Origin of the sequence: Dactylosporangium sp. NPDC051541 (assembly GCF_044454505.1) — a bacterium.
GTDB lineage: Bacteria > Actinomycetota > Actinomycetes > Mycobacteriales > Micromonosporaceae > Dactylosporangium.
On sequence record NZ_JBITDU010000003.1, the window covers coordinates 1,068,665 to 1,168,357 of the forward strand.

Annotated in this window: 92 protein-coding genes and 2 pseudogenes (1 of these 94 running past the window's edge); 54 read left to right on the forward strand and 40 right to left on the reverse strand. The window is 72.0% G+C overall.

The window, feature by feature from the left end; all coding sequences use genetic code 11:
* On the forward strand, window positions 1–88 hold the 3' portion of the coding sequence (locus ACIA8L_RS19110; protein ID WP_395906089.1) for an Hsp70 family protein. 2,249 nt of this gene lie to the left of the window's left edge; 88 of the gene's 2,337 nt are visible here — the last part of the coding sequence; its start codon lies beyond the left edge, outside the window; the stop codon is at window positions 86–88.
* Here the strand turns inward: ACIA8L_RS19110 and ACIA8L_RS19115 are convergent, their stop codons facing one another.
* The gene (locus ACIA8L_RS19115; RefSeq protein WP_395906090.1) at window positions 89–1,711 is read right to left on the reverse strand and encodes a lectin; all 1,623 of its coding nucleotides are present in this window, start codon (window positions 1,709–1,711) and stop codon (window positions 89–91) included. It lies immediately after the preceding gene.
* Between the two features lie 195 nt (window positions 1,712–1,906).
* On the opposite strand from ACIA8L_RS19115, the gene ACIA8L_RS19120 reads away from it, so the two are divergent.
* A complete protein-coding gene (locus tag ACIA8L_RS19120) occupies window positions 1,907–2,494 on the forward strand; it encodes a DsbA family protein (protein WP_395906335.1) in 588 nt (195 codons plus the stop codon).
* A 17-nt stretch (window positions 2,495–2,511) separates the two neighbouring features.
* On the forward strand, window positions 2,512–2,928 hold the full coding sequence (gene tsaA / locus ACIA8L_RS19125; RefSeq protein ID WP_395906091.1) for a tRNA (N6-threonylcarbamoyladenosine(37)-N6)-methyltransferase TrmO: 417 nt from the start codon (window positions 2,512–2,514) through the stop codon (window positions 2,926–2,928).
* Window positions 2,929–2,936: 8 nt separating this feature from the next.
* On the opposite strand, the gene ACIA8L_RS19130 is transcribed toward tsaA, so the two are convergent.
* Window positions 2,937–4,517 (reverse strand): hypothetical protein, encoded by a 1,581-nt coding sequence (locus ACIA8L_RS19130; protein WP_395906093.1) that lies wholly within the window; start codon window positions 4,515–4,517, stop codon window positions 2,937–2,939.
* Window positions 4,518–4,618: 101 nt separating this feature from the next.
* On the opposite strand from ACIA8L_RS19130, the gene ACIA8L_RS19135 reads away from it, so the two are divergent.
* The 4 genes from ACIA8L_RS19135 (at window position 4,619) to ACIA8L_RS19150 (ending at window position 8,758) form a co-directional block, all read left to right on the forward strand.
* A complete protein-coding gene (locus ACIA8L_RS19135) occupies window positions 4,619–6,511 on the forward strand; it encodes an Hsp70 family protein (RefSeq protein ID WP_395906094.1) in 1,893 nt (630 codons plus the stop codon).
* Window positions 6,512–6,540: 29 nt separating this feature from the next.
* Window positions 6,541–7,584: a hypothetical protein gene (locus ACIA8L_RS19140; RefSeq protein WP_395906095.1), complete on the forward strand. Its 1,044-nt coding sequence runs from the start codon at window positions 6,541–6,543 to the stop codon at window positions 7,582–7,584.
* A 66-nt stretch (window positions 7,585–7,650) separates the two neighbouring features.
* Window positions 7,651–8,343 (forward strand): B3/4 domain-containing protein, encoded by a 693-nt coding sequence (locus ACIA8L_RS19145; protein ID WP_395906097.1) that lies wholly within the window; start codon window positions 7,651–7,653, stop codon window positions 8,341–8,343.
* A gap of 10 nt (window positions 8,344–8,353) precedes the next feature.
* Complete coding sequence (locus ACIA8L_RS19150; protein ID WP_395906099.1) at window positions 8,354–8,758, forward strand: DUF2809 domain-containing protein; 405 nt, start codon at window positions 8,354–8,356, stop codon at window positions 8,756–8,758.
* On the opposite strand, the gene ACIA8L_RS19155 is transcribed toward ACIA8L_RS19150, so the two are convergent.
* Together ACIA8L_RS19155 and ACIA8L_RS19160 are read right to left on the reverse strand one after the other, a co-directional pair.
* The gene (locus tag ACIA8L_RS19155) at window positions 8,745–9,581 is read right to left on the reverse strand and encodes an undecaprenyl-diphosphate phosphatase (protein ID WP_395906101.1); all 837 of its coding nucleotides are present in this window, start codon (window positions 9,579–9,581) and stop codon (window positions 8,745–8,747) included. The genes ACIA8L_RS19150 and ACIA8L_RS19155 overlap by 14 nt on opposite strands.
* Before the next feature lie 73 nt (window positions 9,582–9,654).
* The gene (locus tag ACIA8L_RS19160; protein ID WP_395906103.1) at window positions 9,655–10,323 is read right to left on the reverse strand and encodes a hypothetical protein; all 669 of its coding nucleotides are present in this window, start codon (window positions 10,321–10,323) and stop codon (window positions 9,655–9,657) included.
* Window positions 10,324–10,379: 56 nt separating this feature from the next.
* Between ACIA8L_RS19160 and ACIA8L_RS19165 the strand changes: the two genes are divergently transcribed.
* Window positions 10,380–11,438 (forward strand): hypothetical protein, encoded by a 1,059-nt coding sequence (locus tag ACIA8L_RS19165; RefSeq protein ID WP_395906105.1) that lies wholly within the window; start codon window positions 10,380–10,382, stop codon window positions 11,436–11,438.
* Here ACIA8L_RS19165 and ACIA8L_RS19170 read toward each other — a convergent pair.
* Window positions 11,435–12,343, reverse strand: coding sequence for a LysR family transcriptional regulator (locus ACIA8L_RS19170; RefSeq protein WP_395906337.1), 909 nt, complete (start codon window positions 12,341–12,343; stop codon window positions 11,435–11,437). The two genes, ACIA8L_RS19165 and ACIA8L_RS19170, sit on opposite strands and share 4 nt — an antisense overlap.
* 80 nt (window positions 12,344–12,423) lie before the next feature.
* Between ACIA8L_RS19170 and ACIA8L_RS19175 the strand changes: the two genes are divergently transcribed.
* From ACIA8L_RS19175 to murD, 4 genes are read left to right on the forward strand one after another with little or no spacing between them, the layout of a single operon-like run.
* The gene (locus tag ACIA8L_RS19175) at window positions 12,424–13,125 is read left to right on the forward strand and encodes a succinate dehydrogenase cytochrome b subunit (protein WP_395906106.1); all 702 of its coding nucleotides are present in this window, start codon (window positions 12,424–12,426) and stop codon (window positions 13,123–13,125) included.
* Window positions 13,125–15,062, forward strand: coding sequence for a fumarate reductase/succinate dehydrogenase flavoprotein subunit (locus tag ACIA8L_RS19180; protein WP_395906108.1), 1,938 nt, complete (start codon window positions 13,125–13,127; stop codon window positions 15,060–15,062). Before ACIA8L_RS19175 ends, ACIA8L_RS19180 begins: the two co-directional genes overlap by 1 nt.
* A complete protein-coding gene (locus ACIA8L_RS19185; protein ID WP_395906110.1) occupies window positions 15,062–15,811 on the forward strand; it encodes a succinate dehydrogenase/fumarate reductase iron-sulfur subunit in 750 nt (249 codons plus the stop codon). The genes ACIA8L_RS19180 and ACIA8L_RS19185 overlap by 1 nt, the downstream gene beginning before the upstream one ends.
* A gap of 11 nt (window positions 15,812–15,822) precedes the next feature.
* Window positions 15,823–17,160, forward strand: a complete 1,338-nt coding sequence (gene murD, locus ACIA8L_RS19190) for a UDP-N-acetylmuramoyl-L-alanine--D-glutamate ligase (protein ID WP_395906112.1) — start codon at window positions 15,823–15,825, stop codon at window positions 17,158–17,160.
* On the opposite strand, the gene ACIA8L_RS19195 is transcribed toward murD, so the two are convergent.
* Complete coding sequence (locus ACIA8L_RS19195; RefSeq protein ID WP_395906114.1) at window positions 17,146–17,754, reverse strand: hypothetical protein; 609 nt, start codon at window positions 17,752–17,754, stop codon at window positions 17,146–17,148. The two genes, murD and ACIA8L_RS19195, sit on opposite strands and share 15 nt — an antisense overlap.
* Window positions 17,755–17,876: 122 nt before the next feature.
* Here ACIA8L_RS19195 and ACIA8L_RS19200 point away from each other — a divergent pair, with 122 nt between their 5' ends.
* Window positions 17,877–18,008 (forward strand): hypothetical protein, encoded by a 132-nt coding sequence (locus ACIA8L_RS19200; RefSeq protein WP_395906116.1) that lies wholly within the window; start codon window positions 17,877–17,879, stop codon window positions 18,006–18,008.
* Window positions 18,009–18,109: 101 nt separating this feature from the next.
* Window positions 18,110–18,247 (forward strand): hypothetical protein, encoded by a 138-nt coding sequence (locus ACIA8L_RS19205; protein WP_395906118.1) that lies wholly within the window; start codon window positions 18,110–18,112, stop codon window positions 18,245–18,247.
* A gap of 346 nt (window positions 18,248–18,593) precedes the next feature.
* Here the strand turns inward: ACIA8L_RS19205 and ACIA8L_RS19210 are convergent, their stop codons facing one another.
* The 5 genes from ACIA8L_RS19210 to ACIA8L_RS19230 all read right to left on the reverse strand — a co-directional run bounded on the left by ACIA8L_RS19210 (window position 18,594) and on the right by ACIA8L_RS19230 (window position 31,759).
* Window positions 18,594–21,089, reverse strand: a complete 2,496-nt coding sequence (locus ACIA8L_RS19210) for a hypothetical protein (RefSeq protein ID WP_395906120.1) — start codon at window positions 21,087–21,089, stop codon at window positions 18,594–18,596.
* A 258-nt stretch (window positions 21,090–21,347) separates the two neighbouring features.
* Window positions 21,348–25,040: a DUF5682 family protein gene (locus ACIA8L_RS19215; protein WP_395906122.1), complete on the reverse strand. Its 3,693-nt coding sequence runs from the start codon at window positions 25,038–25,040 to the stop codon at window positions 21,348–21,350.
* Window positions 25,024–26,181, reverse strand: a complete 1,158-nt coding sequence (locus tag ACIA8L_RS19220; protein ID WP_395906123.1) for an AAA family ATPase — start codon at window positions 26,179–26,181, stop codon at window positions 25,024–25,026. Before ACIA8L_RS19220 ends, ACIA8L_RS19215 begins: the two co-directional genes overlap by 17 nt.
* On the reverse strand, window positions 26,178–30,968 hold the full coding sequence (locus tag ACIA8L_RS19225; protein WP_395906125.1) for a hypothetical protein: 4,791 nt from the start codon (window positions 30,966–30,968) through the stop codon (window positions 26,178–26,180). Before ACIA8L_RS19225 ends, ACIA8L_RS19220 begins: the two co-directional genes overlap by 4 nt.
* The gene (locus ACIA8L_RS19230) at window positions 30,965–31,759 is read right to left on the reverse strand and encodes a DUF4132 domain-containing protein (protein WP_395906127.1); all 795 of its coding nucleotides are present in this window, start codon (window positions 31,757–31,759) and stop codon (window positions 30,965–30,967) included. Before ACIA8L_RS19230 ends, ACIA8L_RS19225 begins: the two co-directional genes overlap by 4 nt.
* 171 nt (window positions 31,760–31,930) lie before the next feature.
* On the opposite strand from ACIA8L_RS19230, the gene ACIA8L_RS19235 reads away from it, so the two are divergent.
* The 9 genes from ACIA8L_RS19235 to ACIA8L_RS19275 all read left to right on the forward strand — a co-directional run bounded on the left by ACIA8L_RS19235 (window position 31,931) and on the right by ACIA8L_RS19275 (window position 41,692).
* A complete protein-coding gene (locus tag ACIA8L_RS19235; RefSeq protein WP_395906129.1) occupies window positions 31,931–32,209 on the forward strand; it encodes a DUF2277 domain-containing protein in 279 nt (92 codons plus the stop codon).
* 4 nt (window positions 32,210–32,213) lie between these two features.
* Window positions 32,214–34,685: a LuxR C-terminal-related transcriptional regulator gene (locus ACIA8L_RS19240; protein WP_395906131.1), complete on the forward strand. Its 2,472-nt coding sequence runs from the start codon at window positions 32,214–32,216 to the stop codon at window positions 34,683–34,685.
* The gene (locus ACIA8L_RS19245; protein ID WP_395906133.1) at window positions 34,685–37,159 is read left to right on the forward strand and encodes a LuxR C-terminal-related transcriptional regulator; all 2,475 of its coding nucleotides are present in this window, start codon (window positions 34,685–34,687) and stop codon (window positions 37,157–37,159) included. Before ACIA8L_RS19240 ends, ACIA8L_RS19245 begins: the two co-directional genes overlap by 1 nt.
* Before the next feature lie 94 nt (window positions 37,160–37,253).
* Window positions 37,254–37,505, forward strand: a complete 252-nt coding sequence (locus tag ACIA8L_RS19250) for a DUF4242 domain-containing protein (protein WP_395906135.1) — start codon at window positions 37,254–37,256, stop codon at window positions 37,503–37,505.
* 2 nt (window positions 37,506–37,507) lie between these two features.
* On the forward strand, window positions 37,508–37,750 hold the full coding sequence (locus ACIA8L_RS19255; RefSeq protein ID WP_395906137.1) for a nickel-binding protein: 243 nt from the start codon (window positions 37,508–37,510) through the stop codon (window positions 37,748–37,750).
* A 178-nt stretch (window positions 37,751–37,928) separates the two neighbouring features.
* Complete coding sequence (locus ACIA8L_RS19260; RefSeq protein WP_395906139.1) at window positions 37,929–39,092, forward strand: sensor histidine kinase; 1,164 nt, start codon at window positions 37,929–37,931, stop codon at window positions 39,090–39,092.
* Window positions 39,077–39,886, forward strand: a complete 810-nt coding sequence (locus tag ACIA8L_RS19265) for a response regulator (protein ID WP_395906141.1) — start codon at window positions 39,077–39,079, stop codon at window positions 39,884–39,886. The genes ACIA8L_RS19260 and ACIA8L_RS19265 overlap by 16 nt, the downstream gene beginning before the upstream one ends.
* A 186-nt stretch (window positions 39,887–40,072) precedes the next feature.
* A complete protein-coding gene (locus tag ACIA8L_RS19270; protein ID WP_395906143.1) occupies window positions 40,073–40,834 on the forward strand; it encodes an endonuclease/exonuclease/phosphatase family protein in 762 nt (253 codons plus the stop codon).
* Between the two features lie 33 nt (window positions 40,835–40,867).
* A complete protein-coding gene (locus ACIA8L_RS19275; protein ID WP_395906145.1) occupies window positions 40,868–41,692 on the forward strand; it encodes a MerR family transcriptional regulator in 825 nt (274 codons plus the stop codon).
* A 184-nt stretch (window positions 41,693–41,876) separates the two neighbouring features.
* Here the strand turns inward: ACIA8L_RS19275 and ACIA8L_RS19280 are convergent, their stop codons facing one another.
* Window positions 41,877–42,857: an aldo/keto reductase gene (locus ACIA8L_RS19280; RefSeq protein ID WP_395906147.1), complete on the reverse strand. Its 981-nt coding sequence runs from the start codon at window positions 42,855–42,857 to the stop codon at window positions 41,877–41,879.
* Between the two features lie 186 nt (window positions 42,858–43,043).
* Between ACIA8L_RS19280 and ACIA8L_RS19285 the strand changes: the two genes are divergently transcribed.
* The 3 genes and pseudogenes from ACIA8L_RS19285 to ACIA8L_RS19295 all read left to right on the forward strand — a co-directional run.
* Complete coding sequence (locus tag ACIA8L_RS19285) at window positions 43,044–44,003, forward strand: helix-turn-helix transcriptional regulator (RefSeq protein WP_395906149.1); 960 nt, start codon at window positions 43,044–43,046, stop codon at window positions 44,001–44,003.
* 245 nt (window positions 44,004–44,248) lie between these two features.
* On the forward strand, window positions 44,249–45,733 hold the full coding sequence (locus ACIA8L_RS19290) for an arabinofuranosidase catalytic domain-containing protein (RefSeq protein WP_395906151.1): 1,485 nt from the start codon (window positions 44,249–44,251) through the stop codon (window positions 45,731–45,733).
* Between the two features lie 149 nt (window positions 45,734–45,882).
* Window positions 45,883–47,304: pseudogene (locus tag ACIA8L_RS19295) on the forward strand (glycine hydroxymethyltransferase); the annotation flags it as partial.
* A gap of 27 nt (window positions 47,305–47,331) precedes the next feature.
* Here the strand turns inward: ACIA8L_RS19295 and ACIA8L_RS19300 are convergent.
* Entirely contained in the window at window positions 47,332–48,024 is a 693-nt protein-coding gene (locus tag ACIA8L_RS19300; RefSeq protein ID WP_395906153.1) for a type 1 glutamine amidotransferase domain-containing protein, read from the reverse strand.
* Between the two features lie 305 nt (window positions 48,025–48,329).
* Between ACIA8L_RS19300 and ACIA8L_RS19305 the strand changes: the two genes are divergently transcribed.
* Entirely contained in the window at window positions 48,330–48,776 is a 447-nt protein-coding gene (locus ACIA8L_RS19305; protein ID WP_395906155.1) for a DUF6232 family protein, read from the forward strand.
* 28 nt (window positions 48,777–48,804) lie between these two features.
* Here ACIA8L_RS19305 and ACIA8L_RS19310 read toward each other — a convergent pair whose 3' ends face one another.
* On the reverse strand, window positions 48,805–49,731 hold the full coding sequence (locus ACIA8L_RS19310; RefSeq protein WP_395906157.1) for a helix-turn-helix domain-containing protein: 927 nt from the start codon (window positions 49,729–49,731) through the stop codon (window positions 48,805–48,807).
* A gap of 223 nt (window positions 49,732–49,954) precedes the next feature.
* Between ACIA8L_RS19310 and ACIA8L_RS19315 the strand changes: the two genes are divergently transcribed.
* Window positions 49,955–50,083: a DUF397 domain-containing protein gene (locus tag ACIA8L_RS19315; protein WP_395906339.1), complete on the forward strand. Its 129-nt coding sequence runs from the start codon at window positions 49,955–49,957 to the stop codon at window positions 50,081–50,083.
* Here ACIA8L_RS19315 and ACIA8L_RS19320 read toward each other — a convergent pair.
* The 6 genes from ACIA8L_RS19320 to ACIA8L_RS19345 form a co-directional block, all read right to left on the reverse strand.
* The gene (locus tag ACIA8L_RS19320; RefSeq protein ID WP_395906159.1) at window positions 50,064–50,672 is read right to left on the reverse strand and encodes a DUF5753 domain-containing protein; all 609 of its coding nucleotides are present in this window, start codon (window positions 50,670–50,672) and stop codon (window positions 50,064–50,066) included. The genes ACIA8L_RS19315 and ACIA8L_RS19320 overlap by 20 nt on opposite strands.
* 140 nt (window positions 50,673–50,812) lie before the next feature.
* Entirely contained in the window at window positions 50,813–51,748 is a 936-nt protein-coding gene (locus ACIA8L_RS19325) for a Gfo/Idh/MocA family protein (RefSeq protein WP_395906161.1), read from the reverse strand.
* Between the two features lie 16 nt (window positions 51,749–51,764).
* Complete coding sequence (locus ACIA8L_RS19330; protein WP_395906163.1) at window positions 51,765–52,391, reverse strand: hypothetical protein; 627 nt, start codon at window positions 52,389–52,391, stop codon at window positions 51,765–51,767.
* Window positions 52,392–52,413: 22 nt separating this feature from the next.
* Complete coding sequence (locus tag ACIA8L_RS19335) at window positions 52,414–53,421, reverse strand: LLM class flavin-dependent oxidoreductase (RefSeq protein ID WP_395906165.1); 1,008 nt, start codon at window positions 53,419–53,421, stop codon at window positions 52,414–52,416.
* A gap of 65 nt (window positions 53,422–53,486) precedes the next feature.
* Entirely contained in the window at window positions 53,487–57,251 is a 3,765-nt protein-coding gene (locus ACIA8L_RS19340; protein WP_395906167.1) for an ABC transporter ATP-binding protein, read from the reverse strand.
* On the reverse strand, window positions 57,248–57,694 hold the full coding sequence (locus ACIA8L_RS19345; RefSeq protein WP_395906169.1) for a MarR family transcriptional regulator: 447 nt from the start codon (window positions 57,692–57,694) through the stop codon (window positions 57,248–57,250). Before ACIA8L_RS19345 ends, ACIA8L_RS19340 begins: the two co-directional genes overlap by 4 nt.
* A gap of 210 nt (window positions 57,695–57,904) precedes the next feature.
* On the opposite strand from ACIA8L_RS19345, the gene ACIA8L_RS19350 reads away from it, so the two are divergent.
* Entirely contained in the window at window positions 57,905–58,816 is a 912-nt protein-coding gene (locus tag ACIA8L_RS19350; protein ID WP_395906171.1) for a sugar phosphate isomerase/epimerase family protein, read from the forward strand.
* Window positions 58,817–58,861: 45 nt separating this feature from the next.
* Here ACIA8L_RS19350 and ACIA8L_RS19355 read toward each other — a convergent pair whose 3' ends face one another.
* The gene (locus ACIA8L_RS19355) at window positions 58,862–59,077 is read right to left on the reverse strand and encodes a hypothetical protein (RefSeq protein ID WP_395906173.1); all 216 of its coding nucleotides are present in this window, start codon (window positions 59,075–59,077) and stop codon (window positions 58,862–58,864) included.
* Window positions 59,078–59,281: 204 nt separating this feature from the next.
* Between ACIA8L_RS19355 and ACIA8L_RS19360 the strand changes: the two genes are divergently transcribed.
* From ACIA8L_RS19360 to ACIA8L_RS19375, 4 genes are all read left to right on the forward strand, one after another.
* A complete protein-coding gene (locus tag ACIA8L_RS19360) occupies window positions 59,282–62,617 on the forward strand; it encodes a hypothetical protein (protein ID WP_395906175.1) in 3,336 nt (1,111 codons plus the stop codon).
* A gap of 77 nt (window positions 62,618–62,694) precedes the next feature.
* Window positions 62,695–62,844 carry a hypothetical protein gene (locus tag ACIA8L_RS19365; RefSeq protein WP_395906177.1) on the forward strand — a complete coding sequence of 50 codons (150 nt, stop codon included), beginning with the start codon at window positions 62,695–62,697 and terminating at the stop codon, window positions 62,842–62,844.
* Between the two features lie 97 nt (window positions 62,845–62,941).
* On the forward strand, window positions 62,942–63,787 hold the full coding sequence (gene sigJ, locus ACIA8L_RS19370; protein ID WP_395906179.1) for an RNA polymerase sigma factor SigJ: 846 nt from the start codon (window positions 62,942–62,944) through the stop codon (window positions 63,785–63,787).
* Window positions 63,777–65,831: an MMPL family transporter gene (locus ACIA8L_RS19375; protein ID WP_395906181.1), complete on the forward strand. Its 2,055-nt coding sequence runs from the start codon at window positions 63,777–63,779 to the stop codon at window positions 65,829–65,831. The genes sigJ and ACIA8L_RS19375 overlap by 11 nt, the downstream gene beginning before the upstream one ends.
* On the opposite strand, the gene ACIA8L_RS19380 is transcribed toward ACIA8L_RS19375, so the two are convergent.
* On the reverse strand, window positions 65,776–66,525 hold the full coding sequence (locus ACIA8L_RS19380) for a class I SAM-dependent methyltransferase (RefSeq protein ID WP_395906183.1): 750 nt from the start codon (window positions 66,523–66,525) through the stop codon (window positions 65,776–65,778). The genes ACIA8L_RS19375 and ACIA8L_RS19380 overlap by 56 nt on opposite strands.
* Before the next feature lie 49 nt (window positions 66,526–66,574).
* On the opposite strand from ACIA8L_RS19380, the gene ACIA8L_RS19385 reads away from it, so the two are divergent.
* Entirely contained in the window at window positions 66,575–66,931 is a 357-nt protein-coding gene (locus ACIA8L_RS19385; protein WP_395906185.1) for an MmcQ/YjbR family DNA-binding protein, read from the forward strand.
* On the opposite strand, the gene ACIA8L_RS19390 is transcribed toward ACIA8L_RS19385, so the two are convergent.
* Together ACIA8L_RS19390 and ACIA8L_RS19395 are read right to left on the reverse strand one after the other, a co-directional pair.
* Window positions 66,928–67,074 carry a hypothetical protein gene (locus ACIA8L_RS19390; RefSeq protein WP_395906187.1) on the reverse strand — a complete coding sequence of 49 codons (147 nt, stop codon included), beginning with the start codon at window positions 67,072–67,074 and terminating at the stop codon, window positions 66,928–66,930. The genes ACIA8L_RS19385 and ACIA8L_RS19390 overlap by 4 nt on opposite strands.
* Window positions 67,075–67,137: 63 nt before the next feature.
* Window positions 67,138–67,359 (reverse strand): hypothetical protein, encoded by a 222-nt coding sequence (locus ACIA8L_RS19395; protein ID WP_395906189.1) that lies wholly within the window; start codon window positions 67,357–67,359, stop codon window positions 67,138–67,140.
* Between the two features lie 206 nt (window positions 67,360–67,565).
* Between ACIA8L_RS19395 and ACIA8L_RS19400 the strand changes: the two genes are divergently transcribed.
* Together ACIA8L_RS19400 and ACIA8L_RS19405 are read left to right on the forward strand one after the other, a co-directional pair.
* A complete protein-coding gene (locus ACIA8L_RS19400; RefSeq protein WP_395906191.1) occupies window positions 67,566–67,997 on the forward strand; it encodes an SRPBCC domain-containing protein in 432 nt (143 codons plus the stop codon).
* A gap of 8 nt (window positions 67,998–68,005) precedes the next feature.
* A complete protein-coding gene (locus ACIA8L_RS19405) occupies window positions 68,006–68,341 on the forward strand; it encodes an ArsR/SmtB family transcription factor (protein ID WP_395906193.1) in 336 nt (111 codons plus the stop codon).
* 15 nt (window positions 68,342–68,356) lie between these two features.
* On the opposite strand, the gene ACIA8L_RS19410 is transcribed toward ACIA8L_RS19405, so the two are convergent.
* Window positions 68,357–69,697 carry an ABC transporter substrate-binding protein gene (locus ACIA8L_RS19410; RefSeq protein ID WP_395906195.1) on the reverse strand — a complete coding sequence of 447 codons (1,341 nt, stop codon included), beginning with the start codon at window positions 69,695–69,697 and terminating at the stop codon, window positions 68,357–68,359.
* Window positions 69,698–69,853: 156 nt separating this feature from the next.
* Between ACIA8L_RS19410 and ACIA8L_RS19415 the strand changes: the two genes are divergently transcribed.
* The 7 genes from ACIA8L_RS19415 to ACIA8L_RS19445 all read left to right on the forward strand — a co-directional run bounded on the left by ACIA8L_RS19415 (window position 69,854) and on the right by ACIA8L_RS19445 (window position 76,857).
* Window positions 69,854–71,257: a hypothetical protein gene (locus ACIA8L_RS19415; RefSeq protein WP_395906197.1), complete on the forward strand. Its 1,404-nt coding sequence runs from the start codon at window positions 69,854–69,856 to the stop codon at window positions 71,255–71,257.
* Between the two features lie 42 nt (window positions 71,258–71,299).
* The gene (locus tag ACIA8L_RS19420; protein WP_395906199.1) at window positions 71,300–71,773 is read left to right on the forward strand and encodes a hypothetical protein; all 474 of its coding nucleotides are present in this window, start codon (window positions 71,300–71,302) and stop codon (window positions 71,771–71,773) included.
* Between the two features lie 17 nt (window positions 71,774–71,790).
* Entirely contained in the window at window positions 71,791–72,228 is a 438-nt protein-coding gene (locus ACIA8L_RS19425; RefSeq protein ID WP_395906201.1) for a helix-turn-helix transcriptional regulator, read from the forward strand.
* Between the two features lie 9 nt (window positions 72,229–72,237).
* Complete coding sequence (locus ACIA8L_RS19430) at window positions 72,238–72,645, forward strand: VOC family protein (protein ID WP_395906203.1); 408 nt, start codon at window positions 72,238–72,240, stop codon at window positions 72,643–72,645.
* A 701-nt stretch (window positions 72,646–73,346) separates the two neighbouring features.
* Window positions 73,347–73,502, forward strand: coding sequence for a recombinase family protein (locus tag ACIA8L_RS19435; RefSeq protein WP_395906205.1), 156 nt, complete (start codon window positions 73,347–73,349; stop codon window positions 73,500–73,502).
* 52 nt (window positions 73,503–73,554) lie between these two features.
* Window positions 73,555–73,935 (forward strand): nuclear transport factor 2 family protein, encoded by a 381-nt coding sequence (locus ACIA8L_RS19440; RefSeq protein ID WP_395906207.1) that lies wholly within the window; start codon window positions 73,555–73,557, stop codon window positions 73,933–73,935.
* 87 nt (window positions 73,936–74,022) lie between these two features.
* Entirely contained in the window at window positions 74,023–76,857 is a 2,835-nt protein-coding gene (locus tag ACIA8L_RS19445) for a BTAD domain-containing putative transcriptional regulator (RefSeq protein ID WP_395906209.1), read from the forward strand.
* Here ACIA8L_RS19445 and ACIA8L_RS19450 read toward each other — a convergent pair.
* Together ACIA8L_RS19450 and ACIA8L_RS19455 are read right to left on the reverse strand one after the other, a co-directional pair.
* Window positions 76,817–78,265, reverse strand: a complete 1,449-nt coding sequence (locus tag ACIA8L_RS19450; protein WP_395906211.1) for an NCS2 family permease — start codon at window positions 78,263–78,265, stop codon at window positions 76,817–76,819. The genes ACIA8L_RS19445 and ACIA8L_RS19450 overlap by 41 nt on opposite strands.
* Window positions 78,266–78,359: 94 nt before the next feature.
* Entirely contained in the window at window positions 78,360–78,728 is a 369-nt protein-coding gene (locus ACIA8L_RS19455; RefSeq protein WP_395906213.1) for an ArsR/SmtB family transcription factor, read from the reverse strand.
* Between the two features lie 61 nt (window positions 78,729–78,789).
* Between ACIA8L_RS19455 and ACIA8L_RS19460 the strand changes: the two genes are divergently transcribed.
* Together ACIA8L_RS19460 and ACIA8L_RS19465 are read left to right on the forward strand one after the other, a co-directional pair.
* The gene (locus ACIA8L_RS19460) at window positions 78,790–79,773 is read left to right on the forward strand and encodes an aldo/keto reductase (RefSeq protein ID WP_395906214.1); all 984 of its coding nucleotides are present in this window, start codon (window positions 78,790–78,792) and stop codon (window positions 79,771–79,773) included.
* Between the two features lie 38 nt (window positions 79,774–79,811).
* Entirely contained in the window at window positions 79,812–80,468 is a 657-nt protein-coding gene (locus ACIA8L_RS19465; protein WP_395906216.1) for a cysteine hydrolase family protein, read from the forward strand.
* 87 nt (window positions 80,469–80,555) lie between these two features.
* Here ACIA8L_RS19465 and ACIA8L_RS19470 read toward each other — a convergent pair whose 3' ends face one another.
* Window positions 80,556–80,900, reverse strand: a complete 345-nt coding sequence (locus tag ACIA8L_RS19470; RefSeq protein ID WP_395906218.1) for a hypothetical protein — start codon at window positions 80,898–80,900, stop codon at window positions 80,556–80,558.
* 377 nt (window positions 80,901–81,277) lie between these two features.
* Between ACIA8L_RS19470 and ACIA8L_RS19475 the strand changes: the two are divergent.
* Window positions 81,278–81,544: pseudogene (locus tag ACIA8L_RS19475) on the forward strand (helix-turn-helix domain-containing protein); the annotation flags it as partial.
* A 28-nt stretch (window positions 81,545–81,572) separates the two neighbouring features.
* Here the strand turns inward: ACIA8L_RS19475 and ACIA8L_RS19480 are convergent.
* Window positions 81,573–82,517, reverse strand: coding sequence for an acyltransferase domain-containing protein (locus tag ACIA8L_RS19480; protein WP_395906341.1), 945 nt, complete (start codon window positions 82,515–82,517; stop codon window positions 81,573–81,575).
* A 219-nt stretch (window positions 82,518–82,736) separates the two neighbouring features.
* Between ACIA8L_RS19480 and ACIA8L_RS19485 the strand changes: the two genes are divergently transcribed.
* Window positions 82,737–83,351 (forward strand): hypothetical protein, encoded by a 615-nt coding sequence (locus tag ACIA8L_RS19485; RefSeq protein ID WP_395906220.1) that lies wholly within the window; start codon window positions 82,737–82,739, stop codon window positions 83,349–83,351.
* 15 nt (window positions 83,352–83,366) lie between these two features.
* On the opposite strand, the gene ACIA8L_RS19490 is transcribed toward ACIA8L_RS19485, so the two are convergent.
* The 3 genes from ACIA8L_RS19490 to ACIA8L_RS19500 form a co-directional block, all read right to left on the reverse strand.
* On the reverse strand, window positions 83,367–83,615 hold the full coding sequence (locus ACIA8L_RS19490; RefSeq protein WP_395906222.1) for a hypothetical protein: 249 nt from the start codon (window positions 83,613–83,615) through the stop codon (window positions 83,367–83,369).
* Window positions 83,616–83,664: 49 nt separating this feature from the next.
* Window positions 83,665–84,363: a cutinase family protein gene (locus ACIA8L_RS19495; RefSeq protein ID WP_395906224.1), complete on the reverse strand. Its 699-nt coding sequence runs from the start codon at window positions 84,361–84,363 to the stop codon at window positions 83,665–83,667.
* 98 nt (window positions 84,364–84,461) lie between these two features.
* On the reverse strand, window positions 84,462–85,829 hold the full coding sequence (locus ACIA8L_RS19500; RefSeq protein ID WP_395906226.1) for a cellulose binding domain-containing protein: 1,368 nt from the start codon (window positions 85,827–85,829) through the stop codon (window positions 84,462–84,464).
* Window positions 85,830–85,927: 98 nt separating this feature from the next.
* Between ACIA8L_RS19500 and ACIA8L_RS19505 the strand changes: the two genes are divergently transcribed.
* On the forward strand, window positions 85,928–86,209 hold the full coding sequence (locus ACIA8L_RS19505) for a hypothetical protein (protein ID WP_395906228.1): 282 nt from the start codon (window positions 85,928–85,930) through the stop codon (window positions 86,207–86,209).
* 3 nt (window positions 86,210–86,212) lie between these two features.
* On the opposite strand, the gene ACIA8L_RS19510 is transcribed toward ACIA8L_RS19505, so the two are convergent.
* The 5 genes from ACIA8L_RS19510 to ACIA8L_RS19530 form a co-directional block, all read right to left on the reverse strand.
* Complete coding sequence (locus tag ACIA8L_RS19510; protein WP_395906230.1) at window positions 86,213–87,592, reverse strand: RICIN domain-containing protein; 1,380 nt, start codon at window positions 87,590–87,592, stop codon at window positions 86,213–86,215.
* 217 nt (window positions 87,593–87,809) lie between these two features.
* Window positions 87,810–89,399 (reverse strand): ABC transporter permease, encoded by a 1,590-nt coding sequence (locus tag ACIA8L_RS19515; protein ID WP_395906232.1) that lies wholly within the window; start codon window positions 89,397–89,399, stop codon window positions 87,810–87,812.
* The gene (locus tag ACIA8L_RS19520; RefSeq protein ID WP_395906234.1) at window positions 89,396–90,295 is read right to left on the reverse strand and encodes an ATP-binding cassette domain-containing protein; all 900 of its coding nucleotides are present in this window, start codon (window positions 90,293–90,295) and stop codon (window positions 89,396–89,398) included. The genes ACIA8L_RS19515 and ACIA8L_RS19520 overlap by 4 nt, the downstream gene beginning before the upstream one ends.
* Window positions 90,296–90,302: 7 nt before the next feature.
* Complete coding sequence (locus tag ACIA8L_RS19525; RefSeq protein ID WP_395906236.1) at window positions 90,303–90,932, reverse strand: TetR/AcrR family transcriptional regulator; 630 nt, start codon at window positions 90,930–90,932, stop codon at window positions 90,303–90,305.
* A 76-nt stretch (window positions 90,933–91,008) separates the two neighbouring features.
* Window positions 91,009–91,695, reverse strand: coding sequence for a response regulator transcription factor (locus ACIA8L_RS19530; protein ID WP_395906238.1), 687 nt, complete (start codon window positions 91,693–91,695; stop codon window positions 91,009–91,011).
* Window positions 91,696–92,133: 438 nt separating this feature from the next.
* Between ACIA8L_RS19530 and ACIA8L_RS19535 the strand changes: the two genes are divergently transcribed.
* Window positions 92,134–92,538, forward strand: coding sequence for a helix-turn-helix domain-containing protein (locus ACIA8L_RS19535; RefSeq protein ID WP_395906240.1), 405 nt, complete (start codon window positions 92,134–92,136; stop codon window positions 92,536–92,538).
* Window positions 92,539–92,769: 231 nt separating this feature from the next.
* On the opposite strand, the gene ACIA8L_RS19540 is transcribed toward ACIA8L_RS19535, so the two are convergent.
* Complete coding sequence (locus ACIA8L_RS19540) at window positions 92,770–93,327, reverse strand: MBL fold metallo-hydrolase (RefSeq protein ID WP_395906242.1); 558 nt, start codon at window positions 93,325–93,327, stop codon at window positions 92,770–92,772.
* A gap of 31 nt (window positions 93,328–93,358) precedes the next feature.
* Window positions 93,359–94,066 carry an SDR family oxidoreductase gene (locus ACIA8L_RS19545; protein WP_395906244.1) on the reverse strand — a complete coding sequence of 236 codons (708 nt, stop codon included), beginning with the start codon at window positions 94,064–94,066 and terminating at the stop codon, window positions 93,359–93,361.
* 76 nt (window positions 94,067–94,142) lie between these two features.
* Between ACIA8L_RS19545 and ACIA8L_RS19550 the strand changes: the two genes are divergently transcribed.
* Both ACIA8L_RS19550 and ACIA8L_RS19555 read left to right on the forward strand, forming a co-directional pair.
* Complete coding sequence (locus ACIA8L_RS19550) at window positions 94,143–94,982, forward strand: LysR family transcriptional regulator (RefSeq protein WP_395906246.1); 840 nt, start codon at window positions 94,143–94,145, stop codon at window positions 94,980–94,982.
* Between the two features lie 134 nt (window positions 94,983–95,116).
* Window positions 95,117–95,590 (forward strand): TolB family protein, encoded by a 474-nt coding sequence (locus tag ACIA8L_RS19555; RefSeq protein ID WP_395906247.1) that lies wholly within the window; start codon window positions 95,117–95,119, stop codon window positions 95,588–95,590.
* Here ACIA8L_RS19555 and ACIA8L_RS19560 read toward each other — a convergent pair.
* Complete coding sequence (locus ACIA8L_RS19560) at window positions 95,580–96,506, reverse strand: LysR family transcriptional regulator (RefSeq protein ID WP_395906249.1); 927 nt, start codon at window positions 96,504–96,506, stop codon at window positions 95,580–95,582. The two genes, ACIA8L_RS19555 and ACIA8L_RS19560, sit on opposite strands and share 11 nt — an antisense overlap.
* A gap of 70 nt (window positions 96,507–96,576) precedes the next feature.
* Between ACIA8L_RS19560 and ACIA8L_RS19565 the strand changes: the two genes are divergently transcribed.
* From ACIA8L_RS19565 to ACIA8L_RS19575, 3 genes are all read left to right on the forward strand, one after another.
* Window positions 96,577–97,455, forward strand: a complete 879-nt coding sequence (locus tag ACIA8L_RS19565) for an NAD(P)H-binding protein (protein WP_395906251.1) — start codon at window positions 96,577–96,579, stop codon at window positions 97,453–97,455.
* A 245-nt stretch (window positions 97,456–97,700) separates the two neighbouring features.
* Window positions 97,701–98,072 carry a hypothetical protein gene (locus tag ACIA8L_RS19570; protein WP_395906253.1) on the forward strand — a complete coding sequence of 124 codons (372 nt, stop codon included), beginning with the start codon at window positions 97,701–97,703 and terminating at the stop codon, window positions 98,070–98,072.
* On the forward strand, window positions 98,069–99,460 hold the full coding sequence (locus tag ACIA8L_RS19575) for a hypothetical protein (RefSeq protein ID WP_395906255.1): 1,392 nt from the start codon (window positions 98,069–98,071) through the stop codon (window positions 99,458–99,460). The genes ACIA8L_RS19570 and ACIA8L_RS19575 overlap by 4 nt, the downstream gene beginning before the upstream one ends.
* Window positions 99,461–99,693 lie beyond the last annotated feature (233 nt).

Below are 99,693 nucleotides of genomic sequence, written 5' to 3' on the forward strand. Positions count from 1 at the left end.
CGGCGTCATCTACACCGTCGGCGGGTACAACGGCGAGAAGAGCATCAACGGCACCTCCACGGTGGAGTCCTTCCAATACACCAAGTGATCAGGAGAGGTCGAACTGCTCCCAGGCGCCGATCGCGTCCCGGTTGGCGATGAGCGGGGCCGCGCCGGCGTTCTCGGCGCAGACGTACCGGCCGTTGGCGCGGGCGATGAGACTCACCGTGCCGCCGGCGTTGCGGATCAGGCCGAACGTCTCCCAGCCGCCGATCGCGTCCCGGTTGGCGACCAGCGCGGCCGCCCCGGCGTTCTCGGCGCACACATACTTGCCGTTGTACCGCAGCGCCACGTCGCCGCCGGGCAGCGTGACCACCTCGAACCGGTCCCCGGTGGTGCCGTTGGCGATGAGGGCGGCGCCGCCGGCGGTCACGAACAGACCGTTGGCCCGGGACTTCAAGGTCGATCCGGTGGCCGGCGGCGGCGTGCTGCCGAGCACCGGCGGGGTGGGGCGGGTGGCGGTCAGGGCGAGCTGGCCCTTGAGCATGCGGCCGCCGTCGCCGGTCAGCCGGAGGTAGTAGTCGGAGCTGCATCGGGTGCCGTCGGCGTCCAGGGCCAGGAAGCCCGACCCGGCCGGCACCATCGACGCGTCCTCGGCCGTCTTGGCGATCTGGTTGCCCTCGTTGTACTCGTCGAACATCGAGATGTACACGCTCTTCACGCCGGCCCGGGCGTGATTGTAGAACTGGCGCCACATCAAGTCGCCGTGCGCGCGCTGGCCCGCGACGGTCATGTCACCGGGCAGGACGCAGGGCTGGTAGTCCACGCCGTGGTCGGTGCAGTCCTTCAGGTCGTCGACGGTGCGGTTGGTGTAGAACCAGTCGGCGCCGGCGACATCGCCGATCCGGCCGACCATCCACGGCGAGAGCATGTTGAACGCGCGGTAGACGTCGATGTAGCCGGCCCGCGAGTCGTCGGTGCCGAGCCGCCAGTGTGTGGGCACCCCGCCCATCACGTAGCAGCCCTGGGCCTTGAACCAGGAGATGACGTCGAGGCACGCGGCCGGGCTCCAGGGGTGGTTGCCGTCGTTGAAGCCGAAGCCCCAGATGCCGACGACCGGTTTGCCGTTCTGCCGCGCGTACGCCCCCGAGTTGGTGAGCGCCGCCATCTTCGTGGTCCAGTCGGTCTTGATCTCGGACTGCATGGCGGTCCAGCCGGTGACGTCGTACATGATGTAGAACTTCCGCCCGGTGGCCTCGGCCGCGCTGCGCACCTTGACGGCCATCGCGTCGCGGGTCGGCCCTTCGCCGCCGAACGGGTTGAACCGCTGCAGCGCCGCCGTGTCGCAGCCGTTCTGCCGCATCCACCCGAAGTGCGTGTCGACCGCCTGCTGGTCGTAGGACGAGAACAGGTCGGCCGGCTGGCCGTTGCCGAGGTTCGAGAACGCGGTGCGGTAGCCGCGGGTGTACTCGCGCATGTCCGGCCAGGCCCGGACCGCGGTCTGGCTCGGGGACGGCGCCTGCGACCAGTCGCGGCTCCAGTGCCACCAGCCGTTGATCGGTGCGCCGTCGCCCGGGCAGGCGAACCAGCCCTGGTAGCCGACCGTGACCTTGCCGACCACGTCGCCCGGCGCGCTGGCCGCGAGGCCGTCGGGCATGGCGTAGAGCGCCGCCGCTCCGATGCCGCCGGCGGCCAGGCCGGTGGCGAGGACGGTTCGCCGGGAAATGCCCATCGCGTGTGACCACCGATCTGTTCGTCAAGTTGCCTGATCGACTGCAGCGTATGGCTGTGTGGCTTGCCAGCCGCTTAATCGCGCTTTAAGTCGACCTTTTGTCGAAACTTGGCCCAAGCGGGAACGGCGTGAATTGGAGCTTCCCGAGGGCCAATCGGGGCGGCTTCAATCAACCGTGTGACGACGATCGTGGACATGTGGTTCGACCCGAAGTGCCCCTGGGCTTGGAACACCTCGCGCTGGCTGCTGGAGGTGGAGCAGGTCCGGCCCGTCGAGGCCCGCTTCCACGTGATGAGCCTGTGGATCCTCAATGAGAACCGCCAAGATCTTCCGCAGTGGTACTCCCAGTGGCTGGCCGACACCAGGGGCCCGGTCCGGGTGCTGGCGGCCGCGGAGCAGCGCTACGGCACCCCGGTCCTGCGCGCGCTCTACACCGAGCTCGGCAACCGCATCCACCACGAGAAGACGCCGATCGGCGACGGGCTGTACCGGGCCGCACTGTCCACCCTGGACCTGGACCCGGAGCTGGCCAAGGCCGCCGACGCTGACGAGCACGACGAAGCTCTCCTGAACAGCCACCGGGCCGGCCTGGACCCGATCGGCGACGACCTCGGTACTCCCGCCCTCCACATCGGACAGTTGGCCTTCTTCGGCCCCGTCGTCACGCCCGTGCCGCGCGGTGAGGCGGCCGGCCGGCTCTTCGACGGCATGCTGCTGATGGTCGAGACGCCCGGCTTCTACGAGCTCAAGCGCGGCAACCGGGTGTCACCGACCGTGGACTGACCGGTAGGGTCGGCTCCGTGCAGCATGACGGGTTCGTGGTACGGCCGGTCGGGCGGGTCGAGTCCGCGCTGGCCGAGCGGGCCGGGGCGCCCCGGCAGGGTGACGAGGGCGCGCCGGAGGCGTGGCTGGTGTTCGAGGAGCGCGTCGCGGCGGCGCTGGGCGACCTGCGGGCGGGGGACCGGGTGCTGCTGCTGACCTGGCTGCACCGGGCCGACCGGGATGTCCTCGCCGTGCACCCGCGCGGCGACCGGAGCCGCCCGGAGACCGGCGTGTTCAGCACCCGCGCCCCGGACCGGCCCAACCCGATCGGCCTGCACGGCGTCGAGATCCTCGCCGTCGACGGCCTGCGGGTCCGGGTCGGCGGGCTCGAGGCCATCGACGGCACCCCGATCCTCGACGTCAAGCCGGTCCTGGGCGGCCTCGAGCAGCGCTAGCGCTCGCTTCAGGAGTTGCGGACCTGCTGGGCGCAGCTGGTCTCCACGCCGGCCCAGTCGGTGCCGAAGTTGGCCGTCGAGGCGATCTCCAGCGAGTCGTTCTTGCGGACCACCGCACCGAAGAAGTCCAGCATCTTCGGCTCCGTGAACTTCTTCGCCAGGCACGTCATCGACAGCAGCGCGATGCCGTAGCGGGCGTCGATCTCCCAGCCCGGCGCGTTGTCCGGCGGCGGCCCCATCGTGATCTTGCCGTCCCAGCCGTTCTTCACGAACTTGTGCACGTCGGGCAGGCGGCCCTTCGTCGTCGCACCGTCCCGGTCGGCGATGTAGTCGGCGATGCCCTCCATCATCCACCAGTCCTCGGCCGTGCCGTAGTCCTCACCGACGGTCACGACATGCCCGAACTCGTGGGTCAGCAGGGTCTGCAGAAAGCTCTGCCCGGCGTCGGCGGCCTGCATGACGATGCCGCGCGGGCCGGTGGAGTAGCCGTCGTAGTTGGCGCCGATGTCACCGTTGTCCCACCACGACTTCCACTCGCCCTCACCGGCGACATACACGATGTACCACTTCGGCGCCGGCCCCCACCGCGAATACCGGTCGGCCACGTCGGCCGCGGCGTCGGCCTTGGTCAGCACCCGCTGCAGCTTGCCCGCGTTGGCGGCCGAACCGGCCACGATCACCCGCCGCCCGACGGCCGTCTGCAGCGCCGAGGCGTCCCAGGGCTCGGAGCTCTGCTCGTACTTCGCGACGGTCGCCTGATCCCCGGCGACCGTCCACGACGTCTGCACGACCTGCGGGAACTGCTGCACACAGCCCTGGCCGAAGCAGTAGTCGTGGCGCACCAGCACGCTCCAGGTGCCGTCGGCGTTCTGCGTCGGCTTGTCGACCAGCGTCGGCGTCCAGACCTGCACGCCCATGGCCCGCAGGCTGCCGAAGCGCCGCTTGTATCCGTCTTCGAGCCCGCCACCGACACCGGCCAGATAGCCGGCCTGGTCGCCGGCGAGCAGCGCCTTCGCCTGCTTGTTGAGCGTGCCCAGGATCTTGTCGGCGACGGTCGGCTCGGCGTTGGACGGCGGCGCCGCCCCGGCTGCGGCCCCGGACCGCCCCGGCAGGACATGCCCGGGGAACGACACGGTCTGCCCGCTCGGGCCCTGCGAGGCGACCCAGACCAGGGCCGCGAGCACGAGCACGGACGCGACGAGCACCCCCGACACGAGCGGCCAGCGCCGCCGTGGCGCCGGTGCCGGCGGGATCATGGCCGGCCCGGTGCTCCCGCCCGGCCAGTAGATCGGCGCGACGATCGGCGGCTGGACCCCGGGCGGCGCCGACAGCGGCGGCGCGGAGACCGGCGGCAGCGCCTGATACGGAATGACCGGCGGTGCCGGGACGAACATCTCCGGGCCGCGCGCGAGCACCGGCTCCGTCGGCGCTTCCGCCGTCGGCGGCGCGGACACCGGCCCGGTCGGCTCGGTGGGTGGAGCGGAGACGGGCGGGGCGAACAGCTCCGGGCCGCGCTGACGCGGAATCGCCGGCCCGGCCTCGGTGACCGCCGCCGGCGCGACCGGCTCCGTCTTGTCCCCGTCGTCCACGCCCGCACGGTATCGGATGCGAGCCACTCTCCGGTATCGGAGGTCCGGCCACGACGACCCCGAGGTGGCCGGGCGTGCGGGGTGGCTGAGACGATGCCGCGATGCCCTTGCGGTTCGCGGTGGATCTCGGCACGTCCAACACGGTCGCGGTGGTCGACCGCGGCGATGGCACGCCCCGGCCGCTGCTGTTCGACGGCAGCCCGGTGCTGCCCTCGGCCGTGTTCGCCGACGTGACCGGCGCGCTGCTCGTGGGGCGGGACGCGGAGCGGCACATGATGACCGACGCGGCCCGGTTCGAGCCCAACCCGAAGGGCCGCATCGACGAGGGCGTCGTCCTGCTCGGCGACCGGGAGCTGCCCGTCGCCGAGCTCCTCGCCGCCGTCCTGCGCCGGGCCGCCGGCGAGGCCGCCCAGACCGGCGTGTCGATCGTCGACGCGACCGTCCTGACCTGCCCCGTCGACTGGGGCACGACCCGCCGCGCGGTCCTGCTGGAGGCGGCCGCCCGGGCCGGCCTGGGCCGCGTGCGGCTGGTCGACGAGCCGGTGTCGGCCGCGACGTACTGCGTGCGCGCCCTCGGCGGCCGCCTCGCCCCCGGCCGCTGCGCGGTGGTGTTCGACTTCGGCGGCGGCACCCTCGACGTCACCGTCGTCGAGGCCACGCCCGGCTCGCTGCGGGTCCTGGCCACCGGCGGCCTGGCCGACCTCGGCGGCACCGACATCGACGACGCCCTGGTCGGCCACCTCGGCCACCTCCTGGCCGCGGCCGACCCCGCCCTGTGGCAGCGGCTCGTGAGCCCGCGGACCCCGGGGGAGTACCGTGACCGCCGCACCTTCTGGTCCGAGGTCCGCCAGGCCAAGGAGATGCTGGCCCGCACCGCCTCCGCCCCGGTGCACGTCCCCGGCTCCGACCGCGCCCTGCACCTGACCCGGGAGGAGCTCGACCGCGTGGCCGGCCCCTTGGTGGACCGGGCCGTGGACGAGACCCGTCGCGTCCTGCAGCGCTCGGCGATCACCCCGGCCCAGCTGGACGCGATCGTCCTCGTCGGCGGCTCCAGCCGGCTGCCCCTGGTCGCGAGCCGCCTGCACGCCCGCTTCGGCCTGGCCCCGGTGGTACCCGAGCAGCCCGAACTCCCCGTGGCCTTCGGCGCCCTGCTCCTGACCGCCCCGACCGCCCCGGCCCCGGCCGGTCCGCCGTCCCGGCCACCGGCGGCCGATCCGACCAGCGGATACATGACCGCCGCGCCGGCGTCGGGGTACCTGCCGGCCGCGGCGCCGGCGCTGCCGGTTTCGGCCGTTCCGGCACCCGGACCGGTTTCCGCACCGCCCGTCGCCGCACCGCCCGCCGCCGTCGCCGCACCGCCCGCCGTCGCACCGCCCGCCGCCGAGCCGCCGCGGCGCCCCTCGGTCGTGATCGGACCGGGCGTGACGATTCACGGCAACGTCGGCATTTACGGCGATGGTGTGCCGTTCCCCGACGATCGGGATGACGACGAGCCCGAGCCGGCCATCGCGCCGCCGCCGCGGAAGGCCCGCCGGCGCTCGGGGTTCCTGCGCCGGGCGCGGTTCGCGCTGCTGCCGCTGCTGCCGTTCGCGCTGATGCTGGTCCTCACCCCGTGGGGCCGCGACCTGCTGCGGGAGGGCTTCGACGCGGTCGGCGACCCGAGCCCGAGCGCGTCCGTCTCGGCCCCGGTGTCGCCGGCCCAGGGTCCGTCCGCCCCGGCCGCGGCCCAGGGTGCGACGGCGAAGCTGGACCCGGCCATCGCCAAGCCCGGCACCTCGGTGCGGCTGAGCGTCCACGGCTTCGGCCCGCGCGAGAAGGTCGACGTGAAGGCCGGCACCAAGAGCCTGACCACCGTCACCACGGACGAGACGGGCAGCGCCGAGACCTCCGTCACCCCGGCCGCGAAGGGCGCGACCGCCGCCACGGTGCACATCGTCCTAACCGGCAGGACCAGCAACCGTACCGTCAGCGTCGCCTTCGTGATCCAGTCCTGACGGGCGCCGAGGCGCTACTGTCGGACCCCATGTGGCAGTGCGGTGTGTGCGGCTCGAGCAACACCGGGGACGCGGCCGCCTGCGCGTCCTGCGGTGCCGCCCGTCCCCAGAGCGCCGCCCTGCCCGCGGGCCCGCCCGTGTCCTGGCCGGCCTCCGCCCCCGCCGACGCCTTCGGCTCCTGGTCCCCGGCCGCCGGCGCCCCACCGCCGGCCGACCCGGCCCACTTCCCGGCCGACAACTGGCCGGGCGCGGGCCCGGGCCTCGGCGACCAGCCGCCACCGTGGGCGACCCAGCCGCCCGCGCCACCACAGCCGGCGCCGCAGCCGACTCCGCCGCAGGTTCCGCCGCAGGCGCCGCCGCCGGTCCCGTGGTCGACCGAGCCGGCGTATCCCGCGCCCCCGAACCGCGGGCGCCCGGTCTGGATCTTCCCGGCGATCGTCGCGCTGGTCCTGCTGCTGGCCGGCGGCACGGTGGCGTTCGTGCTGCGCGACAAGTGGCTTCCCGGAGGCGGCGCGAACCCCACGACCGGCCCGACCACCGCCCGGCCGACCGGCCCGACGGCCGACCCGACCGGCACCGCCACGCCGACCGCAACCGCGACGAACACGCCGACCGCGACCCCCACGACGGCCGGGCCGCCCACCCTCCCGGCCTCCGTCGGCTCGGTGAAACTGGACCCGAGCCTCGACCCGGCCAAGGCCCCGGCGGTGGCCGCGGTGTTCGACAAGTACTTCACCGCCGTCAACGCCCGCAACGCCACCGCCGCCCTGGCCGCCCTTGACCCGAACGGCTCGATCAACCAGGGCGACGCCAACGCCGTGAAGCGGTTCACCGACGGGATCAGCACCAGCACCGACGACGACATCCTGCTCCTCGCGCTCGGCCCCGACCCGACCGGCAAGGGCCAGCTGCAGGCCCGGGTGACGTTCCGCAGCCAGCAGCAGCCCGGCAAGGGCCCGAAGGGCCGCGAGTCGGAGACCTGCACCCGCTGGGACGTGACCTACTCGATCACCCAGCCGGGCGGCGAGTACCGCATCTGGGGCAGCACCAACGCCGGCAACCGCCCCTGCTGAGTGGTCCGCCGGACGCGGCCGCGATTGGACCTGCCCGGCCGGCCCGGCACCGCCGAGACTGAGCCGATGCGGTTCCAGCACGACGAAGCGATCTGGCGGGACTTCCCGGCCCTGGTCCCCGGCCTGCTGTACGTCGAGGGGATCAGCCCGGAGCTCGACGTCAAGCCCGGCCCGTTCCTCGCCATGGCCCGGGAGCGCCTTGCCGGTGCGGCCGAGAGCGCGTGGCCCGAGATCCAGGCCTGGCGCCGCGCCTTCGCCGCCCAGGGGCTGCGCCCGACGCAGTACCGGTGCGCCTCCGAGTCGCTGCTGCGCCGCCTGCGCCGCGAGGGCGACCTGCCCGCGCTGCACCCGCTGGTCGACGTGTGCAACGCGGTCTCGGTCGCCTACGCGATCCCGGTGGCCGCCCTCGATCTCGAGCGCGTCGCCGGGGACCTGACGGTCGGCTACGCGACGGGGGCCGAGACGTACGAGACGTTCGCCGGCACCGTGGAGCACCCGGACCCGCGCGAGGTCGTGTTCGCCGACGCCGAGGGGTTCGCGCACGCCCGCCGCTGGACCAACCGGCAGAGCGGCCGGTCGGCGATCCGGCCCGCGACGAGCCGGGCGCTGGTCGTGGCCGAGGCGCTGCACGCGACCGGACCGGCCGACGTCGCCGCGCTCGTGGCCGACCTGGCCGCCGCCCTGCGTTCGGCCGGCGCCGACGTGGTGCGCACGGCGATCCTCAGTGCGGGCGAGCCGGGGTTCGACCCGGGCCAGTAGCATCCGCGGGGTGCTGGAGACGAACCGGTCCATTCGCATCGCCGCCGTCGTGACCGGTGTGGTGGCCCTGGCCATCGCGTTCGGGGTGCGGGCGGTGTTCGGGGGTGCGCTGTACAGCAACGGGGCGCTGCAGCAGAACACCGGGACGGCGCTCTACGCGTCGGCGGTCTACGCGGCCGTCGTGTTCGTGGCCCCGAGGTGTGCGCCCTTCGCCGCCGGGGCAATGGCGTTGGCCTGGTGCTGGGGCGTCGAAGCGTTCCAGCTCACCGGGGTGCCGCACGAGCTCAGCAAGTACCACATCATGCTGCGTTTGATCTTTGGAGACGCCTTCGACTGGCTCGATGTGCTCTGGTATCCGGCGGGGATCCTGCCGCTGGTCCTCGTCGAGCTCTTCGCGAAGGTCAGGTCGCGGTGATCGCGCCGCCCCAGAGCAGGCCCATGATGATGCCGCCGACGGCGACGCGGTAGTAGACGAACGCGGCGAACGTGTGGCCCGCCACGTAGCGCAGCAGCCACGCGATGCTGACGTAGGCCACGATGAAGCTGATGACGATGCCGACCCCGGTCGCCGTCCAGCCGACCGTCTCGGAGATCTCCTTCGAGCGCGTGACCGCCTCGAGGATGCCGCCGGCGGTCAGGGCCGGGATGCCGAGGAAGAACGACAGGCGGGTCGCGGCCACCCGGTCGAGGCCGCGGAACAGCGACGCGCTGATCGTGGCGCCCGAGCGGGACACGCCGGGGATGACGGCGATGCACTGGGCCAGGCCGATGATCAGCGCGTCCTTCCACGTCACCGAGGCCTCGCCGCGCCGCTGTTTGCCCAGGTGGTCACCGAGCGTCATGACGATGCTCCAGATCACCAGGCCGGCCGCGACGAACCACATGCTGCGCAGGACGCCCTCGATGTAGTCCTTGAACAGCAGGCCGACGATGACGATCGGGATGGAGCCGACGATGACGTTGATCGCCATCCGCCAGTCCTCGCCCTGGCGCTTCTCGGCCTTGAACAGGCCCTGGAACAGCGCCTTCACGAACCGGATGATGTCGTTGCGGAAGTACAGGACGGCGGCGAGGATCGCGCCGACCTGGATGACCGCGGTGAAGGCGGTGACGCCCTTGTCGTCGATCGGGATGCCCATCAGCTTCTCGGTGATGGTCAGGTGGCCGGTCGAGGACACGGGCAGGAACTCGGTCACGCCCTCGACGACGCCCAGCACGATCGCTTCCCAGATCTGCAACGCCGTTCCTCCCGAGACCGAACCAAACCGAGATCGCCGGAGGGGAACTTACCGGACGCGCCTGAGAAGGCTTTCAGTCGCGGTGGTGCTGGTTGGCGTGTCCGGCCGCGAGCTCCTCCCGCAGCTCCGTGAGGTGCTCGGTGTCGGCCGGCAGGTCGAGGCGGTCCAGCAGCTCCAGGGCGGGGGCGATCTCGAGGGAGCCGTAGACGTCGTGGAAGCTGTAGAGGACCCCGCTGAACACGGCCTTGCGCAGCCGCTCGTGCTCGGCGGCCGCCGTGTAGACCGGGAACTTCACCTTCCAGGGCACCGGGCCGCTGACCTTGAGCACCGCGGTCGCGCGGCGCAGGAAGGCCTCGTCCGGGTCCTTGTCCTGGAAATCCTGGCCAAGGACCTCGGTGAAGGCCCGCTCCGAGGTCTCGATGTCCTCGAACCAGTCGTTCCAGAGCGAGTACAGGATCGCCTCGCTGGGGGCCTGCTCCAGGTATTCGCGGATCGCCTGCCAGTACGTGGTCCAGAGGCTCTCGTCGGCGTTCACGAGCCAGCGCAGCTCGACCAGGACCCAGTAGGCGCCGAGGATCTCCAGCAGGCCCAAGCCGACCTCGAGCTTGTCGGCGGGCGAGAGCTCCTCGTCGGCGCGGATCTCGGGCATCAGGTCACGGGCGGCGTCGTTGGGGTCACCTTCCGTGTCCAGGTCGTGCGCGGCCAGCCACTGCCGGGTGCGATCGCTGCGTGCAGTCTCCACGATCGACAAGTATTCCCGGTGAGGTGCGATCCCGCCCGGGCGGTACCGTCTCGGCCATGGGGAATCGTATATGGTCGATCGCGCTGGTGGGCTTGCTGCTGGCCGGCTGCTCCGGGCCGGAGAAGGCGAGCCCGGCCACCGCGCGCAAGGAGCCGGCCGCATCGCCGTCGCCGTCCGAGGGTCCGCTGGCCGACGACTACGTCGGCGTGCTCAACGACCACTACGTGGCCGACCTCGGCTCCTCGGGCGCGCCGAAGGGCACCGCCTTCGACCCGAACGTGGCCTCGGTCCGCGGCCCCCACTACGCCGTCGCCCTGGCCGAGTCGGTCACCGTGCCGGAGTTGCCGGCGGTCGTGACGACCCGGCTCACGTCCGAGAACGGCTCTCGCTCGACCCTGCGCCCGAACCCCGGCCACGAGATCCTCCTGGCCCGCTTCACGAAGCCGCCGAAAAGCGCCCTGGACAAGGGCAGCGCCGGCACGCTGGAGGTCGTCGTCGGCGACCAGCGGCGGCCCCTCGCCGAGCCGGTGACCGACGGGACCCTCCTCGCGGTGAGCGTCCCGGCCGGCGCGCCGGTGTCGCTGCAGCTCACCGAGGACGGCCGGGCCCAGTCGATCGACCTGCGCACCGGTTCGGCCGGCCGGGTGGCGGGGCTCTACCCCATCTACGTGGGGCGGGCCGACACGATGGGCTCGTGGATCACGCCGGCCGGCTCGGACATGATCCCGCTCGGCATCGGCGTCGACTTCGAGCTGACCCCGTGGGTGGAGGGCAGCGGCTGGGCGCCGGCCGGCCAGGCGTGGCTCTGGTACGAGGTCAGCGGGGTCCTGTACGGCGACGGCGTGGACTGCGCCATCGACATGGGCCGGACCTTCTCGCTGAGCGGCTCCGGCCTGAAGGCGAACGGCGCCGGCACCTTCACCGTCCCGTCGTTCGCGCCCTCGACCACCTCGAGCGCGCCGACCCAGGACGGTGTGGTCGCGGCGCCGGCGAACCTGCGTTCGGTGACGGTCGGCTGGTCGCTGCACGCCTCCTGCACCAAGGGCGGCGCGCCGGTGAAGTTCTCCATCCGCAGCAACGAGGGCAAGTCGGCGACGTTCAAGCCGGAGAGCTAAAGCGCCTGCACACCGACGGGCAACGGGCCGCGGGCCACGTGATCCAGCAGCGTGGCCCGCATGGCCTGGGCGGCGTGCGGCAGCACCGTCGCGCGCCGCTGGGCCAGGGCGATCGTGCGGTGCACGCCCGGCGCGACCAGGGGTGCGGCGTGCAGCAGCGGCCGGTTGACGATGGCCATGCTCGGCACCAGCGCGACGCCGAGACCGGCCTCGACGAACGCGAGCACGGCGTCCATCTCGCCGCCCTCCACCGCGTAGCGGGGCGTGAACCCGGCCTGCCGGCACGCCTCCAGGGTGGTGTCGCGCAGGTCGTAGCCGGTGCGGAACATGACAAGGGGCACATCGCGCAGATCGGGCAGGGAAATGGTGGCCGGCATCGGCTCCACCGACGCGACGACCAGGCTCTCGCGCAGCACCGGCACCGCTTCGAGGGTGGGGTCGGTGCCCCGGGCCGGCTCCACGATCAGGGCCAGGTCGAGGCCGTGCGCGAGGAGCTCGGCGACCAGGTCCTGCGACCCGCCCTCGTCGACGTGCAGCTCGATGTCCGGGTGCGTCGTGTGGAAGTCGCGCAGCACGAGCGGTACCAGTGACGTGCAGAGACTCGGTGTCGCGCCCAGCCGGACGCGTCCGCGCCGCAGGCCCACGACCTCCTGGACGGCGTCGCGAGCGGTGTCGGCGTCGGCGACGACCCGGCGGGCGAGCGGCCACAGCGTCTCGCCGGCCGTGGTGAGCACGACGCCGGCCCGGGAGCGGTCGAACAGCGGGGCGCCGAGCGCGCTCTCCAGGGTGTGAATTTGTTTACTCAGTGTCGGTTGGCTCACACCGAGCTGTTCGGCGGCCCGGGTGAAATGTCGTAGTTCGGCGACGGTCAGGAAGTACCGAAGCTGCTGCAGTTGCACTTCGATAGCCTACGGCTATCGCCACTGTTTGATTCATGCATTGGACGAATCATTGCGGTGAACTTAGCGTCGGCTGAGTGGCGGTAATGACGGCAGAACGGGCGACTCCGGCAATCCGGAAGAAGAAGACATCGTCCGTCGCCTTGAAGCTCCTGATGGCGGGCACCGGCATCCTGCTGGTGCTGTTCCTGTTCGCGCACATGGCCGGCAACCTGAAGATCTTCATCGGGGCCGAGTCGTTCGACCACTACGCGCACTGGCTGCGGGGCCTCGGGGCGCCGGCGCTGCCGCACGAATGGTTCCTGTGGATCCAGCGCGGCGGGCTGACGATCGCCGTCCTCGGGCACATCGCCGCCGCCGTCATCCTGGCCCGCCGGGCCCGGCTGGCCCGTCCCGTCCGCTACGCCCACCGGGCCAAGGTCCAGGGCAGCTACGCCGCGCGCACCATGCGCTGGGGCGGCGTCATCATCGTGCTCTTCGTGATCTTCCACATCCTCGACCTGACCACCGGCACGGTGAACCCGGTCGGCGACCACGAGCACCCCTACGCCAACGTCGTGGCCGACTTCGCGCCCGGCCGCTGGTACGTGACGCTGTTTTACGCCCTGGCCATCGTCGCGGTCGGCTTCCACCTGCGCCACGGGATCTTCTCCGCCGCGCGCACCCTCGGCCAGCAGAGCCCGCGGGGGGAGCGCATCGCCCGCGGCGTCGCCCTGGTGCTCTCGGTGGTCCTCGTCGCCGGGTACCTCTCCGTTCCGTTTGCCGTACTCACCGGGCTGGTGAAGTGATGTCGTACTGGACCGAAGGCGACGCGATCGCCGACAACGCCGCACCGGACGGCCCGATCGAGACCCGCTGGGAGCGCCGGCAGTTCGGCGCCAAGCTGGTCAACCCGGCCAACAAGCGCAAGCTCACGATCATCGTGGTCGGCACCGGCCTGGCCGGCGGCTCGGCGGCGGCGACCCTGGCCGAGGCCGGATACAAGGTCCGCTCGTACTGCTACCAGGACAGCCCCCGCCGCGCGCACTCGATCGCGGCGCAGGGTGGCATCAACGCGGCCAAGAACTACCGCAACGACGGCGACTCGGTCTACCGGCTCTTCTACGACACCGTGAAGGGCGGCGACTTCCGGGCCCGCGAGTCGAACGTCTACCGCCTGGCCCAGGTGTCGGTCAACATCATCGACCAGTGCGTGGCCCAGGGCGTCCCCTTCGCCCGCGAGTACGGCGGCCTGCTCGACAACCGCTCGTTCGGCGGCACCCAGGTCTCGCGCACCTTCTACGCCCGCGGCCAGACCGGCCAGCAGCTGCTGCTCGGCGCCTACCAGGCCCTGGAGCGGCAGATCGCGGCCGGCAACGTCGAGATGCACGCCCGCCACGAGATGCTGGAGCTGATCGTCGTCGACGGGCGAGCCCGCGGGATCGTGGTCCGGGACCTGGTCACCGGCGAGATCACCACCGACTTTGCGGACGCCGTGGTGCTCGCCTCGGGCGGCTACGGCAACGTCTTCTTCCTCTCCACCAACGCGAAGGGCTGCAACGTCACCGCGTCGTGGCGGGCGCACCGGCAGGGTGCCCTGTTCGCCAACCCCTGCTACACGCAGATCCACCCGACGTGCATCCCCGAGTCCGGCACCCACCAGAGCAAGCTGACGCTGATGAGCGAGTCGCTGCGCAACGACGGCCGCGTGTGGGTGCCGGTCGAGGCGGGCGACCACCGGGCCCCGGCCGACATCCCCGAGGCCGAGCGCGACTACTACCTCGAGCGCATCTACCCGTCGTTCGGCAACCTGGTGCCCCGCGACATCGCCTCCCGGGCCGCGAAGAACGTCTGCGACGAGGGGCGCGGCGTCGGCCCCGGCGGGCTCGGCGTGTACCTCGACTTCGCCGACGCCATCGATCGGCTGGGCCGGCCCGCGGTGGAGGCCAAGTACGGCAACCTGTTCGAGATGTACGAGCGCATCACCGGCGAGGACCCGTACGCCACGCCGATGCGCATCTACCCGGCCGTTCACTACACGATGGGCGGGCTCTGGGTCGACTACGACCTGCAGTCGAACATTCCCGGCCTGTTCGTCGTGGGCGAGGCCAACTTCTCCGACCACGGGGCCAACCGGCTGGGCGCTTCCGCGCTGATGCAGGGCCTGGCGGATGGGTACTTCGTGCTGCCCAACACGATCAACGACTACCTCGCGTCCGGGCCTTTCCCGGCGGTGTCGGAATCCGACGAGGCGGTCGTGGCCGCGCGGGCGGCGGTCTCCGGCCGGATTGACAAGCTTCTATCGATTGACGGCGATCGCACCGTCGACTCCTTTCACCGCGAGCTCGGCCACATCATGTGGGAGTACTGCGGGATGGAACGGACGGAGGAGGGGCTGGGGAAAGCGCTTTCCCTGATTCGTTCCCTCCGCGAGGAGTTCTGGACGCGGGTCAAGGTGCCCGGCACGGGCGAGCAGCTCAACCAGAACCTCGAGCGGGCCGGCCGCGTCGCCGACTTCTTCGAGCTCGCCGAGCTCATGTGCGTCGACGCCCTGCACCGGGCCGAGTCCTGCGGCGGGCACTTCCGCGGCGAGAGCCAGACCCCGGACGGCGAGGCCCTGCGCCACGACGAGGAGTTCTCCTACGTCGCCGCCTGGGAGTTCACCGGCACCGGTGAGCCGCCGGTGCTGCACAAGGAACACCTCGAGTTCGAATACGTCCACCCGACCCAGCGGAGCTACAAGTAATGGACATCAAGCTGCGCGTGTGGCGCCAGGCCGGGCCGTCGGCCCGCGGCAAGATGCACGAATATGTCGTGAAGGACGTCTCCCCGGACGCGTCCTTCCTCGAGATGCTCGACGTGCTCAACGAGCGGCTCATCCTCGAGGGCGACGAGCCGATCGCGTTCGACCACGACTGCCGCGAGGGTATCTGCGGCATGTGCGGCATGATGATCAACGGGGTGGCGCACGGCCCGCTCAAGGCCACCACCACCTGTCAGCTGCACATGCGGCACTTCAAGGACGGCGACACGATCGACGTCGAGCCGTGGCGCTCGGCCGCCTTCCCGGTCGTGCGCGACCTCGTTGTGGACCGGCGGGCGTTCGACAGCATCATCCAGGCCGGGGGGTACATCACCGCCCCGACCGGCGCCGCGCCCGACGCCCACGCCACCCCGGTCCCGAAGGCCGACGCCGACGCCGCGTTCGAGGCGGCCACCTGCATCGGCTGCGGCGCCTGCGTGGCCGCCTGCCCCAACGGCTCGGCGATGCTGTTCACCGCGGCCAAGGTCGGCCACCTCGGGCTGCTGCCGCAGGGCCAGCCGGAGCGCGAGTCCCGGGTCCTGGGCATGATCGAGGCCCACGACGAGGCCGGCTTCGGCGGCTGCACCAACGCGGGGGAGTGCACCACCGTGTGCCCCAAGGGCATCCCGCTGACGCTGATCGGCCGGCTGAACAGCGACTACCGCAAGGCCGCCACCGGGCGGCGGGGCTAAAGTACGTCCTCATGCAGCTGTCGGACCTCGCCGGGAAGCGGGTCGCCGTGTGGGGCACCGGCCGGGAGGGCCTCGCGGCCATCGCCGCGATCGCCCCGGTCGGCCCCGCCTCCCTCATCGCCGTGCAGGACAAGCCCACGTTCCTGGCCGCCACGGCCTGGACCGGCGCCGTCCCGCTCTACGAGGGCGAGGCGTTCGGCCCGGCCCTGGACGGCGTCGAGGTCCTGGTGCGCTCGCCCGGCGTGGGCGAGTCCAACCCGTGGATCCAGCGGCTGCGCGAGCGCGGTGTCGCCATCACCGGCGGCACCGCCCTGTGGATGGCCGACCACGCGCGGCAGACGATCGGCGTCACCGGTTCCAAGGGCAAGAGCACCACCACGACCCTGATCGCACACCTGCTCACGGCCGTCGGCCGCCCCAACGAACTGGGCGGCAACATCGGCATCGCGGTGCTCTCGCTGCCGGGCGCGGCTCGGTATGTGCTCGAGCTGTCGATGTACCAATGTGCGGATCTCGATGTCTCGCCCCGAATCTCGGTCATCACGTCGCTGTTCGAGGAGCACCTCGACTGGACCCGCGACGGGAAACCGTCGCAGTACTACGCGCACAAGCTCAACATCGCCATGCACGGCCCGGAGGCGGTCGTCTACAACGCCACCGACCCGACCCTGTCCGCCGAGCTGGCCGCCCGCCCCGGCCTGCCGCTGGTCCCGGTCGAGCCCTGGGAGTCCGGCGGCTGGATCGTCCGCCACGGCGAGCGGCTCTTCCCCCGCGACGCGTTCGCGCTGCGCGGCACCCACAACACCGGCAACCTCAGCGTGGCCCTGGCGACCCTGGAAGCCGACGGCGTCGACGTGGTCGCGAACGCCGCCGTGCTGGAAGCCGCGCTGCGCTCCTACACCCCGCTGCCGCACCGCCTCACCCCGATCGCGGACCCCTCGGGCGTCGAGTTCGTGAACGACTCGCTCTCCACGGCCCCGCAGACGACGATCCACGCGATCGAGGCCTACGCCGGCCGTGAGCTGGCCGTCCTGGTCGGCGGCCAGGACCGCGGCATCGACTACACCCCGCTGCGCGACTACCTGCGCGACAAAGCCGTGCCCGTCACGCTGATCGCGATCCCGGACAGTGGCGAGCACATCCTGGACGTCGTCGGCGACCTGCCCAACGTCCGTCGTGAAACAGCGGAAGACCTTTTCGCGGGGGTACTGCGAGCGCGTACCCTGATCCCGCCCGGCGGCGTGGTCCTGCTGTCCCCGGCCGCACCGAGCTACGGCCGCTACGACAACTACGAGGCCCGGGCCAAGGCCTTCATCGCCGCCATCGAGGCGACCTCACCGCTGCCATAGGAAGGCCGCACCCGCGCAGGGCCGGCACACGAACCCGTAGGCGCAGCCGCCCCCGCCGTAGTTCGCCGCGGTCCGGTATTCGTGGCCCTCTTCCAACTGCACGACGAACGACATCGGCCGGTCACAGGACGGGCAGGCCGGCGTCTCGTCGCCCTGCAGCCAGCCCGGCTCGCCGCCGAGCTGGCCCAGCACCTGCCGGGGCGACTGCCCGGCCCGCTCGGCCCACTCCTCGCGGGCCCGGAAGTAGTCGTCGCCCGCCACCTCCTCGAGGGTGGCCCCCTGCGCCTCCGGCAGCCGCGTCGCACCCTCGGCCGGGACCATGGCCGGCCGCAGGTCGTCCGGCCCGAACAGGTACGCCCGGTTGCCACCCGCCGTGGCATCCCACTCGTCGCACAGCCCGGGATCGTTCTGGCACATGAACATTGACAGCAGCCCGCCGCCGTCCAGCGGGGCCTGGCCCTGGAACTGCATCGCGCCCCCGCACTCCCGGCACTGCGGCCACTCGAAGCCGGCCGGTGCCAGCGGCACTCCGCCCGTGCGCAGCTGCGGGCCGTGCTCGTCGGCGGCCCCGGCGTAGATCAGGAGATTCACCACGCCGACACCGTATCGCTCGCGGCGATCGCAGCAAGTCTTCCTGCGGCTCGGCCGGAACTGTACAGTCGCGACGGTCGATGCACGATCGGCCGCCACGGTGGCGGCCGCCAGAAGGGGGCGAGATGCGGAACCTGATGGCAGTCCTGGCGGCGTTGGCGATGCTCGTCGTCGGCCCGACCGTGATCCTGGACCCGTACGGGGACGTCATCTGCAACACCCAGTTCACCGACGCCGGCGAATCCCGGCCCGAGTAGCACCGCGCGAACGGGGCAACGCCCGGGACCGCGAAACTGTACTGTCGCCACCGTCGATGTCGGAGGCCGCGCTCTCCCGGCGGCCGCCTAAAGGGGGCGATATGCGCAAACTGCTGCTGGCACTCCTGATCGCGTCAGCGGTCCTGGCCGGGGCCCCGGTCCCGATCCCCAACCCACCCGCACATGTGCACCTTTTCGACCGGGACTTCACGGACGCCGGCGAAGGCGAAATCCACTGAACAGCGCATAACCGAAGGGCCGGGGTCCTCACCCCGACCCTTCGCCATCGCGGTACCGCTCAGCAGTTGTACGCGCAGCCCTTCGGCACCAGGCCGCTACGCAGCCCGCCCGCAAGGCTTCGGTCGCCGGCGCCGGATGGCTCGTTTTGACCACGGTCAAGTCATCTCCGCAGATGGCCAGGAGGCCTCGGCCAGGGCTCGCCGGCAAGGCTTCGGTCGAGGGCGGCGCCGGATGGCTCGTTTTGACCGCGGTCAGGTCACCTCCGCAGGTAGCCAGGAGGCCTCGGCCAGGGCTCGCCGCAAGGCTTCGGTAGAGGGCGGCGTCGGATTCCTCGTTCGACCGCGGTCAGGTCACGTCCGCGGGTAGCCAGGAGGCCTCGGCGAGGGCCCGCCCGGCGGCGTCGGTGTACGTCGCCGCCGCCAGCCAGGCCTGCGCGAACCGTGTCCCGTCGTCGGCCGCGAGCCGCCCGAACGCGTTGCGGGGCCGGTCGTTCGCGGCCTGGACCAGGTGATCGAGCAGCTCGGCCCCCACCTCCAGCCGCGCCTTGCGCAGCCGGACCGCCGGCGACACGGACCGCCCGGCCGGAAACGTCAGCATCACCCGCCCACCGGCCACCGCCCGCTCAACCTGCGCCGACAGCAACTGCAGCGCCGCATCGTGCACCGCCGGCCGCCACCCCCCATCCACACCGTCCCCGTCCGCCGCCTCGACCCGCGGCGAGGACTCGACCCGCGGCGAGGACTCGACCCGCGGCGAGGACTCGACCCGCGGTGCCGTCTCGACCCGTGGTGTTGCTTCGGCCGGTGGCGTGGCCTCGACCCGTGGTGTTGCTCCGGCCGGTGGCGTGGCCTCGGCCTGCGGTGTTGCTTCAGCCCGCGGTGTCGTTTCGGCCTGTGGTGCTGTCTCGGCCTGCGGTGTTGCTTCAGCCCGCGGTGTCGCTTCGGCCTGTGGTGCTGTCTCGGCCTGCGGTGTTGCTTCAGCCCGCGGTATTGCCTCGTCGGCGGCCGTCTTGTGTGGAGCGGCGCCGTTTTCGCCCGGGGCCGCCTGCGGGAACTGTGAGGAGTGCAGCCGGTCGAACGCCAGGTCCACGTGCCCGTCGACCCGCCACGACTCGCCCTCCACCGGCGCGACCGACAGTGGCAGCACGGTGCCGGGCCGCGACGGGTCGGGCCGCGCGACGACGAGCATCTGCAGCCCTTCGGCCCGCCCGAGGACCCGCAGATTCTGCCGGTATCCGAGCGCCGCATGGTCGGATGCGACCCGCAGCGTGAGCGCGGTCCCGTCGGCGTGGTCGGCGAAGACCGCATCCCCGTCGGTGCCGCGCACCGTCACCCGCAGGAACAGCAGATCGGCCCCGGCGCTCCGCTCGGTCACCGGCACCGCGAGCGCGGCGAACGCCCGATGTACCTGCGCCGCGACCGGCTCCGCCCACAGCCGCGCGAGGGGCTCCTCGGCCCAGGCCGCCCCGGACGCGGTGACCGCCCGCACGCCCTTGCCGGCCCCGAGCTGCCGCGTGCCGGCCGCGGTGGCACCGGAGACGACCAGCCCGGCCCGGGTCAGCTTGCGGTGCGTGAGCGCAGTCTCACCCATGGCGATCGTGGCGTCGCCACCGCGGGCCGCCCGCCGCGCGTCGCCGGGCATGACATCGGCGACCATCCAGATCCGCCCCTGCCGGTCCACCGCGTACGTCACCACGCCCGCATGCCCGGTCCCGGCCAGCACCGCGGTGGTGCACAGCCCGTAGAGGCGAAGGCTCCCGGCGAGCTGGTACTGCCGCCGAGCCGTCCCCAGCTCCGTGCTCCCCCCGGTTCGCAACGCGTGCGTGACCAGCAGCAACTCCCGCAGCCCGGCACTGAGATCGGCCAACCGGTAGTGCGGATCGTCCCCGCGCGCCGCCTGCAGCAGCGTGGCCACGGTCCGAGCCGAAGCCGCCGCCCGGTACACCTTGCACGCCTGCGCCTCATGCGCCGCCCGCAGCAACGCTGCCCGCGCCACGGTCCCCGACCCACTGACCCCGCCCCCGAGCACAGCAACGGCCGCCTGCCAAACCTGCTCAACCGCCGCCCGCTGCACCACCCCGAGCTCCCGGACCTCCCCGCCGCCGACCTCGACCAACCCCACCTCGCCACCCGCCCCCGGCGACGCAACCCCCGATCCCGCACCGCCCGAGCCTGCACCGCCCGAGCCTGCACCGCCCGGTCCCGCACCGCCCGGTCCCGCACCGCCCGGTCCCGCACCGCCCGGTCCCGCACCGCCCGAGCCCGCACCGCCGCGGGATACCCCGCCCGACGACGCACCGCTCGAGGAGGCACCGCGGGAGGAGGCATCGCCCGAGCCCGCACCGTCGTCGGATGCCCCGCCCGAGGAAGAGCCGCCTGAGGACGCACCGTCGTAGGATGCGCCACCCTGGGATGTGCCCGGTTGCGCCCCGTCCAGCTCGGATGCGCCGTCGCTCCCACCGGCCGATCGTCCGCCGGGCAGCGCTTCGTCCGCCGGGAACTCGCCGCTCACCGGACCGACAGCCAAGGTCTCGTCGCCGACCGGTTCGTCCGGTGCGTAAGTGGGCGCGTTGGCGAGGATCCCGGCCCGGTGCAGACAGTTGGGCGCGAGCAGGCACGTGCACGTCACCGCGTCCGCGGACCGCACGAATCCACCCTCGGCGAGCAGCGTGACGGTCGTCGCGTCGTCGACGGCAACCGTGAAGCGATCGCCGTCCCGCACCACCGCCAGCCCCGCGAACCGTCCGGCCGCGTCGTCCAGCTTCTTCCGCAGCCGGGCCGGCAGCCCGTCGACCGCCGTGACCAGAACCGACCCATCGATCGGCGGCAAGGAGCTGCTCACGACGCCCCCTCCGCACGCCCCGCCGCCGCTGCGGCCACTTCGCCTCGCTGCGCACCGGTCACGACGACCCCTCCGCGCGTTCCGCCGCCGCCGCTTCGCTGCGATCCGCCCCGACGGCGCCGCCGCGCGCTTCGTTCCGTCCCGTTCACGACGACCCCTCCGCGCTCTCCGCCGCCGCCACTTCGCCTGGCTGCGTATCCCTCGCGACGGCGTCGCCGCGCGCTTCGCCGCCGCCGCCGCTGCTTCGCTGTGTTCCGCTCACGATTTCACCTTCTCCGCGACCCAGCGGGCGAGTTCGAGGGGGCTCAGCGCGGCCACGGGCATCCCGGCCGCGACGAGCTGTGACGCCACCGACACCGAGTAGCGCGGGCGCCCGGCGTCGTCGAGGCTGGCGCAGCCGAGGACGGTCACGCCGGACTCGACGAGGGCCCGGGTCTCGGCGAGCAGCCCGCCGAGCGGGTAGCCCTCCTCGAAGTCGCTGACGACGGCGACGAGGGTCCGCGACGGTACTGTCACCAGGCTCCGCGCATGCCGCAACCCCTTGGCGATATGGGTGCCGCCGCCGACCTGGACTTCCAGCAGCAGGCTCAGCGGATCGCTGACCCGGTCGGTCAGGTCCACGACCTCGGTGGAGAACGCGATGAAGTGGGTCGTCAGCGCCGGTACCCCGGCCAGGATCGCCCCCGTCAGCGCCGACCAGATGATCGAGGCCTCCATCGACCCGGACACGTCGACGACGAGGACGAGCCGCCAGTCGACGCTGCGGCGGGCCCGGGTCTTGAACACCGGCCGCTCCGGGATGACCTGGACCCGCCCGTCCGCGTCGCGCCGGGTGGTGGCCAGGTTGGCCCGCAGGGTGCGCGGCAGGTCGAGGGGCCCGCCCGGCCGGTATGTCGGCCGCGGTGTGCTGATCCCGGCCAGCGCCGGCCGCAGCCGGGTCGCCAGCCGCCGGGTGAGCTCGTCGACGATCCGGGCTACGAGCGGCCGCAGCTTGACCAGCGAGCTCTCCGGCATGCCACCGGCCAGTGACAGCACGGTCTGCAGCAGTTCGACGGAGGGGTTCACGGCTTCGGGCTCGAGCAGCATGACCGCGTCGCGTCGCCCGCCCTCGGCCGCCCGGGCCAGGACCTCTTCCCGAATCCCGGGACCGAACAGGGCGGACAGCTCCTCAGCCCACTCCCGCACGTTGGGGAACGGCGCCTCCCGCCCGGCCCGCCCGGCCGCCTCGGCCGCGGCCCCTTCGCCCCGGCCCTTCCCGTACAGCTCGTCCAGCGCCGTCGCATACCGCCGCGCCGCCGCCCCGAGCTGCTGCTCCTGCCGCCCGAGCAGCAGCCGCCACCGATCGAGCACCGCCAGCCCCCCGCCCGCCGAAGCCGATCCAGCCGCCGAGGCCGATCCGGTCGCAGGCGCCGATCCAGCCGCAGATCCGGTCGCAGGAGCCGGTTCCGCCGTGGGAGCTGATCCCGGCGTAGAAGCTGAGCCGGTATTAGAAGCTGAGCCGGTGGGAGAAGGTGAGCCGGTGGGAGAAGGTGAGCCGGTGGCAGAAGGTGAGCCGGTGGCAGAAGGTGAGCCGGTGGCAGAAGGTGAGCCGGCCGCCGTGGGTGAAGCCGGAAGCAGGCCGAGTGCGGTCACCGCGGCCCGGCCCGCGCGGTCGGCGAGGAGGCGGCGGAGCAGGGCGGCGGGGTCGGGTTCGGAGCCGTCGAAGTCGGCCGTGTCGCCGAGCCGGTCGCGGACCACCGCCAGGAGGCGTTCGCGACCGGCCGGGCTCACGGCCTGGAACCCGCCCCGCAGCGCCGGCAGCCGCGACAGGAACGCGTCGTCCGGCAGCGTCGCCACCCGGTCGAGCAGCCCTTCCAGAGCGTCGGGCCCGGACTGCAGCAACGGTTCGGCGGCGGCCAGGAGGCCGCGCATGTGGCCGAGCAGCCGGCGCCGGGTGTCGTCGTTGACCGCGGCGTCGACCCAGGACGCCACCCGCGAGCCCAGGGCGGCCGGCTCGGCCAGGCCCAGCAGCACCTCGACCGCGCCGGCCGCGGCCGCCATCGTCGGGGTGGCGTCCGTGGTCAGCCGGTGCAGGGCGGCGGCGAGGCGCAGGCCGACCCCGGCGGCGTCGGCGCGGCGGCCCAGGGCCACGAGCGCGTGGACGTCGCCGAGGTCGTCGGAGCCGGTAAGGCCGTCGACCTGGCGTGCTGCCGCGGCCTCCAATGTGGAGCCCAGCGCCTCGAGGTCGGTCAGCTCCGCGGCGGCCGCGGCCGGAAGGCCGGGGATGTGCCCGTTGCGCAGCCGATCGAGCAGGCCCAGGGCCGCCATCAGCTCGTCGAGGGTCGCGCCGGCCGGGATCAGCTCGGCGACCTCGGCGAGCCGCTCACCGGCCAGGGCCGGCAGCCCGCACTCGGCCGCCGCGGCCAGCCCGGCGATGATCTGCGCCGCCGTCGGGCCCTCGGCGCCCTCTTCGCGCCGCCGCCGTTCGCGCAGCGCCCCCTCGGCCGCCTGGGCGAGGGTGACGCCGCGGATGCCGGCCACGTCGAGCATGGCCTCGGTGCCGGGGGTCCACTCGATGCGCCAGCGGGTCGTGAGCGCGTCGACGCCGCCGGTGCCCTCGACCGCGGTGTGCTCCGCGTAGGGGACCCGGCACGCCCCGAGCTGTCGCAGCGCCACGTCGCGGCGCCGGTCGAGGTCGGAGCGCAGCGGGTCGAGCCGCACGTCCTTGGCCGGCGTGCCGGGGCCGGGCAGCCGCAGCTCGTCGAGCAGCGCCTCGGCCGCGGGCCGCAGCCCGGACCGCGGCGCACCCGGCGCGAGCGCCCCGCGCACGTCGCCGACGAGCACCGACTCCATCGCCGCGGCCACGGCCCGGCCGCGCCCGAGCACCTCGCCGTGCGCGAGGACGCTCTGCAGCGCCTCGACGATCTCGCCCCGGCCGGGCGCGGGCAGCCCCCGCAGCCGGGCCAAATCCGAGGCCAGCCGCACGATCTCGCGGGCCTCGGCCGGCCCGGCGGGGTGCCCGGCCGCCCGGACCCGCGCGCAAACCTCCACAATGGACGCCAGCGCGGCCGCCTCGACGCCGTCGGCCCGACCGGCGGCGGCCACGACGGCCTGCTGCCACCGTGGGTCGCGAATGCCCGCGGGGTATCCGGACCGGGAGTCGAGCAGCGCGAAGCTGTAGGGCACGAGGGAGGTCACGATGTCACCCGAGTCCTCGACCGCGTCCTCGGCCGGCGAACCGCTCAGCAGCGCCGCGGCGTGGAACGACCCGACGACCGCCGCGACCTTCCGCCCGGCCGCCGCGGCCAGGCACCGCCGCATCCAGGCCTCCCGCCGCAGATCGAGCTCCGACACGCCCGCCCCGGTCGCCGAGTCGGTCCGCATCGCCCACCCGACGAGCAACGCCGCCCGCCGCACCGCCTCGGCATCGGCCCCGGGCGCCCGCGCCTCCACGACCCGATCCCACATGTCCTCATCCGGCCGCCCGGTCGCAGCCTGACGCAGCGCATCCCCAAACGCCGAAGCAACAGCCACTCCGCCGCCCGGCGCCGAGCCCTCACTCGGAGCCGGAGCCGGAGTGAAAGCCGGAGCCAGGGCTGGTGAGGACGGCCACGAGCGGGACGACAGCGGCAGGTCGCACGGCACGACCTCGATGCCGTGCTTCGCCGCCCAGCGGACCGCCACCAGCTCCGGTGAGAAGTCCGCGAACGGATAGAACGACAGGCCGTCGTCGGCCCCGCGGACCCCGGCGAGCGCGACCGGCGCCGTGGTCGCGGGGTCGGCCAGCCACGGCAGCCACGACGTGAACTCGGGTGGCAGCTCCAGCAGCAGCACCTCCGGCTGGAACCGGTCGAGCAGCTCGCCGATGACGGCGGACAGCGCGGGGGAGTGGTGCCGCACCCCGATCAGGAAGGGTGCGGCCGAGCCGGCGAGTGCCGCCAGGGCGGCGCCGGGGTCAGGGCTGGAGGACATCGCGCAGTTCCCAGAGCCGGCTCCACAGGCGGGCGCCCTCTTCGGCCCGGCGCCGGACCGGGCCGTCCCAGTAGCCGAGCAGCTTCGCCCCGTCGGACGGGTCGTCCTTGCACACGACGCCCTGCAGGTGCGCGGGCAGCAGCGAGAGGACGTCGCGGTCGCCGGGGAAGTAGGCGGCGGCCAGCCCGAGCGACGTGGCCACCGCGACCGCCTCGGCCGTGCTCATCACCGTGGAGGGCCGCTCGACCTCCCACCCTTCGACCGAGCGCCCGCCGCGCAGGTCCCGGAACGCGGTGACGAGCGCCTCGAGGACGGCCTCGTCGACCTCGAACGCGGTCTCCACCCGCTCCAGGGCGGCCTTCGCCTGCCGCCCGACCAGCGCCGTCTCCTGGGCCAGGTCGGGGATCGGCCCGACGGTCTCGAAGTTGAACCGGCGCTTGAGGGCGGCCGACATCTCCGAGACGCCGCGGTCGCGCAGGTTGGCGGTGGCGATGAGGGTGAAGCCCGGCGCGGCGTGGACGGTCGCACCGGGGGTGCCGGACAGCTCCGGCACCGCGATGCGCCGGTCGGACAGGATGGAGACCATCGCGTCCTGGACCTCGGGCAGGCACCGGGTGATCTCCTCGATCCGGGCCACCTGCCCGGCCCGCATCGCGGTCAGCACCGGCGACGGCACGAGGGCCTCAGGGCTGGGGCCCTTGGCGAGCAGGAGCGCGTAGTTCCACCCGTAGCGCAGCTGGTCCTCGGTCGTGCCCGCGGTGCCCTGCACGACCAGCTCGCTGGTGCCGCAGACGGCCGCGGACAGCAGCTCGGACAGCATCGACTTGGCGGTGCCGGGCTCGCCGACGAGCAGCAGCCCGCGCTCGCCGGCGAGGGTGACGACGCACCGCTCGACGAGGGCGCGGTCGCCGACGAACTTCCGGGCGATCGCCAGCTTCGCCGGCACGCCCTCGGGCCGCTTGCCCTTGGGCAGGGCCAGTTCGCCGTCGCTGCCGACGATGAACGTGACGACGGCCCGCGGTGTGAGCCGCCAGCCGGGCGGCCGCGCCCCGCCGTCGAACGCGGCCAGGAACGCGAGCTCGGTGGCGTGGGCGTGCTCGGCCGGGTCGACCTGCCGGGGACTGGTCACGGTGGCGGTCATCGACGCCCTCCCTGCGATGCGCGGGTCTGCAGTTCCTCGAAGCGTGGGGTGTCGTCGGCGAGGATCCGGTCCCAGGCGAGACCGAAGAGCGCCGGGGCCGGAGCGATCGGGACGACCGCGCCGAGGGCGGTGCCGTTCTCGCCGCCGCCGAGGATCAGCGGCAGCTTCCACCGCTCCACGGGCAGCACCGGCGCCTTCCAGGCCAGCCACCCGCCGGGCAGGAACAGCGAGCGCCCGGCCCGCGGCCGCTTCGCCTCGACGACGAGGTCGGTGCCGGTCAGCTCGGCCCGGGCCTGCTTGAGCCGGGCCGGCTTCCACCCGGTCCACGCGGCCACATTGCGGTCGGTGGGGTCGGGCAGCGCCAGCAGCTGCAGGTAGAGCGTGGCCGCGTCGGCGCTGATCCCGTGCCGCTCGGCGACCTGGGCCACGATCTGCGGCGCGGAGCGCGACGGGTCGTGCGGCGCCTCGACGACGGGTGCGTCCAGCCAGCGGCTGATGTCGTCGCCGAGGATGGCCCGCAGCGCCACGATCGGGGCGGAGTAGCCGCCGAGCGCCGCGATGAGCGCGTCGACCCGCCGGTCGCCGGGGCCGTCCAGCTTGGCCGGGTGGACCGCCACCTGCCGCCAGTAGCCCCGGTCGCTGACGGAGAACGGCCCGGACTCGCGGTCCAGGCCCAGCGAGGCCAGGGCCTTGTCGATGGTGGCCTCTTCGTCGCCGGCGATGTGCAGCTCGAACGTCGGGTCGGCGGTGAGGGCCCGGACGGCCGCGACGACGCCGGGCAGGCCGACCCGGATCGGGTGGTCGGCCGGGAGCCGCCGCACCAGCCAGGGCACGCCCCGGGCGACGGTGACGAGCAGCGCCTCCCCGGCGACGCCCTGGCCGACCGCGTGCAGCCACTTGCACGTGGCCGGGTTGGTCAGGCCGTGCAGGAACTCCGACGCGCTCAGGTCGGTGGAGACACCGGCCTTGCGGCACTCGACGATGAGGTCGTCGCCGACGGGCGTGCGGGCGCCGACCTGCTCGGCCCGCCAGGCGCCGAACCGGGCCGGGTCCGGCCCGTCGGTCCACAGCCGCGCCGGGTCGCCCGGCAGCAGGGCCGCGGGCGCACCGCCCTTCGGGCCCAGCCCGCTGTTGCGGCGCACGTGCTCGATCGCCGCGTCGATCGCGGCGTCGGTGACCGTGGGGTCGGCGGGCTGCCAGCCCTCGATCGCGCTGATCGGTGCCTGCCGGGAGTCGCCCGAGCCGGACAGCAGCACCGTGGCCTCGGCGAGGCTGATCCCGCCCGCGGCCGACAGGGCCCGGACGATCTCCGGGCGCAGGAGCGGCGCGGCGCCGTCGTGGGCGCGACCGGCGGCGACGAACCGGGCCACGCCGTCGCGGCCGAGGCCGCGGCGGTCGAAGTCGCGCTCGAACTTGAGCGTGTGCCCGGCGATCGGCCCGAACCGCCCGTCGGCGGCGTGCTCGATGCCGGTGACGTCGCCGTCGCTGTCGACCTGGAACGGCAGCACGATCCGGCCCGGGCCGGCCGTGAACGGCCGGCCCGGCGTCAGCTGCGGCGCCTTGGTGTCGGACTCGAGCGTGACCCGGCGGGTCCGCCCGGCCCCGTCGAGCAGACCGGACTCGGCCAGCACGTCGAGCACGTCGAGCAGGGCGGCCCGATGTTCCGGCTTGGTGGCCGGGGACGCCGCCCGCAGCAGGACCGCCGGCAGGACTCCGATGGTGTCCCACCAGTCCAGGTCGCCGTTGCCGATCCAGGTGTCCAGCGGTGTGCGCGGCTCGCCGCCGCTCAGCACGGCCCCGGCGTCGGTGAAGTGCCGCACCCACTCCCGGCCGTGGCTGTAGCAGCTGGGGATGAGCCCCTCGAGCGCGTCGTTGAGCACCCGGTCGTCGACCCGGTGGGCGTCGGCGCCGGTGGCCTCGGTGGTGGCCGGGCCGGCGGCCAGGATCTCCGCGGTGGCCGAGGTGAGCCGGGCCAGCCGCAGCGCCGCCCGGGCCGCGTGCCGCACGATCCCGCCGATGCCGGTCAGCAGCGCCGGGTCGGTGACCTCCGGCAGCTCCGGCCCGACCACGGCCAGCACCGCCTCGTCGGCGATGGTGGCCTTGTCGGCCTCGGCGCCGCCCAGTGCGGCGACGCCGGCCATGAGCCGCGCGGCCGCGTCGTCGCCGAGCACGCGCAGCGCGGCCGAGCCGGTCTCGTCGCGCGGGCGCAGCTGGTGCCAGAACGAGGCCGGCGGGAGCAGGGCGGTGCCCTCGGCGAACGGGCCGTCGTCACCGCCGGAGTTGACGCTGGCGAAGTTGAGGCCGTCCGCCGTGTACAGGTGCATGGAGACCGCCCGCCACTGGTGCTCGACATAGAGGCCGTGCACCACGTCGGACCCGGGGAAGCGGATCGCGGCACTGAGCGAGCGCTGCCGGTGGCTCCGGTTGGACTCCGGGTCGGCCATCGCGAACGTCCGGCCGTCGACGCCCTCGCCGGCCTGACCGTCCTCGGTGCGCCGGGACCGCCAGCCGACCAGCCCGTCGCGGGACCCGAACGGGCTGCCCGCCATCCGCGGCGAGGCCGGGCGCAGCGCGCAGCCGGACGGATCGAGCGGCTGCCCGTCGGCCGCGCCCTCCTCGAAGAACGTCGGCAGTGACGCGCGGCCGCGCTCACCGGTGGCGGCGTCGTACTCATACCAGCGCACCGAGTAGTCCGGCTCCTGGACGAGCAGCCAGTGGTGCCGCCCGTCGCTGGCCACCCGCCCGAACTCCTGGGCTTTCTGGTCGCCGGCCCGCAGCGGCCGCCCGCCCGCGGTGCGCCCGCCGTCGGGCAGCGCGATCGAGTGGTTGCCGCCCTCGCCGAGCCCGTCCTCGACGTTGACGAACACGTCGTCGGGGGCGCCGCTCCAGTAGCCGGCCCGCGGGCCGTTGCGGTTCCAGGCCACGAGCAGCTGCCCGTCGGCGTAGCGGGTCACCAGGTTCCACGAGTAGCGCAGCTCGTCCGGCGGGACGCGCAGCGTGTGGTCGAGCTCGACGCCCTCGTCGCCGACGACGAGGACCCGGTCGTTGCGGCGCAGCACCAGGGCCGGCCACTGCGGTGTGACGTCCAGGCCGTCGCGGATCAGCGTGCGGTCCGGGCCGAACAGGGTCTCGGTGGCGCCTTCGAGGGCCGGCCAGCCGAACTCGTCGAGGACACCGGCCCGCAGGGTGCGGCCGAGGACCGGGCCGAGGTCGAACGCGGTGATCCGGGCGATCGCCGCCGGGTTGACCTCGAGGCCCTCGGGGCAGGCGACGAGGGTGAGCCGGTCGAGCTCCGCGCCGACGGTGGTGAGGCCCTGCTGCTCGACCCGGTCGGCGAGCCGGTCGAGCCACCAGTGCAGAGCGGTGCGCAGGCCCGGCACGGCCACGACCTGGGCCACGCGGGCCTGGTCGACCTGGGCGTCGCCGGAGCGATACCAGGTCTTGAGGTGGCCCTCGATGCTGCCGGCCAGCAGCGACCGGAGCCGCTCGTGGGCGACGGCATGGGTCAGGTCGCGCCGGCCCGCGCCCTCGTCGTTGAGCCAGACGGAGACGTCGACGCGGGCGTGCTCGTGGACGTCGGCGAGCGGCACCCCGAGCGCCAGCATGAGGTCGATCAGGTCGAGGTCGATCCGGCTGTGCGAGGACGCCAGCTCGACCGGGACGCCGTCGGCGACGAGCCGCGGCGCCATCCGCTCGGTCAGGGCCGTGAACCCGGCGTCGCGCTCCTTGCGCCAGCCGCGGCTGCGGTCGGCCCGGACCAGCCAGCCGGCCGGCCCGTCGGGCGACTCGGCGGCGGGGTCGACGGTGCCGGCGGGCTCGGTCAGGGCCGCGGTCGCGCCGGACTCCTCGAGGATCTCCAGCCACGTGCCGAACGGGCAGTCCTGCGGGAACATGCCGAGCAGCTGGCCGCGGACCTTCGGCTCGCGGGACGCGATGCGCAGCAGGGCCGGGCGGTAGGCCTTCCAGAACCCGCCGGGGGCCCGCAGCAGCGACGGCGCCGCGAGCAGCTCCCGCAGCACGAGCTCGTCCTCCTCGGGGCCGAGCTTGGCCGCCTTGGCCAGCCGCCCGAGGTCGACGTGCATCTGCGCGTAGGGCGGCATCCCGCCCAGCGTCCGCTCCAGGCAGAGGCGGCGGAACCGGGCGTAGGCGACGTCAGGGGTGCAGCGGCCGGCCAGGTCGCGGGCGTGCTGGGCCAGGGCCTTCGCGGTCAGCGCGCCGGCCAGGGCGAACTCGAGGAAGACGGTGTGCTGGCGCTCCTCGTCGATCTCCAGGGCATAGGTGCGCTCGGCGTCGCGGGCCTTGCCGAACATGCTGGCCGCGTAGGTCTGGCTGTCGGCGGCCAGGAACGCGCGGGCCGCCTCCTCGTAGTAGGTCGGCAGGAAGTGCGGCACGGCCCGGGCCAGCCGGTCGCCGAGCTCGTTGAAGCCGTCGCGGGCCGGCCCGATGCGCGACTTCGCCACCCGGACCAGCCGCTCGATGTCCTTGACCAGCGCGAGGGCGTGGTGGCCGTTGGCGGGGTCGTGGACCAGGGCCCAGGCCGGGAACCCGAGCGCCTGCTGGCGGACCACGCCGACCTCGGCGACGGTCTCCGGCGCGGTGAACCCGAGGAACTCCATCGTCAGGTCCTCGGCCGGCCCGAGGGCCGCGGGCACGAGCCGGACGACCTTGCGGTCGCCGAGCACCGGGTGCGCGTAGGAGCGCGTGGTGAGCGTGTCGACGGTGTCCTTGGCGGCGTCCGTGCCGACCGGCAGAACGGCCCCGGCGTCCAGAAGATCCTCGGTCCTCATGCGTCCTGCTCCTTGCTCTCCTCGACGACCCGGCCGGCGTAGAGCGCCGCGGCCATGCGCATCCCCTCGGACCAGGCGACCGGCCCCACCTCGGCGAGCGGGATCGACTTGCCGTCGGGGTGGACGAACACCAGGTCGCCGGTCTCGGCCTCCGAATAGGGGTCGTCGGCACCGACCCAGCTGCGGGCCTCCAGGCCGCGGCCGTCCTCGAAGACGCGGCACACGGCGTAGCCGCCGCGGACCGGGTAGCCCAGCGAGCCCGCCCGGGCCAGGAGGTGGCGCAGCTCGGCGAAGCGGCCGCCCGCGTAGTCGCGCACCCCGGCCGCGCCCGGCTCGAGGTCGTCGGGGCGGGTCCAGGTCTGCCGGAACAGCTGGTCGACGGACTGCTTGACGCCGAGGTCGGCGGCGAACTCGCGGAGGTCGTCGAGGTCGGGCAGGCGGGTCGGGTGCGGCACCGCGACCCGCTCGGCCGGCCGCCGGACGGTCTCCCCGTCGAGGTTGACGATCCCGATGCCGTCGGCGGTGGCGTCACGCAGGAAGCCGGCCTCGTCCGGGTCGAACGAGCCGTCGTCGTCGAGGACGGCGACGACGAGGTCGGTCAGCGCGGCCCGCCAGGTCTCGTCGGCCCACACCCGCGCGAGGAGCTCGGCCGGCACCGGCAGGGAGCGGATCATCCACAGGTCGACCTGTTCGCGAACTTCGGCCTCGTGCCGGGCGAGCCACTCGGTCAGCTGCCGCAGCCCGGTCACGACCGGATCGTCCCGCAGTGCCGGGGGCAACGATCTGAGCACTTTGCCCTTCTGATTACGGCACGCTATGCGCCCCGCATCCAGAGTCACCTCATAGCCGCCCCCGGCCGCCAGCCACGCCATGCGGGTTGCTCCGTTCCGTCGTCTGTCAGTTGTCCGGCACCCTAGCGAGGGGGTGCGACATTTTTCCGGCGGCCTGGCATGGTGGACGTCATGTGCAGGAACATCCGCGTGCTGAACAACTTCGAGCCGCCCGCGACCGAGGACGAGATCGAGGCCGCCGCGCTGCAGTACGTGCGCAAGGTCGCCGGCATGACCCGGCCGGCCGCGGTCAACCAGGAGGCGTTCGACGCCGCCGTCGCCGCCGTCACCGAGGCCACCCGGACGCTGCTGGAGAACCTCGTGACCCGCACGCCGCCGCGCGACCGCAAGATCGAGGCGGCGCGGGCGAAGGCGCGCGCCGAGCAGCGCTACGGCCCCCGGACCGCCTGACGCCATGGCCCTGATCGAGCGGGACTCCGCCCTGGCCACCCTGGCCGAGTACGCGGCCGGGGACGGCGGTGTCGTGCTCGTCGGCGGCGAGGCCGGGGTCGGCAAGACGGCCCTCGTGGAGGAGTTCACCCGGGGCCGCGACCGCGTGGCGTGGGGGATGTGTGACGGGCTGTTCACGCCGCGGCCCCTCGGCCCGCTGTTCGACATCGCCGATCAGATCGGCCTCGACACCGCGACGAGCCGGGACGAGCTGTTCGGGGCGGCGCTGCGGCAGATCACCGCACACGTCGACATCCTGGTCATCGAGGACCTGCACTGGGCCGACGAGGCCACCATCGACCTTGTTCGCTACTTGGCGAGACGCCTCCGCGGTACCATCGCCATCCTCACCTATCGCAACGACGGCCTCGCGCCCGGTGATCCGTTGCGCGTAGCGCTGGGCGACCTCGGGACCCAGCGCGGGACCCGCCGTATCAGCCTGGCCCCGCTGTCGCCGGAGGCCGTCGGCGCGCTCGCCAAGGACCACGCCGTCGACCCGGCCGAGCTGTTCCGGCTCACCGGCGGCAACCCGTACTTCGTCACGGAACTGTTGCAGGACCGCCACAGTGTCTCGGCGCGCGACGCGGTCCTGGCCCGGGCCGCCCGCCTCACGCCGGCCGAACGCGCGGTCCTCGACACCGCGGCGCTGATCGGCACCCGCGTCGACCCGCGCCTGCTCGCCGCCGAGCCCGCCGCGTTGGACGCCCTGATCGGCTCCGGGCTGCTCGCCAGTGACGCGTCCGGGCTGCGTTTCCGGCACGAACTGGCCCGCCTGGCCATCGCCGAGGCCATCCCCGCCCATCGCGGGCCGGCGCTCCACGCGGCCATCCTCGAGAAACTGACCGGCGACGACGCGAGCATGGCCCACCACGCGGAGGCGGCGGGCGACACCGGCAAGGCCCTCCATCATTCGGTGCGGGCGGCTCGGGCCGCGGCCGAGCTGCGGTCGCACCGGGAGGCGGCCGCGCAGTACCAGCGGGCCGTGCGGGCCGACGGCGACGACCCGCAGCTGCTCGACGCGCTCGCCTTCGAGCTGTCGATGATCGACAGCTGGCCCGGCGTCGCCGAGGCGGCCGAGCGGGCCCGGGTCCTGTGGCGGTCCGCCGGCAACGGCTTCCGCGAGGGCAACACGCTGCGGATGCGCTCGGCCGCGATGGTGAGCCTGTGCCGGGGCGAGGAGGCACTCGCCGACGCCGAGGCCGCGATCGCCGTGCTGGAGCCGCTCGGGCCGTCCACGGAGCTGGCCAGCGCCTACGCCCACCTCGCCAAGCAGCACATGCTCTCCGACCGCAACGCCGAGGCGGTCGAGGTGGCGGCCAAGGGACAGGCGATGGCGGCGCCGCTGGGCCGGTTCGACATCGTCAGCGACACCCTCAACACCGAGTCCGTGGCCCGGCTCATGCGGGGTGAGGAGTGGCTCCCGCTGATGCACCGGGCCCTCGCCGTGGCGATCGAGCACCGGCACGACGAGAAGGCCGGCCGGGCCTACGTCAACCTCTACGGCATGCTGTGCCGGGCCCGCCGCTTCGCCGAGGCCGAGCCGATCTATCACGAGGCGATCGCCTACTGCGACGAGCACGACGTCGACACCTACGGCACCTGCCTGCGCGGCGAGCGCGCGTCGTCGCTGGGCCGGATGGGCCGCTGGGACGAGGCCCTCGCGATGAGCCGGTTCGTGCTCACCCGGGTCGAGGAGGCGTCGCCGGTCAACCGGATCTATCCGCTGTACTGCTACGCCACGATCCGGGCCCGGCGCGACGAGCCCGGCGTGTGGGAGGCCCTGGACGAGGCCGCCGAGTCGGCCGACGGCAACCGTGAGCCCCAGTGGATCATCAAGGCGCGGCTGGGCCGGGCCGAGGCGTTCTGGCTGGAGGGTAGGACGGCGCAGGCCCGGGCCGAGGCCGAGCGGGCCGACGACGTCTGCGCCCGGGCCGACGGCTGGCTGCGCGGCTGGGTCGCGACCTGGCTGCGCCGCACCGGCTCCGCCCGCCCGCCCCGCGGGGTCCTGGCCGAGCCGTTCCAGCTGGAGATCGACGGCGACCATGTCGGCGCGGCCCGGTCCTGGGAGGCCCGCCCGTGCCCCTACGACGCCGCCCTGGCCCTGCTCGGCTCCGACGCCGAGGACGACGTGCGCCGGGCCCTGGCGATCCTGAGCGACCTCGGCGCCACCGCCACCGTCCGCGTCGCCCGGCAGCGGCTGCGCGACCTCGGCGCCCGCTCCATTCCGGCCGGCCCGCGCACCGCGACCCGGGCCAACCCGCACGGCCTGACCCGGCGCGAGCAGCAGGTGCTCGAGCTGGTCGCCGAGGGCCGGACCAACGCCGGGATCGCGGCCGAGCTGGTGCTGTCGGTGAAGACCGTCGACCACCACGTCTCCGCGGTGCTCGGCAAGTTAGGCGTGGCCAGCCGGGCCGAGGCCGCCCGCAAGGCCGGCTGATGGCCCCGCTGCTGGAGCGGGACGCCGCACTGGCGGCGCTGGCCGAGTACGCGGCCGGGGCGGGCGGGGTGGTGCTCGTCGGCGGCGAGGCCGGCGTGGGCAAGACCGCACTGGTCGAGGAGTTCACCCGGGGCCGGGACCGCGTGGCGTGGGGGATGTGCGACGGCCTGTCCACGCCGCGGCCCCTCGGCCCGCTGTTCGACATCGCCGAGCAGATCGGGCTCGACACCGCGAAGAACCGGGACGAGCTGTTCTCCGCCGCGCTCCAGCAGATCACGAAGAATACCGACATCCTGGTGTTCGAGGACCTGCACTGGGCCGACGAGGCGACGATCGACCTTTTGCGGTACTTGTCGCGCCGCCTTCGCAGTACCACCGCGATCTGCACCTATCGCGACGACGGCCTCGCGCCCGGCGGTCCGCTCCAGATCGCCCTCGGCGATCTCGGCTCGCAGCGGGGCACCCGCCGGATCAGCCTGGCCCCGCTCACCGAGGCCGCCGTCCGCACGCTCGCGCGGCACTCCACCGTCGACCCGGCCGAGCTGTTCCGGCTCACCGGCGGCAATCCGTACTTCGTCACCGAGTTGCTACACGACCGGCACAGTGCGTCCGCGCGTGATGCGGTACTGGCCCGGGCCGCCCGGCTCGAACCGCGCGACCGCACGGTGCTGGACACGGCGGCGCTGATCGGTGCGCGCGTCGATCCCCACTCGCTCGCCGCCGAGCCCGCCAGCCTCGACGCGCTCATCGCCTCCGGGCTGCTCATCGCCGACGGCACCGGGCTGCGGTTCCGGCACGAGCTGGCCCGGCTCACGATCGAACAGGCGATTCCGGTCCACCGGCGGCCCGCACTGCACGCGGCGATCCTGAAGACAGTGACCGTTGACGATGCGAGGGTGGCGCACCACGCCGAGGCGGCCGGCGATGCGACCAGAGCGCTCCACCATGCCGTGCGGGCGGCCCGCGCCGCGTCCGGGCTCGGCGCGCACCGGGAGGCTGCCGCGCAGTACCAGCGCGCCATTCGCTGTGGGGGCCAGGACGACCCGGAGCTGTTCGAGGCCCTCGCCGGTGAGCTGGCCGTGTTCGACGCCTGGCCCGGCGTGATCGAGGCGGCCGACCGCGCCCTCGAGCTGCGCCGCGCGGCCGGGGACCGCCGACGCGAGGGAGCCGCACTGCGCCTGCGCTCGGCGGCCATGGTCAGCCTCTGCCGAGGCGAAGAAGCGATCCGCGACGCCGAAAACGCAGTGCAGATCTTGCGGGGGTACCCCCACAGCCCCGAACTCGCGCACGCCCTCGCGCACCTGGCCACCCAGCGCATGCTCGCCGACCGCGACGACGAGGCCGTCGACCTGGCCCGCCGCGCGCAGGCGATCGCCGGACCGCTGCGGCTGCACGCCGTGCTCAGCGACGCCATCGACACCGAGGCCGTGTCCCTGGGCCGGCACGGCCACCCGTGGCGGGCCCGGATCGACGAGGCCCTCACGATCGCCCTCGACCACGGCTGCACCGAGCAGGCCGCGCGGGCCTGGACCAACCTCTTCGGCCTCCTGTGCACCCAGCGGCGATACACGGAGGCGGCACCGGTCTACGCCGCGGCGATCGCCTACTGCGACGACCACGACCTGACGACCTACAGCAGCCACATCCGCGGTGAGTGGGCCAACGCGCTGTCCCGGACCGGCGACTGGGACCAGGCCGTCGCGCTGTGCCGGCACGTCCTGGACCGCACCGACGAAACGGCCCCCATCAACCAGATCTTCCCGCTGTTCTCCTACGCGGTGATCCTGGCCCGCCGCGGCGAACCCGGCGTCTGGGCCGCCCTGGACCAGGCGACCGCAGCCGCGGAGGGCAGCGGCGAGCCGCAGTGGATCCTCAAGGCGCGGCTCGGGCGGGCCGAGGCGGCCTGGCTGGAGGGCCGCGCGGAGCTCGCGCGCACCGAGGCCGAGCTGGCCGACGACGCGGCCGCGCTCGGCGACGCCTGGTGCCGGGGGATCGCCGCGGCCTGGCTGCGCCGCACCGGCTCACCGCGGCCCTACCGCGACGACCTCGCCGAGCCGTTCGCCCTGGAGTGCGCCGGCGACATCGAAGGGGCCGCGAAGGCCTGGCGGGACTACGGCTGCCCCTATGACGAGGCGCTGGCCCTGCTCGGCGCGGACACGCCCGGGCCGGTCCGGCGGGCCGTCGGCTTGTTCGACGAGCTCGGGGCGACCGCCGCCGCCCGCATCGCCCGGCGCCGGCTGCGCGACCTCGGCGGCTCCGTCCCGGCCGGCCCGCGCACCGCGACCCGGGCCGACCCGCACGGCCTCACCCGGCGCGAGCAGGAGGTGCTGACGCTCATGACCGAGGGCCTGACCAACGCCGCGATCGCCGGCCGCCTGGTGCTGTCGGTGAAGACCGTCGACCACCACGTCTCCGCGATCCTGGGGAAGCTCGGGGTGACCACCCGGGGGCAGGCGGTGCGCAAAACCGGGTAGGTGCCCGGGAAACATAGGGAACCGCTGCCGATCCGCCGGTACCGCGCGCATCCGTACGGTCGTCTCACACCGAACCGATCGAGGAGGCACCGGAATGCCGCTGTACATGGACATCCACAGCATCGAGGGCGGCGTGTCCGTCGACGACGTGGTCAAGGCGCACGTGGCCGACCTGCAGACCCAGAGCCGCTACGACGTGAGCTACCTGCGGTACTGGGTCGACGAGGCCCGCGGCAAGATCTTCTGCCTGGCCGAGGCCCCCTCCGCCGAGGCGGCCGCGGCCGTGCACCGGGAGGCCCACGGCCTCGTCGCCGACGAGATCTACCAGGTGCAGGAGGGCTCCTGACGATGGCGACCTTCCTGGACGTGCACGGGGGGTACGCGGGAGTCAGCCCGGACGAGCTGGCCGCGGCCCTGGCGGCCGACCGGGCCTGCGCCGAGCCGGAGGGGGTCCGGCTCGGGCGGGGGTGGCTCGACCGGGCCTCCGGGCTGATGCTTCGCGTCGTGCACGGCCCGGACCGGGAGACGATTCTTCGGGTGCATGAGCGGGCCGGACACCCGGCCACCGAGCTGGTCGAAATACCGCAATAATGGCGTTGCACCTCTCCCGCCTGTGTCGCACTGGGGCACGCCGAGGGGGCGGGGGCGCGCCGGCCGTGCCACCCCGGGGTCCGCCCTGGGAGGCCTCGAGGGGGCACGGCCGGACGCGGAATGCGTGGGTCATCGGACCGATCCCGCCCGGGCCGCTGGTCGGGCACCATAGGGATCGATGCAGGTGATTCGGCGGGTGCTGGCCGCGCTGGACTGGTCGCGGACCCCGGCCGAGTCCGACGCGGCGATCGTGCGCGCCAACGAGCAGCGGCTGGCCCGCATGGTGGCCTACGTCCGGCTCGCGACTGTGCCGTTTCTGGCGGTACCCCTGACCGAATGGCGCAATCTGCCCCGCCCGTGGATCGTGGTCGTGGCCCTGCTCGCCGCGGCCGCGTGGGCGTCGGTCTTCTTCCACCGGGTCCGGCGCGGCGGGGGGCTGCGCGGCGACCAGCTCCTCGCGTTCGCCGACGTCGCCTTCTGCGTCGCGCTCATGGCCGTCGGCTCCCGCGCCGGCGAGCCCGAGCAGCGCAACGCCGTGCTCACCGAGCTCGTGCCGGTCAGCCTGGTCAGCCCGGTCGTCCTCGCGTTCGCGGTCGGGCTGCGCCGGCGGGCCGTGGCCGCCGTCGTGCTGCTCGGCGCCACCTGGACCGCCTCGGTGTGGCCCGACGTCTCCCAGAAGCTCGGCTCCGACCTGCTCGGCTTCGCCGTCTGGTACATCGCCGGCCTCGCCGTCGCCACCCTCATGCGCCGCATGGCCGCCCAGACCGCCGCCGCCGAGGCCCATGCCCGCCGCCTTGACCTGGCCCTGCACCGGGAGCGCTTCCGGCGGTCGCTGCACGACGGCGTCCTGCCGATCTTCGACGGGATCGCCCTCGACGAGCGCGTCGGCCGGGACACCCGCCGGGCCGCCCGTCGCGGTGCCATCCGGGCCCGGGCCCTGCTGTCGACGGCCGTCCCCGCCGCCGGGTTCGAGGCGCGGGTCTACGAGCTCGCCGACACCTTCCTGGAGCTCGGATTACTGCTGTTCCCCCGGGTGTACGTCCACACGGAGCCGCCACCGCACGTCGCCGGGGCTCTGCTGTCCGCCGCACACGAGGCCCTGGCCAACGCGTTGAAGTACGCCGGTGCCGACGCCGAGGTGGTCCTGTTCGCGGAGGCGACCGAGGACGGCGTGGAGATCTCCGTGCTCGACACCGGCGCCGGCTTCGACCGGGCCGCCACCCCGCGCGGCCACGGCTACTCCGAGTCGCTGCCCGCGGTCACGGCCGTCGGCGCGGGCTGGGACGTGACGACCGCGCCCGGCGAAGGGACCAAGGTGGTGCTGCGGTGGCCGTCGCCGTAGTCGTCGTCGACGACCATCGGCTGCTCGCGGCGCCGCTGGTCACCGTCCTCACTCCGCTGCTGGCCGGGCACGGCTTCGCGGTGCGCCCGCTCGCCACGACCGTCACCGCCGCCGTCGCCTCCGGCCCGCCCGGTATCGCAATCTGCGACGTGATCCTGGAGGTCGGTGCGTCCGGCGCGGACGCGGTCCGGGCCCTGATCGGCGCCGGCTGGCGGGTGCTGCTCATGTCCGGCTACGCCCCCGAGGAGCAGGCTCTGGACGCCATCGCGGCCGGCGCCGCCGGATACGTCGAGAAGTCCGAGGACGCCACGGCCCTCGTCGCCGCCGTCCGCGCCGTCGCCGGGCACGGCCGGCACCTGTCGGCCGCCCTCGCCGCCATGTTCTACGCCGACCTGCGCCGCCGCCCGCTCCCGCCCGGCTCGGAGCTGTCCACCGGCGACCAGCGGGTGCTGCGCGCGTTCGTGCAGGGTGAGCCGCCCGAGCGGGCCGCCGCCAGCTGCGGCCTCACGCTCGCGCAGACCCGGGCCGCGGTCGAGCGTGTCTTCACCGCTGCCGTCGCCCGCCGCCAGCAGCACCAGCTCACCCCGCGCGAGCTGGAGGTCGTCCGGCTGGTCGGCTGCGAACACCTGTCGACGGCCGACGTGGCCCGCCGCCTGTTCGTGTCGATCGACACCGCGAACACCCACCTGCGCTCGATCCGCCGCAAGTACCACCTCGTCCACCCGCAGGCCGCGCCGAGCCTGCCCCAGCGCACCGCCGCGCAGCTCTGGGCCCGCGAGCTCAACCTGTGCTGATGGCAAATTTCCGTCCCGCTCACCAGGACTGGTGAGTGCTTTGTCCGGGTTGGGGCGCCGACAATCGAGGCAGCCCGCGGTGGTCACGCGGGGGGTGTGACCACCGCGGCCCGATCGTGAGGTCGGGACGCCGCCCGCGGTCCCGCACGATCCCGTCGATGCGGTCTGAGGCATGATGGCGGGACTGTGGAACTTCGTCTGCTGACCTTCAACGCGCTGTTCAAGGGCGACGTCCGGCCGCGGGTCGAGGCCATCGGGGCCCGGCTGGAGGCATCGGACTACGACGTCGTGTGCCTGCAGGAAGTCATGGCGCCCGGCATGGCCCGGCTGCTCGGGCGGCTCGCGCGGTCGTTTCCGCATCGGCAGTACACCGGCGGAACCCTGATCAAAGGGGGGCTCGTGCTGCTCTCGCGCCGGCCCATCGCGCGGCAGCGGTTCGTCCGATATCCGCTGACCCGGCCGATCCGCCCGGAGCTGCTGATGCGCAAGGGCGCGCAGGTCGCGGTCCTGCACACCGCGGCCGGGCCGTTCGCCGTGGTCAACACGCACCTGTCGGCCAACCGCGACGACGACTGGACGCCGGGGAACCGCTACAGCGCGGTCGCCCGCACGGAGCTCGCGACCTTGACCCGTGCGCTGTCGGCGATCGACGCGTCGATGCCGCTGGTGGTCGTCGGCGACCTGAACCTCCCACGCGATGCGGCCGCCCTGGCCGAGTTCTGCGCCACCGCGGGGCTGCGCGACGCCATGGCCGGCGACGACCGCCCGACCTACCGCCCGACGCCGGGCTGGCCCGACCCGCCCGCCTTCGACCACGTGCTGCTGCGCGGCGACCAGCTCACCGCGTCCTGCCGCCTCGTCTTCGAGGACGACCGGGTGACCCTGCCCGACGGTCGCGCTGTGTACTTGTCCGACCACTTCGGGGTGGCGGCCGACCTGAGGGTTTGACCTTCACCCTGTGTCAAGGCGCAAGGTTGCTTCGTGGACACGACGGGCCTGCTGACCATCGGGATGTTCGCGCGGCGCACCTGGCTGTCGCCGCGGGCACTGCGGCTCTACGAGCAGCAGGGCCTGCTGGTGCCGGCGCTGGTCGACGAGCGCACCGGCTATCGGTGGTATCGCCCTGACCAGCTCGAGGTGGCCCGGCTGGTGGCCCGCCTCCGCCGGCTCGACATGCCGCTGGCCCGCATCGCCGCGATCGTGGCCGCCGACCGGGCCGAGGCCGTGGGCCTGCTCGACGAGTACTGGACCGATGAGGAGTACCGGGTGGCGGCCCGGCGGGAGCTCGTGCGGCACCTGCGGACCCGCCTGCTCGGCGACGAAGGGAGCTTGGACATGTACGACATTCAGGTGCGCGACGTGCCGGAGCAGCTGGTGCTCACGGAGCAGCGGCACGTCCGCGTGCAGGACCTGCCGAAGTGGATCGACGAGAGCATCGGGCGCCTGCTCAAAGCGGCCGCGGGCCACGGCGACGGCCTGGCCGGCCCGTGCTTCATCATCTACCACGGCGAGGTCAACGAGGAGTCCGACGGCCCGGTCGAGATCTGCCTGCCGATCACCCCCGACCCGTCGAGCCCGCCGGAGGTCGCGTCCCGCATCGAGCCCGCCCACCGCGAGGCCTACACCCGCGTGACCAAGGCCCAGGTCGCCTTCCCGCAGATCCTCTCCGCCTACGACGCCGTCGCGGCCTGGGTCGACCGCGAGGACGTGACGTCGACCGGCTCGCCGCGCGAGGTCTACTTCGCCGACTTCGGCGCGGCCGCCCCCGACGACCTGGTGTGCGACATCGCCCAGCCGATCGAGTAGGGCCGGGCAACGCGGACAAGACAGCGATGGGGCCTGCAGCCGGGCTCCTTCGAAGTCACAACGCTACGTCCACTGCGTGCCCGAGCACCTTCCGACCAAGGGCCGGCAAATCCCGTTGAGGACCCGGAGCCGGTCAGCGGTTGGCTCAAGCCCTGGCGGGAGGTGCTCACCCGCACCGGCTCGGTCAGCGGTCGATGCTGGCCATGTTCGTCTCGTCGTGGCGCTCGCCGGAGGCCGGTGTCAGATTGTTCAGGCGGTCGAGCTGGGCGGCGCTGAGTTCGACGCTGTCGGCGGCGGTGTTCTCCTCGACGCGCGTGACCCGCCGGGTGCCGGGGATGGGGGCGATGTCGTCGCCGCGGGTCAGCAGCCACGCCAGCGCGGTCTGGGCCGCGCTGGCGCCGATCTCGGCGCCGAGGGCCTGGACCTCGTCGACGATGGCCAGGTTGCGCTGGAAGTTCTCGCCGGTGAAGCGAGGGTTGCTCTTGCGCCAGTCGTCGTCGGCGAAGTCGTCGACGGTGCGGATCCGCCCGGTCAGCAGGCCGTGTCCGAGCGGGGAGTAGGGCACCAACCCGATGCCGAGTTCGCGCAGCAGCGGGAGGATCTCGGCCTCGACGTCGCGGGTCCAGAGCGAGTATTCGGTCTGCAGCGCGGCCACCGGATGCACGGCGTGGGCCCGGCGGATCGTGCCGGGGCCGGCCTCGGAGAGCCCGATATGGCGGACCTTGCCTTCGGCGACCAGTTCGGCCAGCGCGCCGACGGTCTCCTCGATGGGGGTATTGGGGTCGACGCGGTGCTGGTAGTACAGGTCGATGTGGTCGGTGCCGAGCCGCTTGAGCGAGCCCTCGACCGCGGTCTTCACGTTGGCGGGGCTGCTGTCGATGACGCCGGGGCCGCCGCCGGCGTGGGAGACGAGGCCGAACTTCGTCGCCACGACGACGTCATCGCGCCGGCCTTCGATGGCTTTGCCGACGATTTCCTCGCTGTGGAAGGGGCCGTAGATCTCGGCGGTGTCGATGTGGGTGACCCCGAGGTCCAGTGCGCGGTGGATGGTGCGGATCGACTCCGTGTCGTCGAGTCCTCCGCCGGTGGTGTAGACGCCCGCCATGGTCATGGCGCCGAGGCCGATGCGGGAGACATCGAGCCCGCCCAGTGTTACGTGCCGCATCGGATGCTCCTTGTCGTAGCGGCCGTCAGGCCGGTTCGGAGGGTCGTGGACCGTCAGTGCCACGCGCCGGTCGGCGGTGCTTCCTCATCCACAGAACCAGCTCACCCCCAGCACGGGGAGCCTCTGCCGGGAGGGGGTACTGACAGGGACCCTCCGGATGGGTGCAGCCGCTCGTAGGGTGGAGCCATGGCCGGAAGCAACGACCCTCCCAATACGAATCGTGAGATCCGTGGCGACTTTCGGGCGGAGATCCGGGAGTTTCTGGGCACGCGCCGGTCCCGGGTCACGCCCGAGCAGGCTGGACTGCCCGCATACGGCGGAACCCGGCGCCAGGTCACCGGGCTGCGCCGCGAGGAGGTGGCCCTGCTCGCCGGCATCTCCAGCGAGTACTACATCCGGCTGGAGCGCGGCAACGCCACCGGCGTCTCCGAGAGCGTCATCGACGGCATCGCCCGAGCGCTGCGACTCGACGAGGCCGAGCGGATCCACCTGCTCGATCTGCTGCGCGGCGCCGGCACCACCCGCCCGCCGCGGCGCCGACCGGCCCGGCAACGCATACGGCCCACGGTGCAGCGCGTCCTTGACTCGATGGTCGGCGCCCCCGCGTTCATCCTGAACGGGCGCGGCGACATTTTGGCGGCCAATCTCCTCGGCCGGGCCCTGTTCGCGCCGGTCTACGCCGACCCGGCCCGGCCACCCAACAACGCCCGGTTCATCTTCCTCGACCCGCACGCGACCGAGTTCTTCCGCGACTGGGACCAGGTCGCCAACGACGGTGTGGCCATGCTGCGCGCCTCGGCCGGCCGGGATCTGTACGACCGTCGGCTCACGGACCTGATCGGGGAACTCTCCACCCGCAGCGAAGAATTCCGTCACCGCTGGGCCGCTCACAACGTCCGGATGCACACCACCGGCGTGAAGCTGCTGCACCATCCGGTCGTCGGCCACCTCGACCTGCCGTTCGAGACCTTTCCCCTCGGTGCCGACCCCGGCCAGTTCCTGCTCACCTACACCGCCGAGCCCGCCTCGCCCACCCAGGACGCCCTGAACCTGCTGGCCGGCTGGGCCGCGAACAACCACGACATCGAACCGCCGGCACCGTCGGACGAGCCGGAACCGGCCGGTTCGGCCGAGACAGCCGACTGATCACCCGCCGCCGGACGTTCCGGAGCGGGGTTCCGGCGCGTGGCCGGTGGCCGGCGAGCGGTGTGCGTGAACGTTTCACGGGGTGGGTGTACGAGGCTGGGTCGTACTTGACACCGTCGATGTTAGCGATAACACTCGTGGCCAGCGCTTCATCCCGCTGCCACGGGATGCCTGGTCATTGGCGTTGAATGCACTGGCTGGGCCGAATTGTTAGCGTTCACACCCCCATGCGAGAGGCTCACCCCATGCGCCTGAAATCATGGCGGACGACACTGGCCGGCGCCGCCATCGCCGTGCTCTGTGTCGCCACCGCCGTCGCCCTCCCCGGGACCGCCGAGGCGGCCGGCACGCTGTCGTGTGACATCTACGCCAGCGGTGGCACGCCCTGCGTCGCCGCGCACAGCACGACCCGCGCGCTGTTCGGCTCCTACAACGGTTCGCTGTATCAGGTCCGCCGCTGGTCGGACGGCGCGACGTCCAACATCGGCGTGCTCAGCGCCGGTGGCTACGCCAACGCGGCGGCGCAGGACTCGTTCTGCAGCGGGACCTACTGCACGATCGTGCGCATCTACGACCAGACCTCGCGCCACAACGACCTGACGATCGCCCCCGGCGGCGGCGCCAACCCGACCGCCGACCAGGGCGCCAACGCGGCCGCGCTGCCGGTGAGTGCGGGCGGGCACAAGGTCTACGGCGTGTACATCTCGGCCGGCAACGGATACCGCAACAACGCCACCAACGGCGTCGCGACCGGCAGCCAGCCCGAGGGCATGTACATGGTCACGGAGGGCACGCACGTCAACGACCGCTGCTGCTTCGACTACGGCAACGCCGAGACCAACAACAACGACACCGGCAACGGTGACATGGACGCCATCTACTTCGGCACGCTGTGCTGGTTCTCCCCGTGCAGCGGGTCCAACCCGAAGGTCATGGCCGACCTGGAGAACGGCCTGTTCGCCGGCGGCAACGGCTCCAACACGGCGAACACCGGCCGCAACAGCGCGTTCGTCACCGCCATGACGAAGAACAACGGCACCTCGACGTACGCGATCAAGGACGGCAACGCCCAGTCCGGCGGGCTCGCGACCCGGTACAACGGCGGCCTGCCGACCCAGTCCGGCTATAAGCCGATGACGAAGCAGGGCGCGATCATCCTGGGCATCGGCGGCGACAACAGCAACGGCTCGGTCGGCTCCTTCTTCGAGGGCGTCATGACCAGTGGGTACCCGTCCGACGCGACCGAGAACGCGGTGCAGTCCAACATCGTCTCGGTGGGCTACAGCAAGAGCGTCACCTTCCCGGCCAACGGCGGCGTGTACCGGCTCACGAACCTGCAGAGCGGCAAGGTCCTCGACGCCGTCAACTGTGGCACCGCCAACGGCACCGGCATCCAGCAGTGGCAGAATTTGAGCAACTCCTGCCAGCAGTGGCGGTTCACCAACGTCGGCGCGAACAAGTGGACCATCACCAACGTCAACGCCAACAAGGTCCTCGACGCCGTCAACTGCGGGCTGGCCCTGGGCACGGCCACCAACCTGTGGGACTCCCTCGGCAACAACTGCCAGCAGTGGGCCGTCATCCCGGCCGGCAACGGGCGCTACGAGATCGTCGTCGAGAACAGCGGCATGGTCCTCGACGACCAGAACTGCGGTACGGCCAACGGCACCAAGGTCCAGATGTGGATGTGGCTGAACAACCCCTGCCAGCTCTGGTCCTTCTCGTCGTAGCAAGCGAAGCGTGGTACGAAAGACCACCTTCCAGCGGCCGGACGCCCGAAAGCGTCCGGCCGCCGGGTGGGTAGCATGGGCCCCGACCGCCACGGTGGCGACCATGCGCCGGGCCCGACGTTCGCCAAGTCTGCCCGGCCCGGACCGGGAGACACATGAACGCCGAATCGACTGCATTCCGTGCCGCGCTGGAGGCCGTCCGCGCCGTTGAGCCGCGGATCGCCGACGCGATCGCGAAGGAGCTCACCGACCAGCGCGAGTCGCTGAAGCTCATCGCCAGCGAGAACTACGCCTCGCCCGCGGTGCTCCTCGCCATGGGCAACTGGCTGTCGGACAAGTACGCGGAAGGCACGATCGGCCGCCGCTTCTACGCCGGCTGTCAGAATGTCGACACGGTCGAGGCCGTCGCCGTGGAGCACGCCAAGGAGCTGTTCGGCGCACCCTACGCGTACGTGCAGCCGCACTCCGGCATCGACGCCAACCTGGTCGCCTACTGGGCGATCCTCGCCGACAAGGTCGAGGTGCCGCACCTCGCGAAGTTCGGCAAGCGCCAGGTCAACGACCTCACCGACGCCGAGTGGGCGGAGCTGCGGGCCGCGTTCGGCAACCAGCGGATGCTGGGCATGTCCCTCGACGCCGGCGGCCACCTCACCCACGGGTTCCGGCCCAACATCTCCGGCAAGATGTTCGACCAGCGCAGCTACGGCGTCGACCCGGGCACCGGCCAGATCGACTACGCCGCGCTGCGCGAGACGGCCCGCGAGTTCAAGCCGCTCGTGATCGTCGGCGGCTACTCGGCCTACCCGCGCAAGGTCAACTTCGCCACGCTGCGCGAGATCGCCGACGAGGTCGGGGCCACGCTCATGGTCGACATGGCGCACTTCGCGGGCCTCGTCGCGGGCAAGGTCTTCACCGGCGACTTCAACCCGGTGCCGCACGCCCACATCGTGACGACGACCACCCACAAGAGCCTCCGCGGCCCACGTGGCGGCGCCGTGCTCGCCCAGCCCGAGCTGGCCGACCAGGTCGACCGGGGCTGCCCGATGGTGCTCGGCGGCCCGCTGTCGCACGTCATGGCGGCCAAGGCGATCGCGTTCGCGGAGGCCCGGCGGCCCGAGTTCGCGACGTACGCGCAGCAGATCGTCGACAACGCCCAGGCGCTCGCCGAGGGGCTGCTGACTCGCGGTGTCAAGCTCGTCTCCGGCGGTACCGAAAACCATCTCGTCCTTATCGACGTGCACCCGTTCGGCCTCACCGGTCGCCAGGCCGAGCAGGCGCTGCTCGACTCCGGCGTGGTGACCAACCGCAACGCGGTGCCCAACGACCCGAACGGGGCGTGGTACACGTCCGGCATCCGGATCGGCACCCCGGCCCTGACCACGCGCGGCCTGGGCACCGCGGAGATGGACCAGATCGCCGAGCTGATCCACACCGTGCTGACGGGCACCGCCCCGGACGCCGGTTCGAAGGCGAAGTACCAGCTCGACCCGGCCCTCGCCGACCGGGTGAGCAAGCAGGCGACGGAGCTGCTCGCGCCGTTCCCGCTCTACCCGTCGGTCGACCTGGGCTGACAAAGCGAAAGCCTGACAAAGCAAAAGCTAAAGGGCTTTCAGCAGTTGCTCCGCGAGGGGCGCCGCGGAGGCGGGGTTCTGGCCGGTGTACAGGTTGCGATCGACGACCGTGTACGGCGCCCAGGCCTCGCCCCGCGAGAACTTGACGCCCAGCTCGACCAGGGCGTTCTCGACGAGCCAGGGAGCGCGGGCGGCCAGGCCGACCGCCTCCTCCTCGTCGTTGGTGTAGGCGGTCACCCGGTAGCCGGCGAACGGTGACTCGCCGCCGTCGTGGCGGGTGGCCAGCATCGCGGCCGGGGCGTGGCACACGATGGCGAGGGGCCGGCCCGACGCGAGCGCGGCGACCAGGAGGCGGCCCGAGTCGGCGTCGCGCCACAGGTCCTCCATCGGGCCGTGGCCGCCCGGGTAGTACACGGCGTCGTAGTCCTCGAGGCGGGCGCCGGCCAGGGCGATCGGCCGGCGCAGCTCGTCGGCCGCGCGGAGGGTGGCCTCCTGCTCCAGGGCGGCCTGCGCGCCGCCGGCCATCGCCGGGCGTAAACTCATGACGTCGACGTACGGCACCACCCCGCCCGGCGTCGCGACCACGACCCGGTGCCCGGCACCGGTCAGCGCGCGATACGGGGCCGCGAACTCCTCGGCCCAGTAGCCGGTCGGGTGGCGGGTGCCGTCCGTCAGCGTCCAGTAGCTCGTCCCGGTGAGCACGAACAAGATCTTGGTCATGCCGTCGATCATCGGCGGCGGCCCGGGTCCGTGCCTCAGCCTCCGGGGGTGGCCGGCTCCGCGTTTTGACAACTTGACAGCTCGGGCTCGCAGCGGAGCACTTGACGCGCGTGCGCCAAGTGAGAAATAGGGCGAACATCCCGGAAGCCCGCATAGCGGGTCGGATGAACCGGTCTTTCGGCGCGAATCGGAAAAAAGTTCTAACCTGCAGAACGCAGACAGCCGATGCCCGTCCGAAATTTGACATCAGAGGATTGCCGACTGACAACCCGTACCCGACCCTGGAGGTCGAGGGGGCGGTAACCATGGCAGTCAACGCCGAGAAACCCGGCCCGACCCGGGTTGTCTACTACCCTGGTCCACGCGTCGTCGTGACCAGCGACTACATCGAGAGCGCCGAGGGGTATCACCGGATCAGCGACCTCGACGACATCGACCGAGTGTCCACCTACGCCTACCCGACGAGCCAGATGGCGCTGTTCACCGGCATCATCGAGGTGCTCCTGGGAGCCGGAGTGGCCGCGGTGAGCGGGGGGTCGCTCGCCCTGGTCGGCTCCGGACTGTTCGCCGGCGCCAGCATGGCGGCGGCCGTCATCCACGACGGGCACCGCAACCCGCGGTGGATGGCCCTGCGCGCGATCGCAAACGGCCGGGAGTTCCTGCTGTTCCAGTCGCGCAACCAGGCCGAGTTCGAAGCGGTCCGGCGGGCCGTCATCCGAGCCGTCGAGGCCAACCGCGAGCCGCGGCTCTGAGGCGGGCCACGATCCGGCCGGCGTGCGATCAGACCTGGGACATCGCATCGCGCGCCGACCGGATCATGTCCAGGGCCTCGTCACCGGTCCGGCCGTAGTCGAGCAGGTCCTGCATGATGCTGCGGAACAGGGCGGTCTCGGAGCCGTCCGTCACGAGGTCGTCGGTGGCGCCGGCGGCCTCGACGAAGACCACGTCGCCGTGGTCGTGCGGGGAGAACTGCAGCAGCTCGAAACTGCCGGCGAGGCCGGAGTTGCGCTCGAGACCGAGCTGCACGACGCCGAACCGGTAGGTGTCCGGCTGCTCCGCCAGTGCCAGAATCCGGTCGAGCTGGCGGCGCATCGCGTCGCGCCCGCCCACCGGTCGGCGCAGCACCGCCTCGTCGAGGACGACCATGATCCGGGGCGGGTTGGGCTTGCTCAGCCGCTGCCGGAAGGCGTCCTGCCGGTCCATGCGCAGCTTGACCCGGGAGCGCACTTCCTTGTCGTCCGGGCTGCGCCGAATCGCGAGCGCGGTGATGGCGTGCGCGTACTCCTCGGTCTGCACCAGTCCGGGGACGAACTGCATTTGCCATACATTGATGGCTGTAGCTTCATATTCGTACGCCACAAACCGCTGGAAGGCCCCGGCCAAGCCGTGTTTGCTGTACCACTGGCGGGCCCGGGACACCTGGGACAGTCTGGTCAGCGAACCGACGACCTGCTCGTCGACGACGCCGTAGAACTGCAGCAGAGCCCGCACCTCGAGCGGCTGGACGGTGACCTCGCCCTTCTCGATCCGGGCCAGTTTCGACGGTGACCAGCCGGTTTCCTTGATCACATCGGCCTGGGTCAGCTCGCTCGCCTCGCGGAATTCCTTCAGGCGGATGCGCACCGCTTCCCGGGCCAGGGCCGGGCCGACGTCGGTCGTCGGAGCGGAGGTTTTGGACGATTCCGGCGCGGCCAACGAAATCCCCACCTGCCTTTTCCGATCTGCATAACGCAGAAAACCGAACGTACCATGTCTGCACGTTTCGACCTACGTCATTCCGGCCGATCGTCAGGTACCGTGAGTGATCGGTCGGCTCCGATGAAGTAGCCGTTGGTGCGCGCGGCGCCTGCGCGGGTTGCGGGAGACAACAGTGATTGATCGGGACGAACTCACCTGGTGGAAGAGCTCCAAAAGCGCGAGCGGCGCGTGCGTGGAGGTCGCCACCGACGGCGAGTCGACGCATGTGCGGGACTCACGCGACCGCACGGGTCCGGTGCTGACATTTTCCACCGCCGCATTCCGCGACTTCATCGCGGCCGTCAGGTCAGCGAGCGACTGAGCGACTCCAGGAATGCCCGCGGGTCGGCGACGACGGCGTCCGACCCGATCAGCGCCTCGACCGCTTCCTGGCGCGCCCGGGCCCGGCCCGGCTCGCCGTCCACGAGCTCATCCTCGTGGGCGCTCTCGAAGAACACCACGGCGGTGCCATCGGCCCGCTCGAGCACCTCGAAGGGCCCGCCGAGCCCCGGGTGCGCACCGTTGGTGAACGGCACGATCCCCAGATGTACGGTGTCGAACTCGGCCATGAGCCGGAGATGGTCGAGCTGCTCGCGCACGGCCTTGTCGCCGCCGACCCGCCGGTGCAGGACCGACTCGTCGATCACCGCCCACAGGTGCGGCCGCTGCGGGCCCTCGAGCCGCCTGCGGAACGCCTCGGCCCGCCGCGTGCGGAAATGCACCCGTTCGAGCAGCTCGGAATCGTCGGCGGCCAGGCCGGCGACGCCGCCGATCATGGCCGTGGCGTAGGCGGGGACTTGGAGCAGACCCGGCAGGAAGCCCAGCTGGTTGACATGAATCCGGGCCGCTTCCTGCTCGAACTCCGCGAACCGCTCGAACGCCTCCGGACCGCGCACCATCGAGCTCTCCACTTCCCTCATGATAGTCACTCAGCAACAGTCTGGCTGCAGAACGCAAACTAACGGCTTTGTACCATTCCACAGCGTCAGGCTCGCCGCCAACCCCTACCCGGTTCCCCCTGCGAGGCCGTTCAGACGACGCTTCGCCGGATTCATCCCCGTGCCACCGATACCGGGCGGCCACCGGTCGCGGCCGAGCGGTAGAGCGCCTCGACCGCGGCGACCGCCTGGCGGGCCTCGCGCAGTGTCGCGGTGGGCTCGCCGCGGAGGATCGCCTGATACTGACGGCGGAACGAGGCTGTGTATTCCGCGTCGGCGTCGACGGTCAGCACGCGCCGGCGGTCGACGGTCACGCCCTCGGGGTCGATGGCCAGTGTGCCACGCTCGCACACGATCGTCGTCTCGTGGAAGAAGTCGGGTGTGTCCAGCAATGTCAGGTGTGCGCGGCCCCCGTCGGTCAGGTGCAGGGTGACTTCGGCGCTGGTTTCGACGGCCCGGCCGGCCGGGGCGGCGACCGCGCCCGCCACGGCCGCGACCTCGGCGCCGAGCAGCCAGCAGGCCCGGTCGATGCTGTGCACGCCGACGAGCATCGCGATGCCGCCACCGGCCCGCAGCGGGTCGGTGAACCACGGCGGGCGGTCGGTGCGGGCGTAGTCGGTGGAGCGGCGCTCGACGTACAGGAGCGGCCGGCCTAGTTTTGTCAGTTCCTCGCGGGCCGCGCGCACCTGGCCGAAGAACCGGCCCTGCTGCCCGACGTGGAGCCGGTCACCGGCGGCCGCGATCATCCGGTCGCAGGCGGCCGCGGTCGTCGCCATCGGCTTCTCGACGAGCACCTGCTTGCCGGCCGCGGCGACGCGCAGGGTGAGATCCTCGTGGTCGGCGTGCGGGACGGCGAGGAGCACCAGGTCGGCCCGGTCGAGCAGATCGTCGAGCCCCGCGGTGGCCTGGGCGCCGTAGGCGTCCGCGAGTTCGGCCGCGCGCACCGGGTCCCGGTCGGCGACGGCGGTGAGGGTCAGCCCCGGCACCTCCGCCGCCGCGGCCGCGTGCCGCCGGGCCACCTCACCCGCGCCGACGATCCCAAGTCTCATGCGGGCAGGGTATTCCTCAGGACGCCGGCGGCGGTTCCGTGGTGTGCAGGACCGCGTCGCGCCGGCTGATCCCGGGCCCGACCAGCGTGATCTTGAAGTCGCCGGCCTTCTCGGGCGCGTACACGGTGATCCGGTGCCCGCCCGGGACGCTGACACCGGGCGCCCGCAGCCGCTCCGGGCCGGCCGCGCCGGAGTCGCAGTCGCCGCTGAGCCCGAGGCAGACGGTGACGGGCACACTCGTGGTGTTGTACACGGTGAAGGGCCGCCGCACGTCCGCGGTGTAGAAGCTGTCCCCGAACCCGTCCGCGACGATCTGCGCCTCGGCCCGCGGCTGATACGCCCCGTAGATCATCATGGCGGCGATCGCGACCAGGGCCATGGCGGTGAACGCCGCCCCCAGGGCCAGGCTGATCCAGGCCCGCAGCAGCAGTGGCACGGCGACGATGGCGACCACGACCGCCAGGACGATCAGCCCGTGGACGCGGCCGGGCGACCGGTACGGCCCGGCACCGTCGTCGGCCGGCACGACCAGGCTCCAGCGCGCGTAGCAGCCGATGCACACGACGAGCGCGGCCACCCCGGCGACGACGGCCGGCACGACATCGAACGGCCCGTCGGCGTCAGTCCACCGCCGCTCCCGCACGGCTCCAGGCTAGCGATCGACGTCAAACCGCGGCCGGCTCCCAGCCGAGCGCCGGGGCGACTCGGTGGACGACGCCATGGAGGATCTGCTCGTACTCGTCGATGGTGAACTCGTAGGGCAGCTCCAGCCGCAGCTCGTCGACCTCCCGCACGGCCGCGTCGGCGGTGAGGCGGGCGATGATCTCGTCGCTGGTGCCGATGACGTCCGGCGCGAACAGGGTGCGGCGCTCGCCGTGCGGTTTCGTCGTGCGCTCCTGGCGGGATCGCGCGTATTCGCGGTACCGCTGCCGCGTCTTGGGGTTGGCACTGTCCAGCGGGACGATGATGCGCCCGAGCGCGATCCGGGCCGGTCTCGGCGCGAGCGCCCGGAACTCCTCGATGTGGCGGCGCTGCGCGGTCACGAAGTCGTCGGTCCCCTCGCCGGAGACGATGTTGCCGGCGAGGAAGTTGAGCCCGGCCTGCGCGGCCCAGCGCACCGACGTGAGGCTGCCGCCGCCGTACCAGAGCCGGTCGGCCAGGCCCTTACTGTATGGCTGCAGCCGGGGCCGCTGCACGTTGCCGGGGGAGTGGACGACGGTCTCGGGCCCGCCGATGAACTCGCCGCGCAGGTTGTCCCGCAGCCGCGCGATCCGCCCGTATGACAGGTCGAACTGGCGCCAGTCCCCGTCGAACACGAGATCGCCGATGAGCTCGGCGTGCGGCGGTTTGCCGGCGCTGAACCCGATCTGCAGCCTCCCCCGCGACAGCACATCGGCCAGCGCGAGATCCTCGGCCAGGCGGAACGGGCTCTCGAAGCCGATCGGGATGACGGCCGTGCCGAGCTGCAACCGGGTGGTGCGCTGCCCGGCCGCGGCGAGGAACACGGCCGCGGACCCGACGCCGTGCTCGAGGTGCCGCTGCCGAATCCACCCACCGTCGAACCCGAGCCGCTCGCCGTACTCGAACAGCTGCAGGGTCGCCTCGAGCCCGGAATACGGCTCGTCATCCGCGAAGTTCCCCGGCGTGAGAAACGCCAGCGTCCGTATGCCCACGCCCGGACCTTATCTTACTGTTCCGATGTAATTAATAGTCTATTTCCACGCGATGGCCGCAAGGGTCAGCGGCCGACCAGCTCGAACGCGCGCCACATCCGGGCGTAGCGGCCGTCCGCGGCCAGGAGCTCCTCGTGCCTGCCGGCCTCGGCGATCACGCCCCGGTCCAGGACGTAGATGCGGTCGGCGGTGCGGGCGGTCTGGAGCCGGTGCGCGATCAGCACCGTGGTGCGGTGCGCGGTCAGCCGCCGCATCGCCTCGGCCACCCGCGCCTCGCTGACCAGGTCGAGGTTGGAGGTCGCCTCGTCGAGGAGCAGGATCGCCGGGTCGACGAGCTCGGCCCGGGCCAGGGCCAGCAGCTGCCGCTGGCCGGCCGACAGGTCGCGGCCCCGCTCGGCCAGCGGGTGCAGGTAACCGCCGGGCAGCGTCGCGACGAAGTCGTGGGCGCCGACCGCCCGGGCCGCCGCCTCGACCTCGGCGTCGGTGGCCGCCGGCCGGCCGTAGGCGATGTTGTCCCGGACCGTGCCGCTGAACAGGAACGCCTCCTGGGGCACGTAGCCGAGCTGGGTGCGGAAGCCGTGCGGGTCAAGCGTGCGCAGCTCGTGGCCGTCCATCGTCACCGACCCGGTGTCGGGGTCGTAGAAGCGGGCGAGCAGCTTCATCACCGTCGACTTGCCGGCCCCGGTCTCGCCGACCAGCGCGACCGTCTCGCCCGGCCGGATCGTCAGGTCGATGCCGCGCAGCGCCTCGGGCGCCCGGGCCGCCACGGCGCGTCCGGGGCCGCGGGCATCGGCCGGTCCGCTCGCCGCCTCCCGGCCGGGGCGGGCCCGCACCTGTGGGTAGCGGAAGTGCACGCCCGCCACCGCGGTCGCGCCGCTGAGCCGCCCCGGTGCGACCGGCCGGGCCGGGTCCGGGGTGGCCGGCTCCAGCCGCATCAGCTCGGCGATGCGCTGCACCGAGATCCGCGTCTGCTGCCAGGCGTCGAAGACCTGGGACAGCTGCTGGATGGGGCTGAGGAACATGTCGATGTACAGCAGGAACGCGATCAGGACCCCGGCGGTGAGGTCGCCGCGGGCGATGAGGACCGCGCCGACGCCGAGCACGATCGCGTCGGCGGCGGCCGCGAGGAACTGCACGAACGGGAAGTACAGGGCGATCAGGCGCTGCGCGCGGACCCGCACGTCGAGGTACTGCCGCCCCAGCGCGTGGAAGTGCCGGGACGTCTCCGCCGCCCGGACGAACGCCTGAGCCTCGCGGACACCGGAGAGGTTCTCCTGGAAGTCGGCGTTGACGACGGCGATCCGGTCGCGGGCGATGTCGTAGAGGCGCGCGGAGACCCGCCGGAACAGTGCGGTGACGAGCGCCAGCGGGACGATCACGGTCAGCGTGAGCAGGCCGAGCTCGGGGTCGACGACGACCAGCGCGACCCCGACCCCGGCGAACGTGGCCAGCGAGACCACGGCGTTGAGCAGGCCGTTCTCGATCAGCGACTCGAACTGGTCGACGTCGGTGGTCATCCGCGTCATGATCCGGCCGGCCATCTCGCGCTCGTAGTAGTCGAGCGAGAGCCGCTGCAGCTGGGCCCAGATCCGCACCCGCAGCGACAGCATGATCCGCTCGGCGGCCCGGCCGGTCACGAACGTCTCGGCGATCTGGTCGGCGTAGGCGGCCGCGGTGATGGCCAGGAACACCGCCGTCGCCCAGAACAGCACCGAGCGGGAGCCGTGCAGGACGCCGTCGTCGAGGCCGATCCGGACCAGGATCGGGCCGGCCAGCCCGATCAGCGCGTCCAGCACGACCAGGACCAGGCCGGTGAGCAGCGGGCGGCGGAACGCGCGCAGCAGGGTGCGCAGGGTGAACTGCCGGTCCCGCCGCGACTCGGTGGCGACGTCGACGGTGACGTGGTCCCGCACCGGGGGCAGGGCCGCGACCCGGGCCAGCAGCTCCGGGGTCGGCGCGAGCGCGAGCCGCCAGCCGCCGCCCCCGCCGGGAATGCCGGCCCCGAGGCTGGGCCCGCCGAAGGCGACGCTGCGGACCGGGCCGTCGCGCTGGACGGGCGGCTCCCAGGCGGCGGCGGTCAGCCGCTCGATGTGGTCACCGGCGCCGCCGCGGGCGTCCTCTTCCAGCCCGGACAGCAGCGCCCGGTAGTGGGCATTGCGGGTGAGCAGGGCCTCGTGGGTGTCGAGGTCGGTGATCCGCCCGTCGACCATGACGGCGACCCGGTCGGCCAGGCGCAGCGTGGAGAGCCGGTGCGCGATCAGCAGCGTCGTGCGCCCCTGCAGCACCCCGCGCAGGGCGTCGTGGATCGCCTCCTCCGTGCGGGCGTCGACGGCGCTGGTGGCGTCGTCGAGGATGAGCACGGCCGGGTCGGTGAGGATGGCCCGGGCCAGGGCGATGCGCTGGCGCTGCCCGCCGGACAGGGTCAGGCCGCGCTCGCCGATCTGCGTGTCGTAGCCGTCCGGGAGGCCGGTGATGAACTCGTGCGCCCGCGCCGAGCGGGCCGCCGCCTCGATCTGCTCCGGGGTCGCGTCGGGGCGGCCGTAGGCGATGTTCACCCGGACCGAGTCGGAGAACAGGAAGCTGTCCTCGAAGGCGACCCCGACGTGGCGGCGCAGCCCGGCGAGGGCGAGGTCGCGCAGGTCGTGGCCGTCGAGCCGGACCGACCCGGCGGTGGGGTCGTGGAACCGGGACACCAGCGACACGAGGGTGGACTTGCCGCTGCCGCTGGTGCCGACGACGGCGATCCGCTCGCCCGGGGCGACCCGCAGGTCGACGCCGCGCAATATCTCGGTGTCGCCGTAGCCGAAGTGGACGTCGTCGAAGACGATCTCGCCGCGCGGTGCGGACGGCAGCTCGACCGGCTGGGGGCGGTCCGCGATCGCCGGCGCCTGATCCAGCAGCTGGAAGATCCGCTCGACGCCGGCCCGGGCCTGCTGGGCGACGGTGAGGAAGTTGGCCAGCGTGCGCGCGGGCGCGGCGAACTGCGCCACGTAGGTGGAGAACGCGAGGAAGGTGCCGATCGAGATCGACCCGCGCAGGGTCATCCAGCCGCCCAGGCCGAGGATCGCCACCTGGGCCAGGCCCGGCACCGACTTCATCAACGGCTGGAACCGGGCCTGCAGCCGCACGGCCCGCATCCGGGCGCCGTAGAGCGTCTCCGCGGCGGTGACCACCCGCCGCAGCTCGCGCCCCTCCTGGCCGAACGCCTTGACCACGCGGACGCCGTTGACGGTCTCGTCGACGATCTGGGCCACGTCGCCCTCGCGCTGCTGGCCCTCCCACGACGCCGGGAAGACCGTCGTGCGCATCCGGTAGGAGATCAGGAACAGCGTGGGCAGCACCGCCACCGCGACCAGTGCCAGCAGCGGCGACAGCCAGATCATGACGCCCAGCGAGATGAGCATCAGCAGCACGTTGTTGCTCATCATCGGCACGAACTGCAGCAGCGCCTGCACGAGCGTGGAGTCGGAGTTGGCCCTGGCGACCAGCTGGCCGGTCGGCATCCGGGCCAGACCGGCCTGGTCCATCCCGAGCAGGTGGTCGTGCATCCGGTTGCGCAGGTCGTACTGCACGCCGAGGGACAGCACCCCGCTGTAGTAGCGGCGCAGGTAGGCCATCGCGAACGTCACCAGCGCGGCCGCGACGAGCAGGAGCAGCCACGGCCACAGCGGGCCGGTCCGCGCGACGATGACCCGGTCGACGATGTGCCGGGCCACCAGCGGCACCATCGCCTGGGTGGTGCTGCCGAACACGGCGCCGGCCAGGGCCAGCAGCAGCGGCCCCCGATGGCCCCGGACGAACCCGGCCAGGCGGCGCACCCAGCCGGTCACGCCGGCCGCCGCGGGTGCTTGCCGGTGTGCCGCTCGGCCGCGATCCCGTCGAGGGCCGGCCCGAGGGCGGCCAGCGCGGCGAGCACCGGCCCCGGCTCGGCCGTGCGCGCGACGACCGCCGCCAGCTCGGCCGCGGCCGCCGCCTCGGCCCGTTCGAGCAGCTCCCGGCCGGCCGCGGTCAGCTCCAGCGCGCTGCCCCGCAGGTCGCCGGCGACGGCCGAGCGGGCGAGCAGCCCCCGCCCGGTGAGGGAGTCGACGGCGGCGCTGACCGCCGACCGGCCCAGGGCGAGGCGCTCGGCGAGGCGGCTGGCGCGCTGGTCGCCGGCGGCCACGGCCGAGAGGACCCGGTAGTGCGCCAGGCTCAGCTCGCCGGTGGCCCGCTCGAGGAGCCGGGCCAGGCGGGCGACCGCGCGCAGCGCTTCCCGGTCGGCGGAGGTGGGCATGGGGCAAGACTAGCGACTTGTTCGAGAGTTGAACAATTAGCCGGGCTAAGCACATCGGGGGTCGGCCTTCCCGCCCGAGCGCCGCGACGCCGGGGGCCACAGCGCGTTCGGGTCCTGAGACCGCGCGGGTCGTCGGGGGTACCCCCGCCGAAGTTTTGATTTTTTGAGCAAAAGTTCCGTTGATCTCGACTAATCTATAGGTTGAGATGTATGGAACTTCTCTCCCGCCGTAACGTCCTCGGGGCCGCCGCCGGGGCCGCCACACTCGCCACCGTCGGGGCCGCCGCCCCGGCCTCGGCCCACGAAGATTCCCGCGCTGCGCTGCACCGGGTCCCGCGCGAACGGATCAGCGTCCAGCTGTACACGCTGCGCGACCAGCTCAACGTCGACCTCGCCGGCAGCCTGGCCACGCTCGCCCGGATCGGCTACACGCGCATCGAACACGCCGGCTTCGTCGGCCGCACCGCCACCCAGTTTCGCGCCGCCCTCGACGCCGCCGGCATCAAAGCCACCTCCGGCCACGTCGCCATCCCCCAGCCGTTCGACGCCAACGTCTGGGAGCAGGCCCTGCACGACGCGAACGTGGTCGGCAACACGTACATCGTCCACCCGTTCTTCGGCGTCGACGCGGCGGGCCAACCGATCCGCGACGGCAACGTGTATCGCGCCATGGCCCGCGACCTGAACCGCGCCGGCACCCTGGCCCGCCGGGCCGGCATCGACTTCGGCTACCACAACCACAACCTGGAGTTCACCCGCCAGGACGGCGGCAGCCGCACCGGCTACGACATCCTGACCGCCGAGACCGACCCGCGCCTGGTCCACCTGGAGGTCGACCTGTTCTGGGCCTGGGTCGGCGCGCAGGACCCGGTCGATCTGATCGCGAAGCACCGCGGCCGCATCCGCCAGGTCCACGTGAAAGATCTGAACACGGCGCGCAGCTTCGAGGACGCGGGCTCGGGCCTGATCGACTTCGGCCGCATCTTCCAGCACGCCCGCGAGGCCGGCATCGCCGAGTTCATCATCGAACGCGACGACGCCGGCACCCCGCCCCGGACACCGGCCGACGCTCTGACGACCGCTCGCAACGGCTTCCAGTACCTGGACACGCTTCGCTTCTAGGAAGGCGCGTAGGCGGGCGGCCCCGCGAGCCGCCCGCCCACCCGGTCAGTTGCCGGGTCCCGAGTTTCGGGGACCGGTGGCATAGGTCGTGATTGTGATGAGGAGCTGCACCGCGGCGGCGAACCCGCCGAAGCCCGCGATGACGGCGAGCGCCGGATGGAGCCCCGCCACGTAGGTGAGCAGGCCGCCACCTGTGCCAATGATTACGCTCGCCAGCAATACACAGGTCAGCCATAGACCGCGAACGACCGATGTACCCACGAATTCGTCCCTCCCGACTGGATCGCTGCACTGGTGTTGGTGGCGATGTCACCGGATCATCCGACCAACGACCAGCCGATTGGACACATTGGACACATTGGTCGAACTGCGGGTTGACCTGCTGGTGTGGTCGCCCAGCACCGGCCGCGGACCGCCGGTAATGTCTCGCCGATAGCTGTGGCCGTCAGGCGAACGGAGAGACAGGTGCCGATCAGGAAAACGAGTCGCGGGCCGGCACCCGACCCGGCCTCGGCCGCCACCCGAGAGGAGTTCGCGTCACGGCTACGCGATCTGCTGCCCTGGTCCGGGCAGTCGGCTCGCGAGGTCGCCCAACGGGCCGGCAAAACCGGCAATCAGATCTCTCCAACGACGGTAACAAATCTGATCAACGGCAAGACGAAGCCGACCGAGCGCGCCATGATCGCAGTCCTGGTCGGATGCGATCTGTCATCCGAAGAGCAACAGCCGTGGATCAACAGGCACCGCGAGATCTTCCAGCGACCGCCCACCCAGCGAACTGCGACCACAGCATTCTGGGAGCTGGTACGCCCGGCCCCAGAGCAGTATGCGGCGCTGACCGAGCTTTGGGGGCGCGCGGCGAACGCGCTTTCGCCGGCCGCAGCTGAACACGCCGACCGTGTGCTCGGGATCGCCGAGCGCCTGCTGGCACCGTGGATTTCTGATGTCACCGCCGCTGAAGCCGCCCTATTGCTGCTGGCTGCCCGCTTCCACGGGATCGGGGAAAATCTTGGGGGCTACCTGCACCGCCTGCCGCCGGGGCGGCTCGACTGGCACGGAGTTCCGCTGCTCAAACCGCTCCTTACGCTCGGCGGAGCCGTCGACCGGCCGGCGGTCGAGCTTCGCGGACCGGAATTCGACGCCGTGCCGGGCCTCGAGGCGGACCTCCGGTTCTGTGCCATCGCGCTCCGTGTCGCCGAGCTCTTCGACGTGGCAGACGGCCGCATCGGCACCCACAAGGGCCTGCCGTTACCGCCGACCATGCCGAGGGGCCGGATCAACATTGGCGGTCTGTTCATCCCTGACGATCGTCCGCCGGCGTACCCCATATCGCTCATCTCCCGACCCGATCATCCGAGCGCAGAACATGCCCTTCGCGAGTACCTCGCCGCCGTCGACCGCGAATTGCTGCAGTGCCAGGCGATCCGGCTCGACCCGCGGCGCGAAGAACAGATCGCCCTGCCCGGCAAGGCGGCCACCGACCGGATCCATCCGGCCGGGTACAAGTACGGCGAGTTCCGCTTCGAGCTGGACCGGGCGGCCATCCTGGAGCTGTTCATGGGCGAGCAGCTCTACGACGATCCGCATACTTTCCTCCGCGAGCTGCTCCAGAACGCCTTCGACGCGGTCCGGCTGCGCCACTACCTGCACGGCCCCGACCCGGAGCACCGCGTCTCGATCACCTGCTGGCGGGACGAGACCGGCTACCTGTGGGTGCGCGTCGACGACCAGGGAATCGGCATGGACGAGCACGCTCTGCAGGCATACTTCCTGCGGGTCGGCCGATCCTACTACCGATCACCGGAGTTCGACGCCGACCTGGTCACACGCGGTCGCGATCCCGGCGGCTACACGCCGATCAGCCGCTTCGGGATCGGGGTGCTCGCATGTTTCATCGTCGCGGACGCGGTGGAGGTCAGCACCCGCCGTCTGTACGCGACGGGCACTCCGGGACTGCCGTTACGCCTGTCACTGCGCCGTGATGAGGACTTCTACGTTCTGCGCGAAGCGGAAATGCCCACGGATCCGATGCCCGCGCGGGACCCGGAGCGTGCCGAGGAATACCGGTCCGAGTGCGGGACCAGCATCGCGGTCCGAATCAACCCGCTGCGGGCACATGTGAGCGAGGCGAGCGTCGCGCAAGCCCTCGACCGTTATCTGTTCTGCCCGCCGGTGCCGGTCACCCTCAACGAGGTCGCGGCCGGCCGCATTACGAGCGAGTTCGTCGAGCGCCCTTGGATCGACGGCATCCACGACGTGGAGGTCCCTCTTCGCTATCGCTTTTCGGACTATCACCAGTTGCCCTACCTTGGACCGTTGCGCGTCGCCGTCGTCCCACTCGATCTGACGCGGCACTCGCCGACTCCGGAGTTACGGGGTCAAATCGTCGGCTTCCATGCCCATGCCGGCGAGGACACAGACGTAGCTGATCTTTTGGACGGCTACGAGATCGAGGAAGACAGTGACGAGCTCGCAGCCGCCCGCGAGGTGCTACGGTCGGCGGTCACCGATATCAAATTCAGCACATCGTGGAAATATGACAACCTCCAGATCCAAGTGGTGCAAGTCATCGATCCAAGCTCGGCCGACCGCGCTATCGAGATACTCGGATCCGGTCTGCCGATTCAGACCGATACGAATCGAAGGGCATCACGCCCCTTGCAAATTCGCAGTCGAACGACGGCTTTTTCACGGCAGACCTTGCTCGAGGAGTTGCTTGATCGGCGAATTCATGCTCCGTGGCGGGACGACGAGGTCTACGAGTATCAGTGGAGGTCCGACTTCACGGTCAGTTGGGAGGCGTTGCCCCAGCAGTGTCGCCCATCCAATATTCCGCACAACTCCGCCTGGCTCGGGCACAACGGAGTTGCTATGCCAATGGAGCTGGCGGAAGCGGCGCGCCCACATTCGGACGCAAGAAAGTTTGACCTGAATTCCGGTGAAGCACTGCTCGGAAGAATCGCACTCACCGACACGCTACGTCCCGACGTCTCGGCGTCTCGAAATCAAGTACGATCAGTACCGTTTTCGGTGCACTCAGCATTGCACCTGGCGGTTAGGCGGGCCGCCTCATCGTGGCCGCCGGGACCTTTCGCCGATTTTGCGGACAGCCTTGCCCGGCAGCGGCTGATCACCGTTCCTCCAGCTGGCGTCCTTACCGCTCGAGCAGTACAGGATCCGTTGGTCGACAATGGCGCGTGGGATACGCAGAACATTCTTTCCGACGGCTCCAGTATTGCAGGCCTGCGCCAACGCTTCAGAAACGGCGACACGGTTGAGGCCAAATTTAACAGACCGACCGCCTGGGCATCAACGTACAATGGCCGCCGAGCACCAATCGAGTTTCACTCGATAATTCAGAGTTTACTGCTGCACGCCCGCTTGCAGATTGCCATCCCACCGAGCACTACAGATGACGGCCAGGAGGACGACAGCGACGGCTTCGGGGCGTACTCTGCGGTCCTGATCGGCTTGACTCCGGCAGCGCGACCGGCGGGACTGGACATCTTTCCCCCGTTGCTGTTCTTGCCGTACGTCGACGGACAGCAATTGATCCGGCGCAACAACAATCCGTGGAACTCGGGCCATCCCGTGATCGCGTGGATCATCAACCATGCGGACGAACTCATGGCGGATCTTCCCGCCGCGTACGACCGTATCCGCAACGCCCTTGAGCTCCCACTCAGGCCGCGACACAGGGAGATACTGACGAGAGCACCCATCCAGGAACTGGCCGAGGTGCTCGCGATGATCGCCCGTGTGCGACCGGACCTGGCTCCTCCCGACCTCGACCCCGTGTGAGTCGCGGACGCCGCGGGCCGGCGGTGCTCGCGGCAGTTCGGCATAATCTCGCTGCGGACTTCCCGGGCTCGCTCAGCGTGGTGCTGGCTGGGCTCGACTTCGAGACGTACGCCGAGCGCACCGGCAAGGGCCTGGTCGTGGTCGAGCGCTTCACCGGCCGGGGCCTGATGGCCGGGGGCCTCGATCGGATTCGCGCGACCGGCGTGGGGTACCCCCGCCGCCGTTGAGCCGTGATCGTGAGAGGCCGGTCACACTCCACCGGCGGGGCGTCACACTTCCTGGGCCGGGCCGCTCTCAGGGGGCAACCGTCACTGGAGGTCACCGATGTCAGACGAGTTCAGCGACCATCGCGAGCTGTTGTTCTCGGTCGTGTACAACATCCTCGGCACCGTCGCCGACACCGAGGACGTGCTGCAGGAGACGTGGCTCGCCTGGACCCGCCGCGCCGGGGAGCCGGTGGAGAACCCGCGGGCCTACCTGGTGCGGATGGCGGTCAACCGGGCTCTGGGGCAGCGGGCCGCCATCAGCAAGCGCCAGGAGACCTATATCGGCCCGTGGCTGCCGGAGCCGATCGTCGACGCCCCGGACGCCGCCGTGCGGGCCGAGTCGGTGTCGATGGCGCTGCTGGTCGTGCTGGAGACGCTGACACCCGTGGAGCGCGCGGTGTTCGTGCTGCACGAGGTGTTCGGGTATCCGCACACCGAGATCGCCGAGATCCTCGACCGTACCGCCGCGTCCGTGCGGCAGGTCGCGCACCGGGCCCGGGAGCACGTCCAGGCCCGCCGGCCCCGGTACGAGCCCGACCCGCGGGTGCAGCAGCAGGTGACCGAGCGGTTCCTGGCCGCCGCGCTCGGTGGTGACCTCGACCGGCTCATGGAGATCCTCGCGCCGGACGTGACCCTGTGGGGCGACAGCGGCGGGCAGAGCAACGGCGGGCGGCGCCCGATGCGGGGCCGCGACAAGGTGGCCAAGCTCATCACCGCGCTCGCGCACCGGCCGGGCGACGGTCTGCGGATCGCCTACCGCCGGGTGAACGGCTCCCCGTCGGCGCTGCTGCTCGTCGGCGGCACGCCCTACGCCGTCGTCGTGCTCGACCTGACCCCGGAGCGGGACCAGGTGGCCGGCGTCTACGTGGTCGCGAACTCGGAGAAGCTGACCCATGTGGGCTGAGTTCGTGGCCGGGCGGCGGACGAAGTGGGTCGTCATCGCCGTGTGGGTGCTGCTGCTGATTCCCGCGGCCATGTTCGCCGGGCGCCTCGGCGACGCGGAGCAGAACGACAACGCCGCCTGGCTGCCGGCCGACGCCGAGTCGACCGCGGTCGTCGAGCGGGCCATGCGGTTCCAGCCGGCCGATACGGTGCCCGCGATCGTCGTCTACGACCGCCCCGGCGGCGTGACCGACGCCGATTTCGCGAAGGCGCGGGCCGACGCCGAGACCTTTCACAACCTCGAAGGCGTCGTGGGTACTGTCCAGGGCCCCGTCAGATCCGAGGACGGCGCCGCGATCCAGACCGTGGTCCAGGTGCGCAAGGACCAGACCGGCTGGGAGGGCCTCGGCCGGATCGTCGACGGGCTCACCGCCGTCGGTCAGACCGACGCCGACGGCCTCGCCTTCCACGTCGCCGGGCCGGCCGGCTACGCGTCGGACTCCATCCACGCCTTCAGCGAGGCCGGCGGCCTGACGACGATCACCGCGCTCGTCGTGGTGGCGATATTGCTGCTGACGTACCGAAGCCCGCTCTTGCCGCTGTTGCCCTTGCTCACCGCGGGCGGCGCCCTGGCCGCCGCCGAGGCACTGATCTATCTCCTGGCCCGCCACGCCGGGCTGACCGTGAACAAGCAGACCAGCTTCATCCTGGTGGTCCTCGTGTTCGGCGCCGCCACCGACTACGCGCTGCTGCTCGTCGCTCGCTATCGGGAGGAGCTCGGCCGCCACGATGACCGGCACGCGGCCATGGCGGAGGCGCTGCGCCGATCGAGCCCGGCGATCGTGGCGAGCGCGGCCACGGTCGCGGTGAGCCTGCTGCTGCTGATGCTGGCGTCGCTCAACTCGACCGCGGGGATGGGCCCGGCGTGCGCGATCGGCGTGCTCGTCGGCCTGGTCGCCATGCTCACGCTCATGCCGGCGCTGCTTGTCGCATGTGGACGGTGGATCTTCTGGCCGTCGTTCCAGACTCGTGGAGGCGCCTTCTGGTCGCGGATCGGGGCCGACATCGCCCGCCGCCCGCGCGCGGTCTGGATCGGCACCGCGCTCGGGCTCGGCGCGCTCAGCCTGGGCCTGCTGGGCCTGCGGGCCGACGGCTTGTCCAATGTGGACCAATTCACCGGGCGGACGCAGCTGGCCGCGGCCGAGGAGCTCCAGGCGAAGCACTTCCCGGCCGGGGCCGGCGACCCCGTCTACGTCGTGGCCCGCGCGGACGCGGCCGAGCGGGTGCGTTCGGCGGTCGCCGCCGTGCCCGGGATCGCCGCGGTCGCGCCGCCGGTCGTGAAGGACGGCGACGCGCTGCTGCTCGCCGAGCTGGCCGACCCGCCGGGCAGCACGGCCGCGATGCACACCGTCGAGCGCGTCCGGGCCGCCGTACACGGCACCGCGCAGGTCGGCGGGTCCACGGCCGTCACGCTCGACACGCAGGCGGCGGCGGCCCGGGACTCCCGCCTCATCATCCCGATCGTCCTCGCCGTGGTGCTGCTCATCCTGGCCCTGCTGCTACGCGCGGTCGTGGCCCCGCTGCTGCTGATGGCGACGGTCGTGCTGTCGTTCGGCGCCGCCCTCGGCGTCAGCAGCCTGGTCTTCAACCACGTGTTCGGCTTCGCCGGCGCCGAGGCGTCGTTCCCGCTGCTGGTGTTCGTGTTCCTGGTCGCCCTGGGCATCGACTACAACATCTTCCTGGTGACCCGGGTCCGTGAGGACTCGCGGCGGCACGGCACCCGCCGGGGCGCGCTGACCGGCCTGGCCGCGACCGGCGGGGTCATCACGTCGGCCGGTCTGGTCCTGGCCGGGACGTTCGCTGCGATGGCGTCGCTGCCGCTGGTGTTCGCGGCCGAGCTGGGCTTCGCGGTGGCGTTCGGGGTGCTCCTGGACACGCTGATCGTCCGCTCGGTCCTGGTCACCGCGCTGACGCTGGACGTGGGCCGGTGGATGTGGTGGCCGGCGGCGGCTACGGCTTGCGAAACACCAGCAGCTCGTTCGTCTCGTACTGCGGTCCTTCGGTGAGCGTCGGCCGGGCCCGCGCGATCCGGTCGAACCCGGCGGTGATGGTCTCCTCGGCCATGAGCTCGAAGACGGAGACGGCCCGCAGCCGCAGCCGCTCGTAGTCCGCGTCCAGACTCGCCGCCCGCAGCCAGGTCACCGGCTCGCGGGCGGCGAGCGTCCAGCCCCCGGCGGTGAAGTCGCCCTCCACCTCGGCCCGGTTCCGGAACTGCGCCCGGTCCGCCTCCAGCCACTCCGGCACGACCCGGAACCACCACGTGTCCGGCATCCGGTCGGCGTGGTTCACCTGCACGAACAGCGTCCCGCCGGGCTTCACCACCCGCCACAGCTCGCGCACGGCCGCTTCCCGGTCCCGGACGTGATGCCAGACAAAAAACAACAAAGCGGCGTCGACGGTACTGTCCGCAAGCGCGATCTGCTCAGCCGATCCCGGTTGGTAGGTGACGGCCGGATGCGCGACCGCCCGCTCCCGCATCCGGTCCGACGGCTCCACGCCGTAGACGGGCCCGCCGAAGCGCTCGGCCAACGCCGGTGTCAGCCGCCCGGTCCCCGACCCGAGGTCGAGCCAGGCCAGCGGCCGCGCCGCCGGCAGGTGCCGGGCGAACGCGGCCATCCAGGTGTTCAGGGCCTCCGCGGCCATCTCCCGCCCCGTGGCGTACACCTCGTGCAGGCGCGCGTCGTAGTCGACCTTCTCCATGCGATCAGCGTAGGCCGGGACGGGTGCGATTCTGGTCTAAGGTGTCGACATGGCCGACGCCGACGATGTGCGCCGCCTCGCCCTGGCCCTGCCGCACGTGGCCGAGATCGAGAGCGAGGGCTTCGACTTCCGGGTCGGCAACAAGGGCTTCATCTGGTCCTACCCAGAACGCGAACCCGGCCACAAACGAGTGATCCGCACCGACATAGCCGTCCTCTACGTCGGCGACGAGGCGGAAAAACAGGCCTTGCTCCTCGGCGAGCCGGACAAGTTCTTCACCACCCCGGCCTACGACGGCCTCCCATACGTGATGCTCCGCCTGCCGGCGGTGGACCGGTCCCGCCTGGCCGAGCTCGTGGCCGACGCCTGGGACATGCGCGCCCCCGACGACCTCAAACTGTCCTAATCCCGGATGATCGGTGGCCCACCCGGGCACATGCGCAGCGGCACCGCGTTGACCGCACCGCCGTCGTCCGGGCCGCCGAACGCGGCCGCTCCCGCTCCCAGCAGGCCGGCCAGGAGCCCGGCGAGCATCAGCAATCGCACCATCGTCATACCCCCGGCGGCGTTCCAGCCGGTTCCATGACGGATGTCCTCCGGACGGATGCGCGCTCAAGGCCGGCGGCGGGCGGAGCGGAGCGGGACCGAGGCATTGACGGCCAGGGCGCGGATGCGGGCCAGGACGGCGGCGACGAAGGGTTCGGTGGTGAAGTCCCAGAGGCCGCCGTTGCAGTAGTGCCGGCGTTGCTCGAAGAACAGGCGGGCGCGCAGGACGTCCAGGTCTTCGGGGAGGGCGTCGCTGCGTTCCCAGGCGGTTCGGACCCACGCCACCATCGGGCCCCAGCCGGAACTCGAACCGGCCCCGCGTGTCGGGGAGCGGGAACACGATCCGCGGCTCGTCGAGTTCGAGCAGCACCTCGAGCTCGGGCAGGCGGAGTGCGTGTTCGGCGGTCATCGTCCCGCCCCGCCCTTGACGCAATCCGGCGGTTGCAATAGATTCCATAGCAACTGATTGGTTGCTACTGGTTCCGGAGGTTGTCATGGGGTTTCCTGATCGCATCGAGCGGACCGTCGAGCTGGCCCACCCGCCGGCGAAGGTGTGGGCGGCGCTCACCACCGCCGAGGGGCTCGGCACCTGGTTCGGCAACGGGGCCACCGTCGACCTGCGCGAAGGCGGGGCGGCCAAGCTCACCTGGGACAGCGGCGACCAGGCCACGCTGCACATCGAGCGGGTCGACGAGCCGTCGCTGTTCGCGTTCACGTGGGGGATCAACGGGCTCGCGGCCGAGGACCCGCGCCGGACGTACGTCGAGTTCTCGCTCGAGCCGGCCGGGGGCGGGACGCGGCTGCGGATGGTCGAGTCCGGCTTCGCGCAGCTGCCCGAGGATGCGTACCGTAAGGCTTTCGAGAGCAACACCGGTGGCTGGAAGCACGAGTTGGGTGAACTGGTCGAGTACCTTGACGCAGCCTGAGCACGACGATGCCCGCTGAGGACCGGGAAGCGGTCGCCGAGCAGGTCTTCGTCGCCCTGGCCGACCCGTCGCGGCGCGGCATTCTCGCCGCGCTCGCGCAAGGGGGGCCGGCCACGGCGACGGACCTGGCCGAGCGGCTGCCCATCACCCGGCAGGCGATCGCCAAGCACCTCGCCCTGCTCGCCGAGGCCGGCCTGGTCACGGCCGAGCCGGGGGAGCGGCGCCGGGTCCGCTACCGGCTCAGCTCCGCCCCCATGCGTGTCGCCCAGCAGTTCCTGGCCGCCCTCGCCCGGGACTGGGACGGCCGCCTCGACGCCCTCGCCGAGCACCTGGGCAAAACCTAGCCGGCGAGCGAACAGCTAACCGGCGAGGGACTCCGAGGTGCCGACCTTGCGGGCGGCGAGGGCCTTCACGATTGCCGCGGTCTCGTCGTAGCCGAGGATCAGCACGCCGTCGGGGTTGCTCTGGCGGACCCGGGCCGCGATGGCGGCGAAGTCCTCGGTCGCCGTCGGGTAGGTGATCAGGTCGACCGCCGAGTCCGTCATCCCGGCCGTGACCAGGTCGGCCTTGACGTTCTTCTGCAGGCCGAGGCCGTAGGCGTCCTCGCGGGCCACGATCGTCACCCGGTGCGGGCCGTTGCGCATGATCACGTCGGCCAGGGCGCGGGCCTGCAGCGTGTCCGGCGGGGCGGTGCGGAAGAACAGGCCGTTGTCGGGGACCGACGTCAGCTCGTCCGACGTCGACGACGGCGAGATCAGGATCCGGCCGGCCGCGGCCACCTTCGGGATCATCGCCTTGGTGACGCTCGACGACGACGCGCCGATGATGACCTGGACGCCCAGGCCGACGAACCGCTCGACGGTGGCCGCGGCGACCTTCTCGTCGGTGCCGTCGTCGCCGTCGACCCACTCGACGGGCTGGTCGATGACGCCGCCGGCCGCGTTGAGCTCGGCCACGGCCAGGCGGGCCCCGGCGAAGCGGGGTGCGCTGCGGAACGCCAGCCGGCCCGTGTGCGGCATCAGCCCGCCGACCTTCAGCGGGAGGATCTTCTTCTTCGCGTTCCCGGTCGGGTACGCGGTGTAGGGCGGCGGCGGCACCTGTGACGCGGCCGCGGCGTCACCCGCGCCGACGTACTCGGTCAGGTTGTCGTTGACGGTGTTGCCCCGGCCGAAGTGCAGCGTGCCGTAGGAGGCCGAGGAGGGATCGCCGGCCTCGGTGAAGCCGCTGCGGCGCATCGACACCCCCCGGTAGGCGAAGTCCTTGCCGGCCTTGGCCAGGGCCAGGCAGTCGGCGGCGCTGCCGCAGGCGGTGCCGGAGTTGGAGACGCCCGACATGTACTTCGCGATCGCCGGCGCGTCCGTCGAGCGCGCCGACTCGGCGGCCAGCCCCGCGAGCATGACGGCGTCGTAGGCCTCGGCCGCGTACCCGTAGTCGGCCAGCGCCGGGTCGACCCCGCGCAGCCGCTCCTTGAACGACTCCGGCAGCTCCAGCAGCGGCGCGGTGCCGAGCATCCCGGACAGGATCGCGGGCGCGTCGGCCAGCTTGTCCTTGAGCGAGTTCGACATGTTGGCGTCGGACCCGTACAGATGCACGACCAGCGGCTGCGCGTCGTCGCCCCCGTCGGCCGCCGTCGCGCCGCACCCGCCCGTGATGGCCACCACACTCACCAGCGCGACGAGCATCGATGCCTTGCGTCCCACGAACCCTGCCTCCCCGTGAACGACCCCGAGGACCGTAAGCGCCGCCGCCCATCCGCGCCCAGTACGCGTGCCGGACTTTGAGGAAAACTTGCGACATCCCAGGGAACGGGATGGAACGCGCCCTTTGCGTCACGTTGCGTAGGAGGGAAGCACCGCATGTCGCTGTCGGCCGCGAAGAGCCGGGTCCTGCAGGCCCGCACCCAGATCGAGACGGGCCGCCTCGATGACGTCGAGCCGACCCTGGCCGCCGCGGAGACCTTCCTCGCCGCCATCGACCCCCTGGACGCCGCGCAGGCCCCCGCCGTGATCGCGCAGATCGCCGAGATCCGCGCCGAGATGGCCGGTGTCCTCCTGCCCGACGACGACGTCGTGGCGGCGCTCGGGGCCGGGGGTGTGGCCGAGTACCACGCCAAGGTCGACGCGCTCGACGCCCGGCGGCGGGCCGCGCTCACCGCCGCGGCCCTCGAACGGGCCCGGCCCCTCGCCGCCGGCCTCGAGGTGCTCCTGGCCGAAGGGCTGCCGACCGGGTGGGACGGCAATACCGTGGACCGGTCGACGGCGCAGATGTGGTCGCTGGTGTCCCGGGCCCGGCAGGCCCTCGACACCGTCGAGGACAGCGACGCCGAGGTCGACGCCGTGCGGGTCCGCGTGGACGCGGGCGAGGCGGCGATCGGCCCGCTCGTCGAGGACTGGCGGGGGCGGGCGCGGGCACAGGCAGTACACCTGGAATGGTCTGTGCTCCTGGATGGTGTGGCCGACTGGGCGGACGAGACCGACAGCGTCGCGGACCACCCGCTCGAAGAGCCCCGCCTGCCCAAGACCCGGGAGGCGGTGCAGCGCCTGCGGCATTTCGTGCGGGCCGATCCCGGTGCGGACGCCGCGGCCGTCTGGGCTGTGCATCGTGAGGCGGAGGAGGTCTTCGAGCGGGCCGGGGCGAAGCTCGACGCCGCGTTCAACGCGATGCTCGACGACGCCGACACCCGCCCGGTGCCGTTGCGCGGGCCGGATCTGGACCGGCCGCGGCATCTGGCCACCGCGGCGCGGTACACCTTCGGGGGCACCCGCTTCCTGGCGGCCAACGTGGCCCGGTGCGAGGCGCTGCACGAGCGGTGGCAGGCCGAGGTCACCGCGGTCATGGCCGCGCGGCAGTCGCTGTGGGACCGGTTGGCGGCGGCCGCGTCGGAGGCCTGGCCCTCGATCGTCGACAAGCACGCTCCGGGCCCGTTTTCGACCGAGCCGGGCGCGGTGGTACTGCTCGATCGGGTCCACAACCGCGCCGGCTGGGAGTACGCCGGGGACGTGCACCCATTCGTGCTCCGGTACGACGGCGTGGTGCTGGCCGGCGACTACGAACCGCACGTGCTCGCGGCCCTGGAGCACGCCTGGTTCGAGCTCAAGCTCGACGTCAACGACCGCATCCCGTGGTCGGTGATCGCCGTCGTCGAGGGCCCCGGGACGGTGGGGGAGCGGACCGTGCGGTTCGGGCGGGAGGAGTGGCCGCCGATTCCGTGCGTGCGGCTGCGGATCGTCGCCCTGCACGCGGGGCCCGTCGTGGCATGAATCGGGGATTTCCGGTGCCGAGGCAAAGGCCAGGCTTGTCGCATGGCGTACGCATACCAGCCCCAGCAGGCATACCACCCGTACCGCTCGACGGCTCCGATCTCGCTGCACGTCGTGGCGATCTTCCAGTACCTGGGTGGGGTGCTGCTGCTCGGCGCGGCCGCCCTCATGGCCCTCGCGGCCGCCCGGGTCGGCCCGGCCGTGGAACTGCCCACCGGCAACGGGATGTTCACCGCCCGGACCTTCACCACGGCGGGCTACGTCGTCGCCGGCACCGTGGCCCTGTTCGGCCTGATCGCGCTGGTCCTCGGGCGCAAGCTGCAGAACGGCCGCAACTGGGTCCGGGTCCTGCTGACGCTGCTCAACGGCCTGAGCGTGGCCGGCGGCGTCTACCAGGGGTACATCACCGGCGCCCCCTACGCCGCGACGCTGGTCTCGGTCGCGTTCCCGCTGCTGTTCGTGATCCTGCTCAACACCCGGGCGGCTCGCGGCTGGTGCCACTACCGCCACTACTGACCTGGCATTGTGGAGGGGTGAACGCCTCGACCGACCCCCGGCTGCGCGAACTCCAGCTGCTGCGCCGCGTCCGCGACCGCATCGACCGTGACTACGCGCAGCCGCTCGACGTCCCGGCCCTGGCCAACGGGGTCCACCTGTCGGCCGGCCACCTGAGCCGCGCGTTCAAGGCCGCCTACGGCGAGTCACCGTACAGCTACCTCATGACCCGCCGCATCGAGCGCGCGATGACCCTCCTGCGCCGCGGCGACCTGTCCGTCACCGACGTCTGCTTCGCCGTGGGCTGCTCGTCACTCGGCACGTTCAGCACCCGCTTCTCCGAACTCGTCGGCATGTCCCCGAGCACCTACCGCCGCCGCGCCGCCGAGGACGCCCGCGGCATCCCCCACTGCGTCGCCAAGCAGATCATGCGACCGATCAGGAATCGAGAAGTGACACCCGCCGGGCCCGTCTAGTTTGGTGGCATGGGTGTATTCATTCAGAGCACGCTGCTGCCGGCCGACGACCCCGAGGCGTCCCTGGCCTTCTACCGCGACGCCCTGGGCTTCGAGGTCCGCCTGGACGTCGGCCGGGGCACGATGCGCTGGATCACGCTGGGCCCGAAGGACCAGCCGCAGACCTCGATCGTGCTGTACCCGCCGGCGATCGAACCGGGCCTCACCGACGAGGAGCGCCGCACCATCTTCGAGCTCATGGCCAAGGGCAGCTACGCCACCATCATCCTGAGCACCGAGGATCTGGCCGCCACCTTCGAACGGGTCCAGGCAACGGGCGCCGACGTGGTCCAGGAGCCGGCCGACCAGGACTACGGCGTCCGCGACTGCGCCTTCCGCGACCCGGCCGGCAACCTGGTCCGCATCAACCAGCTCTAAGCTCGCCCGGCGCCGCCGCCCCGGCGCACGACAAATTTACGGAACACGCCCGGCGCCGACTATGCCTTCCTGGACGACGCCTATCGCTCGATTATGGTTCTCCGGCGGCCCCGGAGAACCACTGGCGAGTGGCGGAAGCTCCGGCGTGACGTTCGCGCCCGGAGCCGGGCGGCACTTCGCCGAGTCGTCGACGCCGCGGCGGCGGGCGCGCGGGCCGCCCGGGAGGCGCGTGGCCAGCTGACGGGGGCGCTGACGGCCCGCCCCGCATGCTCGCCGACAGCATCCGCCGCCGGGGTCTGGCCCGCCGGCAGTTGAGCGGTGACCTCTTCGACGCGGAGCCGCCGATCGTCAATGTCTCGTCGTCGCCCCGCAAGCTTCGTGGCCCCAATCCCACAGGTCGACTCCGTCTCGTCGTCCGCCTGCGGGAACAGCCCTCCTAGCGATCAACGCGGCTGGGCTCCCGCGCTGTCTGGGAGTGTCGAGTGTCAAATCTGTCGCCAACTGACCTGCCCGATCCCGGCGCCGCTGGTGTGGGCCGTCGCGGGCCTGGTCGCCCCGCTCGCGCTGTGCGTCGTGCCGTTGCTCTTCTGCGCCGTATTCGGCCGGGGTCGTGTGGTCCGCAATGCCAACCGGCAGCTCGACCGCCTCTTCGGCCTGTTCCACGCGTTGATCGAGTGTTTCCGGCGCCCGGGCGGCCCGCGATGACGGCGGGGCGGCCTCGGCTCTGCCCCGACGACACGCTGCTGCTCGTCGTCCAGCTCGTCGCGGCCGGTTGGTCGTATCGCGCCATCTGCGAGACGCTCAACACGGCCGGGGAGCCAACCCCGTCGGGCCGGTCGCGCTGGTACCCGTCCTAGCCAGCGGGCGGGCGGGCGGGGACGTGGCACCGCTGTGGATAGACTGGAAAAAGTGACGCTTTCGCATCTGGAGATCTTTCAGCGGTACATGTTCACCGGCGCGGTTTCGCGCGACGCCGACGGGCAGGCGCAGCTGTTCACCGAGGACGGCGTGTATGAGGCGCCCCTTGACAACCTTCGCCTCGAGGGGCGGGCTGCGCTCAAAGCCGGGTTCGCCGAGCTGCACGCCCGCACCCCGGCGCCTGACGGGGCGTTGAACCCGGGCGCGTCGCGGCAGGTGGTTCACGCCACCGACGATCCGGACGTGTTCATCGTCGAGCTCGACGCCGTGTTCGACCGGGCCGACGAGACTTCGCACACCGTGTCGCTCGTGCAGATTTTCCGGGTTCGCGACGGGCAGATCCGGCAGCTCCGGGACTACTTCAAGGCGTGAGCAGGGCGCGCCGGGGTCACGGACGGTGAGCTGCGACGACAACAATCGGCCTGGAAAGTGACGCTGCGTTGCGGTAGACACTCGTCCATGAAGTTCGGTCTGCTGGGGCCCCTGGAGATCGTCACCGATGACGGCACGGTGGCCGACCTGCCGGGCCGCAAGCGCCGGGTCCTCGCCGCCGTCCTCGCCGCCCAGGCCAACCGGCCCGTCTCCGTCGACGTGCTGGCCGAGGCGCTGTGGGGGGCGGCGGCGACCCGGCAGGCCGAGGCCAGCCTGCGGGTCCACGTCCACCACCTGCGCCGGGCCCTGGGCGGGGAGCGGATCGACCGGCGGCCCGAGGGCTACGTGCTGGCCCTGCGGCCGGGCGAGCTCGACTCCGAACGGTTCCGGGCGCTGCTCGCCGACGGGGACCGGGCCGCCCTGGCCGACGACCCGGCGCGGGCCGGGCGGCTCCTCGGCGACGCCCTGGCCCTGTGGCGGGGGCCGGCGCTGGCCGGGCTCGACGGCGTGCCCGTGCTCGCGGCCGAGGTGGCCCGCCTCGAGGAGCTGCGGCTGCAGGCCCTGGAGCGGCGCTTCGACGCCGAACTGGCGCTGGGCCGGGCCGGCGGCGTCGTGGCCGAGCTGCGGGCGCTGACCGGGCGGCACCCGCTGCGGGAGACGTTCCGGGGGCAGCTGATGCGGGCCCTGATCGGCACCGGGCGCGGCGCCGAGGCCCTGGCCGTGTTCGAGGAGACCCGCCGGGTCCTCGCCGACGAGCTGGGCCTCGACCCGAGCCCGCCGCTGCGTGACCTGCACCTGTCCGTGTTGCGCGACGAGCCCGTCCCGCGGCCGCCGGCGGTTCCGGCGGTGCGGACAGCGGCGGCGGTACCGCGCCAGCTGCCCAGCTCCGCCGCCGGTTTCACGGGCCGGACCGCCTGGCTGGCCCGGCTCGACCCGCTCGTCCCGGCCGACGCCGGCGGGGCGGTGCCGATCGCGGCCGTCAGCGGTGGCGGCGGCATCGGCAAGACCATGCTGGCGCTGCACTGGGCGCATCGGGTCCGCGACCGGTTCCCCGGCGGGCAGCTCTACGCCGACCTGCGGGGGTTCGACCCGGTCGCGCCGCCCGCGAGCCCGTTCGACGTGCTCCGCGAGTTCCTCGACGGGCTCGGCCTGCCGCCGGAGCGGGTGCCGGCCGGGGCCGAGGCCCGGGTCAGCGTCTACCGGACCCTCCTGGCCGACCGGCGCGTCCTCATCGTCCTGGACAACGCCCGCGACGCCGAGCAGGTCCGCCCGCTGCTGCCCGGCCCGGGCCGCTGCTGCGTCGTCGTCACCAGCCGCAACCAGCTGCTCGGCCTGGTCGCGACCGCGGGCGCCCGGCCGATGCCGCTCGACCTGTTCTCGCCGGCCGAGGCCCGGGACCTGCTGGTCCAGCGGGTCGGCGGGGACCGGATCGACGGCGAGCCGGACGCCGTCGCCCGAATCCTCGAGCACTGCGCCGGGCTGCCCCTGGCCCTGTCGATAGTGGCGGCCCGGCTGGCCGCCAACCCGCGGCTGTCCCCGGCCGCCGTCGCCGCCGAGCTGCAGCGCACCGACCAGCGCCTGGACCCGTTCACCGGCGACGACGCCAGCACCGACGTGCGGGCCGTGTTCTCGTGGTCGTACCGCATTCTCGACCCGGCCGCGGCCCGCGTGTTCCGCCTCCTCGGCCTGCTCGACGCCGGCCCCGACATCGGCCGGGCCGCCGTCGCCGCCCTGGCCGGCCTGGCCCCGGCCGCGGTCCGGCCGCTGCTGGCCCAGCTCGTGCAGGGGCACCTGCTGGGCGAGCCGGCCCCGGGCCGCTACGCGTTCCACGACCTGCTGCGGGCCTACGCGGCGGAGCTGGCGACGGTCACCGACACCGTGCAGGAGCGGGATGCGGCGCTGCGCCGGCTGTTCGACCACTATCTGAGCGTCGCCAACGCGGCCGCGGTCGTCCTCGGGTATCCGCTGACCGACCTCGCCACCACGCCGACGACCCGGCCGGGGCCGTCACCGATCACGTTCGCCGACTGCGACGCGGCCCTCGAATGGCTCACCGCGGAGCGGGCCGCCCTCATCGCCGCCATCGGGCAGGCCGGCCCGGGCGGATTTCCCGCGCACGCCTGGCAGATCGCGCGGACGCTGCAGGGGTACCTCGTCTCGCAGGGGCACTGGCACGACCAGCTGCGAACCCAGCAGGTCGCCCTCGAAGCGGCCAACCGGGAGCGGCACCAGGCGGCCCGGGCCGCCGCGCACCGGGCGATCGCCTACGCCCGCCTGCTCCTCGACGACCACGAAGGGGCCGAGGACCACCTCCTGCGGGCCCGGCACCTGTACCACCGCATCGGCGACCGGGTCCAGGAGGCGCAGACCTACAACAACATCACCGTCATCTACGCCAAGACCGGCCGCACACGGGAGGCGATCGAGCACGCGCGGCTGGCGCTGACACTGTTCCGGGCGCTCGGGCAGGTCCGCGGCCAGGTCCTGGCCCTGTCCAGCCTCACGTTCAACCTCAACGTGGCCGGCGACCGCCGGCAGGCCCTCGAGTGCGGCCGGCAGGCCCTGGAGCTGCAGCGCCGGACCGGGGTCTGGCAGCGGGAACCGGCGCTGCTGAACAACCTGGCCCACGTACACCTGGAGCTCGGTGATTGGAATGTGGCCCAGGAGTATCTCCGGCTCGGCATCGAACTGGCACTGCGGGCCGGCAGCCGGCACCTCGCGGCGGGGATGCTGGCCCGCCTCGGCGACGCCCACCGGGCGGCGGGCGAGGCCGAGGCGGCCGAGGCGGCGTGGGAACGCGGCCGGACGATCGCGGAGACGTTCGACTCGCTGCCCCGCCAGGACGGTTACGACGCCGTCCTCGGCCTGCAGCACGACCGGCTCAGAGCACCGACTCGATCGGACCACGCAGGAAGTAGATGAGGAACAGCACGGCCACCCCATAAAGCAGCGGGTGTACCTCCCGTGCCTTCCCGCCCACGAGCTTGACCACCACATAGGAGATGATCCCGGCGCCGATGCCGTTGGAGATCGAATACGTGAAGGGCATGATCACGATGGTGAGGAACGCCGGGAGCGCGATGTCGTAGTCGGACCAGTCGATGGTCCGCACGGCCGTCATCATGAGGAACCCGACGACCACCAGCGCCACGGACGCGGCCTCGAACGGCACCACCGTCACCAGCGGCGCGAAGAACATCGCCAGCAGGAACAGTACCCCCGTCACCAAAGAGGCCACGCCCGTCCGGGCTCCTTCGGCCACACCGGACGCACTTTCGATGTAGCTGGTGTTGCTCGACGTGCTGGCCGCACCACCGGCCGCGGCCGCGAGCGAGTCGACGAGCAGGATCTCCCGGGTCTTGGGCGGCATGTTGTTCTCGTCGAGCATGTCGCCTTCCTGCGCCACCGCCACCATCGTGCCCATGGTGTCGAAGAAGTCGGTGATGAGCAGTGTGAAGACGAACATCAGCGGCACCAGTACTCCGGCCGCCTGCCACGAGTGCAAAACGTTGAAGTGCCCGAGCAGCGAGAAGTCCGGCTTGTCGACGACCTTGTCCGGCAGGGTCGGCACGTTGAGGCTCCACCCCTTCGGGTTCGGCTTGCCGTCGACGAACGAGGGCCCCACCTTGGCGACGGCCTCGATGACGATCGCGAGGACGGTCGAGGCGAGGATGCCGATGAGGATCGCCCCGCGCACCTTCCGCACGACCAGCACGACCGTGAGCAGCAGCCCGACCCCGAACGCGAGCGCGGGCCAGCTGACCAGCTTCCCGCCGATCCCCAGCCCGACCGGCACGGTGGTTCCGGCGGCGTCCGGCACCCGCCGCACGAACCCGGAGTCGACGAACCCGATCAGGGCCAGGAACAGCCCGATGCCGACGCCGATGGCCGTTTTCAATTGGGTGGGTACAGCCCTGAAGACCGCCGTCCGCAGCCCCGTCAGCACGAGGATCGTGATGAGCACGCCCTCGATGACGACCAGGCCCATGGCGTCGGCCCAGGTCATCTGGGGCGCGATCTCGAACGCGACGAGCGCGTTGACCCCGAGCCCGGCCGCGAGGGCGAGCGGGAACCGGGCGACGACACCCATGAGGATCGTCATGACACCCGCGACGAGGGCCGTGCCGGAGGCGAGCGCGGTGATCGCGAGCTTCGCCCCGTCCTTGTCGACGCCGCTGGACAGGATGAGCGGGTTGAGCACCACGATGTAGGCCATCGTGAAGAACGTCGCGAGCCCGCCCCGGACCTCCCGGCTCACCGTCGACCCGCGCGCGGTGATAGCGAAGAACCGATCGAAGCGGCTCTGGGTGGCGACGGTATCGCCGGCCATGAAACCTCCAGGTAGACCGATGTTTGACGGGGATACTCCCATCTCGATCACCACCGCTGAAGACCCGCTGTGAAACGATCTGGTAAACCGCGCGTCAGTCGTCGCTTTCGGCCGGTTCCTGGGCCTTTTCCGCTGCTTCCGCGCGGTTTTCGGCTGTGATCTTGGGCACCGGCCACCGCTCGACGATCGCCCGCAGCGGCCCGAAGTCGACGTGGTGAAACTTGTATCGCCCGCTGCGCTCGGCCCGCACGAACCCGGCGTCGGCGAGCAGGTCGAGGTGCTGCGAGATGGCCTGCCGCGACGAGGCGATCCCGTGCCGGTTGGCCAGCCGCGCACAGATCTCGAACAACGTCTGCCCGTCCCGCTCGGCCAGCTCGTCCAGGATCGCCCGCCGCGTCGGGTCCCCGATCGCCGCGAACACATCGGTCACCCGTCCATGATAGGCAAGCGGCAACTTGCCCATCGCGGAGTCCGGTGCGGGACTACGGTCGAGGTGGTACCGGTGGGATGAGGAGGACCGAAGCATGGACAAGCGCACGCTCGGCAACGGCCTGGAGGTTTCGGCGCTCGGGCTCGGGTGCATGGGCATCAGCCACGGGCTCGGGCCGGCCGCGGACCGGGCCGACGGGATCGCGGTCATCCGGGCCGCGGTCGAGGCCGGGGTCACGTTCTTCGACACCGCCGAGGCCTACGGCCCCTACCTCAACGAGGAGGTCGTCGGCGAGGCGCTGGCGCCGTTCCGCGATCAGGTCGTCATCGCGACCAAGTTCGGGTTCTCGTTCGACGAGAGCCGGTCGAGCGGCGTCGACAGCCGCCCCGAGCACATCCGCGAGGTCGCCGACGCGCAGCTGCGGCGGCTCGGGGTGGAGACGATCGACCTGCTGTACCAGCACCGGGTCGACCCCGACGTGCCGATCGAGGACGTCGCCGGCACAGTCAAGGAGCTCATCGCGGCCGGCAAGGTGCGCCATTTCGGCATGTCCGAGGCCGGCGTGGAGATGATCCGGCGGGCGCATGCGGTGCAGCCGGTGACCGCCCTGCAGAGTGAGTACTCCCTGTGGTGGCGCGAGCCCGAGGCGCGAATCCTGCCCACGCTGCGGGAGCTCGGCATCGGCTTCGTACCGTTCAGCCCGCTCGGCCGCGGCTTCCTCACCGGGAAGATCGACTCGAGCGTGTCGTTCGGCGACAACGACATCCGGGCCACGCTGCCGCGGTTCAGCGCCGAGGCCCGCCGGGCCAACCAGGCCCTCGTCGACCTGATCGGCACCGTCGCGGCCCGGCACGGCGCCACCGCCGGGCAGGTCGCGCTGGCCTGGCTGCTCGCCCAGCACCCGTGGATCGTCCCCATCCCCGGCACCCGCAACGTGTCCCGGCTCACCGAGAACGTCGGCGCCGCCGCCCTGGCGCTGACCCCGGACGACCTGACCGAGCTCGACAACGCCGCCCAGAAGATCACGATCCAGGGCGAACGCTACCCGGAGGCGATGCAGCGGCTGATCAATCGCTGACACCTGGTTGACACCGGGGTTCGGGCACAATCGTCGGCATGACCGCCGAACCAGCCGCCCTCGCCGCCGACCCGTGGACCCGCCCGGAGTGGGACCGGGCCGCGCTGCTCACCATCGACACCCAAGTGGACTTCGTCGAGGGCGGCGCGAGCCCGATCCCCGGGACGGCCGCCGTCCTGCCCGCGGTCGCCGCGCTCCTCGAGGCCTTCCGCGCCGCCCGGCGCCCCATCGTGCACGTGATCCGGTTGTACCGCGGCGACGACGTCGACCTCCCGCGACGCACCCTGCTCGCCGCCGGCGCCCCCGTGGTCCGGCCCGGCAGCCCCGGTTCCCAACTCGCACCGCCGCTCCAGCCGCCGGGCGCGCCGCCGCTCGACGCCGACAAACTGCTGGCCGGCGAGTTCCAGGCCCTCGGCCCCGGCGAGTGGGCGATGTGGAAGCCACGCTGGGGTGCGTTCCACCGCACCGAGCTGGACGGGTTCCTGCGCGGGCTGGACGTGTCGACGGTCGTGGTGGCGGGCTGCAACTTCCCCAACTGTCCACGGGCGGCGGTCCTCGGCGCGAGCGAGCGCGACTTCCGGGTCGTGGTGGCGTCGGACGCGATCTCGGGGGTCGACGGCCGGCATCTGGAGGAGGCCGGGCGGTTGGGCGCTGTGCACGCGACGGCGGCGGGGATCGTCGCTGCGGTCGGGTGATGGCGTCGTTGGGGTGATCGGCGGGAGGGTGCCGGGTCCGGGGGAATGTGTCCATTCCCCGCCGCCCTTTGGCCGTCGGTCCTGTGGTCACGCGTCCTGGGCCGGGACGTGGTTCAGCTCATGAGCATCGATGATCGGCTCAGCCCAGGCGGCGTGTGCGAACTCCGCCGTCCAGGAGGCGCCGTCGGATTCGCCCGCCAAGAGGTTGGCCGCTGCGGCGACGAGGTGCTGTCCATCGGCCACGACGGCGACCGGCCGTCGCACTCGCTTCCCATGGTGGATTCGGTATCGCAGACCTTCGATGCTCACGACTCCGCACTCGTCGCCAGGCTCGCCTGCCGATGACGACTCCACGATGACCGACCAGCCCTCCTTGCCGGCTTTGTGCAGCCATACATCGAAGGCGCGCTGCTTGCCGTCCCGCTCGGCCACCCGAGCGATGATCTCGATCGGGTCGGTTCGGTTGTCCATCGTTGTCCTCCGGCGTCAGCTGGGACTGCACCCTAGCGTGTCCGCGGCGGCTCGGGCCTTCGGACCTTGAACCGAGCAAGCGTTTCGGTGATGGCGCGAGCAACCTCGACCGGCCGGTTGGGCAGCGGGGGAATGGTGGTCCACGCCGGTGCTCCCCTTCGCTTCGGTGCCGGCGGCGAGCATGATCCCGCCGACGATGTCCGTCTGCCACAACTCCATCGGCCGGTCCCGCCGTCAGCGGGTGCAGCCCTGGCGCCGACGACCACAGCCGCCCGGCCGCCGAGGCGCTCATGTTCGAGCTGCTCACGCCGCTGCCCGCGCAGCACATCCACGTCGTGATGCCCGCCGACCCGCGGGTCCGCGCGATCGCCGAACTGCTCCTCGCCCACCCGGCCGACCAGCGCGAGCTCACCGCCTGGGCCGACCACGTCCACGCCGGCGTGCGCACCCTGTCCCGGCTGTTCCGCGCCGAGGCCGGGCTATCCTTCGCCGCCTGGCGCGCCCAGGTCCGGATCCGCGCCGCCGTCCCGCTGCTGGCCGCCGGCACCTCGGTCAACGCCACCGCCCGTGCGGTCGGCTACCGCAAGCCGAGCGCGTTCATCGCCCGGCTTCGAAGTAAAGCCGCGGAGCGGGTCAGGCGAGCGGGAAGCGGCCGGTTCGCCAGTGCCAGTGGCGGCCGGCGTTCCAGTGGTCCAGGGCGGCGCGTTGCAGGGCGGTGCGGCGGGGGAGGGCTTCGAGGGGGGTGGTCAGGTCGCGGAAGACGAAGCGGCGGACCTCCACGTCCGGGTCCAGGCCCTCCGGCTGCTCATACGGCTCTTCCAGCGTGAAACGGCGCTGGAAGCGAATGATGTTCGAAGCTTCCGGGAGGTACTCCATCAACTGCGGGTCGAGCAGCCACGAGCCGCACGAGAACGCCGTGTAGGGCTCGTCCGGGAAGTGGGCCGGGAAGAACGCGCGGGCCTCGTCCAGTGACGCGTCCACCAGAGCCGGGGACAGCGGGCCGGCGTCGGCGATGTGCAGGCTGATGGCGGTACCGCCGCGCTGGTGTTGCAGGCGGCCGAGTTCGTAGATGCCGCCGCGGGCGTGCAGGGTCAGCCAGGCCTGCATGACCGGCCAGCCCTCGCCGCGCATGCGGCGGTCGACGGCCAGGTTGCGGCCCAGGTCGGCCAGGGTCGTCCAGGAGACCTCGTCGCTGATGCCGTGCTCGCGGTGGTACTGCCGGACCACGCCGACCTCGGCCAGGTAGGCGTAGACGTACAGGTGGCGCCACGCGAGGCCGCGGTCGCGGTCGAGCTCCGGGCCCGGGAGCAGCCATTCGTTGCCGCCGAGGTCGGCGCGGACCAGGGCGATGGTGCGGTCCAGCAGCCAGCGCAGCTCCGGTGTCCACAGTGGAGAGCCGGCGTGGGGCCAGCCGGCCAGGATCTCGGCGGCGTCATCGGGGTGCACGCCGAGGTGGTCGAGCAGCTCGGGCGCGGCGGTGATGGGGGGCAGCGGAGCCGATGGCCGGTCGCCGGCGAGCTCGTGCACGCGGGCGACGTCCTCGGCGGGCACCCCGAGCGCGGCGGCGATGGTGTCCATTTCCACCCACCCGACCTTACCGGTCAAGCTCGGGCCGCGCGGCCCCGGACCGGGCCCCGGGTTCACGCCGGCTTCACATCCGGCGAGGTTCACCGGCCCGGTGTCAATCAGGCGACATCGCCGCTGGTGAACGAGCTGATCGCACGTCGCGTGTCCCTCATTGTCCGGCGGCGGTAGGAGCCGCGGGGGAGCCCCGATCAAGGGGAGGGGAGACACATCATGAGCATCATCAAGGGCCTCGCGGTCCTGGCCGCCGGCGCGGTCGCGGGCGCGGGCATCTACGCGGGCGTGCAGACCTTCAACGGCGGGGCGGGTACGCCCGACTTCGACAAGGTCGGCGACTACACCTCGACGGCCAAGAACGTGGTCAAGTTCAAGCTGGCGCCGAGCAACGACCAGCTCGCCAAGTGCATGCCGAAGGTCAAGGTCGACGTGGCCGTGGCCCTGGAGACCGACGCCAAGGGCTTCGACGTCATGGACGTCAAGGTGTACAACGCGGCGCCGAGCACCTCGTTCACGATCTTCCTGCTCGAGGTGCCGGCGAGCCCGTTCGGGGCCGCGGAGTACATCGGCGACGTGAACACCGACAAGAAGGGCAACGGGGCCGTCGAGCTCAAGCTCATCGTGGAGGAGGCGTTCTCCTCGACGATCGTCGGCCAGGACCGCGTCCGCAAGGAGCTCAACCACGTCGGCATGTGGTTCGCCGACCCCGCCGGTGACGACTTCTGCCTCGGCAAGGGCAAGGGCCCGGTGACCCCGTTCGACGGTGACAACGAGGCCGGCATCCAGGCGTTCAACTCGGTGCCGTCGCTGCCGAAGGCCCCGCTGCCGTAGGTCTGTCCTGGGCGCTCAGGCGACCCAGAGGGCGTAGAGACCCGGCGCCTGCCAGTTGGTCGGCGTGATCGTCTCGCAGTAGTAGGACGACCATTGGTGGTTCTGTGCGCCGGTGTATCCGATGCCGAGGCACTGGTCGGGCCAGCCGTACAGCCCCTGCCGGGTGTAGCCCGGCGCACCCGCTGAGGCCGCCGTCGAGCCCATGCCGACGGCGGCCACAGCCATGCTCGCGATCAATACCGTGCTGGTGACGAATCGCTTCATGAAACAAAGTTAACTATTACGTCCGTCGATGTGCAACGATAACTTTCCGTCAGCCGTTCAGGCGCCCGATCGCGAAGTCGGCGGCCTGCTGGACGGAGCCGTTGGTGACATACCGTAGGTGCGCGCCGAAGTCGTTGCCGTTGCCGCACACCGGGTCGCCGGTGTTGCAGAACTCCTTGGCCTTCGGGCCGAAGACCGCGCTGCGCCCGGCGATCGTCTGGCGGCCGATGCCGAGCGGGTTGCCGAAGACGACGACGGCCGCGACCCGGTCGTTGAGGGCGGCCGGGATCGGGGTGCCGCGGGTGCGCCCGACCGGGATGCCGATGGCGATGTCGGTGACGGTCGCGCCCTGCGAGTAGCCGCCGAGGACGAACCGGGTCCCGGGGCAGGCGGCCGCGGTCGCGGCGACGTGGCTGCTCATCTCGGTCGCGCCGGGGCCGGCACTGGCCTGGGACGCGTCGGCCGCGTAATCGACGGCGTGCGAGACGACGGTCCGGCCGGACAGGCCGGCGCCGATCGCCCGGACCAGGGGGCTGCCGACGATGCCGAGGCCGGGCCGCTCGCCGGTGCCGCGGGCGAAGACGACCTCCACGTCGGCGCAGCCGGCCGCCGCCGAGCCGGAGCTGGAGCGGTGCCACGGGAAGAAGGTCGACGCCGATGCGAACGGTGCGCTGAGTGCTCCTGCGGTGAGGATCGCGGCCGTTGTCACGACGACGGCCGCGATCCTCCTTCGCTGCTGCTTGGTCATGCGCCCCAGCCTCACGCGGCCGGGAGCGGTCCGACAACGATCAAGGACAATCTTAAGCCGGGCCTCACGCTGGCCAAAGATTGTGCACTAACCATGCATTATCGAGCGGAACAGCTCACCGAGGTGACCGCGAAGTTCGGTCCATTGAAGACCAATCCCCAGTTGGTACTGCCATTCGCCGCGATGGTGCCGTTGTAGGACGCGTTCGTGGCGGTGACGCTCGAACCCGACACCGTCACGGTCGCGTTCCACGAGCTGGCGATCGTCACGCCCGACGGCAGCGTGAACTTCACGGTCCAGCCGGTCGTCGGCGCGGTGCCCGTGTTCGTCACCTTGACGTCCGCCTGCCCGCCGCCGCTCCAGGAGCCCGTCGTCGTCGCCGCGGCCGTGCAGCCGCCGGACGGTGCGGGGGAGGAGGACACGGAGCGCGAGGCCGACGGCGACGTCGACACGGACCGCGAGGCCGACGGCGAGACCGAGGCCGATGCCGACGTCGAGGCCGACGGCGACGTGGAGGTCGACGTCGTCGTGTAGGTGGCCTGGGTGTAGGCCGCGCCGCACTGCGACGAGCAGGCCGCCGGGAGCGAGAACGAGTACTCGCGGCCGCCGAACAGCAGCTGGTCGGCGGCGTCGCGGATGCGGATGCGGAAGTCGGTCCCGCCGGACGTGGTGCCGGCCAGGATGTACGACTGGCCCATGTCGCCGTTCATGACGGCCTGGGTCCAGGCGCCGTTGGCGAAGTACTCGATGCCGTGGACACCGTTGGGCAGCTTCGACACCGCGACCGCCGGCCAGTAGCGCTGTGCCCCGCTCAGGAAGCCGATCTTGATGTCGCCGGAGTAGGTCGGGGCCGGGATGAACTGCCAGGACACGTGGCGGTTGTTCCAGTGGTTCGGGTACAGGTCGGTCATCGGCGCGCCGTTTTTGACGAACTTGTTCAGCGAGTCCTTCGACAGGTCCAGGTGGTACTTGTCGTCGCGGCACCAGGCGTTGGAGTCCCCGCAGCTGTCGGCGACGATCATGTCGAGGGTGCCGCCGTTGTACGCGTCCGCGGTGAACGCCCCGTTGCGGCAGAACGCCTGGCCGAGCGCGCCGTCGTTGACCCCGGTGCAGTAGTCGCCGATGCTGACCCGGACCCAGCGGCCGCAGTTGTGGCCGTTGTTCCAGATGCCCATCTTGTCGGCGTCGGCCGAGGACAGCGGCCGCGGATAGAAGGTGCCGCTGCCCGGGGTGTCGAAGACGTTGAGGGCGACGAAGTTCTGCGTCTCCAGCTCGGCCTGCGGCAGGCCGCAGCCGCCGTAGGGGGAGCCGAGGCCGTCGAAGTAGGTCGCATTGCCCGTGACCGGCGCCGTGGGCTCCGGCACCGTGGCCCGCGCCGAGGGCTGCAGGGCCAGCACGATCAGGGCGGCGCCGACCGCGGCGATGGCCGGGATGGCCAGCCGGGTCCACCAGATTCCACGCTGCATGGTGAGCAACGTCCGCGCTGTTCGCCCGGGGCGTCAATCGCGGCGCCCCGGCCGCGGGCCCGACCTGCGGCGGGACACGAAAGTTCCATAATGGTGGGATGGTCATGCCGCAGATGCCGGTCAACGTCCCCAGGCCCTCGCGGCGGATCAGCGCCGAGGACGTGCTCAACGGGCGCTACACGATGGACGGCTACCCGTTCCGATACTGCTACCTCGTGCCCGGCTCCACGGCTCTGGCCGGGGCCGCGTTCAGCTTCGGCACCGGCCCCGGCGACATGATGCGCGACCAGGTGCTCAGCGCGGTCGAGTTGCTCGAAACGCGCGGCTGGCACCTGGTCGCCATCGAACAGAACGGTCTGGTCGCCTACCTCAGGAAGTAGTCCTTACTGCGGCAGGGTGAACTTCTGCGCGCCGGAGCCGTTGCAGTCCCAGAGCTGGAGCTGCGTGCCCGCCGCGGTGCTGCCGTTCGGGTCGTCGAGGCACCGGTTGGACGCCGGGTTGTAGTAGGTGTTGTCGGTGCGGTGGATGAACACCTGCGCGCCCGTGCTGTTGCAGTCCCACAGCTGGATCTTCGTCCCGTTCGCGGTGCCGCCACCGGCCGCGTCGAGGCACTTGCCGAACGCCCGCAGCGTGCTGCCGGCCTCGACGTAGGTCCACTGCTGGGCGCCGGTGCCGTTGCAGGTGTAGATCTGCACCGGGGTGCCGTTCGCCGAGTTCGACGAGCGGACGTCCAGGCACAGCCCGCCCGGGCCCTTGACCGCCTTGCCGCTGGTCGGAGGCGGCGTGGTACCACCGCCACCGCCACCACCGGCGGTGTAGGCCGCGACGTAGTCGATCAGCATCGGCACGCCGGACACGGTGTTGCCGTTGGGGCCGCCGCCGAACGCGTCGGGGAAGCCGCCGCCGATGGCCACGTTGAGGATCATGAAGAACCCGTGGTGCGTGGCGTTGTTCCAGGTGTTGGCGTCGACCTGGTTGGCGTTGACGGTGAAGAAGTTGTTGCCGTCCAGGTAGAAGCGGATCTGCTCGGGCGAGGTGCTGCGGTCCTGCTCCATCGCGTAGGTGTGGAACCCGGTCTGGCAGCCGCCACAGGCCCGCTCACCGCTGCCGATGCCGGTCGTCTCGTTGCACGGGCCGCCGGGGTTGGTGCCGCAGTGCAGCGTCGCGAACTCGGAGCTGCGGCCGTTGATGTCCTCGAGGATGTCGATCTCGCCGATGCCGGGCCAGCCGCTCGCCCCGGTGCCGCGCGCCGCCGCGCCCAGCGCCCAGAACGCGGGCCAGTAGCCGGCGCCGTTGGAGGTGTTGACGTTCGGCTGCTGGATGCGGGCCTCCATGCGCAGCTTCCCGCCGGCCGGTGCGGCCAGGTCGGTGCGCTGCGTCTCGATGCGGCCGCTGGTCCAGTTGCCGGCCCCGTCGCGGATCGGCTTGATGGCCAGGTTGCCGGAGCCGTCGTGGTAGACGTTGGCCGTGCTGTTGGTCATGTTCTCGATCTCGCCGGTGCCCCAGTTGCCGGCGCCGCCGGGGTAGCCGTGGCCGAGGTCGTACATCCAGTTGCCGGTGTTGACGCCGGTGCCGGCGGCGCCGTTGAAGTCGTCGGCGAAGACCTGGGTCCAGCCGGCCGGGGTGGGCGGCAGCGAGGCGGACGCGTTCGGCTGCACCGCGAGGAACGTGGCGCCGGCGAGCATGGCGACGCCCGACGACGCGAGCAGCGCGATGCGCCCGCGGCGCGACGTGCGCTTTGTGGGTTTTTGTTGGTCTTCCACAGCGATTGTTGCCCTTCTCAAGATGGGGGCGGGGGGTAGGGCACGCTCGACAAACTCCCACCTGATGTTCAGGCGACACAGGCCTAGTCGTGGCGGACGCAATCGGCCAGTGTCAGACGTGAGAGCGCTCTCAGCAGCATCGCCGACTGGAAAGAATGTTGTCAATAGCAAGCGGGCCGACGAATGTTCCCGTCGGCCCGCGTGCGAATGCGTTGATTTAGGAAATTGGCATGTCCCGGCGTCGCAACCCGGCAAGCCCGGCCGCGCCCAGTGCCAGCGCGACCACGCTGAGCCACACGACCGGCATCGCGGTGAACGCGGCCCCGGGCAGCTTCGGCACGTGCGCGAACGGCGTGACATCGAGCAGATACTGGTTGAGCCCGAACAGCCCGCCCAGCTCGACCAGCAGCACCGAGACGATCAGCGCGGCCCACGTCAGTGTCGTGAGCTTCGGCAGCAGCCCGATCAGCGCGACCCCGACCCCGGCCAGGACCAGCGCCGCCGGCAGCTGCACCAGGGCCGCGCCCAGCAGGCGGCCCGTCTGCGCCCCGACGTCGTGGACCTGCGCGCCGTACACCAGACCGCCGGCGACCCCGGCCACGGCCAGCAGCAGCGCCGTGCCCACCACCGCGAAGACCAGGTGACTGGCCGCCCAGCGGACCCGCCCGACCCGGGTCGCCAGGATGGCCTCGACCCGCCCGGTGCTCTCCTCCTGGCGCAGCCGCAGCGTCGCCTGGATCGCGTAGACGGCGACGAGCTGGCCGATGATGCCGTAGATCGCGCCGAGGAACGCGTCGGTCAGCCCGGCCGTCCCGCCCATCCGGGCCAGGATGTCGGTGAGCTGCTGGTTGGGTGAGTTGAGGTTGCCGATGCCGACGGCCGCCCCGCCCATCACCGCGCCGCTGAGCGCGAGGGCGACGACCCAGCCGAGGAGCAGCCCGCGGTGCAGGCGCCAGGCCAGGCCGAGCGGGCGGCCGAGCGCCGGCGCGGCCACGGCGGGCCCGGGCCGGTCCGGGAGCAGTCCGGCGCCCACGTCCCGGCGATCGACCAGGGTGTACCCCCCAATGCCGAACACCACCGCGAAGCCGACGAACAGCAGCGCGACCCACCAGCGCTCGCCCGCGAACGGCCGCACGTGCAGGGCCCATCCGGTCGGCGACAGCCAGCTCAGCCACGTGGGCCCGGTGTCGCCGACGGCCCGCAGCAGGTAGGTGCCGCCGAGGACCGCCCCGGCGATGCCGTTCGCGGCCCGGGCACTCTGCGTCAGCTGGGCCGCGAACGCCGCGACGGCCGCGAACAGCAGCCCGAACAGCGTGATGGCCAGGCCGAACGCGAAGGAGCCGGCCGGGTCGAGGCCGACACCGATGAGCCCCAGGGCGGCGAGCAGCCCGATGGCGACGTCGGCGATGGCGGTCACGATGAGCGCGGCGGTCAACGGGGCGTAGCGGCCGATGACCGTGGCCCGCAGCAGCTCCAGGCGGCCGGTCTCCTCCTCGGTCCGGGTGTGCCGCACGACCGTCAGGATGCTCATGAGGCCGATGAGGATGCACTCGGTGATGCCGATCTTCCACGCGGTGAGCGCGCCGATGTTCAGCCCGAAGAGCGGCCCGCTCATCGCGACCAGCGACGGGTTGGACAGCACCCCGCTCACCGCCTGCAGATCGGCGTCGGTGGGGTACAACTTCTGGTAGTTGGCGGCGGTCCCCATCGGCATCACGGCGAGCCCGAGCACCCAGATGGGCAGCCGGACCCGGTCGAGCCGCAGCGCCAGTCGCGCGAGGGCCGCAGTACCGATGAAGGCGCTCATCGCTTTGCCTCGGAACGGTCGTAGTGCCGCAGGAAGATCTCTTCGAGGGTCGGGGGTGTGCTGGTCAGGCCGCGCACGCCGATGGCGGTCAGCTTGCGCAGGACCGGGTCCAGCTCGGCATTGTCGACGCTGAAGCGGATCGAGCCGTTCTGGGTCTGCAGGTCGTGGACGCCGGCCAGGTCGCCCAGGCCGTCGACGGGCCCGGCCAGGTCGGCCTGGATCGAGGTCCGGGTCAGGTGCCGCATGCCGGCCAGGGTCCCGGTCTCCACGGCCCGGCCGTCACGGATGATCGTGACCCGGTCGCAGAGCGCCTCCACCTCGGCCAGGATGTGGCTGGACAGCAGGACGGTACGGTGGCCGCGCTGCTGCTCCTCGCGGATCACCTGCCGGAAGACCTCCTCCATGAGCGGGTCGAGGCCGGACGTCGGCTCGTCGAGGATGATGAGCTCGACGTCGGAGGCGAGCGCCGCCACCAGGGCGACCTTCTGCCGGTTGCCCTTCGAGTAGGTGCGCCCCTTCTTGGTCGGGTCGAGGTCGAAGCGCTCGAGGAGCTCCTTGCGGCGAGCGGGGTCGAGCCCGCCGCGGAGCCGGCCGAGCAGGTCGATGACCTCGCCGCCGGACAGGTTGGGCCAGAGGGTGACGTCCCCGGGCACGTAGGCGAGCCGCCGATGCAGCTGCGCCGCGTCCTTCCAGGGGTCGCCGTCGAGCAGTCGCGCGGAGCCGGAATCGGCCCGCAGCAGTCCGAGCAGCACCCGGATGGTGGTCGACTTCCCGGCCCCGTTCGGCCCCAGGAAGCCGTGCACTTCCCCCGTCTGCACGGACAGATCGAGCCCGTCGAGCGCACGCGTGCGCCCGAACGTTTTGACCAGTGCGTCGACGCGGATCGCCTCGGTCATGGCTGCCTCATTGCTCCTTCTGACTGGCTCGCAGTTCGTCCATCGCCCGGTGGGCGTCGGCGGCGAGCTCGGGATCGAGCATGGTGGTGGAGTAGAAGTCGACCAGCACTTTGACCATGCGCGTGTAGCCCTCGGTCTCGAGCATCTCGGTGCCGAAGTTGCGCGACACGTGCTCGTGCATGGCGATGAGCCCCGACTGCATGCCGATGAGCACGGTCGCGAAGCCGCGCTTGTCCTCGGTGACGCCGGGGGCGACCTTGTCGATCCACAGCTCGGCGACGTCGACCATGCGGTCGAACAGCTTGGCCGCGGCCGGCGACCCGTCGAGCAGGGCGCGGGTGATGTACCGGTAGGTCAGCATGACCGTCGGGTGCACGGAGGGCATGAACCCGGGGCTGGCCAGCTTCCCGTCGTTGAGGATCTCCTCCTTGATCCCCATCGCCCGGTCCAGGACGTACTCGTCGCAGAACTCGCGCAGCCCCTCTTTGGACCCGAAGTGGTGCCGGAGCAGCCCCGGCGACACCCCGGCGGCCTGCGCGATGTCCCGGACGGTGGTGGCGTCCGCGCCCTTCTCGGCGAAGAGCTTGATCGCGGCGTCCCGAATCCGGGCCCGGGCCGTGAGGTCCTCGAACGCCATGCGATCACCCCTGTACGTGCGTATAGCCGACTACTCGCTCCGGTAGCCGACTATACGCGCGTATAGGCGCTCTGTATCAACCCCCTTGCGGGTCCAACCTGTAACCCGCGCCACGCACGGTGCGGATGGCCGTCTTGCCGTACGGGTGATCGATCTTCTTACGCAGGTAGCCGACGTAGACCTCGACGATGTTGGGGTCCCCGTCGAAGTGCGCGTCCCAGACGTTCTCGATGATCGCCGTGCGCGACAGGACGTCACCGGGGTGCCGCAGCATGAACTCGAGCAGCGCGAACTCGCGGGCCGTGACGGAGATTTCGTCGGAACCGCGCACAACCCGCCGCTGCACCGGGTCGAGCTGCAGATCGCCGGCCTTCAACACCACGGGCCGCTGCGGCGCCCCCCGCCGGATGAGCGCCCGCAGCCGGGCCACCAGCACGACGAACGAGAACGGCTTGGTGAGGTAGTCATCCGCTCCAAGATCAAAGGCATCGGCCTGGTCGTACTCGCCGTCCTTCGCGGTCAACATGAGCACCGGCGTCCAGATCTCCCGCGCCCGCAACTGCCGGCAAACCTCATACCCCGACAAACCGGGCAGCATGATGTCGAGCATGATCGCGTCGTACGCCCCGTGCGGCGTCTCGGCCGCCGCCCAGAGCCCATCGACCCCGGTGTGCACGAGGTCGACGGTGAACCCCTCACCAGCCAGCCCATCCCGAATCGTCTCCGCGAGGTTCACCTCGTCCTCAACCACGAGTACCCGCAAGACCCCACCCCTTCGCAACCGCCCGGACACTCCAGGTTCACACCGCGATCCTGAACCAATCCTGAAGGAGATGCCTCCGAAAGCGGCAGGGGAGCAAGCTCCACCCGCACCCCCTCAACATCCCCGCCGCCCCCAGCGGTCACCGCACCGTGATCCAGCCGCATGCGAAGTGCGGACACGTGCGATGGCTGCGCATAGGAAGCGAACGCCGGCTGTTCCGGCCCCGCTCACCGGCGGACCAATTGCGCGATGACCGGCGGGATGTTCTGGGAAGGAGTTCCGGGATGCCTCGTTAGCGCTGACGACCGCCGCCGCGCAATCGCTTCACCGCACCGACCACAAATCACCCGCTGGGGAGAGTGCGCGTGCTGGACCGACGGTTTGCGCTGTCTGCGGTATGGCAGGTTCGCTGAACGCCGACGGAGGTTAGCGGCGATCATGGGTCCGAGCGACTCGCCGGCGGGCGCGCAGCGGTGTCTGCGGCTTGCGCTTCGTCAGTTCCGGGACGCCGTTCACTACACGAAGGAGCAGGTCGCCGACGCGTTGGGCTGGTCGCTGTCGAAGGTTCAGCGGATCGAGGTTGGCGCCTGGAAGCGATCGGAGACGGTCGTCCGATTCCTGCCGCGCGGGCCGGTGATACCGATTGCGGCCGGAATGTTCAGCACCTATTTCTTTGATGACGCTGAAGGCGCAGTGCTCTATCGCGAGCAACGCCTCACCGACGAGGTAGCACCTGATGCGGCGGACGCTGGTGGTTCATCGGCAGTGATGCAAATTGACGTGGGATTTCTGCATTCGTCGGCCCAGGTCCGAAATCCGAGTCGAGGACGGACGACGGAGTGAACGACAAGGATGCCTTCGGTCCGCTTTCGCTGCTTGGAGTCGGCGTGCCCATCCCTGCCATGCTGTTGGACGTCGTCGGAGACACCCGATCGGCGGGCCGACCGATGATCCGGACCCGCCCCTCCTCGGCCAGGACGATCCCGGGCGATCATCCTGAGATTCTCAGCGCCAACGTGCCGGTGGGTCGGCCCGGATCGGCTGGGCGTCACGGTCGCGGCTCAGGCGCCGTACTCATCGGGGCGGCTCCTTCGTCGGTTCGAAGGGTGCTCCGTGGCCGGGGACGATGAGGCCGGCGATCTGGAGGACTCGCGCTCGGCCGGCGAGCAGGGCGTCGGGGTCGGTGGCGTACGGGTCGTCTGTGGACGTGGACATCCACCAGAGGTGGGTGAAGGCGACGACGCCGTCGGCGGTGTCGACGAGGGTGGTGATGTCCTCGGGGGTGTGGCCCGGCGTCCGGATGAGGCGCACCGACGGGCTGAGCTGATAGTTGTCGGCGTCCCGGTCGATCCACAGGTCGCCCTGGTAGATGGCCCAGTGGTCGTGGAAGCGGGCGCGGGGGAAGAGGGCCGCGTTGAGCGTGTGGTCGGGGTGGTGGTGGCTGAACACGACATCGGTCACGTCGTCCGGTTCGACTCCCAGGTCCCGCAGGGGGTCGAGGATGAGGCCGCGGTCCCGGACCATGCCGGGGTCGGTGACGATCAGCTGCTCCCCGTCGCGGATGAAGCCGACGGTGCTGGCGGTGTGCTGCCCGACATACCCGGTGTGCAGCACGGCGAAAGACGCACTCATGCCCGCCAGCATCCGCCGTCGACCTCAGGTGTCACCAGGGGACGACGCCCTCGTCGTCGTAGAAGGCGCCCGTCGGGCCGCCGTCGGGCAGGGTGGCCAGGTGGATGGCGATCGCGGCGCCCTGTTCGGCGGTGCGGTGGCCGCGGTGGCCGTTGAGGTCGGTGGCGCAGTAGCCGGGGCAGGCGGCGTTGATCAGGATGGGTGTGTCGCGGAGCTCCTTCGCATACTGCACGGTGATGGCGTTGAGGAAGGACTTCGACGGGGCGTACGCGGCGGAGATCGGGCCCTGGTCGCCGGCGGACTGGCGGGTCAGGGAGCCCACGCTGCTGGACATGTTGACGATGCGCGGGGACTCGGACCGGCGCAGCAGGGGCAGCATCGCGTTGGTGACGCGGATGACGCCCAGGACGTTCGTCTCCACCACCTCGCGGATCGTGTCCAGGCCGACGCCCGTCGGGTGCTGCGGCATGCCGCCGGTGATGCCCGCGTTGTTCACGAGCACGTCCAGCCGGCTCAGCTGGGCGGCGGCCTCGGCGACGCTTGTGTCCGAAGCCACGTCGAGCAGTACCCCAAAGGCATCCACGCCCTTCTCGACAAGGGTCTTGACGGCCTCCTGGAGCCGGGCGTCGTCGCGGGCGGCCACGCCGACCCGGAAACCCCGCGCGCCCAGTCCGGCCGCGATCTCGTAGCCGATGCCCTTGTTCGCGCCGGTCACCAGCGCCACGTTCGGTTCGCTCATGGGTTCGATCGTGGTCGGCGCGGGTGACGGGCGGCAACACCGTCTGGGTGGGTAGCGATACCCTGGCGGTATCGATATGGAGACGCGGGAGCTGCGGTACTTCGTGGCCGTCGCCGAGGAGCTGCACTTCGGCCGGGCGGCGCAGCGGCTCGGGATCGCGCAGCCGCCGCTGTCGCGCGCGATCAGCCAGCTGGAGCGGCGGCTCGGGGCGGCGCTGCTGGAGCGGACCAGCCGGACCGTCGCGCTGACCGAGGCCGGGCACGTCCTGCTGCGCGAGGCCCGGGCCGCCCTGGACGCGGTCGAGGCGGCCGGGCGGCGGACCCGGCGGGCGGCGGCCGGCACCCCGCAGTTGGTGCTGGCGACGAAGGCCGGGGCGTCCGGGGAGCTGCTGGCCAAGCTCCTCGACGCCTACGCGGCCGAGCCCGGCGCGGTCGCCGTCGACGTGCAGCTGTGCGGGATCGGCGAGCAGGAGCGCTGGCTGCGCGACGGGCGGGCCGATGTGGCGCTGCTGCACCTGCCGTACGACTCGCCGGTCGGGTTCGACACCGAGGAGCTGACCACGGAGCGCCAGGTCGTGGTCCTGCCGGCCGGGCATTCGCTGACGGTCCGCCCGCACCTGCGCATGGCCGACATCACCGGCCTGCCCGACGTGCCCCTGCCGCGCTGGCCGCTGCGGGACGGCGGCTATCCACCGGGACCGGGTCCGCAGATCAGAGAACATTCGCAGTTGTACGAGCTGATCGCCCTCGGCCGCACGTGTGCGGTGCTGCCGGAGTCGGCCCGCGTCCACCTGCGGCGCGATCTGGTGGCCGTGCCGCTGCTCGACGCCCCCACGGTCACGACGCTCATCGCGTGGCCGCCGCACAGCCACTCCCGCGCCGTCGCCGGTCTCGTCCGGGTGGCCACCCGGTTGTGAGCAACGCGGCGGCCTCCCGTGTTGTGACGACGGGATTCGTCACAGAGGTTCGTCGCGGGTTTCGTTCAGGTGCCGGGCGGTTGCGCCGATGGTCTCAGCGTCACACGGACGAGACAGCAACTCAGGGGGCAGGGATGAACCGCAACACCGTCACGCGCACACTGGTCCTCGCCGGCCTCACCGCCGCCGCCGGGATCGCCGCCACCGTCGGCGCCACGGCCGCTTCCGCCGCCACGACCCCGACGGTCTACGCCAGCCACGGCGCCGTCTACGTCAAGCAGGCCGGGCACACTACCCGCCTCACCGCCGACGAGGTCAGCAAGCAGCCCACGCTCTCCCCGGACGCCACCCAGATCGCCTACGTCCACAACGACACCATCTGGGTCATGAACCTCGACGGCACCCAGCAGCACCAGGTCAGCGACCGCGCCGGCAGCAAGCCCGCCTGGGACGCCAGCGGCGTGCGCATCACCTACACCGCCACCTCGTGCACCGGCGCCCCCGGCACCTTCCGCACCGGCGTCAACGGCGGCGACACCTCCGAGGTCCTCGCCCCGAGCGCCTGCGTCACCCAGGACGCCCCGCTCGTCGGCTTCATCATGGGCTGACGATGCTCCTCCCGGTCCACAGTGGACCATCCTGACCGTCTTGCGCGGCCGCCCCTTCCGCCGTCGCTTCCTTTGCCGCCACCTCTCTCGCGGCCACTTCCTTCGCGGTTCGCACGAACGCCGCCACCGCTGACGAGCGCGACTCGGCCGGCCACGCCACGGCCAGGGTCACCGGCTCGATGCCCTCGATCGGGCGGAACGCGATGCCGGGGCGCGGATGCCGTTGCGCGACGAACTCCGGCAGGTGCCACACGACGCCGCCGACCTCGACGAGACTGAAGATCTGCGACAGGTCGAAGGTCCGGTCCGACGGGCGCATCCGTCCGTGCTCGGCGGGAGTACCATCGGGAAATTTTCGCCCTTGCAAATCGGCTGATCGCAGCCTTGTGCGGGCCGCGAGCGGGTCGGCCGCCGCCACCGCGACCACGCACGGGGTCGTGATGAGGGGCTCGAAGTCGAGGCCGCGCTCGTCGAACGGGGTCGGCAGCAGCGCGACATCCGCCCGGCCGTCGTGCAGGGCCGGCACCTGCTCGCCGCGGCCACCGAGCAGGAGCTCGACCGGCCGACCGGTGAACGCGTCGAGGATCTTCGGCAGCAGCCCCGCGTCGTAGTCGGCCTTGAGCGCGACCCGCAGCGACGGCACCGGCTCCGCGGCCCGGCGGGCCCGGCGTTCGGCTCGTCGCACGGCGTCGAGCGCGACGCGCGCGTCGGCGAGCAGGGCCGCACCGGCCGGGGTCAGCGTGACCTGGCGGGTGGTGCGCTCCAGCAGCTGGACGCCGAGCCGGCGCTCGAGCTCGCGGATGGCCCGGGACAGCGGCGGCTGCGCCATGCCGAGCCGCTCGGCGGCCCGCCCGAAGTGGCACTCCTCGGCGACGGCGACGAAGTATCGCAGCTGGCGCGTCTCGAGGTCACTCATATCGCCAGGGTATCAATCCAGACGGGATCGGTCCTTCAGCTTCCGCGCCGCCGGACGTTGACTTGGTCGCATGATCGTTGTTACCGCACCGACCGGCCACATCGGCGGTCACCTGGTCAATGCCCTCCTCGACGCCGGCGAACCGGTCCGAGTCGTCGTGCGCGACCCGGCCCGGCTGGCCCCCGGTGTCGCCGCCCGGGCCGAGGTCGTCACCGGCTCGCACGCCGACGCGGCCGTGGTCGCCAAGGCGTTCGCCGGCGCCGACGCCGTGTTCTGGCTCGTGCCGGCCGACCCGCGGGCCGCCTCGGTGGACGAGGCCTACTCCGGCTTCGCCCGGCCGGCCCTGGAGGTGTTCGCGTCCCAGGGCGTCGGCCGCGTGGTCGGCGTCTCGGCGCTGGGTCGGGGGACACCCGTCGCGGACCGGGCCGGGTACGTGACCGGGACGCTCGCGATGGACGACCTGATCGCGGCGACCGGTGTGCCGTACCGTGCGCTGGTCATGCCGTCGTTCATGGACAACACCGCGCGGCAGACGGCGGCGATCCGGTCCCAGGGCGTGTTCTCCGGCCCGATCGCGCCGGACCTGCGGGCGCCGGTGGTGGCAACCCGGGACATCGCCGCCGTGGCCGCCCGGCTGCTGCGCGACGGCACGTGGACCGGGTTCGCGGAGGTGCCGGTCCTCGGCCCCGAGGACCTGACGCACGCCGAGATGGCCGCGACGATCGCTTCGGTGCTCGGGCGGGAGGTGCGGTACCAGCACGTGACCGGCGAGGCGCTGTACGCGGTGCGGCCAGGGATGTCGCCGGCGATGGCGCGGGGCCTGCTCGACATGGCGATCGCGAAGAACGAGGGCCTCGACAACGGCGTCGCGCGGACCCCGGAGTGGACCACCCCGACGACGTTCCGCCAGTGGTGCACCGACGTGCTGAAGCCCGCCGTCGATGGCTGACGTCCGCAACGGGTCGGCCAGGGTCATGTTCTAGCGTCTGTTTCACAGCTGGGGTAGGTGCGAGGCGGAGTCCAGATTTCGTCTGCGTGCGCAGCGCGGGAGGTCGGATACCGGGGTTGTATCCGGCCTTTCGCGATGTGTGCGCAGGCGGGATCTGGGCCCGCCGCAGCCCTGCCTTAGCTGTGAAACAGACGCTAGGGTGGTCGGGTTCCCGGAAACGGTTCGGGTCGTGGGGGTTGCTGAGCGTGGTGCGACGATTGCTGCGCCTGCTGGTCGTGCTGCTGTGCGCGGCCGCACTGCTGCAGGCGATGCGACCGGCGGTGTTCTCCGCCCGCACCGGCGCCAAGGACGTCGTCACCGGCGCCTACGCCCCCGCGGCCCCGATCCGGGAGCAGCTGGAGTACATCGGGGCGGAGCTCGCCCGCCAGGTCCCATCCGGCGACCGGGTCCAGATCGTCGACGACAACATCGAGTGGCGGCTGCGGCTGACACAGCTGGCGACGATGCACGGCATACCGGTGGTCCTGGCCGGCGCCGACCTGGAGGTGCGGCTGGAGTTCGACCAGGCCGCGCCGCACGGGGTCAGGGTCACGACGCGGAAGCCGGCGACCGGATGACCGTCGCGCTCACCGTCGTCCTGCTCCTCGCGGCCGGCCTGCCGCCGGCCTTCGCCGTGACCCGTTCGGCGTCGCTGGCCGTCGTGCTCGCTCCCCTCGCGGGCGCGGCCGTGTGCACGGCGGCGGTACTGCTGATGCTGGCGCTCGGTGGTCCGCTGCTGCTGTGGTTCGGGCCGCTGTTCCTGCTCACCGTCTATCTGGCGTGGCGGCTGCGGACCCGCCCGGCGCTGGGTTCGTGGCGCGACGCCCTGCTGCTGACCGTGCCGCTGGTGCCGCCGTTCCTGCCCGTCGGGCAGCAGCCCCTGCTGTGGGACGCCCACCTGATCTGGTGGCTGCACGCCGGCTACTTCACCGGCGGCGGCTCGTTCGCCCGTTCGTCGATCGGCAACCCGGCCCTGATCTTCAGCCACCCCGACTACCCGCCGTTCGCCTCCGCCCCCGTCTCCCTGGTGTGGCAGCTCCTGGGCACCCGCGACTTCTACCCGGCCGCCGTGGTCACCGGCCTGGTGACGTTCGCGGCCGTGGCCGCCGCGGTCCTGGCCGTGCGCACGGTCACCGCATTCGCCCCGCCGTGGCTGTCCTGGCCCGCCGCGATCGCCGTCGGCCTCTCGGCGTGGAGTCCACTGTGGATAGTACCGTCGGCGGGTTTCAGCGACGCCATGTGCGCGGCCGCCTTCACGGCCGGAGCCGTCCTGCTGCTGTTCGGCCGCGCCCCGTTCGGCCCGCTGCTGCCGCTGACCCTGTTGCTGCTGTGCTCGGCCGCGTTGATGAAGAACGAGGGCCAGAGCATGGTCGTCGCCCTGGCTTTGGTCGCCTCGGTGCGGTACCGCCGCCGGCTCCGCTCTGTGGGTTGGGTCTGGCTGCCGGTGGCGTTCGCCGCGGTGTGGTCCCTGACCGCCCGCCTGCTCGGCGCCCAGACGGACGTCCTGGCCGGCGGCAAGTTCGGCGACCTCCTGCACAGCGACGCGGACACGGTCGGTCGTCTACCCCTGGTCCTGTCCACGATGACCGGCCGCGTTGACCGCATCGTGGCGTTCGCTCTGGCCGCGGCGGTGCTGGGCTACGTCCTGCTCCGCCATCGGCGGCGGGAGGTCGGGCTGGGCGGGGACGGGTGGCTGTGGGGGGTGGCGGCGCTGTATTGGTGCTTCCTGACGCTCATTTACGTGGTCACGCCGAACGACCTGCACTGGCACTTGAGCACCTCGGTCGACCGCGTGGTGATCCCCATCGTGATGCTGTCCTGCGCCAGCGCCGCCGGCTGGGCCGCCACCGCCCTGTCCCACCCGGCCGATCAATCCCCTCCGGCGGCGCATTCCGCCGATTCCCCGGAACCGGAAGAACCCGACACCGAGGCCGCTCATGTCGCGGCCGATCATCAGCCGGGCTGACCTTCCCGCGGTTTCTGCCGTACGGCCGATTGCGATTCGGCAACCTGACCTGTGCTTACCCGTATCGATTATTCATTCACGGGCGTTTCCAGGTCATCGATAGCTTACCCGGGCCGGATCTTGCGATGCTGGATCGATTAGTACTCCAGCCCGGGTTCGTTATCTAGGCATGGTTGTCGATGGTCTGGCGGCGGCGGTAGTGGCTGATTTTGGCGCGGGCTTGGTGGCGTCGG

Bases quoted from the DNA above. Each gene is read 5' to 3' on its own strand.
- ACIA8L_RS19115 (WP_395906090.1), bottom strand. From the start codon at position 1,711: ATGGGCATTTCCCGGCGAACCGTCCTCGCCACCGGCCTGGCCGCCGGC.
- ACIA8L_RS19120 (WP_395906335.1), top strand. From the start codon at position 1,907: ATGTGGTTCGACCCGAAGTGCCCCTGGGCTTGGAACACCTCGCGCTGG.
- ACIA8L_RS19135 (WP_395906094.1), top strand. From the start codon at position 4,619: ATGCCCTTGCGGTTCGCGGTGGATCTCGGCACGTCCAACACGGTCGCG.
- ACIA8L_RS19140 (WP_395906095.1), top strand. From the start codon at position 6,541: ATGTGGCAGTGCGGTGTGTGCGGCTCGAGCAACACCGGGGACGCGGCC.
- ACIA8L_RS19145 (WP_395906097.1), top strand. From the start codon at position 7,651: ATGCGGTTCCAGCACGACGAAGCGATCTGGCGGGACTTCCCGGCCCTG.
- ACIA8L_RS19165 (WP_395906105.1), top strand. From the start codon at position 10,380: ATGGGGAATCGTATATGGTCGATCGCGCTGGTGGGCTTGCTGCTGGCC.
- ACIA8L_RS19175 (WP_395906106.1), top strand. From the start codon at position 12,424: ATGACGGCAGAACGGGCGACTCCGGCAATCCGGAAGAAGAAGACATCG.
- ACIA8L_RS19180 (WP_395906108.1), top strand. From the start codon at position 13,125: ATGTCGTACTGGACCGAAGGCGACGCGATCGCCGACAACGCCGCACCG.
- ACIA8L_RS19185 (WP_395906110.1), top strand. From the start codon at position 15,062: ATGGACATCAAGCTGCGCGTGTGGCGCCAGGCCGGGCCGTCGGCCCGC.
- murD (WP_395906112.1), top strand. From the start codon at position 15,823: ATGCAGCTGTCGGACCTCGCCGGGAAGCGGGTCGCCGTGTGGGGCACC.
- ACIA8L_RS19200 (WP_395906116.1), top strand. From the start codon at position 17,877: ATGCGGAACCTGATGGCAGTCCTGGCGGCGTTGGCGATGCTCGTCGTC.
- ACIA8L_RS19205 (WP_395906118.1), top strand. From the start codon at position 18,110: ATGCGCAAACTGCTGCTGGCACTCCTGATCGCGTCAGCGGTCCTGGCC.
- ACIA8L_RS19215 (WP_395906122.1), bottom strand. From the start codon at position 25,040: ATGTCCTCCAGCCCTGACCCCGGCGCCGCCCTGGCGGCACTCGCCGGC.
- ACIA8L_RS19220 (WP_395906123.1), bottom strand. From the start codon at position 26,181: ATGACCGCCACCGTGACCAGTCCCCGGCAGGTCGACCCGGCCGAGCAC.
- ACIA8L_RS19225 (WP_395906125.1), bottom strand. From the start codon at position 30,968: ATGAGGACCGAGGATCTTCTGGACGCCGGGGCCGTTCTGCCGGTCGGC.
- ACIA8L_RS19235 (WP_395906129.1), top strand. From the start codon at position 31,931: ATGTGCAGGAACATCCGCGTGCTGAACAACTTCGAGCCGCCCGCGACC.
- ACIA8L_RS19240 (WP_395906131.1), top strand. From the start codon at position 32,214: ATGGCCCTGATCGAGCGGGACTCCGCCCTGGCCACCCTGGCCGAGTAC.
- ACIA8L_RS19245 (WP_395906133.1), top strand. From the start codon at position 34,685: ATGGCCCCGCTGCTGGAGCGGGACGCCGCACTGGCGGCGCTGGCCGAG.
- ACIA8L_RS19250 (WP_395906135.1), top strand. From the start codon at position 37,254: ATGCCGCTGTACATGGACATCCACAGCATCGAGGGCGGCGTGTCCGTC.
- ACIA8L_RS19255 (WP_395906137.1), top strand. From the start codon at position 37,508: ATGGCGACCTTCCTGGACGTGCACGGGGGGTACGCGGGAGTCAGCCCG.
- ACIA8L_RS19260 (WP_395906139.1), top strand. From the start codon at position 37,929: ATGCAGGTGATTCGGCGGGTGCTGGCCGCGCTGGACTGGTCGCGGACC.
- ACIA8L_RS19280 (WP_395906147.1), bottom strand. From the start codon at position 42,857: ATGCGGCACGTAACACTGGGCGGGCTCGATGTCTCCCGCATCGGCCTC.
- ACIA8L_RS19285 (WP_395906149.1), top strand. From the start codon at position 43,044: ATGGCCGGAAGCAACGACCCTCCCAATACGAATCGTGAGATCCGTGGC.
- ACIA8L_RS19290 (WP_395906151.1), top strand. From the start codon at position 44,249: ATGCGCCTGAAATCATGGCGGACGACACTGGCCGGCGCCGCCATCGCC.
- ACIA8L_RS19300 (WP_395906153.1), bottom strand. From the start codon at position 48,024: ATGACCAAGATCTTGTTCGTGCTCACCGGGACGAGCTACTGGACGCTG.
- ACIA8L_RS19305 (WP_395906155.1), top strand. From the start codon at position 48,330: ATGGCAGTCAACGCCGAGAAACCCGGCCCGACCCGGGTTGTCTACTAC.
- ACIA8L_RS19325 (WP_395906161.1), bottom strand. From the start codon at position 51,748: ATGAGACTTGGGATCGTCGGCGCGGGTGAGGTGGCCCGGCGGCACGCG.
- ACIA8L_RS19345 (WP_395906169.1), bottom strand. From the start codon at position 57,694: ATGCCCACCTCCGCCGACCGGGAAGCGCTGCGCGCGGTCGCCCGCCTG.
- ACIA8L_RS19350 (WP_395906171.1), top strand. From the start codon at position 57,905: ATGGAACTTCTCTCCCGCCGTAACGTCCTCGGGGCCGCCGCCGGGGCC.
- sigJ (WP_395906179.1), top strand. From the start codon at position 62,942: ATGTCAGACGAGTTCAGCGACCATCGCGAGCTGTTGTTCTCGGTCGTG.
- ACIA8L_RS19375 (WP_395906181.1), top strand. From the start codon at position 63,777: ATGTGGGCTGAGTTCGTGGCCGGGCGGCGGACGAAGTGGGTCGTCATC.
- ACIA8L_RS19380 (WP_395906183.1), bottom strand. From the start codon at position 66,525: ATGGAGAAGGTCGACTACGACGCGCGCCTGCACGAGGTGTACGCCACG.
- ACIA8L_RS19385 (WP_395906185.1), top strand. From the start codon at position 66,575: ATGGCCGACGCCGACGATGTGCGCCGCCTCGCCCTGGCCCTGCCGCAC.
- ACIA8L_RS19390 (WP_395906187.1), bottom strand. From the start codon at position 67,074: ATGGTGCGATTGCTGATGCTCGCCGGGCTCCTGGCCGGCCTGCTGGGA.
- ACIA8L_RS19395 (WP_395906189.1), bottom strand. From the start codon at position 67,359: ATGGTGGCGTGGGTCCGAACCGCCTGGGAACGCAGCGACGCCCTCCCC.
- ACIA8L_RS19400 (WP_395906191.1), top strand. From the start codon at position 67,566: ATGGGGTTTCCTGATCGCATCGAGCGGACCGTCGAGCTGGCCCACCCG.
- ACIA8L_RS19405 (WP_395906193.1), top strand. From the start codon at position 68,006: ATGCCCGCTGAGGACCGGGAAGCGGTCGCCGAGCAGGTCTTCGTCGCC.
- ACIA8L_RS19415 (WP_395906197.1), top strand. From the start codon at position 69,854: ATGTCGCTGTCGGCCGCGAAGAGCCGGGTCCTGCAGGCCCGCACCCAG.
- ACIA8L_RS19420 (WP_395906199.1), top strand. From the start codon at position 71,300: ATGGCGTACGCATACCAGCCCCAGCAGGCATACCACCCGTACCGCTCG.
- ACIA8L_RS19430 (WP_395906203.1), top strand. From the start codon at position 72,238: ATGGGTGTATTCATTCAGAGCACGCTGCTGCCGGCCGACGACCCCGAG.
- ACIA8L_RS19435 (WP_395906205.1), top strand. From the start codon at position 73,347: ATGACGGCGGGGCGGCCTCGGCTCTGCCCCGACGACACGCTGCTGCTC.
- ACIA8L_RS19445 (WP_395906209.1), top strand. From the start codon at position 74,023: ATGAAGTTCGGTCTGCTGGGGCCCCTGGAGATCGTCACCGATGACGGC.
- ACIA8L_RS19450 (WP_395906211.1), bottom strand. From the start codon at position 78,265: ATGGCCGGCGATACCGTCGCCACCCAGAGCCGCTTCGATCGGTTCTTC.
- ACIA8L_RS19455 (WP_395906213.1), bottom strand. From the start codon at position 78,728: ATGGGCAAGTTGCCGCTTGCCTATCATGGACGGGTGACCGATGTGTTC.
- ACIA8L_RS19460 (WP_395906214.1), top strand. From the start codon at position 78,790: ATGGACAAGCGCACGCTCGGCAACGGCCTGGAGGTTTCGGCGCTCGGG.
- ACIA8L_RS19465 (WP_395906216.1), top strand. From the start codon at position 79,812: ATGACCGCCGAACCAGCCGCCCTCGCCGCCGACCCGTGGACCCGCCCG.
- ACIA8L_RS19480 (WP_395906341.1), bottom strand. From the start codon at position 82,517: ATGGACACCATCGCCGCCGCGCTCGGGGTGCCCGCCGAGGACGTCGCC.
- ACIA8L_RS19485 (WP_395906220.1), top strand. From the start codon at position 82,737: ATGAGCATCATCAAGGGCCTCGCGGTCCTGGCCGCCGGCGCGGTCGCG.
- ACIA8L_RS19490 (WP_395906222.1), bottom strand. From the start codon at position 83,615: ATGAAGCGATTCGTCACCAGCACGGTATTGATCGCGAGCATGGCTGTG.
- ACIA8L_RS19495 (WP_395906224.1), bottom strand. From the start codon at position 84,363: ATGACCAAGCAGCAGCGAAGGAGGATCGCGGCCGTCGTCGTGACAACG.
- ACIA8L_RS19500 (WP_395906226.1), bottom strand. From the start codon at position 85,829: ATGCAGCGTGGAATCTGGTGGACCCGGCTGGCCATCCCGGCCATCGCC.
- ACIA8L_RS19505 (WP_395906228.1), top strand. From the start codon at position 85,928: ATGGTCATGCCGCAGATGCCGGTCAACGTCCCCAGGCCCTCGCGGCGG.
- ACIA8L_RS19515 (WP_395906232.1), bottom strand. From the start codon at position 89,399: ATGAGCGCCTTCATCGGTACTGCGGCCCTCGCGCGACTGGCGCTGCGG.
- ACIA8L_RS19520 (WP_395906234.1), bottom strand. From the start codon at position 90,295: ATGACCGAGGCGATCCGCGTCGACGCACTGGTCAAAACGTTCGGGCGC.
- ACIA8L_RS19525 (WP_395906236.1), bottom strand. From the start codon at position 90,932: ATGGCGTTCGAGGACCTCACGGCCCGGGCCCGGATTCGGGACGCCGCG.
- ACIA8L_RS19535 (WP_395906240.1), top strand. From the start codon at position 92,134: ATGGGTCCGAGCGACTCGCCGGCGGGCGCGCAGCGGTGTCTGCGGCTT.
- ACIA8L_RS19540 (WP_395906242.1), bottom strand. From the start codon at position 93,327: ATGAGTGCGTCTTTCGCCGTGCTGCACACCGGGTATGTCGGGCAGCAC.
- ACIA8L_RS19545 (WP_395906244.1), bottom strand. From the start codon at position 94,066: ATGAGCGAACCGAACGTGGCGCTGGTGACCGGCGCGAACAAGGGCATC.
- ACIA8L_RS19550 (WP_395906246.1), top strand. From the start codon at position 94,143: ATGGAGACGCGGGAGCTGCGGTACTTCGTGGCCGTCGCCGAGGAGCTG.
- ACIA8L_RS19555 (WP_395906247.1), top strand. From the start codon at position 95,117: ATGAACCGCAACACCGTCACGCGCACACTGGTCCTCGCCGGCCTCACC.
- ACIA8L_RS19560 (WP_395906249.1), bottom strand. From the start codon at position 96,506: ATGAGTGACCTCGAGACGCGCCAGCTGCGATACTTCGTCGCCGTCGCC.
- ACIA8L_RS19565 (WP_395906251.1), top strand. From the start codon at position 96,577: ATGATCGTTGTTACCGCACCGACCGGCCACATCGGCGGTCACCTGGTC.
- ACIA8L_RS19575 (WP_395906255.1), top strand. From the start codon at position 98,069: ATGACCGTCGCGCTCACCGTCGTCCTGCTCCTCGCGGCCGGCCTGCCG.